A 115,343-nucleotide genomic window follows, 5' to 3' on the forward strand; every position below is an offset into this window, starting at 1 on the left:
ATAGCTGCGGTAGATGCGCGCCGCGTTCGCTTCGTCCTCGTCCTTGGCTTGCGCCAGCGCCATGTCCGGATCGATCAAGCCGTTTTTCCACAGCGACATGGCGCTCTGGATGCCACGGATCACCTGTTTATCGGTGGTAATGGCAAGGTCTTGCACCAGCGAAAAACAATCATCGCTGTCCATGATGGAAAAGCGGTCTTTCAAGCCCACGCCATTGGCTTCCTGGCGCAGGATTTTCACGCCCAGCGAGTGGAAGGTCGATACCGTCAACTGCTTCGCCTGGCGCGGCTGTTTCAACAGCTTGGCGATGCGCTCCTGCATTTCCAGCGCCGCCTTGTTGGTGAAGGTCAAGGCGGCGATGGTGCGCGGGTCATAGCCCCGGTCTTCGATCAGGTGAGCGATCTTTTGCGTGATCACGCGCGTCTTGCCCGAGCCGGCGCCCGCCAGCACCAGGCAAGGGCCGTCGAGGTAGGTAACCGCTTCGCTTTGCGGCGCATTCAGACCGAACTGTGGTGCTTTGGACATCAGGGTATTTCCGCAGGGAACAGCAGCCCATTGTAACAGCGTCGCGTCCGCCTTTTGCACGGCCAGATCTGCGCGAAAAACAGGCAATGACATTGATATCTCGCCAATTGCCGCCATCTCGGCCCGGGCAAGGCGTGCGGCCAAGCCAGCGCTAGAGTACCATTCCGCCTATACCGCCCGTGCGCGCCCACTTACCGAATGGCAGTCCCATGAAATTTGAACATCTGATTGAAATCAACGATCCGCTGAACCCGCTGATCGACACCCTGAGCCTGGAACAAGTCTGGCGTGGCCTGGTCTTGCGCGCCGAGTCGCCGAAATTGTTCGTGCCGCACCTGGACGAGTGCCAGATCAGCGAACGCAGCGATGACGGTTTCGCGCGCAGCCTGCGCTATGGCGAGCTGGTCATCAACGATACGGTGCAGCTGCTGGCGCAACTGCAGGTGCGCTATACGGTGCCGGCGCAAAAGGATATCAGCGCGTCCTCGCTGGTGATGACCGTCGAGATGCCCGACGAAGCGAGCCTGTGGGTGCGCTTCCAGTACGACGACGGCCACGACGCGGCCACCGATGCAGCCAACGCCATGTACGACGACTTGCGCCGCGCCGCCTACAAGGAGTCCGACATCGACACCGTGCGCATCATGCGCGAGCTGGCCGCCGAGGGACGCCTGGACGTCGGCCTGCTCAATTAAACGCTTGCGCTAGATGCGCGCTGCGGCCCCACAGCTGGGCAGAGCGACACTGCTGTCCCGCCTGCTCCGCGCTGGGCACTTCACCGATGGCGTGCAAGTTCTGGCGCGCTCCAGCAACGACGCCAGCGGCGCATCCAGGGTGGCCGTGTCGGGCATCAACGTTGCGCGCAGGGCCACGTTTGGCAGCAAGGTCTGGCGCGATGAGCTCGCCTACAAAATGTAACTCAAGCATACGCTCGCATCAGACGCCGGGCGAGCAATCGGCGCAGCCGGGTGCGTGTTCAGGGTCTTTTGCCAGGTGCAGCGCCAGCTCGCGCAAGGCCGTGCGCACGCCTTCCTCGATGACGGGGTGGTAAAACGGCATGTCGAGCAGGGCCGGTACCGTCAGCTGGGCTTGGCAAGCCCAGGCCAGCAAGTGACTCAAGTGTTCCGCCCTTGGGCCGATCAGCTCGGCGCCGAGCAAACGCTGGCTGCCAAACTGCGCATACACGCGCAGCAAGCCCTGGTTTTGCAGCATCACGCGGCTGCGGCCCTGGTTGCCGAAGGATACGGCGCCCACGGCAAAACGGCCCGCGTGGCTTGCGCACAATTGCCGGTAGGTGGCGCCCAGGGTAGCGATCTGCGGCTCGGTGAAGGCGATCGTCAATGGCGTGCGGCGCAAGCTCGGCTTGACGTCAGGAAAGCGCGCCGCGTTGTCGCCCGCGATGCGGCCCTCGTCGGCTGCTTCGGGCAGCAGCGCTAATGCGTTGTCGGCATCGCCGGCGATGAAGATGGCACTCTGGCCGCACTGCATGGTGTGCGGGTCATACAGGGGGATACCATGCCGGTCGAGCGCAATTTGCGCCGTTTCCAGGCCGAGTTGATCCACGTTCGGACGGCGGCCGATGGCGGCCAGCAAATACTCGAACTGCTCGGTTTTTTCCTGGCCCGCAGCATAGCGGCTGGTCAGCGCGATGGCGCTGCCATCCGGCGTTTTTTCCACGTGCGCCACGCTGGTCTGGAAGCGGATATCGAGTTCGCGCGCCAGCACGGCGCCCGCCTCCTGCAGCACCAGCGGGTCCGTCAGCTGCGCGACATTATTACCGCGCGCAAACAGGGTCACGCGCACGCCCAGGCGAGCCAGCGCCTGACCCAGTTCCAGGCCGATCACGCCGCTGCCGACCACGGCCACGGAGCTGGGCAAGTCGGTCCACTCGAACACGGCGTCGCTGGTAATGACGCGCTCACCCGCCGCCTGCCACTCGGGCGGCACGATGGGCGTGGAGCCGCTGGCGATGACGATGCTGGTGGCCTCGACGATGCTGTGCTCGCCCACCTGCAATTTGCCGGGACCGATAAAGCGTGCGTGGCCGCGCAATTTTTCCTCGTCGGCAATGGCGTCGATGCCGTCGAGCACGAAACCGACAAAGCGGTCGCGCTCGCTGCGCACCCGGTGCATGACTTGCTTGCCGTCGATGCGCACGGAGCCCGGATGCACGCCGAAGCCGGGCGCCGCAGCCACCGCGTGGGCCGCCTCGGCGGCCGCGATCAAGAGTTTGCTGGGCATGCAGCCCACGCGCGCGCAAGTCGTGCCGTACGGCCCGCTTTCGATCATCAGCACGCGCTTGCCCTGCAGGCGCGCCGCCTTGTGCGCCGTCATGCCAGCCGTACCGCTGCCGATCACTGCCACATCGACTTGTCGTGTTTTCATCATGTCACTGATCTCCGCGTCTGATTGCTCATGCGCTTCGATACTACCCGTTTGGCAAAAATAAAGTTTTACTTTGCAGCAATACATGTATTAGTATAACTAATTAATGTATTGATTTATAAGCTGAGCTAATGCTATCACTCGATTATCGCGCGCTGGCCGTGCTGGACGCCGTGGCCAGCCACGGCAGTTTTGACAAGGCTGCTCTCGCGCTGGGCATCACCCAGTCGGCCGTATCGCAGCGCATCAAGGCGCTGGAAGACGCCAGCGGACGCCTGCTGATCATCCGTGGCCAGCCGGCCGTGCCTACGGGCCTGGGCCAGCGCCTGATCGTGCATCACCGCAACGTCAAGCTGATGGAAGCATCGCTCGACATCGACCTGGGCAATAGTGTCAGCATGCCGGAAATCGCCATCGCCATCGATGCCGACAGCCTGGCCACCTGGTTCCCCGCTACCCTGTCGGCCTTGCTGACGCCACCGCGCTGCCAGCTCGACGTGCGCCTGGCCGACAGCGACAGCGCCTTGCAAATGGTGCGCGATGGCTCCGTGTTTGGCTGCGTGGCGGCCGAAACCGCCACAGCGCCCGATGCGGCGGCGGCCACCAGCGTCACGCCGCTGGGCGTGCTGCGCTATGTCTGCGTGGCCACGCCGGTGTTTGCGGGCCACTGGTTCGGCGATGGTTTCAGTGACGAGGCGGTGCAACTGGCACCCGCCGTGGTGGGCCAGCACGGCTTGCTGGCGCGTTTTCTTGCTGAACAATTGGGCATGCGTGAGCCGTTTCCGCACCACACCTTACCGGTGGAAACGGCGCGCCGCAGCTGCGTCCAGGATGGCCTGGCCTATGGCCTGGTGCCGCAGCGCCTGGCCGCGCCGGCGCTGGCGACAGATCGTCTCGTCGATCTGCTGCCGGGCAGCACTCTGGACGTACCGTTGAGCTGGCATGCCTGGACCCTGGACACGCCATTTACCAAGCTGCTATCGGAGCAGATCGTCAAGTCGGCGCGCGACTACCTGGCGTAATTCAGATATCCAGCGGGTCCACTTCCAGCGACCATTTCACGCGCGTCTTCATGGCGCGCAATTGCGCCAACCATTCCTTTAAAAACGCCTGCAGCGCGGGCCGCGAGGGCGATTCGAGCAGCAGCTGGGCACGGTCCACGTTGTACACGCGCGTCATGCTCATGGGAATCGGATCATTGATGTTCACCTGCGGGTGGGCCATGCATTCCTTGGCCGCCTGCAAGAACTCGATGGCCGTGGCCAGCTCGGGCGCTTCGGCGCGCAGCAGTGCCTGGAACAGATACGGCGGCAGCGCCGCCTGTGCCCGCTCTTCGAGCAAGCTGGTGGCGAAATGCTCGTAATCGTGGTTGACGACGGCGTCGTACAGTGGATGGCGCGCATAGCGCGTCTGGATCAGCACCTCACTGACGCTGCCCCCTTGCGTCTGCGCGGCGCGCCCGGCGCGGCCCGCCACTTGCATCAGCTGGGCAAACAGCCGTTCGCTGGCCCGGTAATCCTGCGAAAACAGGGCCGTGTCCGGGTTCAAAATCCCCACCAGCGTCAGCTTTTTGAAATCGTGGCCCTTGGCCACCATCTGCGTGCCGATCAAAATATCCACTTCACCCCGGTGCACGGTATCGAACGCTGCCTGGGCGCTGCCCTTCTTGCGCGTGGAATCGGCGTCGATGCGCAAAATACGCGCCTCTGGAAACAATTGCTGTAGACCCTCTTCCACCCTCTGCGTACCGCGTCCCAGCGGCTGCAAGTCGACATTGCCGCAGGTGGGGCAATGGCGGGGAATGCGCAATTCCAGGCTGCAATGGTGGCAGCGCAGGCGGTGCTCGGGCTTGTGCAGCACCATGAACGACGTGCAGCGCGTGCAATTGCTGATCCAGCCGCACGATTCACAGCAAATCACGGGAGAATAGCCGCGCCGGTTCAAGAACAGCAGCGACTGTTCGCCCCGCTCCATGCGCAGCTTCAAGGCGGCGATCAGATGCGAGGTCAGGCCATCTTTCGGCCGGTCGCGCTCCATGTCGAGTATTTTGACGCGCGGCAAGACCGCATTTTTCACTGCCCGCTCGCGCAATTCCAGCTTGCGGTAGCGCCCCGTCTGCGCGTGATGCCAGCTTTCCAGCGAGGGCGTGGCCGAGCCCAGCACGATGGGAATCTGCAATTGCCAGGCGCGCCACACGGCCAGGTCGCGCGCCGAATAGCGCAAGCCTTCCTGCTGCTTGTAGGATGGGTCGTGCTCTTCGTCGATGACGATCAGTTTCAATGCCGGCAGCGACGCCAGGATGGCCAATCGCGTACCAAGAATGATGCGCGCCTGGCCCCGGTGGGCGGCCAGCCAGTGCAGCATGCGCTCGCCTTCCGACAAGCTGCTGTGCAAGGTAGCGAGCATGACGCCGGGAAAGCGCGCGCGAATATTGCCTTCCAACTGGGGCGTCAGATTAATTTCCGGCACCAGGATCAGGATTTGCGCATCATCGTCGCGCGCCAAAACCTGGGCGCAGGCTTGCAGATACACTTCCGTCTTGCCGCTGCCCGTCACGCCGTACAGCAGCGTCGGCTTGAAACCGCGCGCGCCGCCGATGGCGTCCGCCGCCTCTTGCTGGGCGGCATTCAGGAGCGGCATGTTGAGCGGCGTGCCATCGTGCGCGTCGGCCAGCTTGGCCAACTTCTTGATGGCGCGATCCAGCGCCACGGTGGTCAGCACGCGCAAGTTCTTCGGCAAGCCCGGCAAGGCCACTTCGCCCAGCGGGCGCTGGTAATAATCGGCGGCGAAGGCGGCCAGCGCCAGCCACTGTTCCGACAACGGCGCCAGTTGGCTGCGCACGGCCAGCACATCCTTCAATTTCTCGACGGGCACGTCGGTGCTGCTTGAGATGCCGACGATCAAGCCCATCACTTCGCGCCGGCCGAACGGCACCAGCGCCAGCTGCCCCACTCGCGGCAACTGCCCCACTACCGGTACAGGCACGCCAGCATCAGCGCCGGCGCCCGGCGGCGCACTCCAGCGGTAATCGAACAGGGCGTTCAAGGGCGTGTCGAGCGCGATTTTCAGGATGCACGACGTCAAAATGCGCTGCGGCATGGGAGGGGTGGCCTATCTCAATAAAAAAGCGCGCCGCAGGGTCGATGGCGCGGCGCAATGTCAGGCATCAAGCCAGCGGGCCATGATACTTGTTTCGTCCGTCAAACGCCTAACGGCAGACACGAGCGCGTGCCATGCTGCCAAAAAGAAATTCTGTGGATAACTTTGTGGACAAAGCAAAATTAACTTTCATAAAAATGTGGATAGAAAATTTTGATCGCCGTCAAGAGGGGGAGGAAAGAAAAATTAACTATTTAAAATCAATGACTTAAAAATTTACCTCTGGGAGGTGATAAATCCGTGAGGCATTTCCGCCGCTGTGCATAACTGCAGCATTTGTCATTTTTTTGTACAGAAATAAGCACCATTTAGAGGCATCCGATCAACGCAAACGGGGGCGGCATACAGCAAAGTTGACAATTCCGGGGCAAGCCTTTGTCTTGGCCTGCCGAGTGATGAAACATTGTTCAATGATTATGCTCTGCAGCATGCACTGCAGTTAAAACCTGAATCTCGACGCTCCATACCGATGGACAACTATTTTTCAATTTTATCCACAGCATCTGTTGATAACTTTGTGGACAATGAAGGAACAAGGCTGCCAAGCGGAAGAACAACCTGAGCAATTGCCACAAAGTGCGCCTGGTGCTGAATTTTTATTTCTTAATAATCAAGCACTTGCAGAGCATCCCTGGGCATGGATTTTCAACTGCCTCATATTTCCGCAGAAAAAAAAATTGTGCATAAGTCGGCATTTCCTGCCAGGGCGCAGTAAAGAAAAAGGCAGGCTTCCGCGGGAAAGCCTGCCTTTTTTGCCCCTGCACCAGGGAACGCGGCGGCTTACTGGCCGCTGCGCATGGCGCGGCTCATGCTGTGCACGGCTTCCACCATGGCATGCACCGATTCCGGCGGCGTGAACTGGGAAATGCCATGACCCAGGTTGAATACGTGGCCCGTGCCGGCCGATGGCGCGCCAAAGGCGTTGAGCACTTTCGCCACTTCGGCGCGGATCTGCTCGGGACTGGCGAACAGGATGGCGGGGTCGAGATTGCCCTGCAAGCCCACTTTATGCCCGACCAACTGGCGCGCGCGCGTCAGGTTGACGGTCCAGTCCAGGCCCACGGCATCGGCGCCTATGTCGGCGATTTGCTCGATCCACTGGCCGCCGCCCTTGGTAAACACGATGGCGGGAATCTTGACGCCATCCTTGTCGCGTTTCAGCTGTGCCACCACCTGCTGCATGTAGGCCAGCGAGAATTCCTGGTAGGCACCATCGGCCAGCGCGCCGCCCCAGGAGTCGAAAATCATCACGGCTTGCGCGCCGGCATCGATTTGCGCATTCAGGTACTGCGCCACGGAAGTGGCATTGATGGCCAGGATGTGGTGCATCAGGTCAGGGCGGTTGTACAGCATCTTCTTGATGGTATGGAACTCTTTCGAGCCGCTGCCTTCCACCATATAGCACGCCAGGGTCCATGGGCTGCCGGAAAAACCGATCAGCGGCACGCGGCCATTGAGTTCCGTGCGGATCTGCGTGACCGCCTTGAAAACGTAGTCGAGCGACGCCAGGTCCGGCACCTGCAGCGCCTTCACATCGTGCTCCGTGCGCAGCGGGCGCTCGAACTTCGGCCCTTCGCCATCGGCAAAATACAAGCCCAGGCCCATCGCGTCAGGCACCGTCAGGATGTCGGAAAACAGGATGGCGGCGTCGAGCGGGAAGCGCTCCAGCGGCTGCAAGGTCACTTCGGTGGCGTAATCGGGATTCTTTGCCAAGCCCAGGAAGGAGCCGGCCCGCTCGCGCGTGGCGCGGTACTCGGGAAGGTAGCGGCCCGCCTGGCGCATCAGCCAGACTGGGGTGTGCTCGGTCGGCTGGCGCAGCAAGGCGCGCAGGAAAGTATCATTCTGGAGCGGAGCAAATTGTGGCATGGCAGGCAATCGAGCTTGGAGAAGCGATATTATCGCATCCAATCGCTGCCATTTCATTGATTCCAGTGCCGCTTTACAGCATTTGCCACGCACAGCGATGTCTTTCGTTGTGCCAGCCCTTCCATTATGATGATGCACGCCGCCGCGCTGCCTGACGCCGCCCGGCGGCCCTTCTTCCCATTACGACACGGAGCCCGCATGACCTCGACCGCATCCAGCACCCCTTATGGCATTTGGCCATCGCCGATCAGCGCGGCCATCGTCGCCGCTGGCGCCTCGCCGCTGACGCAGCTGGCCCTGGGCGGTGCCGATGGCAGCGACGTGTTCTGGCTGGCCGGGCGCGCCAGCGAGGCCGGCCGTAACACCCTGCTGCGCCAGCGCGGCGCCAGAGTCGATGAATTGACGCCGGCGCCCTTCAATGTACGCACCCGCGTGCATGAATACGGCGGCGCTGCGTATGCAATCGCGGGCGATACCGTGTATTTCTCGCATTTTGCAGACAATTGCCTGTACCGCGTCGCCAGCGACGGCGCGCCGGAAGCGCTCAGCAAGGGCGGCAACACGCGCCACGCAGACTTCGTCGTCGATGCAGCCCGCTGCCGCCTGATCAGCGTGCGCGAGCAGCATCCGGACACCGGCCATGCGCACCCGGAAAATTGCCTGGCGGCAGTCGGCTTCGACGGCCGCGAAACGGTGCTGGCGCATGGTCACGACTTTTATGCGGCGCCGCGCTTGTCGCCGGACGGCAGCCAGCTGGCCTGGATCAGCTGGGACCACCCGCGCCTGCCTTGGCAAGGCACGGAACTGTGGCTGGCCGACGTACACGCGGACGGCACGCTGGGTTCGCCACGCCTGATCGCTGGCGGCGCGCGCGAATCGATCTGCCAGCCGGAATGGTCGCCGAATGGCTTGCTGCACTTCGTTTCCGACAGCAGCGGCTGGTGGAATCTGTACCGCCTGCACGGCGCCGATATCGAGGCGCTATGCCCGATGGAAGCGGAATTTGCCACGCCGCACTGGACTTTCGGCGCCAGCATGTACGGCTTTCTTTCCGACGACGAGATCGTCTGCACGTATATCCAGGCCGGCATCAGCTACCTGGCGCAATTGAACGTGGCGGCGGCCAAGCTCGAGCCGATTGCCCACCCCTACCAGGAAATCCGCGAACTGCGCGTGGGCCCCGGCTGTGTCGTACTGCTGGGCGGTAGCCCCACCATCGCGCTGGAACTGGCGCGCATCGACTTGTCGAACCATGAGCTGGAAGTGCTGGCGCAGTCGATCGCACACTTGCCCGCGCTCGCTTACCTGTCGGTGCCGCGCAGCTTGAGTTTTCCTAGCAGCAATGGCCGCACGGCTTACGCCTTCTTTTATGCGCCCGCCAATGGCGACGTGCAGGCGCCGGCGGGCACCTTGCCGCCCGTCATCGTCATCAGCCATGGCGGCCCCACCAGCATGGCCAGCAATACCTTGAAACTGGCGACGCAGTACTGGACCAGCCGCGGCATCGGCGTGCTCGACGTCAACTATGGCGGCAGCAGCGGCTTCGGCCGCGAATACCGCGACGCGCTGCGCGGGCAATGGGGCATCGTCGACGTGGAAGACTGCATCGCCGGCGCGCGCTACCTGGCGAGCAATGGCCTGGCCGACCCCGAGCGCCTGATCATCCGCGGCGGCAGCGCGGGCGGCCTGACGACCCTGTGCGCGCTGACCTTCCACGACGTCTTCAAGGCCGGTGCCAGTTACTATGGCGTATCCGACCTGAAGGGCCTGGACAACGATTCGCACAAGTTCGAATCGCGTTACACCGACTACCTGATCGCCTCGCAGCCGCAAGCCGAAGCGCTGTACCGTGAACGCTCGCCCATCCACCACACGGATAAACTGTCGCGCCCGATGATTTTCTTCCAGGGCCTCGATGACAAAGTGGTGCCGCCGCAGCAGTCGCAGCTGATGGTCGACGCCTTGCAGGCGCGCGGCGTGCCGGTCGCCTATGTGCCGCTCGAAGGCGAGGGACACGGCTTCCGCAAGGCGGAAAACATCGTGCGCACCCTGGACGCGGAACTGTATTTCTACCAGCGCGTGTTCGGCCTGCCTGTGGCGGCCGGCGAGCCTGCCGTACATATTGCCAATTTGCCCGCATGACCGAGCCGCATCCAGACCAGCTGCTGCTGGACGAATTCGCCGCCCTGCAGCAGCACGAAAAAATGATCCTGGCCTTGCTGGCCATCGCGGGCGAACCGGTGGGCAAGCATGCCGTGTATGAACACTTGCAGCGCGCCAATATCGTCGAGCCGGACGGCACGCCATTTTCCCTGCTCACCATCACGGGCATGCTGCAACATTTGGCGCGGCATGCGCTGGCGTTGGAAGTGGTGGGACGGGGCTTTGCCTGCGAGGCGAAGCTGCGCTGGCCCGCCATGCGCGCCGCCATCGAGCACCTGGCGTTTCGCGACCTGTGCCAGGCTATCGAGCTGATCAACCCCGTACGCCGCAACTGGGATGGCTATGTGGAGCTGCGCAGCTACCGGCAAGGCGTGGCGCGCCTGCGCATCGCCCTGCTGCGCAATGACGAAGTGCGCCACGTGAGCGCCATCCTGACCGCCTGCATGGCCTGCTATGAAGCGCAGCAACTGCATCCGCTGATCGAGATCTTCGGCCGCCCGTTCGAACCGGAAATGCTGTCTTTCGTCATGCCGCAGCTGCAAGACGACATCCTCGCCGTGCTGCTGGGCAACGCCCCGCGCGAGCCGGCCACGGCGCGCGCCATCCGCGCGTATGCGCGCGCACACCATGCGCGCCAGGCGGCGGCCGGCGACCATATCGGCGCCGCGCTGCCGTTGGCCGTGGCAGAGGACGCCCTGCTGTGCGGCGAACTCGACGCGGCCGCCAGCTACCTGGCGGGCCAGCAGGGCGCGCAAGCGCTGTTTGTCGACAGCAGCATCGTGCTCTTGCGCGGCGAACAAGCGCACGCCATGGCGGGCTTTGAAATCGCCCTGAAAGGGCTGCGCAAGGAGGCCGGCAAGCGCAAGCTGTGCTTCAGCGGCATCGGCGGGCACCTGTATGTGCTGGCCCTGCTGCGCGGCAATGATGCCAAGCTGCTCAAAAGCGCGGAAGCTTACCTCGATATCGCACTGCATGCGCAGCCGAACCACGACAGCATCGTCTACCAGCAGCTCAACACCTTGCGCCTGGTGCGCGCCGGCGTACTGCTGGCGGAAAGCATCGCCACGCGCAGCTGGGAAACAGGCTTGCAGGCGCAGTTGTTCCAGGCCTTGCTGTACTACTGGCTTGCGCTACCGCAATTGAACGAACGCAAGGACCAGCTGCACTTGCTGGTACAGCAAGCCGATGCCGCCGGCTACGATTTGATCGCGGCGCAGGCGGCCGGCTTGCTGGGCTTGATGGGCGAGCCGCAGCAGGAGCGCTATGCGACGGCCAAGCGGGCGCAGCACGGCTTGACCGATATGGCGCCGTGGTTCGAGCGCCAGGAAGCGTGGCAGCGCCAGCTGAGCGCACTGATCAACCTGCAGCAAGATGCTCCCGCCGAGGCCATCGGCAGCGTCTCGCGCCTGGTGTGGCTGGTGGCGTTCGACCCGCGCTTCGGCCTCACGGCCGTGGAAGTGCGCGAGCAGAAACGCGACGCGCGCGGCGGCTGGAGCAAGGGCCGCGCCATGGGCTTGAAACGCCTGGCCGAAGCGGCAGGCGACATCGATTTCCTCACGCCGCAGGACGCTCGCGCGGCTGGCAGCATCGCGCCCTTCAAACAGTATTATTCGTCGGCAGCGCGCTATGAAATCGAACTGGACAAAGCAGCCCTCTTGCTGGTCGGCCACCCGCTCGTCTTCTGGCTCGACGCGCCCGAGACGCGCGTGGAACTGATCGCCGGCGCGCCCGAACTGCTGATCAAGTCGCACGAGGGGCAGCTCTGGCTGGGCATGCAGCCCCCCTTGCCCGACAACGGCAGCAATGTGGTGCTGCAGCGCGAAACGCCAACGCGCTTGCGCGTGGTACACATCCTCGACGAGCACCGGCGCATCGGCGCCATCGTGGGCCTGGGCCTGTCCGTGCCGCTGCATGCGGAAAAACAGGTCATGCAAGCAATCGGCGCCATCTCATCCATGGTCACGGTGCAATCGGATATCGGCGGCGGCGAAGCGGAAACGATCACGGCCGACCAGCGTCTGCATGTGCACCTGCTGCCCTACCAGCAGGGCTTGAAAATGCAGATTTTAGTCCGCCCGCTGCTCGATAACGGCGCCTATTACGCGCCCGGCAGCGGCGCCGAAAGCGTGTTTGCCGACTTGGCGGGCCGCGCCGTGCAAGCACGGCGCGACCTGAACGCAGAACGCGAAGCGCAGCGCCAGCTGATCGGACGTTGCCTGGTGCTGGAAGAGGCGCAAGAAGAGCATGGCGAGTGGCTGTTGGGCCAGCCTGCCCTGGGCTTGCAATTGCTGCTGGAATTACAGGCGCTGGACCCCGCCGCTGTCGGCTCCGGCATTGTGCTGGCCTGGCCCGAAGGCGAAACCATGCGCGTGTCGAAACGCATCGACAGCGGCCAGATGCGATTGAATATCAGGAGCGAAAAAGACTGGTTTGCCGCCAGCGGCGAGGTGCAGATCGATGAAGACAAGGTGATGGATTTGCGCGCCTTGCTCGATTTGATGCAGAACAATAAGGGCCGCTTCGTGGCCCTCGGTGACAACCAGTTTCTGGCCCTCAGCGACGAATTGCACCGGCGCCTGTCGGAATTGGCCGCCTACGGCGAAACGCAGGCCGATGGTGTCCGCGTCCACCCGCTGGCCGCCTTCGCGCTCGAAGAGCTGGCCAACGATGCCGGCGGCGTCAAGGCCGACCAACTGTGGCGCGAGCACTTGCTGCGCCTGCGCGCCCTCGACGACTATCAGGCACAACTGCCCAGCACCCTGCAAGCCGACTTGCGCGACTATCAGCTGGCCGGTTTCGAATGGCTGGCGCGCTTGGCGCACTGGGGCGTGGGCGCCTGCCTGGCCGACGACATGGGCTTGGGGAAGACCTTGCAGGCGCTGGCGCTGATCCTGGCGCGCGCACCCAACGGCCCCACTTTGGTGGTGGCACCCACGTCCGTGTGCATGAACTGGATCAGCGAAGCGCAGCGCTTCGCGCCGACCTTGAAGATCAAACTGTTCGGTAGCGGCGACCGGGCCGACATGCTCGATACCTTGCAGCCATTCGACGTGGTGGTGGCCAGCTATGGCTTGCTGCAGCAGGAAGCGAGCATGTTTGCCGGCGTGCGCTGGCATAGCATCGTGCTTGACGAAGCACAAGCGATCAAGAATGGCGCCACCAAGCGCTCGCAAGCCGTGATGGCCCTGCAAGGCGATTTCCGCATGGTAGCCAGCGGCACGCCGCTGGAAAACCATTTGGGCGAATTGTGGAACCTGTTCCGCTTCATCAACCCAGGCTTGCTGGGCACTCTCGATCAATTTAACCTGCGCTTTGCCGGTCCGATTGAAAAAGATCAGGACAAGCGGGCGGCGGCCGGCGCGCGCTTGCGGCTGCGCCGCTTGATCGCGCCATTCATCTTGCGCCGCACCAAGACGCAAGTACTGTCGGAATTACCGTCCCGTACGGAGATTGTGCTGGAAGTGGAACTGTCGCCGCAGGAAACGGCGCTGTACGAATCCTTGCGCCGCGAAGCACTGGAAAAGCTGGCCATGCTGGAAGGGCCGGCGTCAAAGAAGGCCATCCAGATCCTGGCGGAAATCATGAAGTTGCGCCGCGCCTGCTGCAATCCGCAACTGGTGGCGCCGGAACTGGGCCTGGCCAGCAGCAAGCTGGCGGCCTTCGCCGAATTGCTCTCGGGCTTGCTGGAAAACCGCCACAAAGTGCTCGTCTTCAGCCAGTTCGTCGATCATTTGACCCTGCTGCGCCAGCACCTCGAACAGCATGGCGTCAGCTACCAGTATCTCGACGGCAGCACGTCCATGCAAGAGCGCAAGCGCCGGGTCGACGCCTTCCAGGCAGGCGAAGGCGATGTCTTCCTGATCAGCCTGAAAGCGGGCGGCATGGGCATCAACCTGACGGCGGCCGATTATGTGATCCACATGGACCCATGGTGGAATCCGGCCGTGGAAGACCAGGCCTCGGACCGTGCCCACCGCATGGGGCAATTGCGCCCCGTGACGATTTACCGGCTGGTGGCGAAACACACGATCGAGGAAGGCATCGTCGAATTGCACCAGCATAAGCGCGACCTGGCCGACAGCTTGCTGGAAGGCAGCGACGCGGCAGCGCGCATGTCGGCCAGCGACATGCTGGGCATGCTGCAGGAGGGCTTGAAGCAATGAGATTGAAAAAATGAACGGGGGAACCGCGTTCCATGCGATGATCGTTTTTCCCCGTTTTTATCCGACTCCATGACCGACTTTATCGCCACCAGCGCCGGCCAGCGCGCCACCTTTTTGTGCGGCAAATCCTGGACCGCCTACGTCAGCACTTTCGTCGTTGCCGTGCTGCTATTCTTTGCCGCCCTGCCACTGGCTTTCAAGTACAACACGCGCGCCGCCTTGGTGGTGCTGATCGGCTCAGCCCTGATCGTCACCTACCGCCTGCTGACCATCCGCAGCTATCAGCTTTACATTGATGAGGCAGGCGTCTGGCTGGCGTCCGGCATCTTGCCGTGGAAAAAGAAACTGATGGGCGTCAAATGGCGCGACATGGACGAAGCCGTCTATGAAACCAATTTCTGGAGCTGGCTGTTCCAGTCCTACACCGTGCGCGTCAGCCAGCGCTACACGCAAGACATCGGCATCCATGCCACCGGCATGGCGCGCGGTAAGGATGCCGTCGCGACCCTGAATGCGCGTCACCAAGAAATGCTGCAAGGCAGCGCCATCGTCGTCTAGGGGGATTGGCAGAAAGGCAAAAAACTGCGCAAGCGCGGCAATTAATGCTAATCTTTGGCCGCCCTGGCAAGCAAAGCCAACCTTTCAATAGTTGTTTGTTACTTATATTATCAGTTTATTATTTTCTGATTAAAACAAACGACAATATATTCAAGAGATAAACTATGCAAATAAAAAATAAAGTTGTGCTCGCCGCATTGATGATGGCCTTTACCCTGACACCGGCCAGCGCCGCCAAGAAGCCGCAGAAAAGCAGCAAGGCCAGCACCAGCAGCAGCAAGAAAAAAACCGGCGTCAAGAAAGCGGCCGTCGTCACGGCAGCCACGGCAGCGACGGTCGCGGCAGTCGCCAGCGAGAACAGCAGCGACCGCTCCATGAATAACCTGAGCGGCCAATTCCTGACGGCGCTGTGGCGCCTCGACCCGGAAAGCGCGATTTCGGTCGGTAAATACGATGGCGCGGCCAACCTGAGCATCCCCGACGCGGCCAGCCGCCAGAAACAACTGGCCTTCATCGAAGAATGGCTGGGCAAGTTCGGCAAGCTCAATGCCAGCAAAATGTCGGACAAGCAACGCACCGACCTGGCCTTGCTGACGAATAAACTGCAATCGGACCGCTGGAATCTGACCACCTTGCGCGAATTCGAATGGAACCCCGCCCTATACAACGTGGCCGGTTCCATCGACTTCATCCTGAACACGGAATACGCGGCGCAGCCGCAGCGCCTGCGCACCTTGCTCAAGCGCATCGCCAGCGTGCCGCAATACTATGCGGCCGCACGCGCCAGCATCGTCAACCCCACGCGCGAACACACGCAGCTGGCCATCGCCCAGAGCGCCGGCGTGCTCAGCGTGCTCGACGACCTGAACAAGACGGCACAGGGCTCCATCCTGACACCGACGGAAAAACAGCTGTACAACGCCCACATCGCCGCAGCCCGCACGGCAGTGCAAGGCTATGCGGCCTGGCTGACGGAGCAAGATGGCGCGCTGGCGCAGAACGGCAACGCGCGCTCCTTCCGCATCGGCAAAGACTTGTACGAACAGAAATTCGCCTACGATATCCAGGCCAGCGTGAGTGCCGAGCAGATGTACCAGAAAGCCCTGGCCGCGCGCGAAAAGCTGCTCGAGCACATGGATAGCCTGTCCGACGAGCTGTGGCTAAAAACCATGGGCGCCACGGCCAAGCCGGCGGACCGCACGGCGAAGATCGGCATGGTCATCGACAAGCTGTCCAGCAAGCATGTGGCAGCCGCCGATTTCGTGCCGGAAATTCGTCGCCAGATCCCACAATTGCAGGAATGGGTCAGCAGCCACAATCTGCTGACGATGGATCCGAAAAAGCCGCTGGTCGTACGTGAAACGCCCGCTTACCAGCGCGGCGTGGCTGGCGCCAGCATCGAGGCGCCCGGCCCGTATCGCCCGCAGGACCGCACCTATTACAACGTGACGCCGCTCGACGGCGAAACGCCGGAACAGGCGGAAAGCAGCTTGCGCGAGTACAACCACTGGATCTTGCAGATCCTCAATATTCACGAAGCCATTCCCGGCCATTACACGCAGCTCGTGTACGCCAACAAGTCGCCCTCGCTGGTCAAGTCCATCTTTGGCAATGGCGCCATGATCGAAGGCTGGGCCGTGTATGGCGAACGCATGATGCTCGAATCGGGCTATGGCGATAACGCGCCGGAAATGTGGCTGATGTACTCGAAGTGGAATTTGCGCAGCGTCACCAACACCATCCTCGACTACAGCGTGCACGTACTGGGCATGACGCAAGCACAGGCACTCGACCTGCTGACGCGCCAGGCCTTCCAGACCAAGCGTGAAGCGACGGAAAAATGGCGTCGCGTACAGTTGAGCTCGGTGCAACTGACCAGCTATTTCAGTGGCTACAGCGAAATCATGGACTTGCGCGAACAGCGCAAGCAGGCACTGGGCAGCAAATTCGTGCTGAAGGATTTCCATGAGCAATTCCTCAGCTACGGCAGCGCGCCCGTGAAAGTCATCAAGGAATTGATGAATTAAGCGCTACGCATCGTCTGCAGGCAAAGGGCGCTGCGGCGCCCTTTTTGCATTGGTTTGTATCACCGCAAACTACCGGCTACCCTGTCTATGAAAAAGCCGCTGCTCCCGGAAGAGATCAGCGGCTTTTGCCTGGGTATCGTGCGCGTGTCAGCTTGCTGTCTAGGACGCTTCTTCGGGCGCCTGGGTAACCTTGACGAAGATGGGCGCCACCAGCAGGCCCAGCTCGAACAATAGGCACATCGGGATGGCCAGCGAAAACTGACTGACCACGTCCGGCGGTGTGACGATGGCGGCAATCACGAAGGCGCCGACGATGACGTAGGGGCGTACTTCCTTGAGTTTCGCGACGCTGACCAGGCCCATGCGCACCAGGATCACCACCACCACCGGCACTTCGAACGTGGCGCCAAAGGCCAGGCACATCGACATGACGAAGTCGAGGTAGTTTTCGATATCGGGCGTGACGGCAATCGAGGATGGCGAAAAGTCACTGATGAAGTGAAACACGCGGCCAAAGACAAAGAAGTAGCAAAAGGCCACGCCGGCCATGAACAGCAGCGACGAAGAAATAACGAGCGGCGCGATCAGGCGCTTTTCATGCGTGTACAGGCCGGGCGCGATAAACGCCCACATCTGGTACAGCACCCAGGGCAAGGCGACGATGAAGGCGATCACCAGGGTCACTTTCATCGGCACCAGGAACGGTGAGATGACGCCGGTGGCGATCATTTTCGAGCCGGCCGGCAGCGAGGCGATCATCGGTTCGGCGATAAAGTCGTAGATCTGCGCGGGACCGGGCCAGTAGAACAGCACGGCGCAGACCACGGCGATGCCGATCGAGGCCTTGACCAGGCGGTTGCGCAGCTCGACCAGATGCGAGATAAAGGTTTCTTCCACCGGGGATTTGCTACTCATGAGTAAAAGGAGGAGGAATTGGCGCGCGGACGGAAACGCGCCACGCGGGCCGCTGCCGACTGCACATGCAGCTTGCCGCCATGGCGCTGCTTGTACCAGCCGGGAATGGCGGAATTGCGCACCAGCTTCTTGCGGCGAAATTCGCGCGCCTTGCGGGCCAGGTCATCGTTGGTGGCGCGCAGCATGGCTTCGTGAGGATCGTGCTGCCCATCGTCCGCGCTGGCATCGCCGCGCCAGGCGTTTTCCACCTCGGCCAGGTTGCCGGAGATCGAGTTTTCCACGCCATGGATGGATTTCTCCACGCTTTGCTTGACTGAATGGGCGGCATCCTGCACTTCCTTCTGCAGGTTTTTCAGCTCTTCCATTTCAATTTCGCGCGAGACTTCGGATTTCACCTGGTTCAGGTAGCGTTGCGCGCGGCCGTACAGGGTACCGGCCATGCGCGCTACTTTCGGCAGCTTTTCAGGGCCGATGACTATCAACGCTACCACGCCGATGATGGCGATTTTAGAGAGACCGATATCGATCATAAGCGCACAAGAGCTGTTACCGGATGAGGCAAGCGCCCCACCACGCTATCAGAACTTGCTTTTCTCTTTCGTCTCGACGTCGATGGTGCTTTTATCGGCCACTTGCGATGGCGCAGCAGGAGGGGTATTGGCAGCCGGGACATCATCTCCACCCTTGACGCCATCCTTGAAGCCTTTGACGGCCTTGCCGATATCACCGCCCATATTGCCCAGTTTCTTGGTGCCGAAGACCAGCATCACAATGACCAGAACGATCAGCCAGTGCCAAATACTCAATGAACCCATCACATTCTCCTTGCGGGACGGTGCCCGAATAGCGTCAACCAATGCCGATAGTATACACGCGAACCCGGCGCACGGCGAAATCAGTGCTGGCCGCGCCAGGGGCGGGGACCACCATACACATGCATGTGCAAGTGATACACCTCTTGCCCGCCATCGGGACCGCTGTTGATCATGGTCTTGAAGCCGCCGGCGGGCGTGCCATCGACGTCATAGCTGACGGCGCAACCGAACTCGGCTGCGAGCTTCGGCGCCAGGCGCAGCAGCTTGCCCAGCATTTCCGTATGGCGATCGTCGCAGTCCGACAGGCTGGCCACATGGTGCTTGGGAATGAGCAGCAAATGCACGGGGGCGGCGGGATTGATGTCTTTGAAGGCGAGCAAGTCTTCGTCTTCATACACGATGGAAGAAGGAATTTGTTTTGCCACAATCTTGCAAAAAATACAGTTATCCATGCACGCTCCAGTAGGTCAGTGTTTGTCGGTGTCGCCGGCGTCGCGCAGCTCATCCTTGCGCGCCGCCTTTTCTTCGAGGCCGGACAAGCCCTCGCGGCGCGCCAGCTCGTCGAGCACCTGCTGCGGCGTCAGGTCGAACTGGGCCAGCATCACCAGCGAGTGAAACCACAGGTCGGCGCATTCGTACAAGACCTTCGATGGGTCGTTGTCGCGGCGCGCATCCTTGGCGGCCATCACCGTTTCCGTCGCTTCTTCGCCAATTTTTTTCAAAATGGCATCATCACCCTTGGCAAACAGGCGCGCGACGTAGGAAGTGGCGGGGTCGCCGCCGTTGGCCAGCTTGCGCGATTCGATCACGGCAGCCAGGCGCTTTAAAGTTTCACTCATTTGTTCTTGGTTTCCGCGTAAATCGTCTCAGGGTCTTTCAGGACGGGGGCGGTGATATGCCATTCGCCGGTTTTTTCGTCGCCTTCAAATTTCTGGAAAAAACACGAATGGCGGCCCGTATGGCAGGCGATGCCGCCAGCTTGCTCGATTTTCAGCAAGACCACGTCTTCATCGCAATCGAGGCGAATTTCCAGCACTTTTTGCGTGTGGCCCGACTCTTCGCCCTTGTGCCAAAGTTTCTTGCGCGAACGGCTCCAGTACACCGCTTCACCGAGCTCCACCGTGCGCGCCAATGCATCGCGGTTCATCCAGGCGAACATCAGCACGTCATTGCTGCCCGCTTCCTGCGCGATCACCGGCACCAGGCCGTGCTCGTCCCATTTGACTTTTTTCAGCCACTTGGCATTGCTTGCTACGATGCTTCCGTTTTGCATGTTCTGTATCCTGCTTCTGTATCTTGCTGACTATTTTTGTTTAGGCCAGGCGCATGGGGATGCCCTGCTGCGCCATGAAACGCTTGGCTTCCTGCACCGTGTGCTGGCCATAGTGAAAGATGCTGGCGGCCAGCACGGCGTCTGCGCGACCCACCTTGATGCCATCGGCCAGGTCTTGCAAGCTGCCCACGCCGCCCGAGGCAATGACAGGGATGTTGACGGCGTCCGACACGCCGCGCGTCAGGCCCAGATCGAAGCCGACCTTGGTGCCATCGCGGTCCATGCTGGTGAGCAAGATTTCGCCAGCACCCAGGCTTTCCATCTTTTTGGCCCATGCGAAGGCGTCCAGGCCCGTCGCAGTGCGTCCGCCATGGGTAAATACTTCCCACTTGCCGGGCGACACCTGCTTGGCATCGATGGCCACGACGATGCATTGCGAACCGTGCTTTTGCGATGCCTCAAACACCAGTTGGGGATTCGTCACGGCCGAGGTGTTGATGCTGACCTTGTCGGCGCCCGCATTGAGCAAGCGACGCACGTCTTCCACCACGCGCACGCCACCGCCCACGGTCAGCGGAATGAACACTTGCGAGGCCACCGCTTCGATGATGTCGAAGATCAGACCGCGGTTGTCGCTGGACGCGGTAATGTCGAGGAAAGTGATTTCATCGGCGCCCTGCTCGTCATAACGGCGGGCAATTTCCACCGGGTCGCCGGCATCGCGCAATTGCGTGAAGTTGACGCCTTTGACAACGCGACCATTGGTCACGTCGAGGCAGGGAATGATACGTTTTGCAAGCATGATGGTATCCAGATTGTTGCCAGGCCCGCGCATGCGGCTGCATGCCAGGGCCGGGCAGGCTTAAACGGCAGCGTCGGTCAGTTCGTCGGCGCGTTCCTGCGCCTGCGCCAGGTCGATCGTGCCTTCATAGATGGAACGGCCGCAGATCACGCCTTCGATGCCTTCGGCCTGGACCGCGCACAGCGCTTCGACGTCGCCGATATTGTGCAAGCCGCCCGAGGCGATGACGGGAATCTTGACCGCTTGCGCCAACTTGACGGTGGCTTCGATATTAATGCCGCCCATCATGCCGTCGCGGCCGATGTCGGTGTAAATAATGGATTCGACGCCATAGGCTTCAAATTTTTTCGCCAGGTCGATGACTTCGTGGCCCGACATCTTGCTCCAGCCGTCCGTTGCCACTTTGCCATCTTTGGCATCGAGACCGACGATGATATGGCCGGGGAAGGCGCTGCAGGCGTCATGCAGGAAGCCGGGGCTTTTCACTGCCGCCGTGCCGATGATGACGTAGCTGATACCGGCGTCGAGATAGCGCTCGATGGTGTCGAGGTCGCGAATGCCGCCACCCAGTTGCACGGGGATTTCCTCGATATCGTTTTCCACGGCGAAGTCCTGCACCGCTTTCAGGATGGCCTTCACGGCGCCTTCGTTCTTCGGCTTGCCGGCAAAGGCGCCATTCAAGTCGACCAGATGCAGCCGGCGCGCGCCTTGCATCAGCCAATGGCGGGCCATTTCGGCCGGGTCTTCGGAAAATACGGTGGCAAGTTCCATATCGCCTTGTTTTAGGCGTACGCAGTGACCGTCTTTCAGGTCGATGGCGGGAATAAGCAGCATGGTCAGTGTGGTGTCAGAGTGAGTGAGAAGCGAAGCCGGAAAGGCCACGAAGATACATCAAAAAATACATCAATACGCGACGTCAGGGTTGCCAGTGAACGAAGTTCTTGTACAACTGCAAACCAGCGGCAGCGCTTTTTTCAGGGTGGAACTGTGTCGCGAAAATATTATCACGCGCGACGGCGCAGGCGAACGGCGCGCCGTAGACAGTCTCGCCCACCGTGTGCGCCGCCTCTTGTGGCTGAGCAAAATAGCTGTGCACAAAGTAAAAATAGGCATTGTCGGCAATGCCATCCCACATCGCATGCGACGCCGTTTGCCGCACCTGGTTCCAACCCATTTGCGGCACCTTGAAGCGCGAGCCGTCCTGCTGCACCTGGCCGTCGAGCTGGAAACGCACGACTTTGCCGGGCAACAAGCCCAGACCGGCGGCGTCGCCCTCTTCGCTGGCCTCGAACAACATTTGCTCGCCTATGCACACGCCCAGCACGGGCTTGCTATCGGCGGCGCGCAGCAGCGCTTCGAGCACGCCTGATTCGCGCAGGCTGCGCATGCAGTCGGGCATGGCGCCCTGGCCCGGCAAAACGATGCGGTCGGCGCTATCGATGTCGGCCGGCACGCCGGAAATGCACACATCGGCATCCGGCGCCACGGCACGCAGGGCCTGCGCCACCGAGCGCAGGTTGCCCATGCCGTAATCCACCACCACAATTTTATTCATGTGTTTATTTAATCTCAGAATTGACAGTGTAATCGACCAGCGCTTACAGGCTGCCCTTGGTCGATGGAATGATGCCAGCGGCGCGCTCGTCGAGCTCGGCAGCCATGCGCAGCGCACGACCAAAGGCCTTGAACACGGTTTCGCACTGATGGTGGGCATTCGTGCCGCGCAAGTTATCGATATGCAATGTCACGCCCGCATGATTGACGAAGCCGCGGAAGAATTCCAGCGTCAGGTCGACGTCGAAGCCGGCGATCATGGCGCGCGTAAACGGGATGTGATATTCGATGCCAGGACGGCCCGAAAAATCGAGCACCACGCGCGACAGCGCCTCGTCCAGCGGCACATACGCGTGGCCATAGCGGCGGATACCCTTCTTGTCGCCGATGGCCTTGGCCACGGCCATGCCCAGGGTAATGCCCACGTCTTCCACCGTGTGGTGGTTGTCGATATGCACGTCGCCGGTCGCTTCGATATCGAGGTCGATCAAGCCATGGCGGGCGATCTGGTCCAGCATGTGGTCGAGGAAGGGCACGCCCGTATTGAGCTTTTGCTGGCCGGTGCCATCGAGGTTGAGGGCGACGCGAACTTGCGTCTCATTGGTATTGCGCGTGATTTCTGCGGTGCGGTTCATGGGAGGCTCTGGCGATAGGCTAAACGAGGGATGCCTTGAAGGCATCGTAAAAAAGGGAATTCTCTTCCGGGGTGCTAACGCTGATACGCAGACAATTGAGCAGCGCAGCATGCATTTTACTCATATTTTTAATTAAGACTCTGCGGGCAAGCAGTTTTGCGCAAACATCGTCGGAATCGGCCACACGAATCAAAAGAAAATTTGCCTTCGAGGGGAAGACCGTCACGCCGGGCAATTCCGCCAGGCGCAGCGCCAGTGCATCGCGCGCGCTGTTGAGCAGGTCCGCCTGGGCATTGAGCACCTCGATGTGCTCGAGCGCGAATTCGGCCGCTGCCTGCGTCAGCACATTGACATTGTACGGCGGACGCACTTTTTCAAACTGCGCCAGCAGGGCTGGCGCGGCCGACATATAGCCGAGGCGAATCCCGGCCAGGCCCAGTTTCGACACGGTGCGCATCACCACCAGATTCTCGAACTCGGGCAGGCGGCCCATGAAACTGTGCTGCGCGAACGGCTCATACGCTTCGTCGACGACGGCGATGCCCGTGTCGCCCAGGGCGGCCAGGATGCGTTCGATATCGACGCTGGCAAACAGATTGCCGGTCGGGTTATTCGGATACGCGAGGAAGACCAGCGACGGGCGGTGCTCTTCAATGGCCGCCAGCATGGCCTCCATGTCCAGGCTGAAATCGGCCTGCAGGGGCACGCCGACGAAATCCATGCCGGCAAACTGCGCCGAGCGCGCATACATGACGAAGGCCGGCACGGGTGCCAGCATCACGGCGCGCTGGCCCGCTTCCTGCCGGGCGCAAGCCATGGCCAGGATGGAAATCAGTTCATCGGAACCGTTACCCAGCATGACGTCGTAAGCGGCTGGCACGCCCAGCTTGGCGCAGATGGCCGCCTGCAGGCTGGCGTAGGACGGCGGATAGCGGTTCAGTGCCACGGCGGTCAGGCGCGCGCCCAGTTCCTCGCGCAAGTGCTGCGGCAGCAAATACGGGTTTTCCATCGCATCGAGCTTGATGTAGCCACTGGCATCTACTACCTGATAGCTTTTGACGGCCCGCACATCGGAGCGCACGGTGTTGCTGATTAACTGATCGAGGAAAGACATGCTGCAAACACTCCTGATGGAATTAAATGGAGACTCAATGGTGACTAAATGAGGACGTCTTCCGGCGCGTCGACGCTGAGCGCCTGGCGGGCCGGTGCTTTTTTTACTGCCGGCGTTTTTTTCGCCTTTGCTGGCGGCTTGTCCGCCAACGGCTTCTTCACGGCCGCCTTGGCCGCCTTGGCCGCCTTGGGTACAGCGGCGCGGCGTTTGGCCTGCGCCTTTTTCTCTGGCTGCGGCGCGGCCGGTTCGGCCAGCTCCTGCGCCAGTGCCGCCAAGCGCTGTTCGATGATGGCGCAATAAGCGGGATTCAATTCAAAACCGACGAAATCGCGCCCGCAGCGCTTCGCCGCCAGCGCCGTGGTGCCGCTGCCCATGAACAAGTCGAGCACCACGCCGCCGGGAGGGCACGAAGCCTTGAGCATGCGCTCGATAATTTCCAGCGGCTTTTGCGTCGGATGGTCGGCGCGTTCCGGGTGTTCCTTGTGCAGGCGCGAGACGCTCCACAAGTCTTTCGGGTTGTAGCCCACCTCGAGCCATTTCGCACCGATGAAGATAGAGCGCGAACGCGCTTTCTTGGTAGCGGCGTCGTAGGCGATGCGCACGGCGTCAAGGTCGAAGTAATAATCCTTGCGCTTGACGAAGAAACCGATGGTGTCGTGCACCGATGAAAAGCTGCGCACGCTGCCGCCCATGGACGGTACGCGGCGATCCCAGATGATTTCATTCATCATCGCCATCCGTTGTTTCAGCATGACAAAAATCTCTGGCGAATAACGCCAGGTGAGAAAGATGTACAGGCTGCCGTTGGCTTTCAGCTTGGGCAGCGCCGCATCGATCCACGCCTCCGTCCAGCGCAGGTAGTCGGCCACCGACTGCTGGTCCGAAGCGTTGCCATAATCCTTGCCCAGGTTGTATGGCGGATCCGTCAGGATCAGGTCTACGCAAGCATCGGGAATACGCGCCAGCCCCGCCAGCGCGTCTTCGCAATAGACCCGGTTGACCCAGTCCGGCCGCTCCACCATCTGCGTCATGGCTGCGGCGTCAAACGCAGTTCAGCGCTGCGCGCGTGGGCTTGCAAGCCTTCGCCATACGCCAGAGTGGCGGCGACACGGCCCAGGGTTTGCGCGCCCGCTTCGCTGACGTAAATGATGGACGAACGCTTCTGGAAGTCATACACCCCCAACGGCGACGAAAAACGCGCGGTGCGCGAGGTCGGCAGCACGTGATTGGGACCGCAGCAATAATCGCCCAGCGATTCGGACGAAAAGCGCCCCAGGAACATGGCACCCGCATGGCGGATCTGCTCGGCCCACTGCTGCGGGTTTTCCGCCGAGATTTCCAGGTGTTCGGCCGCGATGGCATTGGCGATTTCACACGCTTCTTCCATGCTGCGCACCTTGATCAGCGCGCCCCTGTCCTGCAGCGAAGTGCTGATGGTGGCCTGGCGCGGCATCGTCGGCAGCAGCTTGGCGATGCTCGCTTCGACCTTGGCGATATAGTCGGCATCGGGGCACAGCAGGATCGCCTGCGCCAGTTCGTCGTGTTCGGCCTGCGAAAACAGGTCCATGGCGACCCAGTCCGGGTCCGTCGTGCCGTCGCACAGCACCAGGATTTCGGACGGTCCGGCGATCATGTCGATGCCGACGATGCCGAACACGCGGCGCTTGGCGGCGGCCACATAGGCGTTGCCCGGGCCGACGATCTTGTCGACGGCGGCAATCGTCTGCGTGCCGTAGGCCAGCGCGCCGACCGCTTGCGCGCCGCCGATGGTAATCACGCGCGTCACGCCGGCGATTGCAGCGGCGGCCAGCACCATCTGGTTTTTCACGCCATCAGGCGTTGGCACCACCATGATGATTTCGCCCACGCCCGCCACATGGGCGGGAATGGCGTTCATCAGCACGGACGACGGATACGCTGCCTTGCCGCCCGGGACGTAGATACCGACCCGGTCCAGCGGCGTGATCTTCTGGCCCAGCAGCGTGCCATCGGGCTCGGTGTAGGTAAAACCGCGCAATTGCTCGCGCTGGTGTTCGTGGAAGACGCGGATGCGCTGCGCGGCGATCTGCAGCGCTTCACGCTGCGCCGACGGCAAGCCATTCAGGGCCGCCTGCAATTCGGCTTGCGAAATATCAAACGCCGCCATTTCCGCCGCGCCGCCATGCGGGATACGGTCGAAACGGTTGGTGTATTCGAGTACGGCGGCGTCGCCGCGCGTTTTCACATCGGCCAGGATTTTTGCGACCGACGTTTCAATCGCGGCGTCGGTGCCTGCCTCGAACGCCAGCAGTGTATCGAGCGATTGTTGGAAACCATCCTGGCTTGAATCGAGCTTGCGTATCTGTATGGACATAATCGGCTTTCTGCTACTGAGATTGTCTAGGCTTGCGAAGCGGTTTGCGAGGCGCGTTCAAACGCCTCGATGATAGGCTGCAAACGCTCGCGCTTGAGCTTGAGCGCCGCCTGGTTGACCACCAGGCGCGACGAAATTTCCATGATGTGCTCGACCTCGACGAGGTTGTTCGCACGCAAAGTACTGCCCGTGCTGACCAGGTCGACGATGGCGTCGGACAGGCCCACCAAAGGCGCCAGCTCCATCGAACCATACAGCTTGATCAGGTCGACGTGTACGCCCTTGGCGGCGAAATGCTCGCGCGCCGTGTGCACGAACTTGGTGGCCACGCGCAGGCGCGCACCCTGCTGCACCGCCTTTTCGTAGTCAAAGCCAGCCTGCACCGCCACCGACATGCGGCAGGAAGCGATATTCAGGTCGATCGGCTGGTACAGGCCTTCGCCACCGTGTTCGAGCAAGACATCCTTGCCCGCCACGCCGAAATCGGCCGCGCCGTACTGTACATAGGTCGGCACATCGCTGGCGCGCACGATGATGACGCGCACGTTCGGATCATTGGTGGCCAAAATCAGCTTGCGCGAGGTCTCTGGGTTTTCCAGCACCTTGATGCCGGCCGCTTCCAGCAGCGGCATGGTGTCCTCAAAAATACGGCCTTTTGAGAGCGCCAGGATCAGCTGGGAGCTGTCACCGTTATTCGATCCGTTCATGCTCATTGCTTTTCCTATTTTTATTTGATGCGCACGATGTTGGCGCCGACTGCAGACAATTTGACTTCCATGCGATCGTAGCCACGGTCCAGGTGATAGATGCGGTCGATCAGGGTTTCGCCGTCGGCCGCCAAGGCGGCGATCACCAGCGACGCCGAGGCGCGCAGGTCGGTCGCCATCACGGGCGCGCCGCGCAACTGCTTGACGCCGGCGATGATGGCCGTATTGCCCTCGATGGTGATGTCAGCGCCCAGGCGGTTCATTTCCTGCACGTGCATGTAGCGGTTCTCGAAAATCGTCTCGGTGACGCGGCTGGCGCCGTTGGCGAGCGTGTTGACAGCCATGAACTGCGCCTGCATGTCGGTCGGGAAGCCCGGATATTCCGTGGTGCGGAAGCTGACGGGGTTCGGACGGGCCGACATCTCGGCGCGGATCCAGTCGGCGCCGAAGGTCATCGTCAGGCCCATGGCGCGCAGCTTGTCGAGCGCCGCGTCGAGGATGTCGGTGCGCACATTGCGCAGCGTGATATCGCCGCCGGTGGCCGCCACGGCGCACAGGAAAGTGCCCGTCTCGATACGGTCGGCAATGACCGCGTGCGACGCGCCGTGCAAAGCGTCGACGCCCTGGATCACCAGGCGGCTGGTGCCGATGCCGTCGATCTTCGCGCCCATCGCCACCAGCAGGTGCGCCAGGTCGGTCACTTCCGGTTCGCAGGCAGCGTTTTCCAGGATGGTCTCGCCTTCGGCCAGGGTCGCGGCCATCAGCAGGTTTTCGGTGCCGGTGACGGTGATCATGTCGGTGACGATGCGCGCGCCTTTCAGCTTGGCGCACTTGGCGTAGATATAACCTGCTTCGATACGGATCTCGGCGCCCAGCGCTTCGAGTCCCTTGATGTGCTGGTCGACCGGGCGCGAGCCGATGGCGCAGCCGCCCGGCAAGGAGACCTTGGCTTCGCCAAAGCGCGCCAGCATGGGGCCCAGCACCAGGATCGAGGCGCGCATGGTCTTGACCAGTTCATACGGCGCTTCCAAGGTGTCGATGGCGCTGCCGTTGAGAACGACGCGGTCGCCATCCTGCTGCACCTTCAGGCCCGTCTGGCCCAGCAGTTTCAACATGGTGGCGACATCGTGCAGGTGCGGCACGTTCGTCAGGTCCAGGTCGCCTGCGGTCAGCAAGCCGGCGCACAGGATCGGCAAGGCGGCGTTCTTCGCGCCGGAGATGGCGATGTCGCCGTTCAGGCGGTTGCCGCCGTTGATGAGGAGTTTGTCCATGTACTTATCCTTGGAATTCTTCAGGTGTCAGGGTTTTCATCGACAGCGCGTGGATTTCCTCGCGCATGCGGTCGCCCAGCGCCGCATAGACGATCTGGTGACGGGCGATCAAACGCTTGCCAGCAAACGCCGGCGAAACGATCACTGCCTGGAAGTGCTGGCCGTCGCCCTCCACTTCGAGGTGCGTGCATTCGAGGCCGGCCGACAGGTAGCCGTGGATCAGTTCTGGAGTGGTGGTCACGATAAGTCCTTGATATTGAATAATGTAGTGATGTGATGTGCCGCAATCAATGGCGCAATGAGTGTCGTCACTAGTGACGCAAACGATAGCCGCTTTTCAGTAGGCGGATCGATGCCAGCGCCAGTATCACGAGGAAGCCGGCGACGATGAAAAGACTGAGCCAGGGGCTGACGTCGGACACGCCGAAGAAGCCATAGCGGAAGCCGTCGATCATGTAAAAGAAGGGGTTCAGATGCGATACCGACTGCCAGAACGGCGGCAGCGAGTGGATCGAATAGAACACGCCCGATAAAAAGGTGGCCGGCATGATCAGGAAATTCTGGAAAGCGGCCAGCTGGTCGAATTTTTCGGCCCAGATGCCGGCGATCAGGCCCATGGTGCCCAGCATGGCGGCGCCCAGGAGCGCAAAGATGACGATCCATAGCGGCGCGACAAACGACAAGTCGGCGAACCAGCAGGTAATGACAAACACGCCAAAGCCCACGGCCAGGCCGCGCGCGACGGAAGCGAGTACATACGCCGAGAAGATTTCCCAGTGCGACAGGGGCGTCAACAGCACGAACACCAGATTGCCCGTGATCTTGGATTGGATCAGCGAGGACGAGGAATTGGCGAATGCGTTTTGCAGCACGCTCATCATCACCAGCCCGGGGATCAAAAAGGCCGTGTAGCTGACGCCAGGGCTGGGCTCCACGCGGCCGTCGAGCACATGGCCGAACACCAGCAAGTACAGCATCGAGGTAAGTACGGGCGCAGCCACGGTTTGCGTCGCCACTTTCCAGAAGCGCAGCGTCTCTTTGTAGACGAGGGTGCGAAATCCTGTCGAAATCATACGGTACCTTTATCCATGATCTGCAAGAAGATATCTTCCAGGTCGGCTTGTTGCAATTGCATTTCGTCGATCTCGACGCCGGCTTCGCGCAAGTGGGCGAGGATTTTCTCGACTTCGCTGTATTCGTTGATGCGCAGGCTGAACTTGTTCGGCGCCTGCTGTTCTTGCGGGTGCAGCAGCAGGTGCTGCAGGTCGGCCGGCAGGCCGCCATGTTTGAGGTGCAGCTGCAACTGCGAACCGGCGATGCGCCGGATCAGGGCCGACATGGTGTCGAGCGCCACCACCTTGCCCGCCTTGAGCATGGCCACGCGCTGGCACATCGCTTGCGCTTCTTCCAGGTAATGGGTGGTCAGCACGACCGTGTGGCCGCCTTCGCGGTTCAGGCGCGAGATGAACTTCCACAGGGTCTGGCGCAGTTCCACGTCGACACCTGCGGTCGGCTCATCGAGCACGATCACGGGCGGCTTGTGCACCAGCGCCTGAGCGACGAGCACGCGGCGCTTCATGCCGCCGGACAGGGCGCGCATATTCGTGTCGGCCTTGCCGGTCAGGTCGAGGTTTTCCATGACCTCGTCGATCCACTTGTCGTTGTTCGGCAAGCCGAAATAGCCGGACTGCAGGCGCAAGGTTTCGCGCACGGTGAAAAACGGGTCGAATACCAACTCCTGCGGCACCACGCCCAAGCTGCGGCGCGCATTGCGAAAGTCGCTGACCACATCGTGGCCGTGGATCTTCACGCTGCCCGCATCGGGGCGTATCAGGCCGGCGATGATGGAGATGAGGGTGGTCTTGCCGGCGCCATTCGGACCGAGCAAGCCGAAAAATTCGCCTTCCTCGATGGCCAGTGACACGCCGCCCAGCGCCTTGAGCGATTTATAGCTCTTTTCTACATTCGTGATTTGAATTGCGGTCATGTGCTTGTTTCAAGTGTAATGCGTCGGGTGTGATGCGCCAGTTGCCGGAGAGATCGAGGCCGGCAGGCCAGTGCAGGGCGTCCCCTTCATACGAGGGTGACGCAACAGTCAATTATAGTTGGAAAATTCGTGAAACACTTGGAGATCAATCCGGCGGCGCTACTGTCCTGCCGGCTTGAAAGCTACTGCTGATGCGGGGAGTGGGACAGGATCAATGATGATGCAGGTCGGACGGGCTGCGTTCGGCGCTGCCGCCGGCGCTGCCGCAATCGTCGGCGCTGTCGGCACTCAACGTGCTCGACACGAGCGAGCACACGCCATACAGCTTGGTGAGGTTTTTCAAGTTATTCGGCAGGTTTTTCAGTTCCAGCACGCCGCCGGCATCCTGCGCGGCGCGCTGCCACGTCAGCATGACGGAAACGGCGGCCGAGTCGACAGCCTTGACGTTGCGCAAGTCAAACTTGGTCTGACCCGAGCGGATGGCGTCCAGGCCCTGCTCCAATGCCGAGGTGGCATTGTGCACGGTCAGGGAAGTCAGGGACTGCAAGGTGTCGAGAGAATCGGGCATGGCGTCGGGCTGTGCTGGTCTGGATCTGGTTCAGGAACTATATGATAGCCGATTATTTGGCTTTGACAGCGGGACGGCTGGCCAGGGCCTTGTTTTTTGCCTGCAAGGTCTTGATCAGGCCATCGACGCCGCCCTTGCTGATCTCGCTGGCGAAGCTGCTTTTATACGTTTCCACCAGCCACGCGCCCAGCACGTTGATGTCATAGATCTTCCAGCCGGACGGGGTTTTCGCCACGCGGTAGTTCAAAGGCACGGGTTCGCCGCGCGCCACGTTGACCTGCGAGCGCACTTCCACTTCCACATCGGCCGGGTCGGCGCGCATCGGCTTGAATTCCACGGTTTCGTTCTTGATCTGCGACAGGGCGCCCGAATACGTGTAGATCAGCAAGGTGCGAAATTCTGCGGACAGCTGCTTTTGCTGGTCCGGCGTAGCGTCGCGCCAGAAGCGGCCGGCAGCCAGCGCCGTCATGCGCTGAAAGTCCACGTACGGCAAGATCTTGCTTTCCACCAATTCGGTGACGCGCTTGATATCGCCAGCCTGAATCGCCTTGTCGTTCTTGGCGGTATCGATCACGTCCTGGCTGATGCGTTTGACCAATACGTCCGGCGCTTCTGCCGCAGGGGCAGCCTGGACGGCGGTGGCGAAGGCGATGGCCGCCATCGCCAGCAGTTGTTTCATCAATTTCATGGTTCTACCTTTCATGGTGTTGCTATACACCGGCTGGCGTTGATCGCAGCCGTGGTGTTTCTATACCGCAGTTTACTGCTGGGAGCCAGCCTCGGAGGCAACGGTATTGCTACCAGATGTTACGCGCTCCGCAGGTGCCAACACGGCGAGCTCTGCCGGCGCGTCACTCTGCGCTGGCGGCTTTGCCTCGTACTGCGGCGCATAATCGCTGCTGTCGTTTTTTGGCACTTTGCGGTCGCGGCGGTCCGTGTCGCCATCGAACACCTTGCTTTCGCGCGCCTGCAGGAAACCGTCGCGGATGAATTCATAGCGGTCCAGCGCGGCCGCTTCCATCAGGTTGGTCGCGTCGAGCAGCGCTGCGCGCTTGTCGACCACCCGCGTCACCGTGCCGATAGTGCGCACTGCCGCAGGGTCCTTGTAGCGCCATGGATCGCCCGTGATATCGAGCGGCAGGGCCACCGTATCGCGCACGGTCGATGGACCCAGCAGCGGCAGCATCACGTACGGACCAGGCTCGATGCCATACCAGCCCAGGGTCTGGCCAAAGTCTTCGTTATGCTTCGGAATACCTGCCTGCGAGGCGATGTCGATCAGGCCAAGGAGTCCGAAAGTCGAGTTCATGCTGACGCGCACGACGTCTTGCAAGCCCGCTTCACCCTTGCCTTGCAGCAAGTTGTTAACGGCGCTCCACACATCGGACAAGTTGCCGAAAAAGTTGCCCACGCCCGTTTGCACGAACGATGGCGTAACCGTCTTGTAGGCCGTGGCGACCGGCTTCAGGGCCACCTGGTCAACGGTGTCGTTGAACTTGAACATGGCGCGGTTATACCCTTCGAGCGGGTCGCGCGGATTGGTGCCGGTGGCGCAAGCGCTCACGCCTGCGGCGATGGCCAGGGCCAGGCCGATACGCACAAGGCTGCCTTGGGATTGCTTGGTCGACTCGCTCATTTGCTGTCCTTTCCTTCCGCTGCCTTGCTGTAGATGAACTGATTGATCAGGTCTTCCAGCACTGTGGCCGATTGAGTACGGGCGATCTTGTCACCCTCTGCCAGGTTCGCCAAATCGCCGCCTGCTTCCAGGCCGATATATTGCTCACCGAGCAAACCGGCCGTCAAAATCTTGGCCGAGCTGTCTTTCGGAAATTTGTAACCATCTTCGATGTCGAGTTTCACCAACGCCTGGTACGTTTTGTCGTCAAATCGGATCTCCGCCACGCGTCCCACCACCACGCCAGCACCCTTGACGGGTGCCTGCGGCTTGAGCCCGCCAATATTGTCGAACTTGGCACTGATGGTATACGTCTTGCTGAAAGACAGCGAGCTCATATTACCTGCCTTGAGCGCCAGAAACATCAATGCCGCCACTCCCAGCAAGACGAACAAGCCAACCCAGACATCCAAAGATTTACGTTGCATAAACAATCCTAAATAATTTTTACTTGCTGCCGCCTGCGCAAAATCGTGCCCAGGCCCGCTGTTGTGGGCTGATCGGCAATTACTTGCTGAACATCAACGCCGTCATCATGAAATCAAGCCACCACACCATCAACGATGAAATCACCACCGTGCGCGTGGTCGCGCCGGAGACATCTTCCGGTGTCGGCTGTGCCTGATAACCCTGGAACAGCGCAATGAATGTCACCGCGATACCGAAGACCATGCTTTTCACATAAGTACCATTGGCGATGTCTTTCCAGATATTCACACCGCCCTGCATCTGCGACCAGAACGAGCCTTCATCGACGCCGATCAGCACCACGCCTACCAGGTAGCTGCCGATGACGCCGACGGCCGTGAAAATGCCACCCAGGATAGGCATGGCGATCACGCCGGCCCAGAAACGGGGCGCCAGCACGCGCTGGATCGGGTTCACGGCCATCATTTCCATGGCCGACAACTGCTCACCCGCTTTCATCAGACCGATTTCCGCCGTCAGCGAGGTGCCGGCGCGGCCCGCAAACAGCAGCGCCGTGACGACCGGACCCAGTTCACGCATCAACGATAGCGCCACCAACTGCCCCAGCGACTGCGTCGCGCCAAAGGTACTCAGTGTGTAATAGCCTTGCAAACCCAACACCATGCCGACGAACAGGCCGGATACGGCGATGATCAGCACCGAGCGGCTGCCGATGTAAAAAAGTTGCTCTATTAGCAAATGTGGGCGTCGCCACAGGCCGCCCGAGGAGGCAATGATGAGAAAGAACGAGCGCACGGCAAAGCCCAGGTCTTGTACCGAGCGCCGCAACCATGCTCCGATCTCCGCCAGGAAACGCGCGATCATCGGCCCGCTCCCGCTTGCAGTCCCAGGTCGTCGGCCAGCGACTTGCCCGGATAATGGAACGGTACGGGGCCATCGGCATCGGCGTTGACGAACTGCTTGACGTAGGGATGCGTCGACACGGCCATCTCGGCCGGCGTGCCGTGCGCCACGATCTTGCCCGATGACAGAAAATAGACGTAATCGGCGATGGCGAAACACTCCTTCACGTCGTGCGATACCAAAATAGACGTGGAACCCAGCGCATCGTTCAGATTGCGGATCAAATTGGCCGTGACGCCCATGGAAATCGGGTCCAGGCCGGCGAATGGTTCATCGTACATGATCAGCTCAGGGTCGAGCGCGATGGCGCGCGCCAGCGCAACGCGGCGGCCCATGCCGCCCGAAATCTCGGCCGGCTTCAATTGCGCCGCATTACGCAAACCCACGGCGTTCAGCTTCATCAGCACCAGGGTACGGATCAGCTCTTCATTCAAGTCCGTGTGTTCGCGCAGGGGAAACGCCACGTTCTCGAACGCCGTCAAGTCCGTAAACAGGGCGCCGTGCTGGAACAGCATGCCCATCTTGCGGCGCAATTCATATAGTTGGTCAGTCTCGAGCGTATGCACGATCTGGCCGTCGACATTCACGGAGCCGCTACTGGGGCGCAATTGCCCGCCGATCAGGCGCAATACGGTCGTCTTGCCACTGCCAGAGCCACCCATGACGGCCACAACTTTTCCACGTGGGAAATCCATTTGAAGGCCCGATAAAATCGAACGTTCTCCATAGGCAAAGTGTAAATCACGGATTTCAACAAGATTTGGCACGACGAAACTCACTATTTTAATGGCGTATTGTAGTGCAGAAACGCCAACCTCTGCTGAGACACCCCTAGAGACAGCCGCGCGAAGGCGAAGAATACAACACTAATGAACTAAAAGTCAGCTATTGTAGTGGATATTTGACATCTGCATTGCGCCCCCACCCAAAGCCATTCAGGCGCGCGACTGGACACGTAAAAATAAGAAAAGCCACGTCGCAAGCCGCGCCGTGGCCCTGTCGAAAAAACAACAATTGCTGCTTGATTAGCGCGGCAGCAAAGATGTCCCCATCAGGAACTCATCGACGGCGCGCGCACACTGGCGCCCCTCGCGGATCGCCCACACCACCAGCGACTGGCCACGGCGCATGTCGCCGGCAGTAAACACCTTGGCCACCGAGGTCTGGTAGCAAGCGGCACCGTCCGTGCTGGCCTTGACGTTGCCACGCGCATCCGTATCGACGCCGAACGCTTCCAGCACTTGTTGCACAGGGGAAACAAAACCCATGGCCAGGAAGACCAGGTCGGCCTTCATCTCGAATTCCGAGTCCGGCACTTCGCTCATTTTGCCGTCTTTCCACTCCACGCGGCAGGCGATCAGCTTTTCCAGCTTGCCGCCCTTGCCTTCGAAACGCTTGGTGGCCACGGCCCAGTCGCGCTCGCAGCCTTCCTCGTGCGAGGACGAGGTGCGCAGCTTGGTCGGCCAGTATGGCCAGACCAAGGGCTTGTTTTCCTGCTCCGGCGGCTGCGGCATCAGTTCAAATTGCGCCACCGAGGCCGCGCCATGGCGGTTCGAGGTACCCACACAGTCAGACCCCGTGTCGCCGCCGCCGATCACCACCACGTGCTTGCCCGTCGCCTTGATCTGGTCCTTGAGCTTGTCGCCTGCATTCACCTTGTTTTGCAGCGGCAGGAAATCCATGGCGAAATGCACGCCTTTCAAATCGCGGCCCGGCACGGGCAAGTCGCGCGGCTGCTCGGCGCCACCAGCCATGATGACGGCGTCGAATTCTTTTTCCAGGTCTTCCGGGAAAATGGTTTCCTTGGCCCAGTTGTTGACATGGGCAGGGAAATCCTTGCCCACGAGCACGCTGGTGCGGAACACCACGCCTTCGTCCTCCATCTGCTTCACGCGCTGGTCGATGTGCGACTTTGCCATCTTGAAGTCGGGGATGCCATAGCGCAACAAACCACCGACCCGGTCGCTCTTTTCAAACACGGTAACGGCATGGCCGGCGCGCGCCAGCTGCTGCGCTGCCGCCAGGCCGGCAGGACCGGAACCGACGATGGCCACTTTCTTGCCGGTACTAAAACTCGCCGGCTGCGGCGTGACCCAGCCGTGCTCCCAGCCCATGTCGATGATTTTATGCTCGATGGACTTGATGCCGACCGGATCTTCATGAATACCCAAGGTACAGGCCGATTCGCACGGCGCCGGGCAGATGCGGCCCGTAAATTCCGGGAAGTTATTGGTCGAATGCAAGGTGTCGAGCGCTTCGCGGTAAGCGCCACGGTACACCAAGTCATTCCAGTCGGGGATAATGTTATTCACGGGACAACCCGTGGTGCAGAAGGGGATGCCGCAATCCATGCAGCGCGCACCCTGCACCGTGGCTTGCGCATCCGACAGGTGCAGCACGAATTCCTTGTAGTTCTTCAGGCGCGCGACAGGCTCCAGATAATGCTCGTCCTGGCGCTTGAATTCCATGAAGCCGGTAATTTTACCCACGATAGTTCCTTTGTATTTGGCTGGCGGGGAGCGGCTGGGCCGCTCCCTGGTCATGCATTAGGCAATGAGCTTAGCTGGCTCAGGCGGCGACGGCTTGTACTTCCATGGCGGCATCGGCAGCCATCTCGATCAGCGCGCGCTTGTATTCGTTCGGGAAAACTTTCACGAACTTGCCGCGCGCCGCGGCCCAGTCGTCCAGCAAGACGCGGGCGCGCGTGCTGCCCGTGTGCTTGAAATGGCGCTCGATCAGGCGCTTGAGAATGACTTCGTCGGCTTCCGGCACGCCGTCGCGGTGCTGGGTATGCCAGGCATCGCGCTCGATATGCTGTTCCGCTGCGGGCACGACCTTGTCCAGGCTGACCATGGCCGTGTTGCACTTGCTGGCAAAGTCACCGGCCGGATCGTATACATAGGCGATGCCGCCCGACATGCCGGCCGCGAAATTGCGTCCCGTGCTGCCCAGCACCACCACCGTGCCACCCGTCATGTATTCGCAGCCATGGTCGCCCAGGCCCTCGACCACCGTGGTGGCGCCCGAGTTGCGCACGGCAAAGCGTTCTCCGGCAACGCCATTAAAAAAGGCTTCGCCGGCAATGGCGCCGTACAGCACCGTGTTGCCGATGATGATGTTGTCCACGGCCCAGCCACGGAATTCCGTATTCGGGCGCACGATGATGCGCCCGCCCGACAAGCCCTTGCCCACGTAATCGTTGCCCTCGCCCACCAGGTCAATCGTGATGCCATGCGCCAGGAAGGCGCAGGCCGACTGGCCCGCCGTGCCTTGCAATTGAATGTGGATGGTGTCGTCCGGCAAACCGGCATGACCATATTTCTTTGCCACTTCGCCCGACAGCATGGTGCCCACCGTGCGGTTCAGGTTGCGCACGGGCGAAATGAAGGAGACGCGCTCGCCCTTTTCCAGCGCCGCGCGCGCTTGCGCGATCAGCTTATGGTCGAGTGCCTTCTCCAGCGCATGGTCCTGGAATTCCACATGGCGGCACGCTTGCCCATCGGGTGTTTCCGGCTTGTAGAAAATGGCCGAGAAATCGAGCCCTTGCGCCTTCCAGTGCGAAATCGCCTTCGATTTGTCCAGCAAGTCCACGCGGCCGATCAATTCGTCGTACGTGCGTATGCCCAGCTGCGCCATCAATTGACGGGCTTCTTCGGCAACGAAGAAGAAGTAATTGACGACATATTCCGGTTTGCCGCTGAACTTGGCGCGCAGGACCGGGTCTTGCGTGGCTACGCCCACGGGGCAAGTATTCAAATGGCATTTGCGCATCATGATGCAACCTTCGACCACCAGCGGCGCCGTGGCGAAACCGATCTCGTCGGCGCCCAGCAAGGCGGCGATGACCACGTCGCGGCCCGTCTTCATCTGGCCATCGGCTTGCACACGGATACGGCTGCGCAAGCCATTCAAGACCAGCGTTTGTTGCGTTTCTGCCAGACCCAGCTCCCACGGCGTGCCCGCATGTTTCACGGACGACAGCGGCGAGGCGCCCGTGCCGCCATCGTGGCCGGCAACAACCACATGGTCGGCCTTGGCCTTGGTGACGCCGGCCGCTACCGTGCCGATGCCCACTTCCGACACCAGTTTCACGGAAATCGAGGCGCGCGGATTGGCATTCTTCAAGTCATGGATCAGCTGCGCCAGATCTTCGATCGAGTAAATATCGTGGTGCGGCGGCGGCGAAATCAAGCCCACGCCCGGCACGGAGAAGCGCAAGCTGGCGATGTATTCCGACACTTTATGGCCCGGCAACTGGCCGCCTTCGCCCGGTTTCGCGCCCTGCGCCATCTTGATCTGGATCTGGTCGGCGGAATTGAGGTAAGCGGCCGTCACGCCGAAACGTCCCGACGCTACCTGCTTGATGCGCGAACGCATGGAATCGCCTTCCTGCAGAGGAATATCGACGACGATCTGCTCGGCGCCCACGATGGAAGCCATGGTATCGCCCTGGCGAATCGGGATGCCCTTCAATTCCTGCGTGTAGCGATTCGGATCTTCGCCGCCCTCGCCCGTGTTCGACTTGCCGCCGATGCGGTTCATGGCGACGGCCAGGGTGGCGTGCGCTTCCGTGCTGATCGAGCCGAGCGACATGGCGCCGGTGGCGAAACGCTTGACGATTTCCTTGGCCGGCTCCACTTCATCGAGCGGTATCGCCTTGGTCGGGTCGAGCTTGAACTCGAACAAGCCACGCAGGGTCAGGTGGCGACGGCTCTGGTCGTTGATGATTTGCGCGTACTCTTTATAGCTGGAGAAATTGTTGCTGCGCGTGGAGTGCTGCAGTTTGGCAATCGCGTCCGGCGTCCACATATGCTCTTCGCCACGCACGCGGTACGCATATTCGCCACCCGCGTCGAGCTTATCGGCCAGCACGGGATCGTTGCCGAAGGCCAGCGCGTGCAAGCGCAGCGCTTCTTCCGCCACTTCAAACACGCCGATGCCTTCCACATTCGAGGCCGTGCCCTTGAAGTATTTGTCGACCAGCGACTTGTTCAAGCCGATGGCTTCGAAGATTTGCGCGCCGCAGTAGGACATGTACGTCGAAATACCCATCTTCGACATGACTTTCATCAAGCCTTTGCCGACCGCCTTGGTGTAGTTGTAAATGGCCTTGTCGGCCGACAAATCGCCGGGCAAACCGTGCGCCATCTCGGCCAGGGTTTCCATCGCCAAGTAGGGATGAACGGCTTCCGCGCCGTACCCTGCGAGCAAGGCGAAGTGGTGCGTTTCGCGGGCCGAGCCCGTTTCCACGACGAGGCCGGTAGACGCGCGCAAGCCCTTGCTGACCAGGTGCTGGTGCACGGTCGAGGTAGCCAGCAGCGCAGGGATCGCCACCTGGTCGGCGCACATCGCGCGGTCCGAGACGATCAGGATATTATGGCCCGATTTGACGGCATCGACGGCTTCCGCGCACAGCGAGGCCAAACAGGCTTCCACGCCTTCCTTGCCCCAGGCCAGCGGGTAGCAGATATCGAGTTCATACGACTTGAACTTGCCGCCCGTGTGGCCGCTGATATTGCGCAAACGCGCCATGTCGTCAAAGCCCAGCACCGGCTGCGCCACTTCCAGACGCATCGGCGGGTTGACGTTGTTGGTATCTAGCAAGTTCGGTTTCGGGCCAATGAACGACACCAGCGACATCACCATCGCTTCGCGGATCGGGTCGATCGGCGGGTTCGTCACTTGCGCGAACAGTTGCTTGAAGTAGTTATACAGCGGCTTCAATTTGTTCGACATGACGGCCAGCGGCGAGTCATTGCCCATCGAGCCCGTCGCTTCTTCGCCGGCCACCGCCATCGGTGCCATGAGGAATTTCAAGTCTTCCTGCGTGTAACCGAACGCCTGCTGGCGGTCGAGCAACGATGGCTGGGCTTTTTCGCCCTGGGCGCGGTCCTGTTTCGCCTGTCCTTCGGCCATCTTGATCTCGTCGAGCTTGATGCGCACCGAGTTGATCCACGCTTTGTACGGCTTGGCGTTGGCGTAGGTGTTTTTCAGCTCCTGGTCATCGATGATGCGGCCCGCTTCCAGGTCGATCAAGAACATCTTGCCAGGCTGCAAGCGCCATTTCTGGATGATTTTCGACTCGGGAATCGGTAGCACACCCGATTCCGACGCCATCACCACCAGATCATCATCGGTGACGATGTAGCGCGCCGGGCGCAAGCCATTCCTGTCGAGCGTGCCGCCGATATGGCGGCCATCCGTAAACGCCATGGCGGCAGGGCCGTCCCACGGTTCCATCATGGCCGCGTGGTATTCATAGAAAGCGCGGCGATTGTCATCCATCGTCGTGTGGTTTTCCCACGCTTCCGGAATCATCATCATCATCGCCTGGGCAATCGGGTAGCCGGCCATCAACAGCAATTCGAGCGCATTGTCGAAGCACGCCGTATCGGACTGGCCTTCATAGATCAGGGGGAACAATTTTTGCAAGTCATCGCCCAGCACGGCCGACTTCATCACGCCTTCGCGCGCGCGCATCCAGTTGAAGTTGCCTTTGACGGTGTTGATCTCGCCATTGTGCGCGATCAAACGGTAAGGGTGGGCCAGCGGCCATTCAGGGAAAGTATTCGTCGAGAAACGCTGGTGCACCAGAGCCAGGGCCGAGATGCAGCGCGCATCCTGCAAGTCCTTGTAATACACGCCCACCTGATCGGCCAGCAGCAAGCCTTTATACACGATGGTGCGGGCCGACATCGATGGCACGAAGAATTCCTTGCCGTGCAACAGCTTCAAGGCCTGGATGGCGTGGCCCGACGATTTGCGGATCACATACAGTTTGCGCTCGAGCGCGTCGGTGACCATGATGTCCGGGCCGCGGCCGATGAAAATCTGGCGGATGACCGGCTCCTTGGCGCGCACGGTAGGCGACATCGGCATGTCCGTATCGATAGGCACGTTGCGCCAGCCCAGCACGACTTGGCCTTCGATGCGCACGGCACGTTCGATTTCCTGTTCGCAAGCGATGCGCGAGGCGTTTTCCTTGGGCAGGAAAACCATGCCCACACCGTATTCGCCAGGCGGCGGCAATTCCACGCCCTGCTTGGCCATTTCTTCGCGGTAGTACTGGTCGGGAATCTGGATCAGGATGCCGGCGCCATCGCCCATCAGCGCATCGGCGCCAACGGCGCCCCGGTGATCGAGGTTTTTCAGAATCAGCAAACCCTGTTCGACGATAGAGTGGGTCTTGTTGCCCTTGATATGGGCGACGAAACCGACGCCGCAGGCATCGTGTTCATTGGCTGGGTCGTACAGGCCTTGCGCTTTCATGGGCTTCTCCGCTGCATATGACTATCGAAAAACTAGAGTAGTGCAACGCAACAAAAAACTCAACCAGAATAATTAGGGTCGGAGTCGAATTAAATCCGATCAATTCTCATGAAAAATTTAATAGGGACATAGTAAAAGGAAGCGCATTGAAACATCGGCAAGCAACAATGTTTTCACTGCGCCTGCGTGTCAGCCGGCGTCCGCTGCGGCTGCGACTTTGCGGGGTCGGCCCCGCTTGGCAGGCAGCACTTGGCGCTGCATTTTTTGCTGCAGCGCCTGCTTGAAGGTCTCGGAACCCAAGGGCCAGCCCTTGAGTACGGCCTCTTCCAGTACCTTTACCTGGCTGCTGCCCAGGCCTTGCTCGACCAGGCGCAGATAGGCCGCCTCGCGCTCGAACGGCGTGTTGCCCAGCGCCCAATACAAGGCGTGGTCGGTGATCAGGGGATCGGGGCGCATCCCCGCATGGTGGGCATAACTGGACCACGCATGGTCGCGCGCCTGGCCCGCCAAGCCCGCTTGTACGGGCACGCATTCCAGATAACGGCAGCACGGGAGGAAGAAGTTGTCTGGATCGATGACCGAAGTTTTGTAGCGTCCCTGCCACAAGCCACCTTCGCGGCCGTATTTTTGATTGAAATACGGCACGTAATAGCGTCCCAGCCATTGCATCAGCTGTCCCAGGCCTGTCGCATCGCTGGGGGTGGCCAGTAAATGTAATTGATCTGGCAATAAAACATAGGCATGGATGGCCACCTTGAACATTTTCGCGCCTGTTTTCAGCCAGGACAACAATTGTGCGTAGTCAGTCGCATCCAGGAACACGGGCTGGCGGTTGCTGCCGCGCTGGATCACGTAATGGGGCAATGCTGGAATGATGAGGCGGGGTAAACGGGCCATGGCAGAGTCGGTAAATAGAGGCTAAGACCTTGATTTTACACACTGCGCAGCGCAAGACGCGACTCTGACCCTATTTTATTAAAAATGCGAGGAAATGCGCTTGACTCTGTCCCTTTTATTCGCCACTACGCTCGCGGGTGGCTGGCGTCCCGGTATCAGGACAAATTAAAGCTGGCCGACAGGCTGTAGCCCTCGCCATACGCGCTACGCAGCGGCAAGTCCTGGCCCAGGCCCGTCTTGGCCTTCTTGCGCAAGCGATACACGAGCATGTCGACGCGACGGCCCGCATCGGGGTCTTCGCCGCCCATGCCGGCCACGATGACATCGCGCGGCACGGGGCGGGTGTTGATGGTCAACAAGTGCAGGAAATTGAATTCCTTTTCCGTCAAGGCGATGACAGCGCCCATCAGCTCAAGTTGGCGCGCGCTCACTTTCAAGGTCCATTTGCCAGGTTCGGGCATAGGATCTTGCGGACCGACGCGACGGTCGAGCGCCTCGATATGCGCGGCCAGTTCGGGAAATTTGATCGGTTTGGTCAGGTAATGGTCGGCGCCCAGGCGCAAGCCCAGGATACGGCTGTCGAAAGCGACACGCCCCGTCAGCACCAGCACGCCTATGTGCGGATACAACTGGCGCATGCGGGGAATCACGTTAAAGCCATCTTCGTCGGGCAAGCCCAGGTCCAGTACGACCACGCCAATATTGCCATGGCTCAACGCCGTCCACATCGCGCCAGCGGAGCTGGTGATATCGACTTCGTGTTCGAGCTCAACGAGAAACTCCGCCATGTCTTCTGCGTAGTCCAGATTGTCTTCGACGATCAGTATTTTCGTCATTGCTACGCCATTCTTCTGTTAGTGAGCTACCGTGGAGGAACCATGCCATTCACTTTTTACAGCATGATGGACGGCACAATAGGTTTGCGTCAAGGAATTATCACGGTTGCCTTCAGAGGAAGCAAGGCTTTTCATTGTCTAGACAGGCAGCGGCAAGCAAATGCGGAAAATCGCCCCACCTTCGGGCAGATTATGCCCCTGCAAACTCCCGCCATGCACCTCCACAACGGCGCGCGCCATGTACAAGCCAAGGCCCGCGCCTGGGTGCGTCGCATAGATTCCACGGCTGCCTTTTTCAAACAATTGCGGCAGTTCTTCTTCCCGCAGGCCGGGCCCTGCATCGCTGACGCACAGCGCCACACCGCCCTCGGGCACGAGCTTGCCCGACAGCATGATGGCACTGCCCGGCGCGCTGAACTTGACGGCATTATCGAGCAGGATTTTCAGGCACAGGGCCATGCCGGGCACGTCGCAGCGCAGCTTGGCAGGCAAGTCCTCGTCGAGCTCCAGTTGCACGCAGTGGCTGGCCGGTACGGTGGCCGCTGCCTGCTGCAGCAAGGCCAGCGGCGCGATGCCGTCGGCGGCCCGCTCGCGGCCGATGGCCGCCATGCGCTCAGGCGACAAATACTCGTCTATCATGCCCAGCAGGCGGTCGACGGCTGCCTGGATTTTTACGTAGCGCTTGCGCGTGGCATCGTCGGCGTCTTTCGCGGTCGAGACGAGGCGCTGGATAGCGCCGTCGATGGTGGCCAGCGGCGTGCGAAATTCATGCGACAGCATGGAGGCGAAGCGCTTTTGCTCCCTTTCGCGCTCGGCTTCCTGCGCCTGGGCCGCGCTGACGTCGCGCAGCGAGCCCGCCAGCGTGACGCCGCGCCCCGTCGCCGCAGCGGCCGGCACGATGGTCGAGCTGATTTCCAGCGCCAGCGGATGCCCGTCGGCATGCGGCAGTTGCACTTCGCGCAGCAGGGTCAAGCGGCTAGTATCGCCCTCGCGCCAGCGCTGCAGCCGGGCCGGCATGTCTTGCGCCAGGCGCGCCGCGTGTTCGCGCAAGGTGGGCAAGTCGTACCCCGTCAGGGCTTGCGCGGCGGGGCTGATATAGATCAATTCAAGGGTGGCGGCATCGAGCAGGAAGACTGCGTCGCGGCCATGTTCAGCCAGCAGGCGGAACTGCGCTTCGCCCGCCCGCGCGCGCAGCAGGGCGCGACGCAACTGGACGAAACGCAGCGCCATGAGGATGGCGCCGGCAAGCAGCAAGAGGAGAAAGGGCAGCATGCTTTATACCTGGCAAGAATGAATCGCCAAGTATACGCGTACGGCGTGCTTAATCTTCCAGTGGAGCAAAAATCTGTTGCAAGTCTTCCTGCGTCAGCGCCATCTTCTGTGCTTCGCCCTCGGCCAGGATCGATTGTGCCAGTTCCGATTTCTTTTGCTGCAGCAACTGGATTTTTTCTTCCAGGGTGCCCTTCGCGATCAGTTTGTACACGAACACGGGCTTGTCCTGGCCGATACGCCAGGCGCGGTCGGTGGCCTGGTTTTCCGCCGCCGGATTCCACCACGGATCGTAGTGGATCACCGTGTCGGCCGCCGTCAGGTTCAAGCCCACGCCGCCCGCTTTCAGGCTGATCAGGAAGATCGGCACGGCCCCCTGCTGGAAGGCCGCCACTTGCGCGCCCCGGTCTTTCGTTTCGCCCGTCAGCAAGGCATACGCGATGTCGCGCGATTCGAGCTCTTGCTCGATCAATTCCAGCATGCTGGTAAATTGCGAGAAGACGAGAATCTTGCGCCCTTCGTCAAGCAAGTCTTCCACCATCTGCATCAGGTCGAGCAGCTTGGCCGAGCCGGCCGACTGCTTCTTCGCCGGCAAGGATTTCACCAGGCGCGGGTCACAGCAGACTTGCCGCAGTTTCAGCAGCGCTTCGAGGATGACGATCTGGCTGCGCGCCACGCCCTTCTTGTCGATTTCTTCGCGTACTTTTTGATCCATCGCAAGACGCACGGTTTCATACAGGTCGCGCTGCGGACCCGTCAATTCCACCTTGCGCACCATTTCCGTTTTTGGCGGCAATTCCTTGGCCACATTGTCCTTCGTGCGGCGCAACAGGAAAGGCTTGATGCGGCGATTCAGGAGCATGCGGCGCAGCGGATCATCCTGGCGCTCGATCGGATGGCGGAACTGCGTGTTGAAGGTCTTCTCGTCGCCCAGCAAGCCCGGCAGCAGGAAGTGGAATTGCGACCACAATTCACCGAGATGATTTTCCAGCGGCGTGCCGGACAAGCACAGCCGGTGGCGTGCGCGCAGCAGGCCCGCGCTTTGCGCCGCCTTGCTGCGCGTATTCTTGATGTAATGCGATTCGTCGAGGATGACCAGGTGGAAGTCGTGCTCGCGCAAGGTTTCCTCGTCGCGCGGCAACAGGGCGTAGGTGGTCAGCACCAGATCGCATTGGTCGATCTGGTCGAATTGCTGGGCCCGGTCCTTGCCCTGCAGCAGCAACACTTTCAGGCTGGGCGCGAACTTGGCCGCCTCGTCCTGCCAGTTGCCCATCAAACTCGTCGGTGCAATCACCAGGGCCGGATGCGTCAAGCGGCCCGCTTCCTTTTCCACCAGGATATGCGCCAGGGTTTGCACGGTTTTGCCCAAGCCCATGTCATCGGCCAGGATGCCGGCCAGGTCATGGTCGCGCAGGAATTGCATCCACGCCAGGCCATCGGCCTGGTAATCGCGCAAGGTCGCCTGCAGGCCGGCTGGCGCCGCCACTTTTTGCACGGAACCAAACTGGCTCAGCTTGCGGCCCATGGCGCGCAGTTGCTCGCCACCCGTCCAGCGCAGGTCCAGGCCCCGCGCCAGCTCTTCCAGGCGCGCCGCGTCCAGGGTCGACATGCGCACCGCATGTTTGATCTTGTCGCTGAAATACAGTTCCCCCAGCGTGTTGAGGATAGGACGCACGCGGCCCCACGGCAGGGCCACGCGCCTGCCGTCGGACAAGGTTGCCAGCATCTGGTCATCATCGGCATGCGCGTCGATGACTTTCGGGTTGAAGTCGTTGGGCGCGCTGCGGATCAGTTGCACCAGCACGGGCAGCAGCGGCACTCTTTCCTGGTCGACGAAGATGCCCAGTTCCAGCTCGAACCAGGCGTTGCCGCTGTCCGGGTCCTGGTCGTCAATCTGCGCATACCAGTCGCCGACCTGGCTCACATCGTAGCGGTACTTGGCCGTCTTTTCGACGATCCAGCCCTGCTGCTGCAAGGCGTCGATGCCGTGCTCGGCAAAACGCAGCCACTGCGCCTGGGAAGGCAGTTGCAAAGCGCCCTTCAAGCCGCTCAAGGGGGCGGAGCCGGGCTTCTTGAATTGCAGCTCCGCCAGGGTGGCCAGGGCACGCGCTTCATCGACCGTATTTCTCTGGATAATCTCTGTCACGTCGCCCACTTGCCGCACCACGCGTTGCGACGGGTCGAACGCGACGCGCTCGCCATCGTAGTCATACGACAGCACGGCGAAATCGCTCCAGCGCTGCGCGCTGCCATCGGCCAGCATGGCGCTATCGAGCAGCAAGACCGGTTGCGCCGGCACGTCCTTGCGCAGGCGCTGCGGCAACGGTTGCGGCAGCGGCATCAAATGCTGCAAGCCTTGCGCCAGCAGCAGTTGCGACACGCGCACCTTGTCGTTCGCGTTCAGGGGCGGCGCCTGCGCCACCAGCGCCTGCAAGTCCGCCAGGGAAATATCGGAGCCGCCCTGGTTCAGTTCCAGCACGCCGCACGACAGATTGTCGATGTACCACGGCGGATCGGTGGGCAACATGTAATCGATCTGGTCGGCACCATGGTGCTTCGCGCCCTCCGGCGGGTCCACTTGCCAACCCAGGCGCATGGTCTTGCCTTCATCGCGCCAGAACAGGCGCGCGGGACGCACGGGACCTTCCCTCAATGGATACACGAGACCATTGCCCACATCGGCCCAGGAATTGGCCCACAACAGTTTGTCTTGCTCGGCCAGCATTTTCAGCAGGGCCGCGCCCACCTTGCCCTTCGGCTCCGTGGCGCTGCCCGTCTGCGAGCTTTGGCCGCTGCGCATGGCCACGAAGAAACGCACGAGGTCTTCGTCGGCTGGCGTCAAGAAGATGGGGGGCGCCGACAGCAGGGAAAAGATTTCGCTGATGGGACTCGCCGCCGCCACATCGCCATTCGCCCGCAGCCGCGCCTTGTACAGGCACAGGGCCACGTGGCGACCACCGCTGGTGGGCGCCAGCACGTAGATCAAACGGTGCTGGTTGAGTTTGGGGTCCGGCTCGGCAATGCTCAGCACAGCCTTCGGATGGGCAGCCGCCTCTACCCGCTGCAGCCAGGTGGCGACGGCATACGGCAAAGGCGCTCCCGGCGCGCTGGCCGGGGCAACTGGGGTTTCACTGGTTTCGTCGCGGGTAAAATCCATGGGGCGCATTTTTGTGTAAAGGTCGTATCCAAATCGGCAACAGGCAATATTATCCGCCATACAGGCCTTGCTGGCTTGATTCACACACGCTCTTTGCGCAGTTTTAATACATGATGCCTAAAAAATAAGTATTTAATACGACACTTGCGGCCCACAAGCGGCAAAAAAGGTGCGTCAACGGCCATTTACGCAGAAACAAGAAGAATCGGCCCATCGTCTGCATCCACATCGGCCGATTGATCATCGCCGGCCACCAGCCCACAGCTGTGGCTCCGTCGATGCTGCTGGCAACGCACAGTCCATTTGCGCTGTCAAGATTGCGCAATCGCGCCGATTGCGTATCATCCCAGGCTTGATCGCTCTGGAAACAACCATGCTGCCCACTATCGAACAACGCCTTGCCCTTGAACTTGTCGCCAAACCAGTGCAGGTTGCCGCCGCCATCGAACTGCTCGACGAAGGCGCGACCGTCCCCTTCATCGCCCGTTACCGCAAGGAAGCGACCGGCGGCCTCGACGATATCCAGCTGCGCCTGCTCGAAGAGCGCTTGCGCTACCTGCGCGAACTCGAAGAGCGGCGCGCCGCCATCGTGGCGTCGATCACGGAACAGAACAAGATGACGCCCGAGCTGCTCGATGCCGTCATGCACGCGGAAGATAAGACGCGCCTCGAAGATTTGTATTTGCCCTACAAGCAAAAGCGCCGCACGAAGGCGCAGATCGCCATCGAAGCGGGCTTGATGCCGCTGGCCGACGGCTTGCTGGAAAACCCGGAACTGACGCCGGAAATGGAAGCGGGCAAGTTCCTGCGCGAAGCATTTACCAGTGCCGACGGCAACAACCCGGGCGTGGCCGACACCAAGGCAGCTCTCGACGGCGCGCGCCAGATCCTGATGGAACGTTTCGCCGAAGACGCAACCTTGCTGCAAACCTTGCGCCAATACGTGCAAGAACACGGCATCGTCGAATCGAAAGTGGTGCAAGGCAAGCAGGACGAAGGCGAAAAGTTCGCCGATTATTTCGACTATTCGGAAACCATTTCGAGCGTGCCATCGCACCGCGCGCTGGCCCTGCTGCGCGGCCGCCGCGAAGGCATCCTCGACGTTACCCTGCGCCTCGATACGGAAGCGGAAAAACCGAAATGGGATGCGCCGCACAACCCGTGTGAAGGCCGCATCGCCGTGCGCTTCGGCATCAAGAACCTCGGCCGCCCGGCCGACAAATGGCTGCTTGATACGGCACGCTGGACCTGGCGCGTGAAAAGCTTCATGCACCTGGAAACGGAACTGATGGGTGCGCTGCGCGAACGTTCGGAACTCGACGCCATCAACGTGTTTGCCACCAATTTGAAGGCGCTGCTGCTGGCCGCGCCGGCCGGCCAGCGCGCCACCATGGGCCTCGATCCAGGCTTGCGCACGGGCGTGAAAGTGGCCGTGGTCGATGCCACCGGCAAGGTAGTCGACACGGCCGTTATCTACCCGCACCAGCCGAAGAATGACTGGGATGGCTCCTTGCACACTCTGGGCCGCCTGGCCGCCAAACACAATGTTTCCTTGATCTCGATAGGCAACGGCACCGCTTCGCGCGAAACGGACAGGCTGGCGCAAGACTTGATCAAGCAGCACCCGGAAGCGAAGATGACGAAGATCGTCGTCTCGGAAGCGGGCGCGTCGGTGTATTCGGCGTCCGAGTTCGCCTCGAAAGAATTGCCGGACATGGATGTGTCCTTGCGCGGCGCCGTCTCGATTGCGCGCCGCCTGCAAGATCCGCTGGCCGAGCTGGTCAAGATCGACCCGAAATCGATCGGCGTGGGCCAGTACCAGCATGACGTGAGTCAAAGCCAGCTGGCCCGCTCGCTCGATGCGGTGGTGGAAGATTGCGTAAACGCCGTCGGCGTGGACGTCAATACGGCCTCGGCGCCGCTGCTGGCGCGCGTCTCCGGCCTGTCGGCCAGCGTGGCGCAAAGCATCGTCAGCTACCGCGACATGAAAGGCGCGTTCACCTCGCGCGCGGCGTTAAAGGCCGTGCCGCGCCTGGGCGATAAAACCTTCGAGCAGGCGGCCGGCTTTTTGCGCGTAACGGGCGGCGACAATCCGCTGGACGCCTCGGCCGTCCACCCGGAATCGTACCCGTTGGTGGAAAAGATTTTGGCCGACATCAAGAAGGACATCCAAGCCGTCATCGGCGAAACGGCGCTGCTGAAAACCCTCAACCCCGCAAAATATGCGGATGAAACGTTTGGCGTGCCAACTATTTCCGACATTTTGAAGGAACTGGAAAAGCCGGGCCGCGATCCACGCCCGGAGTTCACCACCGCCACCTTCAAGGAAGGCGTGGAAGAAATCCGTGACTTGCGCCCGGACATGATTTTAGAGGGCGTCGTCACCAACGTGGCCGCCTTTGGCGCCTTTGTCGACATCGGCGTGCACCAGGATGGCCTGGTGCATATCTCGGCCCTGTCGAGTACCTTCGTCAAGGACCCGCACACGGTGGTGAAAGCTGGCCAGGTCGTGCGCGTGAAAGTGCTGGAAGTCGATGAAAAGCGCAAGCGCATCGCGCTGACCATGCGCTTGACGGACAGCGCGCCGCAAGCCGGCAGCAAGCCCGAGCAAAAGGGCGACCGCAACGACCGTCGCAGCATGGCGCAGCACCAGTCGCAGTCACGCAACGCGCCCGAACCGGCCGGCAGCATGGCCGCCGCGTTCGCCAAGCTGCGCGGTTAAGCCCATCATGGCCGCCAGGCATGACCTTGTCATCCTGGCGGTGGACGCCGCCAGTGCCGGGGCGCAGTTACTGCTCGGCGAATGGTTGCAGCGCATCAATGGCGACAGCGGCCGTTCCTGCTTCGATGGCGCGATAGCGTGGCGACGTTTTATGCAAGACACGACTAAGCACCATGGTTGTCTGGGGCCGCTACGTGGGCGCGGCGCAAGCGATCTGCCTGGGCGGGCAGTTATCAGTAGCAACGTGCACAACGTGGCTGGCTTGACCGATTTATGACTTGAGCCCATACCCGTAGCGTCGTTTTCTTATAAAATGACGGCATCTATTTATTTACCCATCAGAGGCAGCTATGAGCGACGTACAAACCTGGATCAAAGAAACCGTGACAAGCACGCCGGTCGTGCTGTTCATGAAGGGCACGGCCCAGTTCCCGCAGTGTGGCTTTTCCGGCCGCGCCATCCAGATCCTGAAGGCGTGCGGCGTGGAAAACATCGCTACCGTCAACGTGCTCGATGACCCGGAAGTGCGCCAAGGCATCAAGGATTACTCGAACTGGCCTACCATCCCGCAACTGTATGTCAAAGGCGAGTTTATCGGTGGTTCCGATATCATGAATGAAATGTTTGAATCGGGCGAACTGAAGTCCCTGCTCGATGCCTGATCTTCCACTTGCGCGGCCGCGCCGTATCGTCATCGCCATCACGGGTGCCACAGGTGCCGTATATGGCTTGCGGCTGCTGCAATTGCTCGGCGCCATTCCAGGCGTCGAGACGCATCTGGTCTTGTCGGATGCGGCTGTACTCACCCTGCACCAGGAAACTGGCTTGGGACGCAAGGAAATCGAAGCGCAGGCGCACGTGTTGCATAAGCAGCGCGATATTGGCGCGAGTATCGCCAGCGGCTCGTTTCAATCGGACGGCATGGTCATCGCGCCGTGCTCGATGAAGACCCTGGCAGCCGTGGCGCATGGCTTGTCGGATAATTTGATTACGCGGGCAGCCGATGTGGCGCTCAAGGAACGCCGGCGCCTGATTTTGATGGTGCGCGAAACGCCATTCAACTTGGCACACCTGCGCAATATGACCGCCGTGACCGAAATGGGCGGCATCATCTTCCCGCCACTCCCGAGTTTCTACCACCACCCGCGCAGCATCGCCGAGATGGTTGACCATACGGTGGCACGCATCATCGACTTGCTGGGCATCGAGCACGGCCTGGCGCCACGCTGGAATGGTTTGAAAACCCCAGACCAGCCGTCACAAACTGACTAACTACGTGACAAACTACGCACATCACGATGCCTGATAAACGCGTAGCGAGCGCAAGGAAGAGGTGCTGGAGAAGCGCAACCGTGCTCAAGCATAGTGAGCACCGCTGACCGTCTCTGCCGACGCGCAGCAGTTTTGCTCAGGCATCGTTTATCGTTGGTCGAATTGGTGCGCACTCGCCCGCTTCAAATCCCTGGCTTCTTCAACCATCCTGCGGTGGGCGATCCGTTTGCGCATCACTTCCGCATGTTGTGCGGCAGTCATGGGGGGCACGGTCATCAAGTCCTTCAGCTGCGCGGTATTGCTGTAGTTACTTTTCATAGGATGGCTCAAATGCTCGGCTCCGTCGTGGATGAACTGGCTACTTCTGCGCTGATTATGCGCTGGTATTAGCCGCTGCGCCGCTGCGTACGGGATTATCATCAAATAATTCCGCTGCAGCGCAACATGCGAGGTCTTATTATTCGGCACAATCATGTCTCCAGTATGACGCTGCACAAATAAAAGGACGGGGGGGAGCAGCGCCAGCGAAAAGCCGACGGCGCCGACCGGAGTGGGCCTGTATACTTACTTTTGGTAGTTAACTCTGACCAGCATGCGAATAAATTCTCGCGCGATTTGACGGTGATGCTCATCTAGTCTTTGCAAATCAGCAATTAATTTCACGTCGGCAGATTCAAAACGTGATAAAGCACTGCCCGCTTCGCCCTTCGGCGTAGCGCTTTCGGGGCCGCCAAAACGCAACCATTCCGCCGGAACGCCCAGCCATTGGGCAATCATGCGCAATTTTTCTTGCGTGGGAATTGCTTCACCTACTAACCATTTCCTAGCTGCATGCACGGTAATCGGGCGTCCGTCGAAACGGATGTTGAATTCCCGAGCCAGTCTGGTCGGGCTGTCTGGAGAGTAATGGGCGTTTTTGAGAGCCAACTGAAGTCGCTGGCTAAAGCTTTCGCGTTCGTTAGAAGAATTCATAGGTGTACTATTTCATGTTGTAACATGAAAGTCAGTTTCTTGAATGACCAGACAGATTGTTACATTATCAAAGAGAACAAATTAACAATTAACACTCCGGCCGGGCTTTTCGGATACAAATATAGTCCGAATTTTCTCTTGCGATTCTGCATCACGTCAGTCAGATTCGCGGCTATCCTTGATTTTTGCACACAGGCACGATTCAAAGATTCGGTTTGGCATGACAACGTACGGTATCGCACGATGCCCTCCTCTGCCGATACATGCGATGCCCATGCCATACAATTTCTTGTAGACAAAATTTCCAGAAGGGTCATGTTATTTTCAACATGGAAATAATTTGCACAAGTTGCCTATAGTAAACGTTGTTTTTTGATCGTTCCTAATGGAAAGAATCTGTGCCAAAAAATTTTACTGCCATCACAGCGAAAAGAATGTCGCCGTTGTGCCAGGAAAGCTCTTTTTGCTGTCATCTTGGCCACCAACTCTCGATCTTAAGCGTGTTTGCGTAAGAGGAATCAATTTATTTTCAGTAACTGTTATCCAATTAACCAAATTCCCATGTTCATCGCCTCACCTTTCTTTATTGCAGCACGGCCAGGGCGCGCTACAATAGTATTGACGTTAACGTCAACGGTACTTTGCCACCCGCCTGCCCCGCAGCACCCCATTTAGCGACAGATCACCCATGCAACCGACACCGTCCGCAGCAATGACGACCTATACCATCACCGAACTGGCGCGGGAATTCGACATCACGGCGCGCGCCATCCGTTTCTATGAAGACCAAGGCTTGCTCAGCCCGAAACGCGAAGGCGCGGGCGGGCGCAGCCGCGTCTACACGCCGCGCGACCGCACCCGCCTCAAACTGACCCTGCGCGGCAAGCGCCTGGGACTGGCGCTGTCGGAGATCAAGAGCCTGGTCGACATGTACGAATCGCCAAAGGACACGCGCGCGCAGATGGACCGTTTCCTGGGCGTGCTGGCGCAGCACCGGCAGACCCTGGAGCAACAGCGCATCGATATCGAAATGGCGCTGGCGGAAATCAGCGCGCATGAAGACGCCTGCGCGCGCATGCTGGCAGACTTGAACATGGACGCGGCGCCAACAAACTGAATGGCCGGGCGGCAGGCGCTGGCAGCACGCGCAGCGCCTGCCGCGCTTCACTTTATGCGTCTCACTTTATGCGGCTCACTTTATACGCTTCACTTTACGCGCCTCACTTTACGTTTACGTAAACGTCACAACTGAGTATCATAGCTTCACTGACCCGGCGTCCATGAACGCCACACTTATAACGACGAGGACGACATGCTCCATCTCCCAGGCTTGACCTTTGACCACGGCGACGACATCGCTTCCCTAAGAGAAGCAATCCAACAATTTGCCGCCGCCGAAATCGCGCCGCGTGCGGCCGAAATCGACCGTACCGACCAGTTCCCCATGGACCTGTGGCGCAAGATGGGCGAGATGGGCTTGCTCGGCATCACCGTCAGCGAAGAATACGGCGGCGCCGGCATGGGCTATCTGGCGCACATCATCGCCATGGAAGAAATCTCGCGCGCCTCGGCTTCCGTCGGCCTGTCCTACGGCGCCCACTCGAACCTGTGCGTCAACCAGATCAATCGCAATGGCTCGGCCGAGCAAAAGGCGAAATACCTGCCGAAACTGATCACGGGCGAGCACATCGGCGCCTTGGCCATGTCGGAACCGAATGCGGGCTCGGACGTCGTCAGCATGAAACTGCGCGCCGACTTCAAGGGTGACCGCTGGGTCTTGAACGGTACCAAGATGTGGATCACCAACGGCCCCGACGCGGACGTGCTGGTGGTGTACGCGAAAAACGACCTGGAAGCGGGCCCGCGCGGCATGACGGCTTTCCTGATCGAAAAGAATTTCAAGGGCTTTTCCATCGCACAAAAGCTCGACAAGCTGGGCATGCGCGGCTCGCACACGGGCGAGCTGGTATTCCAGGATTGCGAAGTGCCGGCCGAAAACGTGCTCGGCGGCCTGGGCAAGGGTGTCAACGTGCTGATGTCGGGCCTCGATTTCGAGCGCACCGTATTGTCCGGCGGTCCGCTGGGCATCATGCAGGCATGCATGGACCTGGTCGTGCCCTACGTGCATGACCGCAAGCAATTCGGCCAAGCCATCGGCGAATTCCAATTGATGCAAGGCAAACTGGCCGACATGTATTCGACCATGATGGCGTGCAAGGCCTATGTGTATGCCGTGGGCCAGGCTTGCGACCGCGCCACCACGCCGGAAGCCGTGCGCCAGTTGCGCAAGGATGCGGCCGGCGCCATTCTGTATAGTGCAGAGAAGGCGACCTGGATGGCAGGCGAAGCGATCCAGGCCCTGGGCGGTAACGGCTACATCAATGAGTATCCGGCCGGCCGCCTGTGGCGCGATGCCAAGCTGTATGAAATCGGCGCCGGGACCAGCGAAATCCGCCGCATGCTGATAGGCCGCGAATTGTTTGCGGAAACCAAGTAAGCCTGGGCGCGCGGCAATCGACTGGGTGATGCGCCATTCATGCGAGCACAACTATGACGCAAATTGCCTTCCCAAAATTGCTTTCTTCACAGATTGCATTCGATATCGCGCGCACCATCCGCGACGGCTTTGACAAGCATTACCGTCTGTTCCGCGCAAGCAGCCAGCACGCCAAGCGGTATTTCGAGCAAGGCGACTGGGCTGCGGCACAGGCGGCGGCCCGCGAACGCATCGACTTTTACGACAAGCGCGTGCAGGAATGCGTGCAAATGCTCGAAGATGAGTACGAAGAGTCGGAGTTGAGCGATGAAGTGTGGCGCGAGCTCAAGCTGCACTACATCGGCATGCTGAGCGAGCACAAGCAGCCGGAACTGGCGGAAACTTTCTTCAATTCCGTCTGCTGCAACATTTTGCACCGCACGTATTTCAACAACGACTATATTTTCGTGCGACCCGTGGTTTCGACGGAATACATCGAAACGCACGATCCGCTGCCCACCTACCGCGTGTATTACCCCGGCAAGGATGGCTTGCGCCACACCCTGACGCGCATGCTCAGCAACTTCCAGCTGGACTGCGAATTTGCCAACCTGGAGCGTGACGTAGCCCAGGTGGAAGCGCGCCTGCAGCAACTGTTCGGCGAGGACAGACTGGAGCCGAACCACCAACTCCAGGTCTTGACCAGTTTGTTCTACCGCAACAAGGGCGCCTATCTGGTCGGCAAGGGCATCAACGGCAACCGCGAATACCCGTTTGTCGTGCCTATCCTGCACAACCGCCACGGCAAGCTGGTACTCGACACGGTACTGTTCGAGCAGCAGCACATTGCCCTACTATTTTCGTTCACGCGTGCCTATTTCATGGTCGATATGGAAGTGCCGTCGGCCTATGTGCAATTCCTGCGCAGCTTGCTGCCACGCAAACCGCGCAGCGAAATTTATACAATACTGGGCCTGCAAAAACAGGGCAAGACGCTGTTTTACCGCGACTACCTGCAACATCTGAAGCACTCATCGGACCACTTCGAAAGCGCGCCCGGCATCCGCGGCCTGGTGATGCTGGTGTTTACCCTGCCGTCGTTTCCCTATGTCTTCAAGGTCATCAAGGATTTTTTCCCGCCGCCCAAGGAAACCACGCGCGCGCAAGTCCAGCAAAAATATTTGCTGGTGAAACACCACGACCGCGTAGGCCGCATGGCCGACACGCTCGAGTATTCCAACGTGGCCTTTCCCCGCGCCCGCTTTGCCGAAGAACTGCTGGCCGAGCTCAAGCAGTTCGCCCCCTCGCTGATCGAAGAAGACCAGGAGCAGCTCATCATCCGCCACCTGTACATCGAGCGGCGCATGGTGCCGCTGAACATGTGGCTGAGCAATGCCGAGAAGGAAGGCCGCGATGACCTGGTCGAGCACGCCATCATGGAGTACGGCAACGCCATCAAGGAGCTGGTGGCGGCGAATATATTTCCGGGCGACATGCTGTATAAAAACTTTGGCGTGACCCGTCATCAACGCGTCGTATTTTACGATTACGATGAAATCGAATACATCACCGATTGCCAGTTCCGCGTCATCCCCCAGGCGCGTACGGAAGAAGAGGAAATGTCGGCCGAAGCGTGGTATCCCATCGGCAAGCATGATGTGTTTCCGGAGCAATTCGGCACCTTCCTGCTGGGCAATCCCCGCATCCGCAGCTATTTCATGCAGCACCATGCCGACCTGCTGACGGCGCAGTATTGGCAGGCGCGCAAGCAACGCATCGAGGACGGCCATATCGAGGACGTCTTCCCGTATCCGCAACATCTGCGTTTTTGTATGCAAGCACCACCCCAAACCCCAACCGGAGATCCAATATGCATGATCCAGTCGTAATCGTCGGTGCCGCGCGCACCCCCATGGGCGCCTTCCAGGGCGATTTTGCCAACCTCAGCGCCAGCGATCTGGGCGCCGTGGCCATCCGCGCCGCCGTGGAACGGGCCGGCGTAGCGCCGGAAGCCATTGAACACGTGTATTTCGGCAATTGCCTGATGGCCGGCCAGGGCCAGGCGCCCGCGCGCCAAGCCTTGCGCAAGGCTGGCTTGCCGGACTCCACGGGCGCCGTGACGCTGTCGAAAATGTGTGGCTCGGCCATGCAAACGACCATGTTCGCGCACGACACCTTGCTCGCCGGCAGCGCCGACGTGGTGGTGGCCGGTGGCATGGAATCGATGACCAACGCCCCCTACCTGGTGCCGAAGGCGCGCGGCGGCTACCGCATCGGCCACGGCATGATCTACGACCACATGATGATGGATGGCCTGGAAGACGCCTACAGCCGCGATGAAAAGGGCAATGCACGCTCGATGGGCACGTTTGCCGAAGAATGCGCGAGCCAATACAGCTTCACGCGCGAAGCGCAGGATGCGTTTGCCATCGAATCGGTAAAACGCGCGCAGGCGGCCACCAAGGATGGCAGTTTCGCATGGGAAATCGTGCCCGTGACCGTCTCCGGGCGCGGCGGCGACACCATCGTCAGCATCGATGAAGGCCCGCAAAAAGCCCGCCTGGAAAAAATCCCGACCTTGAAAGCCGCTTTCAAGAAAGATGGCACCATCACGGCCGCCTCGTCTTCGTCGATCAACGATGGCGCAGCCGCCCTCGTGCTGATGCGCGAATCGACGGCGAAAAAGCTCGGTTGCACCGTCATCGCAAGAATTCACGGCCACGCCACGCACGCGCAGGCACCGAACGAATTCACCACGGCACCCATCGGCGCCATCAAGAAGCTGTACGCCAAAACGGGCTGGAGCAGCAGCAAGGTGGACTTGTTCGAGATCAATGAAGCCTTCGCCGCCGTGCCGATGGCCGCCATGCACGACCTCGACATTGCGCACAGCAAGATCAACATCCACGGCGGCGCATGCGCGCTGGGCCACCCGATCGGCGCCTCGGGCGCGCGCATCATCGTCACCCTGCTGGGCGCCTTGAAGAAAACCGGCGGCAAGCGCGGCGTGGCAGCCCTGTGCATCGGCGGTGGCGAAGCGACGGCGATGGCGATCGAACTGGTATAAGCTGCACGCAAGCACGGGCGCGCACGGCCATCATTGCCCGGTGCGCGCCCTTTCATTCATTCCAGGGAGAACACATGCCTACCGCCTTGATCATCGGTGCCTCGCGCGGCATCGGCCACGAAATTGTCCGCCAATACCGCCACGATGGCTGGCGAGTGATCGCCACGGCGCGCACAGCGGACGCTTGCGATGCCCTCAGGCAAATGGGCGTGGAAGCGCACCAGCTTGACGTGACGGATATGCAGGGCTGTGCCGGCCTGGGCAGGAAGCTCGACGGTGAAAAGCTCGACGTGGCCATCCTCAACGCGGGCGCCTATGGCCCGCGTCAGGACGCTTGTCCTGCGCAAGCAGATTTCGATGCCGTCATGCACACCAATGTGCTGGCAGCCATGCGGCTGCTGCCGATATTGGCACCACTGGTGCTCGATGCCAAAGGCAAACTGGCCGTGCTGTCCTCGCACATGGGCTCCTTGGGCGAGCGCAGCAACCCCAACGGTTCGCTGTACCGCGCCAGCAAGGCTGCCTTAAATTCCGTGCTGATCGACACGGCCCTCGTGCATGGCCCACTTGGCGTCAGCTGCGTGGCGTTCCATCCGGGCTGGGTACGCACCGACATGGGCGGGGCTGACGCTGATATCTCGCCAGAGGAAAGCGCTGCCGGCATGCGCGCCACCCTGGCCAGCCTGCCGGCCACGGACAAGGCCGTGTTCTGCAATTACGATGGCAAACCCATCGCCTGGTAATACGCACGCACACCCTATAAAAACAACGAGACGACGTCCCATGATACTCAATGAAGAACAGACAATGATCCAGGAAGCGCTGCGCAGTTTTTCGCGCGAGCGCCTGGTCCCCAACGCGGCCCGCTGGGATAAGGAACATCATTTCCCGAAAGAACAATTGCAGGAACTGGCCGCGCTGGGCGCTTTTGGCGTAGCCGTGCCGGAAGCGTTGGGCGGCGCCGGCCTCGACTACGTATCGCTGGCCCTGGTGCTGGAAGAAATCGCCGCCGGCGATGGCGGCACCTCGACCATCATTTCCGTCAACAATTGTCCCGTGTGCAGCATCGCCATGATGTACGCCAACGAGGCGCAAAAGGAACAATGGCTGCGGCCGCTGGCGCAAGGCGCCATGCTGGGCGCGTTTTGCCTGACGGAACCGCATACAGGCAGCGACGCCTCGGCCCTGCGCACCACGGCCACCCGCGAAGGCAATGAATACGTCCTCAACGGCACGAAACAGTTCATTACCAGCGGCAAGTATGCGGACGTGGCCATCGTCATGGCCGTGACCGACAAGACGGCCGGCAAGCGCGGCATCAGCGCCTTCTGGGTAGCGACGAACACGCCCGGCTACATCGTGGCGGGACTGGAACAGAAGATGGGCCAGCACTCGTCAGACACGGCGCAAATCCTGTTCGACAACTGCCGCATCCCGGCGGAAAATCTGATCGGTGAAGAAGGGCAAGGCTACAAGATCGCCCTGTCCGGCCTGGAAGGCGGACGCATCGGCATCGCCTCGCAAGCGGTAGGCATGGCGCGCGCCGCGTATGAAGCGGCCCTGCACTACGCGCGCGAACGGGAAAGCTTCGGCAAACCCATCTATGAGCACCAGGCCGTGCAATTCCGCCTGGCCGACATGGCCACGCAAATCGAAGCAGCACGCCAGCTGATACACCACGCAGCGGCCATGAAGGATGCAGGCCTGCCCTGCCTGAAGGAAGCGGCCATGGCCAAGCTGTTTGCCTCGGAGATGGCGGAAAAAGTATGCTCGGATGCGATCCAGGTACACGGTGGCTATGGTTATGTGTCCGACTTCCCCGTCGAGCGCATTTACCGCGACGTGCGCGTGTGCCAGATTTACGAGGGCACCAGCGATATTCAGAAGATTTTGATTGCAAGGGCGTTGTAAACCCAACGGCAAATGCCGGGGTCGTACCCTTCAGGGTACGACCCCGGGGCTACGCCGCTGGGTTTTCAATAGACGAAAAAAAAGCCTACTCAGGGTAGGCTTCGTTCCAATGTATTACCAATGCTTTAATCGTGTCATGGATGCCAGTGCTATCTGCAAAGTGCATCTTGATTGTCGGACTCCCATGCTATCTGCATAGTGACTCCAAGGTGTAGCGACCATCGTATCCGGAATTACAAAATCCATTCTTCGCACTGTCACGCCATCGACATTACACCTGCCGCTCGCCGCGCTGAACTGGATAGTGAGATAATTTGCTGCCAAATCTCAATCACTGAACGGAGTATAGCACAGCCTTTTGTGCAGCGCAATAATCTTTTTAAATCAAGTCCTTAGCGCCAGCGGCTTGTCTTCTTCGCCACCGCGGGCCACTCTTTCGTATTCGGAAATCACTTGCGCGCCCAGCAGCAGCAAGGTGGCGCCGATTTCCAGGCTGAACATGACGACGATGGCCGTCGTCATCGAGCCATACACAACATTGACCTGCGACAGGGTAGAAAAATACCAGACCAGCACATGGCGCGCGATTTCCCACAGCAGGGCCGCCGTCACGCCGCCGATCAGCGCATGCGTGATCGACAAGCGCCCCACGGGCATGACCAGGTAAATCGCGCTGAGCACGAGGATTTCGCCGACCAGCCCCAGCAAATACAGCAGCACGCCGGACACGCCTTGCAAGCCCCAGTCATGGCGCAAAAAACGCACGCTTTCCTCGCTCATCACTTGCAGACTGCCCGCCACCACGGTGATGAGCAAAATACCCACGCCCAGGCACAGGATGAAGCAATACGGCAGCACGGCGGAAATGAGGAAATGGCGGCGGCGGATGGCCACGCGGTGAATAAAGATCACGCTCATGGCGTTTTCCAGCACGGTAAACGCCAGCGAGCTGAAAAACAGCATGGTCAGCAGCAACAGCCAGCCGATCACGCCCCGATTCTGGAGGAAATGCGCGACTTCGGCCACGATGGCCTTCGATTGCCCCGGCACCAGCCACTCCAGGTAATGGCCTATGGTTTGCAGCAATTCATCCTGTGCAATCACATGCGACAGGGCGACCACTACCAGCATCAACAGGGGCACGATGGACAGCAGCGAGTAATACGCGACGGCGCCCGCCAGCAGCAAGCCCTGGTTGGCGCGGAAACCCTTCAACACCTGCAGCGCGAAGGCCAGCGGATGGCTGAGGATGTAGCTACTGGCGTGGCGCTTGATCATGTCGGGTACGCTAAAGAAGGCGGCGCAGCCTCGTGCCGCGCCCGTCATCACACGAGCATACTGACAATCGCCGTGCCCCACCGTACGCTAGCAGACGGCCGACACATTCAAGGGCGGCCCCTGGCGGGATCAACGTCCAGGTAACGCCAGGAGGTGAATTCGACGGGGTGGCGCCTGTAGTTTTTTAGCCATGGTTGCTGCAGGTCGGCAGAGATGGGATGCGTCAGCAACACCCACGGCGTGTACGCGTGGATCAGCTGGAACAGGTCGAAGTACAGGCTGCGTCGGCGCGGCGTATCCGATAGCAGGCGCGCCTCCTCATAGCGCTTATTGTAATCGGGCAAGTTGAAGCGGGCATAGTTGGCGCGGCCAACGTTGCCGCCATATAACAGCTGCATAAAGTTATCACCATCGGGGAAGTCGGCGATCCAGTTGGTCTCGAACATTTGCACCTTGCCCAGGCGCGACGCCTTGATGATTTCCGTCTTCTTATCGCTCTTAAATTCGACGCGCAAGCCGATAGCGTTCAAGTTGCGGCGCCACAGCTCATCGCGCAGCCGTCCCACCGTGCTCGGCTCCGTGTGCATGGTCAAAGTCAAGGGCGTGCCATCGGGCTGCGTGCGAAAACCGTCGACGCCCACCTTGTAGCCAAAGCGTTCCAGCAGGGCGCGCGCCAGCACCGGGTCGTAGCCGACTGGGCTGCGGTAGTGCTGGTCGTAACCGAGCACATTGGGCGGCAGCGGCGATTGTGCCGGCAAGGCCAGGTCATTTTTGAGCAGCGCGATGTCTTCACGGCTGTTGTAGCTGAGGGCGATGGCGCGCCGCAGGGCCAGCTTATCCTTGCTCTTGCCGCCCAGCACAGGGTCGTCCATGTTCATCCACATGTAATACGTTTGCAGCACGGGAAAGCGCGTCAGCTGCAAGCCCTTGGCGGCCAGCGCCGGCTTGAGCGCACCGTTTTCCAGCACCATGTCCGTCATCGATTCCGGCACTTGTTCCAGGTAATCGAATTCGCCTTTCAGAAAACCCAGCATGCGCGATTGATACTCCTCCACGATGCGCACCTCGATGCGCTCGACCAGGGGCAAGCGCTTGCCTTCCAGCGCGGCGGCGATGGCGCGCGCATCGGGCGGCAAGGCAGCCAGCGCCTTGGCATCCGTATGCAACACGGTAGGACGGAACGTCGGATTGGCTTGCAGCACGATCTTGTCGCTGTGCTGCCATTGCTTCACCAGGAACGGCCCCGTGCCGACGGGATGGTTGCCGATCTGCCCCGGCGCCGCATACGCTTCGGCCACTTCGCGCGCCACCACGGCGGTCGCTGGCATGGCCAGGTAAAACAGGAAGTTCGGGTCGACGCCGTTCAAGCGGATGCGCAAGGTATATTTGTCCAGCGCCTGCAAGCCGGCGATCGGCGTGTCGTAGCTGAATTTGGTTTTCAAGGCCGCGTCGCCGACCAGCTTGTCTTCCAGCAAGAACAGCCACGGCGACTTCAGGCTGGGGTCATACAAGCGCGTCAGGCTGTAGACATAATCTTGCGCCGTCACTTCGCGCGGCTGGCCCTTGAAGGCGGGGTCGGGCGTGAAGAAAATACCGGGCTGCAAGTGAAAGGTATAGCTGCGTCCGCCATCGTCCACACTCGGCAAACCACGCGCCGTATTGCCCTGAAGCTGCACCGGGCGCGCCAGGTAGTCATAGCGCAGCAGCGGGTCAAAGATATTTTCCATCAAGTTCAAGCTGGCCAGGTCGGACGCCACGGCCGGGTCCAAGCCCGTCTCGCTGGTGCTCAAAAACAAATGCAGGGTCTTGTTCGCGCGCGCGCGCGCATCGGTGGCGGCATGCGCGGGCGCGGTGAAGAGCGTCAACAGGGCCAGGCTGGCGGCGCAGGCGGTTTTGCGTAAAAACATCATCAGTGATCCAGTGCAGACAGGGCTAACAAACAAACGTGAAGAACGGGCATCACCGGCACTACTCGGGCACAGTACGGGGCGCCAATCAAAACAGGCTGCCAGCTTATAACTTTTTGGCAGGTGATTGCTGCATTCTTTCATCAACGGGTGTCGGGCTGCCTCTATACTTTGCTTGCAGCTCCTTTCACCTCTCCGTCACACCAAACTGATCGCATATGGCACTTAATTACATCTGGTCCGGCTTTTTCCTCGTTGGCTTCCTGGCCGCAGTGCTGCAATGGCTGTTTCTCGGCGATACCGATATCTTCAAGCGCATCATCGATGGCACGTTCGAGACGGCGCGCATGGGCGTGATGGATATCGCCCTGCCGCTGACGGGCGTGATGACCTTATGGCTGGGCATCATGAACATCGGTGAAAAGGCAGGCATCGTCGGCTGGCTGGCGAAAGTGATCGCGCCTTTCTTTTCGCGCATCTTCCCGGAAATTCCAAAAGACCATCCGGCCACCGGCCACATGGTGATGAATTTCTCGGCCAACCTGCTGGGCCTGGACAATGCGGCCACGCCCTTCGGCTTGAAAGCCATGGAAAGCCTGCAAACCTTGAACCCGAACAAGGAAGAGGCGACGAATGCACAAATCATGTTCCTGGTGCTGCACACCTCGGGCCTGACGCTGATTCCGCTGGCCATCATGGCGCAGCGCTCCATCCTCGGCGCGGCCGACCCGTCCGACATCTTTATCCCCTGCATGATCGCCACCTATGTGGCCACCATGGTCGGCATCATCACGGTATCCATCAAGCAACGCATCAACCTGCTCAACCGCGTCGTGCTGGGCTGGATGGGCGGCATGACGGGCGCCATCGTCGCCATGATCTGGTACTTCACGCAATACCTGACGAAACAGGAAATCGAACTGGTGTCGAAAGTGGTCAGCAACCTGGTCTTGATCAGCGTCATCGCCATCTTCATCATCGGCGCCTTGCGCAAGAAGGTGAATGTGTATGACGCCTTCATCGAGGGAGCGAAAGGCGGCATACAGACCTCGATTACCGTGATTCCCTACCTGGTCGGCATGCTGGTGGCCATCAGCGTGATCCGCAACGCGGGCGTGTTCAATTTCCTGATGAGCGGCATGAACTGGTTCTTCGCCAACCTGGGCATCAACACGGATTTCGTGCCCGCCCTGCCGACCGCCATGATGAAGCCGCTCAGCGGCTCCGGCTCGAAAGCCATGATGATCGACGCCATGAATACCTACGGCGTCGACTCCTTCGTCGGTCGCCTGGCATGCGTCTTCCAGGGTTCGGCCGACACCACCTTCTACATCGTGGCCCTGTACTTCGGCTCGGTAGGCATCCGCAAGACGCGCTATGCGATCACGGCCGGCCTCATCGCGGATCTGGCTGGCGTGGTCACGGCCGTCTTTGTCGCCTACGTCTTTTTCCACTAAGGAGCGCCATGATTCGTCCCCTCCTCATCGCCGCCTTGCTCACGGGTATCGGCCTGTCCCATGCACAGGCGCAATTGCCCGAATCCGTCAGCCTGCTGCTGCGCAGCGCGAATATTCCCGAAGACGCCATCGGCGCCATTGTCTTGCGTGGCAACACCAGCGTGCTGTCGCATGGGGCCGAACGCAGCATGCAGCCCGCATCCACCATGAAGCTGGTGACGACGGCCGTGGGCCTGGAGCAACTGGGCCCCATCTTCCGCGGCCGCACGGAGCTGCGCACCAGCGCCGACGTCATCAATGGCGTGCTGAAGGGCGACCTGATCCTGCGCGGCGGCGCCGACACGGATTTCAATGCGGACGCACTGACACACATGCTGCAAACCCTGCGCAATCAGGGCATCGTGAAAATCAAGGGCGATCTGATTCTCGACCGCCAGCTCTTCCAGCCAGCCCGGCCCGATGTTGGCGCGCAGCCGTTCGACGAGTCGGCCGAGTTCCGCTACAACGTCATCCCCGATGCCTTGTTACTCAATACCAATTTGCTCGATATCAGCATGAGCTCGACGGACCGGCAATTGAGCATCCTCATGCAGCCGCCGCTTGAGAATGTCAGCATCAGCAGCGACATGAAACTGATCAAGGCCAGCTGCGCCCGGTGGGAAGATGGCTGGCGCCCACCCGAATACCGGCGCGATACAAGCGGCAAGTTGCAAGTGATACTGCACGGCAGCTTCCCGCAAAACTGCAGCAAGGCCACCAGCATCAATGTGCTCGACCGCAACGATTATGCGGACAGGCTATTTCGCGCCACCTGGAAACGCCTGGGTGGCACGCTCACGGGTACGGTGCGCGAAGCGCCGTATACGGGCTTGCCGCCGACGGCCGAACCGGTCGGCACGCGCATACTGGCCGATCATGTGTCACGCGCCTTGCCAGAGGTCTTGCGCGACATCAACAAGACCTCCGACAACACCCTGGCCCGCACCCTGTTCCTGAGCCTAGGCAGCTTGCAAAGCGATGGCTGGCTGGGCAGCCGTCCCGTCGCCCTGGCGGCGCCGGAAGACACCGCCAACCGGGCGCGGCTAGTCATCGAGCAATGGTTCCAGCGGCACCATATCGACACCCAGGGCATGCTGGTCGACAACGGTTCCGGCTTGTCACGCACGGGACGCATTACGCCAGCGCAACTGGCCGGCGTGCTGCAAGCGATGCAGCAAAGTGCGTGGGCGCCCGAATTCCAGTCCAGCCTGCCCATCGTCGCGCTGGACGGCACCATGCGCAAGCGCCTGTTGAACAGCCCGGCCGCCGCGCGCGCGCGCATCAAGACGGGCACATTAAAAAATGTGGTGGCCATCGCCGGCTATGTGCCCGATGCCAACAATCAACTGTGCGTGGTGGTCGCCATGATCAATAGCGACCTGGTGGGCAACGGCAATGGCCGCGCAGCCGTCGATGCATTGATCGAGTGGGTCGCCAGTAGCGGCACCACGCCGGTGGTGACGGGCCAATAAGCGGGCGCAGCGGCCTAGTTTCGCGGCGTACGTGCTGCGCTGGAAAAGGCCAGGCGCAGCACGTACGCGGCAACGGTACTGAACAGCAAGATCGTCACCAGCGAAGCTTCCACACCGACGGCGCCGCCGGTCAGCATGGCATTGCGCAGCAAACCGCCCGTCCCCTTGTCTCAAAGTCGGTTTTAGTTTCGCAATCAATGACTTCACCCGACACTGTGTGAACGCTGCACTTCACAGGCCGAAGTCTTCTCCCTTCACTGCCGTTCATCACAGGCAAGATGTACAAGCCATACGACTTATTTTCCAGCACATCAATCAATGTCCGGTTGTCATACCCATTCCCCGAAATGATCTTGTAAGGAAACGCAATCAGCCAGCCCACTTCAGTTTTCATTTTTGGAATTTTACAAGGATGAACATTGCCTAATAGACACATACCTACTACCCGGATACACTGAACCGCCGATAAAAAACTTAAAAAAAAGAAAACATGAATCCAGAACCGTTCCGTAAAAGCCCTATGTGCATCGTTTTGATGGTTGCCGTTGCCGTTCTTGGCATCGCTACTGTCACCCTCGCAGTTCTGTACGGTCAGGCAAGCCAAAACCTCGAAGCGCAAAAAGCAACCGTAGCCACGCTACAGATGGACATTGCCAAGGAAGCGTCTCACGCTGCCGAGTTGAAATCAGACCTCAATGCTGCCCGTACTACCGCAGAAACGCTTGCCACCAAGTCGGCACAGTTGAAGTCGGAAGTGGAAAGCAAAGAGCAAGACCTAGCAGCAGAGAAGGCCAAGACAGAATCGACACAAGCCGCACTGGAACAAGAAAAGGCAAAGCTGCCTGCTGTCCCGGTACGCATCCAAATGCGACCTTCCGCAATGGGCCGTGGACTCGTTGCCATGTTCACCAACACATCAGCACGCCACCTGTCGCTACTCATGGCTACCAGCAACCCAACCACCCAAGCCGTCAAGCAGCTATCGTTGCAAGTCGCTCCGGGCGCAAAGGTTGAAATCGGCTTTCGTGAAGGTGTTCAATTTGCATCGGGCGATCAAGTAATGCTGCGCAGTGCAGGGTACGAGGATTTGCACTACACGGTGCAGTAAATGCTCGTTTGAAGCTGCTTACTTATCGCTTACTTATCGCTTGCTTGGAAAGTCCATGAGCAACTCAACGCCAAGTAAACATCGGAAATTTCGATGCGAATCGTTGATTTTATTGAAGATTTTTGGTGCGGCTGGCGGGGATCGAACCCACGACCCTTGGCTTCGGAGGCCAAAATTAGCACTAGCATCCATGGGCCATAGCGATATATTTCACCTTTATTGGCACAATTTTGGCACACTGTTGCCTCATTTCAATGCTGCCAACAAACACAATGCCCACCATCCGTAAAAAAGGCGAAGGCCAGTACCACGTACAAATTCGCAAGCGCGGCTACCCTACTCAAACCAAGACATTTACCAAAGAGGCAGACGCCAGGCGCTGGGCAACCATCATCGAGTCAGAGATGGAGCGCGGTGTATTTGTATCTCGTAGCGAGGCCGAGGCGACACTCGTCAAAGACGTTCTACAACGATTCGCTACCGAAATACTACCGACCAAGCGTAGTGAGCAATCGGACAAATCGCGTATTAAAACATTGATAGAGGCATTTGGAGATTACCGTCTGGCGAGCCTGAGCTCGACACAGGTCGCAAGGTTTCGCGACCAACGTTTGAAGGTCGTCGGGCCACAATCCGTGATTCACGAAATCAATCTACTGAACCGGGCTCTTAAAACCGCCACCATGGACTGGGGTATCGCTCTACCTGGTGGATTACCAACTGCCCAGGTACGCAAGCCAGTTAAGCCCCGAGGACGTGATCGTAGAGTGACGGAAGAGGAAATTACCAATATTCTGAAAGTCACAGGTTCGGCCGAGTTGCGAACGATTGTTACACTAGCTGTAGAAACAGGTATGCGTCGAAGTGAGTTGGCTGCAATGACCTGGGAGGAAGTTGACCTAAAAAAACAAACAGCCCACTTACCAAAAACAAAGACGGATGTACCTCGCACGGTTCCCCTGTCGAAAGCTGCCATCTGGGCGCTCAAGGACTTCGGTGCAAAAAAGGAGGGAAGGGTCTTCGCCCTACAAGCTGAGTCTATGAGCCAAGCATTTGAACGAGCTTGCGAGCCTCACAGAGCCAATATCGTTAATGTACGATTCCACGATTTACGCCACGAAGCAACCAGCCGTTTTTTTGAAAAAGGATTAAACGTGATGGAAGTGGCCTCAATAACCGGACACAAGACCTTGGAAATGCTAAAACGTTATACGCACTTACGAGCAGAGGATTTAGCAAAAAAATTAAAGTAGGAAATGGTCGATCATTATTCGATATCCCAACTCATCAAACTAAAGGGCAAGTGCACCCAATTCGCGCATTTTCCCTAGCACTAACACCCCAAGGTCTATAGCACTATCAAACTGGATAGGAGTTCCTCTATTTACACTAGCAGCACCAGCAACTTCTTCGGGCCGATATCGTGCCGCGATTCCGAGAAACTGTGATTGATTCTCAATATACTCTCGAGATGCTTTTGTGGCCAAATGAGAAAGAATAATTTTCTGCCATTCAACATCATCCTCGCGCCGATATGAAGTCGCTGTATCAATTAGAGTGTAACCTTGGTCTTCAAATATAGAGAGAACGAAAGTGGCGCAAGTAAGCCCTCCATCCTCATCAGACGCTGCGTACGCACCACGATTATTAAAATGCCTACTACTAGAGTAATTAACGCCATAAGGCACTTTATGGCCATTAATCTCCCAGATCGTCTCGAACCACAAGGCTAACGCCTGCTGCTCTTCAACATCGAAACCGTCCATAGGCAACCAACAATATCTATCCTTAATTTCCTCTAAATGAAGTTCGTAGTGAAAACCGAGGTGCAGTATAAGTGGAACATTTTTCAAATCCGTTCTAAAAAACACACCTAAATGGCGCTGTGTTTCGGATCCAGTTATCGCAATCGCGATATAGCGCGGTTCACTAAACGGAATTTCTCTTTGCAAGTAAAGGTCGACCATTGTTGTTATATAAACCGCGTAATAGGTGAGATGAAGATTGACCTTTTATTTCAAGAGAAAATGCTACTTTTGCCAGACAATTTTGCCAAGCCTTTAATTGGGTCCGTATCCGAAACGTACTCCTCAACACTCCAACTGCTGTCATGCGTCTCACTCTTGTCGGATCAAACTCTTTAAGCAAATCATCAACAAAATTTAAATCACCTTTGGCAAAAGATGATTCTATTGAGAAATACAATGCTTTCAGTGCCTTCGCATCTTCTCCACTTGAAGACTGAGCATAAACTTGAAGCAAAGTAGATTTTACATCCGTTTTTGAGAGACAATAATTAAAAGTATACCTATTCGTTGAGCCTGATGATTTGATTGAATGCCGAATATTAGCATAGTAGTGTTCTATACCAAACGAATCATAGCTATCATCTTTTCTCAATACCCCCCCACCCAATTTACAATGAGGATCAGACCCTACGTGCAGCGAATCTTGGAGCAGGACTACCATAGCTCTCGTGGATTCCTTTGCTGAAGATGGAGAACTTACCAACTCCCAAAAATCGTCAAAGCTATCCAATTCTTCCGAATATGACATTGAGCTATCTGTTGTGTCATTACTCAAAATTGACTTAGCAAATCCGTGTCTCATGGCTGATCACCTTGTGCAGAAATAGCTTTCGCATATTCAACAAAATTTGCAACATCATCAGAAAGGAACGGCGCATCCGGGCTGAACAAAGTTACGTCAGAATTATTTATATCAAGTTCTAACCTATTAGCAATCAGTGCCTGCATAACATTCGGGGAAGAATTACCAATGGCAATGAAATGAGCTGCAATAACTGACCATTTACTAATTCTATTTATATTTATATTTCTGTTAGAATTTGCAGATAACGGCCGATTTATTTGATAGAAAAAGTCACGCGAATTCTTATCAATCTTTATTGAAGGCAAATAAGTAGAGAGGACCGAATAGGCAGCCTCTTGGTTTTCCGCTGGACGCAACAATACTGCGCCGAACCCCACACGGCGGATGCTCGTCCTTTGAGCATCAGTTAAAGACGCTTGAATACGCTCAACAAAAGGAGCCACCACATCAACGAATTTTCCAGCGTTAGGTAGCTCAAAATCCACTTCTTTCGGCTGCAAAAAGATGTCTATACGATCCGGTTGAAGTGACGATATTAGCTTCAATCCGTTCCACTCTCCCTCCTCAACCAGATGAAGACTAGCCGGTTTGTCGGTACGGCTGTCGCATTCTTTTCCGGCAATATTACTCCACATGCCAGTCCAAGTGGGACGACTTATAGTGTCAAAGAAGAACGAAAAACGTAGATTTTCGACTTGCCAGACATCATTTAGCTGCATTTAAATTCCTTAATTTAGACCTATTGCTTGCGCCACAAAGTATCTCGACCAGCAAACCACCCACAAGTGGGGATTTCTATAGGCGAGTATCCCCCGTGGAGATAGTAGTGTCAATTGTAAAAATGAAAAGAAAGTGATATGAAAAAGACACTTTTAATAGGAACTTTCAACTGTTCGACTACCGAGAACACATTGCTCTACGGCACCAATAAAGACCCTATCTTGACATCAAGAGCCACGGCTACCTGTCTTGTATCGTCCAATGCTGACTGCAAACATGCATCAATACTATCGCCTTCCGAAACGAGCCGTTCAAGGTCATGAATACGATCAACCAATGCGTATCGCAACTGATCTAGCTGTTCGTCATTCGCAAAAAAACTACCTCATGAGTCAACATAATACCTCCAAAAATTTAGCGGATAAAGTTTGTGCTCTCCGTTCCAGCCAGTGTCTTGATGCGTGTCACCTCCATCACTACCACCTGCTGAGACTTGCGTCGGCTTCTGCTGCTTGAAAGAGAAAACGGTATAAACGAAAGGCCAGATGCAGGTTCAACCAACCTTGAGCCTCACTACCAAGCGCTCTAGCCGAAGGGATTTCGCCTGGGTGAACAGGACGCATACCGTTCTTGAACATGATGAACTCCGTTTCTGCTATTGAGCCACGCCCCTGAGCATACGGAGCTCCAAACTTACGACAACAACCGGCCGGCATCGTCGCTGGCCGGGACGACAGGCCAAAACGCTCCTACATGCCACCGTCAGGCAAAAGGGTTCCGCTTCGCTCCAGCCCTAGCGAGCCTCTAATGCCCTTTTTACAGACCTCAGCTAGCAAAGCGAGCTAACCCGTAAAAACAAAAATCTGGGTCAAACCTTGAAATGAGAGCCTACAATCCGCTACGATGGCCGTGCTACACCACGCGCGCCTCTTGAGACAACGTGGATTTGGTGAGGTATTCGAGGTTTGACCCATAAAAAACCAGCAATTTTAGCGGCTAAAATTTTCGGCCAAGGTCGTCCGTCGCGTCAATGCGTGTTACCTCCATCACAAGCACGAGTTGGGACTTGCGCACGCTTCGGCTCTTTGCAAGCGCGAACGGTAAGAACGACAGGCCAGAACGAGAATCATCCTCCTTCATATCGTCCAGGCCGGCAATCACAACCACTTCACCGTCCCGCACAGTCAACGATGTACGTAGCTCACGCTTGTTCAAGGTAGGCTGAGAGTTACCGTCAATATTGACGAAAGACGACACCTGCTGAAACAGATCAATGTCTACTCCCTGATCCCTCACAACAGGTGAAATCTCAAGTATCGTCCCCGACTCTATACGGTCGTATGACTGCTGAGTAGAACCGTTCTGGTGCGTCATGATAGCCCCCAAAATTGAGACCTGTGATCCCGACACGAAACGAGCAGTCTTGCCTGACCGCACACGCTGATATGGTGATGTGACGACCTTGAAGCGACCGTCAGATTTTAGCGCCGAGGCAACCAGGTCAATCGAACTGGTCTTCAGGCGGAGCAAATTCTCTAAGGTATTTGTACCAATTCCTACTTGAATCTTGCCGCCTAAAGCGGAGAGCACCAGACCAAGTGCAGACGCATCGCTGTCATTGCTACCAACCTCGTACATATACGCTTTGATGACAACCTCGCCCAATGGTACATCAACCTGCGGAAGCATCTTGGCGAGCAATTTAATTTCCGCTTTTGAGCCGGAGAAAACAAGCATATCGCTCTCGCGGTCTATCGATGCCGCCGCCGATCCAGGAGGACTGAATGCCTGTGGCGACTTTTCCCCCTCTGTAGCGCGGATGGTTCGCCGTGCGGTGAACTGGCCCTTGACCAGTGGTGAAAGCAGATCCACAAGATACGAACCGCCCCGATGCTGAGGTCGATACACAAAAATCTCCGGGTCCTCTATCGATACCTCCCTGGCCAATTTCTTGGCAACGAAATCAACGCCGTTGCGACGAACAACCTCCAGACCGAGAGAATCGAGGAAGGACTTGATAAACAGACGTAATTCGCCCTTGGCACTATCGTACCGAAATGACACATTGCGCTGATCAGATAACACTTCCGGGTCAATCACGTAAGCTTCTTTAAGGGCTTCGGCGTAAATGAGCTGCACGGCCTGCGCCACGTTCAAGCTGCGAAAGTCGAAGCTCGTATTGTCGGGTGGCTCCGGCACTGTACTCACTCTCGCAAAGGAAGCACCAGAAATTCCGAACAACAAAAATATGAGTAGCTTCTTCATTTCTTACCTCACACCGCTATTAGGTGCGGAAAGAAAGCTGCCTACCTTCGGCAATGGGGCACCAGACCAAACCGTTACCTTGGCGCCATCCACTTCGCCCATACGCACCATGCCTTCGTTGTGGAACACGGATGGCGATTCCACACGGACCGCGCCGGCGCTATTAACCAAGACGACCCAACTCTTGCCGTTGGAATTAAGCACACCAGTGATTCGCCAAACCTCGCTGAAGGCCACTGAACGGCCCGCCACGCTCCCCACAGGCAGTAAGCGTTGAGAAGCATCAGGCCCAGACGGAATGCCAACAGCGTGCGTTTTCGTGGGACTCGCTGCAACTGAAGGAACAGCAACCGGATTGAAAAACTTTAGGACGTTATAAAAGCAAAGTCCACCACCAACGACTAGCAACGCCATCATGCCCCACAGCTTTTTACCAGCGAAGATGTTCATGCGCTTGTCAGCATTAACCATGACACCTTGCGCACCGCCCTTGAAACTTGAATACAGAGGAAACACCTCCTTACGGTACTTACGAACCCAGCTCCCAACTTGTGAAGTTCGCGACTGCTTGTAGCCCTCCCACATGGTTAGACTGTACGTGTTCCCCAAACCCAGAGCGACTTTCTTATGAGTCCGGAAATTGAACGCCACCACTGCCTTGACGAAACGATGCAGATTGCTCATGTCCTGAATCATCAATACCAGGTCACATGCAACGTTAGTTTTCTCATTGGTGAAATGGCCATGTTCAAGGAAAAAAGACTTATGGTTTTTGTGTAGTTTGCAGTCAGTCGCCCCCCAGAAGCGCCATGCTTCGTCTATGCAGACCAAGTCGCCAGGCCTTACCAAAGTATCGGTGTGCGATCCCTTATGGTCATCGTAATAAGGGAAGAATTCCGAATCGAAGACCTGACTATTGTCCACGTGAACAATACAGCCATACAGCTCTGGATCGTCATGTGGGCAACTCTGCGCGAGGTATTCGAGAATTCTTTCTTCAGAAATTCCATCTACATTTGTCACGACACGGCGGCCAGATCTCACTGCCGGAACGATGACCTCTGACACCACCTCATAACTCTTACCTGATCGCATCAACCCCGTATAGACATTAATTGGCATGTAGCACCACACAGGTAAGCAAGCACGTCGCCATGAGAGTGATGCATTGGGAGGCCAAGACCTGAGCACTTACGAACAGACCCGCCCGCAGCTCGACACAAGAGAAATTCATAGCATTATCCGATCACTGGCAAGCGGCGAATGATGAAGCGTGTCACCCACGCCGACAGCAAAATAGGGATGCCTGCAGACACATTGAAAAGGTCTAAAAAATACCAAACGCTGGAAGGAATCCCCCCGAGCGCTCCATCCAGAGCAGCGCCATCCGGGAGCATCGGGGAAAGCACCTCGATAAATTCCGTCACGATAAAAAATAGCGCGAAAAACACGACGAACTTGATAAGCACTGAGCGGAACACAAAGCCCAACAGCGCATTGACGGCAGAGAAGAGAATCGCGTACATATCCCTGCCCTTATGCGCCAAGAATGATGAACAGGCCGGCAACACCCCAAACGAATGCCATCACCGCCGACAAGGTTGGTTTCACCGAGTCAAGCACCTGACAATGCGTGTCCATGACCACGCTTTGTGCGAACACATCAAAGGTTGGCTTTGGGCACTCGGAGGCATGTGACGGCACTACGAAAGTCCGCAGCGAAGGAAAGAGATCGATTAGCGGCTTCAGAATCGCACTGGCAGTGGGCGTGCTCTCAAGTGTTGGCGTAGGTATCAGTGGATCGGGACCGAAATCTACCTTCACCGTATTGATTACATTTACATCGCCAGTAGTAGGCGTCGGGGACGGTCCTGGAACTGGATTCGGGTTTGGAATCGGATTGGGGCCAGGTGATGTGGTTGGATAAATGGTCGGCGATATGGGCACTAAATTTGTACCAGGATTATTTGCCGGAACCAACATGTCACCAATCGTCGGTATAGACGCCGGATTATCATTCACCCATGGCGCGACATCCACTGCAGTAACGGGTTGCGTATAGGAGTATGGCAGGCCCGTATAACCTGGTTGTGCTGCGGCACTTTGCCACGCCTTATCGGCCAACTTCGCCAAGGTGTCTTGGGACAAGCGCGATGACTTGACGGAGGCCGGCATACTTGAGGCGGCAATAAACAAGTTGTCGTACCAGGTCGGCCCTATGTCGCCAATAACTTGTCCAACAGCATTATATGTATTGACACGAGAATATGGCGTTGAATATAGCGGATCGCCCCCAGATTGCCCTTCTCGAATCTGTATTGTGACCTGTGAGCCGCCTACGCTATTGTAGACCTGCTCGACACTCACGAGATCCCATGTGTAAATGACACCTGGTCGTATAGTTACAATCGGCTTCGTCAGAAATGTATACCATCGCGCATAGTCATTGATATTAGGGGTGAACAATATTGTTTTAGCACCATATGAGTCCGCATAATACTTAAAGCCCGCAGTAGTTGGCATGAGTGGCAGTGCATAGCATGACTCATTGGTATAGCAATTAGTTGGATTCCGATAGATAGGTGCGCCAGCGGCAAGGGCGCGTTGCCACATTTGCGTCTGATCAACAACTACGGGAGCTAAGTATTTTTCAGCTTCTACAGCAGGCTGATCAACTCGCAATTTATTGCCAGAACCCACGCTTTCAATCGAAATTCGGCTGTTGCCCGCAATAATCGCAGCGCCAACACCAAGTACCGCCAGCCCACCCGCAATGGTCAACCACACCGGCGCCCCTGCGATTCCCAAGCCAACGCCAGCAATTGTGGATGCCACGTTAACAGCTGTCATCGAGCTACCAACCCCCGCAAGCGTTGCAGCAATACGCGGATCATTGGCCGCAAATCCGCGCGCGATAGCTGCCCTCGTAATCACTCCAGCCACAGCACGATTCACTACAAAGTTAGCGACCGGCACGGGCAGGGCCTGGGCGTTTACTTGCTGGTGCCCCAGCATGCATAGAATCGAAAAAATCAGCACCACTTTTTTTACTAGCAGCAAGTACAAAATTTTCTTCATAACGTAGCCTTAAGGTAGCGAAAAGTCGTCCGAAGTAGCCAAACGACACTTACAGGCAGGCCACAAAACAGGAAGACTGAAAACAGCACACCTGCCAGGACTTTTCCTTGAACAAATGCCCAATGCAAAGGTAGAAGCACGCCCAATATCCATGGATCGCTCCACCTGCTCATACAGAATTCCGACGAAGCGCAGTACGCTACCGATGACAAGTAACCTACGACCAGTAGGGGCAACGCTACATCACAAAAAAAAGTTTCCATCGCACTACTCCTTCAAACCTTCGATGACAGCCCACGCGGATACGAGGCCCCAGACGAACACACCGAAATACCAGAGCTGGTTAATAGTCATCGTGCAAAATCTAAACGAAACATAGTTGTCCCCAAAAATAAAGAGGGAGCCGAGCAGCTCCCCCTAACTACCTACTGCAATCTGTAAAAAACGTGATTAGCCGCGCAGCATCGACAAGCCAATGCGAGCGCCCTTGACCGCTACGTACACAACTGCCAGCAGACCGGCAATCGCCATAATTGCAGTGGTCACAGTGCCGAAATCGACAGCGCCAGTCAGGCCGCTCATATCTGGACCACCTGCAGCCTGTGCCGAAGCCATCGCCGACATACCCAAAGCGCCAGTAAAAGCCAAACCACGTTGAATGTTCTTGTTCATTTAAAACTCCTTAAAAACCCGGAAACTGCCGGGGCAGTATTACAAACTTCGAATTGCGTTAAGAATGGTTCCAGCCGATTTGCTCACCAGGTATAGCGCCACGACAAAAGTGAAGGCCATGGACCAAATACCTGCTGCATACGCATAGTCGAAAGGAGCGTTTTGTGCCTCCATACCTGCTGCCTGTGAAGCGTCAACCACATACCCCTGCATCGTCATTAATCCCATGCCTTCAGGACACGGCGCCTGTGAAGACGCTGCAGCTCCACAAATTAAAATGGTTTGAATTGATCCGGTCGCCATTGCTCCTCCTTCTGAAGCACCTGTGTCACGAAATATCCTTCGTGGCAATTCAATGCGGCCGTGTCGACAGCTTCGGAAAAACCATCAAATCGTCCGGCCTCATGCGCCCAGGGAGTGAAGCCCACATCCCCTTCGCAAGGCATTAAGAACAATGCCGATTCCTTGTCTTGGACGATGAACTTGACTTCCGGCCTATGCGGCCACATTTTTGACACCCTGGCCGGAAGGCTTTGCAGGCTCGATCGGCTTCAATGCATGAATGATGGTTTTTTGCGTTTTCCCATTCGTGACAATTTCCATGTCAGCGATGGCCATGAAGGGAAAAGCATCGGCAAGGTGTTTGTATTTCTGGTACTCCTCCGCCTTGCCCAGCCCGTACTCGGCGCATGCCGTCCCCATAGCAGTGTCTTTACTGCTGTCCAGCTCCGTTTCGACAAACACTTTCGTGCTATCGAACGCCTGGCCGTTGTCCATCGTGCCTTTGGAGAACTTCATACCTGTTACTTTGATGGTTGAGCTAAATTTCATTTTTTATCCTAGATTTTTTTTGATACGACCTACAGACGAGCCCGTTCCCCATTGAGGCCAAAAAATGGGGGGCTTATTGGAAATTGAGTAAAGTCTGGAACGACTGGTTTAATCTGTTTGTGGATGGGGACGGGACCCGAATCGTGAAAACTCAAAAAGGGTTTGAGACGCTTAGGAAAGGCCTCTTCATCCGCATTGGTGATCAGCGCGAGCGTTTCTTGGTCGCCATAAGTGGCACGAAACACACGGATATATTTACCGAACTGTCTCTTCGTAATTTCCACAGAATCATCCATCGTTATGTGTAGTGCACGCGCTTTAACCTCCATGCGTGCTGGAGTATCGGTTTTCGCAAATGCGGAAAATCCCGGATACGCGCCGACGAAGAATTTCCCCGGATTCAGCAAAACTTCAGGATTAATGACTGTGTTGGTATTTTTAAATTCCACCTCACATCGGCACCACGAAGACTCCTTGTCCCCTTCCTTTTTGCCCTTCTCATAGAAACGACAAAATTTGCTGGAGGAGCGCTGACCAATTGTCAAGGTACGTCCCTTGCCGCTCGGTCGATCCCAGTTGCCAAGCTTTTGAATTTCCGGCGGACGCCCCCCTTGCCTAAAACTAAAATTCCCTTCTTTCCACTGCTGATACGCCCAATCAACAGACAAGTAAGATCCGTCAAAGTCATCATGCGCGAGATCGATACGTGAAATAGATGGACGCACCGCTACCGTGGTCAAAAACTCATACATCCGTCGCTCCCAACCAATGGTGGCGCTAGCACAGCCCTGCCCAGAGAGCATGATCAACATGGTTCTGTTTTGCTTTCCAAAGCAAACAAATCCCATACCGTCCCCCAACACCCATGAGTCAGCATAAAAGTTCAATTTCTGCCCCCGATGCGTGGTAACGCCAAAACCGAAAATTTTCTCTAGTTGTCGACTTGCTTCTTCCACATACTCATCATCAGTAATTAGGGTTCGCCCTGCTGTGTTTGACCATGTATCTTCCGAAACAGTGCAATTAATCCAATCTATTACGCAACATTGAGCTGCTGAGGGAACGCGGACAAGCAATGTCTTGGTTTCGCCTTTACCGGTCAACACCAGCTTCACATCTCCAAAATCTTCGTCGCAAACACTCTCCCAATATTCAGACTTGGCGCCTACTAGGTTTTCCTCCATGTTATTAAGGGAGCAACATTCTGTGGCGCTCACATGTGCGATTTGCGGCACTTTCCTAGCCTTTTCGGCCTCAACGCCGATCCGTTCCGGCAGTGCGGTAGCGCTGGCGGTACGGTCGGCGCTGGCGGCCGACAGTTTGCCGACACTGTAAATTTGCGATTTGACGGATCGAGCCTGGGTGGAGCACCCGGATGCTTCTGCATAGGGGCTGAATGCCTCCTTATGGCGGCTTTTAATAAGGGAATTGCGTACTGGTCTCATGCGTGTACCTCTGTTTTCCTAGGACGACCACGACGCTTAGGTTCGTTTGACGCCAGAAGAGATAGTGGCGAGGACACATTCGGGTGAGTTTCAACGCAAGCGGCAAGCCAGGTGCTTACATCTTCAGCGCGCCAAAGCAGTCGTCGGGAACCAGGGAGTTTGCATCTAGGGGGAAGAGCCGACGGGTTTCTGCACACGTCACTGCGGATGGAAGGAACCGTTTTCCTGAGCAAAGTTGCAATTTGCGAGACGTCCAACAACTCAATCATCTGGTGCTTTCTAGCTCGGCAGTGACAATCACCGCCACAAGACTCATAATCGGCAAGAATCGATGGCCACAAAGCCAACGGTACGCAAAAAACCACCTTCTTGCCGTACTTTTCATAATTATGCCGTATTTACGGCATAAGTGTCATAGTATCGGCAGTGTTTCCTAACGTCAAGCAAAACTGATATGAAAAAATTCTTGTTTGAAGTAATGCCGATTCATGCACGGTTGAAAGGAATCATCGTTGCTGAGACGGACGAAGCTGGGCGCTTTGGATGGCTCCAGAAGAAAAGCGGTATCTCGCGGAATACCTGGCAGACTTGGTGGGATAAGGACGACGCACCGCCGAGCGGGAAAATGATTGAAGCGGCAGGTAGACTATGGCCTCACTACGCGTTTTGGCTGGCAACGGGTATCACTGACAGCGAGTACGGCCATACCTTCCCGAAGACACTGCCAAATTCGACAACCTGGCCAGAAGATGGCGTCGCCCGTGCCGCTAGTGCGAAAGAATACTTGGCACACTGCGTGATGATGCAAGACAAAATGGCCGGCACAAGCAGCGCCTACGACAACCAGAAGGAATGGGAGCGTGATTGGGAAAGGCTGGACGCGCTTTCATGGGATCGGGAAATTAGCATCTACTCAAACAGAGTAATTTTTGAGAGCTACGAGAATCGAATCAGAGCGCAGTCGGCCAAGGTGAATCCCTGGATGCCAGATGAAGGCGACGGTATACATCCCGATAGCTAAATCAGTATGCCAACTCATTGTAGTTAATAGCCCACAAAGCTTGGCACAATATTGGCACACTCACTGTGCCAATTTCTGCAAAATACCGCATCAATATGCAATATTGCGCACTGTTTAACTCATTGAATTTATTGAAAAATCTTGGTGCGGCTGGCGGGGATCGAACCCACGACCCTTGGCTTCGGAGGCCAATACTCTATCCACTGAGCTACAGCCGCGTAGGGGGAATTTCTGAAGTGAAGCGAAGGATACCGTTTTTCTTTACCTACGTCTACGGAAACTGTCGTATCGCCGGCAATTGCATGTCACTGCTCAATTTTTGTGCCTATAATTATGGGATACATAAAGGTTTACATACAAGCATGTAAAAATGCTACCTTACACGGCCATCAGTTTCAAATCTGGACTAAGGACATCATGAGCGACGCACATAACGAACAACAATCAGCGATCAAAACGCCTAAACAGTTGCTTGCCGCCGTAGCAGGCTTCTTCCTCATCACCGTCATCGGCATCATCTTGCTGGTGCAGTTCGTCACGGCGCAAAAACTGACGGGCGCCGGTACGGACAGCCAGTCGCCGGAAGCCATTGCCGAGCGTTTGAGTCCAGTGGCTAATGCGGGCTTTACCTTCAAGGATGCCAGCGGTCCGAAGGTGCTGCAAGGCGGCGAAGCCGTCTACACGGCGACCTGCGTGGCGTGCCATGGCGCTGGCGTGGCCGGTGCACCGAAGTTTGGCGATGCGGGCGGTTGGTCGGTTCGCCTCGCCCAAGGCTACGATACGCTCGTGAAACACGCGATCGAAGGCTTGCGCGCGATGCCTGCCAAGGGCGGCAATCCGGACCTCGACGATGTGGAAGTGGCGCGCGCCGTGGTCTACCTGGCCAACGCGTCGGGCGGCAAGTTCAAGGAACCGGAAGTGCCGGCACCGGCAGCAGCAGCCGATGGCGCCGCTCCTGCAGCCGAGCCTGCCAAATAATTGAGCCAGTGCGCTGAACCAAGAACCGCCCATCTGGGCGGTTTTTTTTCGCCCGCAGTTTATGGCAGATCACACGACGTAAAAAAACCGCCCGGCTTGCGCGGGGCGGCTGGCAACTGATGCCTGGGACTAGCGTCTTACCACATGATGACGCGGTCTTTCGGTGGCAAATACATCTTGTCGCCCGGTTTTACGTCGAAGGCTTGGTAGAAGCCGGGCTGGTTGCGCATGGTACCATTGGCGCGGAACTGGCCTGGCGAGTGCGGGTCCGTTTTCAGCAAGACCAGTTGCTGCGCTTCGCGCATCTTCATGCGCCATACCTGGGCAAAGCCCGCATAGAAGCGCTGCTCGCCCGTGAAACCGTCGATGACGGGGGCTTTCTTGCCATTGAGCGACAATTTGTACGCTTTATAGGCGATCGCCACGCCGGAATTGTCGGCGATGTTTTCGCCTAGGGTCAGTTCGCCATTGACGAATTGGCCCTTGACGGGGCTGAAGCTGTTGTACTGCGCCACCAACTGCTTGGTTTTCTTGGCGAAGTTTTTATGGTCGGCCTTGGTCCACCAGTCGCGCAGGTTGCCATCGCCATCGTACTGAGCGCCCTGGTCGTCGAAGCCGTGGCTGATTTCGTGGCCGATCACGCCGCCGATGGCGCCATAGTTGACGGCATCGTCGGCGTTGGCGTCAAAAAACGGCGCTTGCAGGATGGCGGCCGGGAAGACGATTTCGTTCAGCTCAGGGTTGTAATAGGCGTTCACGGTTTGCGGCGTCATGCCCCACTCGTCGCGGTCGATAGGCTGGCCCAGCTTGTTCAATTCGCGGTTATAGTTGAGCAGATGCGAACGCTGGATATTGCCGATCAAATCATCCGGCGCCACCGTCAGGCCCGAGTAATCGCGCCATTTGTTCGGATAGCCGATCTTGGTAGTGAACTTGGCCAGCTTGATCTGCGCCTGTTTCTTGGTGACCGGGCTCATCCAGTCGAGCTGATCAATGCTTTGCTTGTAAGCCGTCATCAGGTTTTTCACCAGCGCTTCCATGCGCACTTTGCGTTCGGCCGGGAAATATTGCTCCACGTACAGCTGGCCCACGGCTTCGCCCAACGCACCTTCGACGGCGCCCACGCCACGTTTCCAACGCGGACGCATTTCCGTCACCCCCGTCAGGGTAGTGCCGTAGAACGCGAAGTTTTCATCGACATAAGCTTTCGGCAGGTAGCCAGCGTTGGCATGCAGCAAATGCCATTGGAAATACGCTTTCCACGTCTGCAGCGGCGTCTTGTTGGCGATCTCGGCGAAGCCTTTCAGATAGCTGGGCTGGCTGACGATCACATAATTTACCTTGCCGGCGATGCCAGTTTCCTTCAGGTAGCGAGCCCAGTCGTAGCCTGGCGCCATGGCGGCCAGTTTCGCCAGCTCGACCTTGTTGTAGTTCTTGACGGGATCGCGGTTCTGCACATTGCTCCATTGCGCCTTGGCCAAGTCCGTTTCCAGCGCCACAATGGCTTTCGCATTCGCGGCAGCGTTCGCGTCGCCGGACAAGCTGAGCATTTTTTCCACGTGCGCCAGGTATTTCGCGCGCGTATCGGCCTTGCCCTCTTCCAGGTAATAATCGCGGTCAGGCAAGCCCAGGCCGCTTTGCACGATGTCAGCCACGTATTTGGTGGAATCCTTGGCGTCCTGGTGGATGCCAAAGTCGTACGGCGAGGTCACGCCCAGCTTGCTGAAGTGGGCTATCACGGCCGGCAATTCGGCCTTATCCTGGAGCGCGGCGATCTTCGCCAGCTCGGCGTTCAATGGCGTCAAGCCCAGGCTTTCCAGCTTGGCTTCGTCCATGAAGCTGGTATAGAAATCACCGATTTTCTGGGCATTCGACCCGGCCGCGCGGGCCTTGTCGGCAGCCGCGCCTTCGACGATGCCGCGCAACTGGGTTTGCGTATCGTCGGCCAGCTTGGCAAAGCTGCCCCAGCTCGACTTGTCGGCAGGAATCACGGTTTCCGCCAGCCATTTCCCATTCAAATGCTGGAACAGATCGTCCTGCACGCGCACGGCAGGGTCGACATATTCGATGGCGATGCCGGACGTCAGCGCCGCCGGCGCGGCAGCCTTGGCGGTGACAGGCGCCGCAGCGGCTTTCTTGGCGGCATCGGCAGCGCCAGCCATGCCGGACACGCCGGCCAGCAAACTCAGGGTCAGTGCACTTAACAAATAACGATTCACGGTAATCCTCAATATTGTATTGTGTGGAAATATTAGGGTCAGAATGCCCGAGGCTTCTGGCCCGGTTTTTGACTGTAGCATACCAGCCGAAACGCCAGAAAAAACTTTGTCCAAAATACAAAAAAGACCACGCGAGGTGGTCTCTTCTGTTGCTACGAGATTACGTTTTCATCACGGCAGGGCTTACCAGATGATGACGCGGTTTTCCGGGGCGACATACATCTTGTCGCCCGGTTTCACGTCAAACGCTTCATAGAAGCCTGGCTGGTTGACCATGGTGCCATTGGCGCGGTACTGGCCCGGCGAATGGGGATCGGTCTTGATCTGCACGATTTGCTGCGCTTCGCGCATCTTGCTGCGCCATACCTGGCCAAAGCCCATGTAGAAACGCTGATCGCCCGTCAAGCCATCGAGCACGGGTGCCGGCTTGCCGCCCAGCGAAATCTTGTAGGCTTTGTACGCGATCGCCACACCCGAGTTGTCGGCGATGTTCTCGCCCAGGGTCAGCGCGCCATTGACGTGGTAGCCAGGCAATGGGCTATAGCCGTCGTATTGCTTGGTGAGCGCATCGGCCTTGGCCGAAAAATTCTTGCGGTCGGCCGCAGTCCACCAATCGCGCAGATTGCCATCGCCATCGGACTGGCTACCCTTGTCGTCGAAACCGTGGCTGATTTCATGGCCGATGACGGCGCCGATGGCGCCATAGTTGACCGCATCGTCGGCGTTGGCGTCAAAGAACGGCGGCTGCAGGATGGATGCAGGGAAGACGATTTCATTCATCGTCGAGCTGTAATAGGCGTTCACCGTTTGCGGCGTCATGCCCCACTCTTCGCGGTCGATCGGCTTGCCGAGCTTGGCTACCTGGCGCGCCGAAGCGAAGTTCGCTGCACGCATCATGTTACCCACCAAGTCACCGTGCACGATTTGCAGCCTCGAATAATCACGCCATTGGTTCGGATAGCCGATCTTCGGCGTAAACTTGGCCAGCTTGGCTTGCGCTTCTTTCTTGGTCTCCGGGCTCATCCAGTCCAGCGTGTCGATACTGTCTTTGTAGGCCGCCAACACGTTTTTCACCAGTTCCTGCATGCGCGCCTTGCGCTCTGCCGGGAAATATTGCGCCACATACAGTTTGCCTACGGCTTCGCCCAGTACGACTTCAACAGCGCCCACGCCACGCTTCCAGCGCGGCTGGTTTTCCGTCGTGCCGCTGAGCACCGTGCCATAGAAGGCAAAGCTTTCATCGACGAAGTTTTTCGACAGATAGCTGGCGTAGCTACGCAGCAATTGCCATTCGAAATAGGCTTTCAGGGTATCCAGGTCGCTTGACGCCAGCACCTTGTTGTAGCCGGCCAGGTAGCTCGGCTGGTTGACGATGACGTAATCAACCTTGTTGGCGATACCCTGGGCGGCCAGGCCTGCTTTCAAGTCGTAGCCGGGAGTGAGGTCGTTCAGCTTGCTGATGTCGGTCTTGTTGTAGCGTTTGACGGGGTCGCGGTTCTCGACCTTGGTCCATTGCGCTGCCGCCAGCGATGTTTCCAGGGCCACCACAGCCTTGGCGCGCGCGGCGGCGTTCTTGTCGCCGGCCATGGCCAGCATTTTTTCCACGTGCGCCTGGTATTTCTCTTTGACGCCAGCCTGCTTGGCTTCCAGATAATAGTCGCGGTCGGGCATGCCCAAGCCGCTTTGGCTCACATACGCTGCATATTTCGTCGAGGCACGGGCGTCCTGGCCCACATACACGGCGTAGGGCGTCGACACACCCACCTGGCTCAGGTGCGCGATCAGGGCGGGCACGCCCTTCTTGTCGCGCAGCGAGCGAATACGGTTCAGTTCGCCTGCCAGCGGCTTCGTGCCCAGCGCATCGAGGCGGGCTTCATCCATGTAGCTGGCGTACAAGTCGCCGATTTTCTGCGCTTCGGAACCGGCCTTCTTGTGCTTGTCCTGTTGCGTCGACTCGATGATGCCACGCAACTGTGGCGTAGTGTCATCGCGCAGCTTGGCGAACGAACCCCAGCTCGACTTGTCTGCAGGGATCTCGGCCGTGGCCAGCCACTTGCCATTCAAATGGGTGAAGAAATCGTCCTGCACTCTGATGGCTGGGTCGATGTATTGCACATCGATGCCGGAAACGACACCAGCGGCGGCAGGCGCGGAAGGTGCGACACTGGGCGCCACGGTCGGTGCCGACACGGACGATGCGGCCGATGCCGGTTCGGCGGCATGGGCAAACGCAGCCAACAGGCTCAGGGTTAGACTGCTCAAGAGATAGCGATTCACGGATTGTCCTTATGGGGCATGTCAAAAAGACCGGGCAGATAGCTGCGGGCGGATAGCCCACCGCGCCAGGCACTGCAGGAATGTAGCACGCGGGCAGGACATTTGACCATCCTTGCCCCGCGCACTGCCCCCAAAGAGTTGCCGGCTTTTACCCTTCGCTTGCTGCCACAGGACGGTTTGATTCGCTTTGCACTGCAACGCCGTCCTGAAACATCGGCGACAAAAGTACAATGTATGGCGAGCTGAGTCCCATTTTTACGCCTAAAGTGGTGTCAGCCGAGCTTTTTCCACGGCCGAGCCACGCCGCCAGAGATTCAGGTCTATACTTTCACCAAGAAGCGCTGCTCCACGGGGACTGGCGCTTGTGCAAGACACGCTAGCTGCAAAGGTGCAATGATGGGCAAACTCAAAAATACCGGCTTGATCGGCCTGGGCGTGGTGGCCGGCGTCGCCGTGTCGCTGCAATTTTCAGCCATGGCACAAAAAACCGTCGAGCCGCCCCTGCCGCTGGCAGAGCTGCGCCAACTGGCCGATGTGTTTGGCATGATCAAGTCCGACTACGTCGAGCCGGTGGAAGACAAGAAACTGCTGGAAGACGCCATTGCCGGCATGGTCGCCTCGCTCGACCCCCATTCCGCCTACCTGGACAAGAAAGCCTATGCCGAGCTGCGCGAAGGTTCCGAAGGCAAGTTTGTCGGCCTGGGCATTGAAATTAGCCTGAGCGAAGACGGCTATATCAAGATCGTCTCGCCCATCGAGGACAGCCCCGCCTACCGCGCCGGCATCAAGGCCGGCGACCTGATCACCCGCCTCGATGGCCAGCCGGTGAAAGGCGTCAGCCTGGACGACAACGTCAAGCGCATGCGCGGCGAACCGGGCACCAAGGTCTCGCTGACGATTGCCCGCAAGGATGCACCGCAACCTTTGGCCTTCACCATCACGCGCGAGGAAATCCATCAAAAAAGCGTGAAGTCGAAAATGATAGAGCCCGGCTACGCCTGGCTGCGCGTGTCGCAATTCCAGGAACCGACCGTCGACGACATGGCCGCGCAGATCACCGCCCTGTACCGGCAAGATCCGCAGATCAAGGGCATGGTGCTCGACCTGCGCAACGATCCGGGCGGCGTGCTGCAGGGCGCCATCGGCGTCTCGGCCGCCTTCCTGCCGAAGGACGCGGCCATCGTCTCGACGCATGGCCAGCTGCCCGATTCAAAGCAGGTGTTTTACGGCCGCGCCGAATACTATAGCTTCCGCTCGGAAGGCGATGCGCTGGCAAAATTGCCGGCAGCTATCAAGAAAGTGCCGCTGGTGGTGCTGGTCAACACGGGTTCGGCCTCGGCCTCGGAAATCGTCGCCGGTGCGCTGCAAGACTACCAGCGCGCCACCATTATCGGCACGCCAACCTTCGGCAAGGGTTCGGTGCAAACCGTCCGCCAGTTGACCGCCGACACCGCCGTCAAGCTGACGACCGCCCGCTACTACACGCCGAACGGCCGCTCGATCCAGGCCAAGGGCATCGTGCCCGACTTGCTGGTAGATGAGAATGTGGACGGCGACGGCTTGAACGGCTTACGCATCCGCGAAGCGGACCTGAGCAAGCACCTGAGCAACGACCGCGGCCAAGGCAGTGCCAACAACGGCGCCAAGGCCGCCCCCGTCAACGACGAGATGGAAGAGCAATTGCGCATCATCGCCCTGGAAAAAACCCGCAAGCCGCTGGAATTTGGCAGCCAGGACGATTTCCAGCTGCGTCAGGCGCTGAACCACTTGAAGGGTTTGCCGGTGCAACTGACCAAGGCCGAACCGGTGGTGGTGCAAGCCAACGTCAAGAAAGAACAGAAAAAATAGGCAGTTTGGGGGCAGACCCGCCGGGACTCGGCGTCCCTGTCTGCCCCCATCACACGCCGCCCCCCGGCCACTGTCCACGCGACAAAAAACCATCTTCCGCCACACTTCCTGCTCTGCCGCAACACGAAACTCTCTACAGTCGAGTCTGTTTGTGTAAAATTTGCTCCACTTATCGGCAGCGCGTCGATTGCCAAATTTGAAAGTTTAATTATGAAACAAGTCGTCATCAGCGGTACCGGACTGTATACGCCGCCATTTTCGATCTCCAACGAAGAACTGGTCACCTGCTTCAATGCCTACGCAGAAAAATTCAATGCCGATCACGCCGAGGCGATCGCCGTGGGTACGGTGACGGCGATCGAGCTGTCGAGCGTGGCCTTCATCGAAAAGGCGTCTGGCATCAAGTCGCGCTTCGTGATGGAAAAGGCCGGCATTCTCGATCCGGCACGCATGGTTTCGCGCATTGCGGAGCGAGGCGATGACGAACTGTCCTTACAAGCCGAGATGGCCGTGACTGCCGCGCGTGACGCCTTGGCGCGCGCCGGCCGCACACCGGCCGACATCGACATGGTGCTGGTGGCCTGCAGCAATATGCAGCGCGCCTATCCAGCCATGGCGGTGGAAGTGCAGGATGCGCTGGGCATCGATGGCTATGGTTTTGACATGAACGTGGCGTGCTCGTCCGCCACCTTCGGCATCCAGCAAGCTGCCGCTGCCGTGCAAAGCGGCCAGGCGCGCGCCGTGCTGGTCTTGAATCCCGAAATCACCAGCGGCCACCTGAACTGGCGCGACCGCGACAGTCATTTCATTTTCGGCGACGCCTGCACCGCCATCATCGTCGAAGCCAAAGACACGGCCGTGTCGCAGCAGCAGTTCGAAATCATCGGCATGGAACTCAAAACGCGCTTTTCGAATGCCATCCGCAATAATTTTGGCTTCCTCAATCGTTTTGACGAATCCGGCATGGGCAAGGCCGATAAGCTGTTCCGCCAGCAAGGCCGCAAAGTCTTCAAGGAAGTATGTCCAATGGCAGCCGAGATGATCAAGGCGACCCTGGCCAAGGCCGGCGTGGAAGTGGCGCAAGTGAGCCGCTACTGGCTGCACCAGGCCAACCTGAACATGAACCTGCTGATCGCGCGCTTGATCCTGGGCCGCGACGCGCAAGAAAACGAAGCGCCCGTGATCCTCGACACCTACGCCAACACCTCGTCAGCCGGTTCCATCATCGCCTTCCATAAATACCAGGATGATATGGCGGCGGGTGCCACAGGCGTGATCTGCTCGTTTGGCGCCGGCTATTCGATTGGCTGTGTGGTCGTGCGCAAGGTATAAGCGCGGCGCAGTGGCGGTGCCTGATTACATCAATTAGGCGAAGATGACGGTCGATGGCATGCGTTAGCGACTGGACGGACGAAGATGGTGCGATTTTTGCGCAAAAAAACGGCCGGGAAATTCCCGTGCAGCTTTGTTGCGTTTATACTCAATCGCTCAACACCCTCTTTTTCCAGCCACATATTCGCATAAGGAACCCACCACGCATGCCGCATGACATCAGTCTGATCACCACCATCGCCGCCGCCCTCGGGTTCGGCCTCATCTTCGGCTTTATCTCCGCGCGCCTGAAACTGCCGGCCCTGGTCGGCTATCTGGCCGCCGGCATCATCATCGGACCGGCCACGCCCGGTTTTGTGGCCGATGCGGAACTTGCCGGGCAATTGGCGGAAATCGGGGTGATGCTGATGATGTTCGGTGTCGGCCTGCACTTTTCCATCAAAGATTTGTGGGACGTACGCAAGATCGCGCTGCCCGGCGCCATCTTGCAGATCGGCGTCGCCACGGCGATGGGCATGGGCCTGGCCCACTGGTGGGGCTGGACACTCGGTGGCGGCTTGATCTTTGGCCTGGCACTTTCCGTGGCCAGTACCGTGGTGCTGCTGCGTGCGCTGGAAGAGCGCGGCATCCTCGACTCGCTCAATGGCCGCATCGCCGTCGGCTGGCTGGTGGTGGAAGACCTGGTCACTGTATTGGTGCTGGTACTGCTGCCGGCGTTCGCCGGTGTGCTCGGTGGCAAGGTCGCGCCGGATGCCGAGGCCGTCAGCCTGTGGCACACCCTGGCCGTGACCTTGGGGCAAGTGACCGGCTTCGTCGTCTTCATGCTGGTGGTGGGTCGCAAGCTATTCCCATGGATTTTGTGGCAAGTGGCGCGCACCGGTTCGCGTGAACTGTTCACCCTGTGCGTGATCGCCGCTGCCGTCGGCATCGCCTACGCTTCCACCAAGCTGTTCGGCGTGTCGTTTGCGCTGGGCGCCTTCTTCGCCGGCATGGTGCTGCGCGAATCCGAACTCAGTCATCGCGCAGCAGAGGAATCGTTGCCCCTGCGCGACGCCTTCGCCGTGCTGTTCTTCGTTTCCGTCGGCATGCTGTTCGAGCCGACTATTCTTATCGACAAGCCGCTGCAAGTGCTGGCCGTGTGCGCCGTGATTATCTTCGGCAAGTCGATCGCCGCCTTCCTGCTGGTGATCGCCCTGCGCTATCCGCCAAAAACAGCCATCATCGTCTCGGCCAGCCTGGCGCAGATCGGTGAATTTTCCTTCATCCTGGCCGCCTTGGGCCTGTCGCTGGGTCTGATGCCGCAGGAAGGGCAAAGCCTGATACTGGCCGGTGCCATCCTGTCCATCGGCCTCAATCCACTTGTGTTCAGCATGGCCAAGCCCTTGCTGCGCGTGCTCGGCAACAGCGATTTTGCGCGCAAGTTTGAACGCACCGCCGACCCGCTGGCCGAGCTGCCGATAACGGTGCCGCAGGAAAAGCTGTCAGGCCAAGTCGTGCTGGTCGGTTATGGGCGCGTGGGCCGACGCATCGCCGCCGCCCTGATGGAACGGGGCATTCATTTTGTCGTGGCCGAGGAAAACCGCGACATCGTCGACCAGCTGCGCAAGCAGGGCATTCCGGCCGTGGCCGGCAATGCGGCGGAACCGGCCGTACTGATCCAGGCGCACATCACGCACGCCACCATGCTCGTCATCGCCACGCACGATACCTTCCACGTGCGCGCCATGATAGCGACGGCGCGCGCACTCAACCCCGGCATCATGACGCTGGTGCGCACCCACAGCGAAGAAGAGGCGCAATTGCTACGCGCAGAAAACGCGGGCAAAGTTTTTATTGGCGAGCACGAGCTGGCCAATAGCATGGCCGAGCACGTGCTGCAGAGCTTTGAGGCGGTGAAGAAGGGGCATGGCCATTAAGGTTCTTTGATGCCGAACCTCTTGCCGGGGTCGGTCCCTGCGGGATCGGGATGTGCCCCACTGGGGCGCATCCCCCCGCCGGGTCTGACCTCAGCCCTCAATTTACAAACTCGCGGCCAGTTGCGCGCCTTCCCGGATGGCCCGCTTGGCGTCGAGTTCCGACGCCAGCGCGGCGCCGCCGATTTTGTGGAAACGCGGGCCGCCCGCCTGTACTGGCTTGCCATTCTGGTCGACCGGTGGCATGAGTTCCGTCAGGCTGTCCTGGCCGGCGCAGATGACCACGTTGTCGACTGCCAGCAAACGCTGCTCGCCGCCCACGGTGATGTGCAAACCCTGCCCGTCGATCCTGTCGTAGCTGACGCCGGCCAGCATGGCCACGCCATTCCTCGCCAAGGCCGCGCGGTGTACCCATCCCGAAGTCTTGCCCAGTCCCGCACCCACTTTCGACGTCTTGCGCTGCAACAGGAAAATCTGCCGCACGGGTACAGACGCTGCGGGTGGCACCAGACCGCCGCCGCTCGCCGCGTCCAGGTCGACGCCCCACTCGCCCGCCCATGCCGCCACGGTTTGCGGCAGCGTATGCGCCGGGTCGTGCAACAGGTACTCGCTCACGTCAAAGCCGATGCCGCCGGCGCCGATGATGGCGACGCGCGCGCCGACCGGCTTCTTCGCTTGCAGCACATCCAGATACGACAGCACTTTCGGGTGATCGATGCCGGGAATGGCCGGCAGGCGCACCTTGATGCCCGTGGCGACGATAACGTCGTCGTAGCCGCCGGCCAGTAATTGCTCGCGCGTCACGCGCTGGCCCAGGCACAGCTTGATACTCGACAAGGCGATGCGGCGGGAAAAATAACGGATGGTTTCCGTAAATTCTTCCTTGCCAGGTATCTGCATGGCCACCTTGAACTGGCCACCCACGCTGTCGCTGCTATCGAACAGGGTTACCTCATGCCCGCATTCGGCGGCCACGGTGGCGGCAGACAGGCCGGCCGGCCCGGCGCCGACGACGGCCACCCGGCGCGGCACAGCCTTTTTCGCGTACACCAGTTCCGTTTCATGACAGGCGCGCGGGTTGACCAGGCAACTGGCGCGCTTGTTGGCAAAGGTGTGGTCCAGGCACGCCTGGTTGCAGCCGATGCAAGTGTTGATCTCGTCCGCGCGTCCGGCGGCGGCCTTGGCGACAAAGTCAGGGTCGGCCAGGAAGGGGCGCGCCATCGACACCAGGTCGCAGTCACCGCGTTCCAGGATGGCGTTGGCCTCGTGCGGCATGTTGATGCGGTTCGACGCCACCACGGGAATGCTCACTTCGCGGCGCAAACGGCCCGCCACGGAGGCAAACGCGGCGCGCGGCACGGAGGTGACGATGGTGGGCACGCGCGCCTCATGCCAGCCGAAGCCTGTATTGAGGATGCTCACGCCAGCGTGCTCCAGCGCCTTGGCCACCGTCACCACGTCGTCCCAGGTATTGCCGCCCTCGACCAGGTCGAGCAGCGAGTGGCGGTACATGATGATGAAGTTGGGGCCGACGGCGGCGCGGATGCGGCGCACGATCTCCACCGGCAGGCGCATACGGTTCTCGATCGTGCCGCCCCAGCGGTCCTGGCGCAGATTCGTGCGCGCACAGAGGAACTGGTTCAGCAGATAGCCCTCGCTGCCCATCACTTCGATGCCGTCGTAACCGGCCTTTTGCGCCAGGCGCGCGCAGCGCACATAGTCGCAGATGGTGCGCTCGATGCCCCGTTCGCTCAAGGGACGCGGGCGGAACGGGGAAATTGGCGATTTTTTCGCCGACGCCGAGACGACAAACGGCTGATAGCCATAGCGACCCGCATGCAGGATCTGCATGACGATCTTGCCGCCCTCCTCGTGCACGGCGCGCGTTACCTTGCGGTGATTCGGCACGTCGCCGAGGAAATTCAAGGTGCCGCCGAACGGCAGCAGCCAGCCCTGGCGGTTTGGCGAGATGCCACCTGTGACAATCAGGCCCACGCCGCCGCGTGCCCGCTCGCGGTAAAACGCGGCCAGCTTGCCATAATGATAGAAGCGGTCTTCCAGGCCCGTATGCATGGACCCCATGATGACGCGGTTGCGCAAGGTGGTGAAGCCCAGGTCGAGCGGGGCCAGCAAATGGGGATAGGCAGTCATGGTCGGTCCGATAGGTGATGGTATGCAAGCCGTACGGTAACAAGCATTGCTGGCCACCGCAGTGTATTTCTCTAGACCGGGAGTTCTAAATCGCCAGTCGCGCTCGCCGGCGATGCGTACCGCTTGTGCCGGGCGCCAGTTTCCCGTAGCCTAGGTAGTATGACGCGACTCTTACTCTGCCTACTGATGTTATGCGCCGTCCCCGCCAGCGCGCTGGCACAGACGGTACGCCAGGAGAAGCTGAAGGTCGAGGTCAAGCGCATCGAGATCGACGGGCAGCGCATGTATGAAGTCGATGCCAGCGGCAGCGTGCAGGCGCCGCCGGCCTCCGTCTGGAAGACGCTGACCACCTATGAACGCATGCATGAATTCGTGCCCGACCTCAGCTCTTGCCGCGTGCTGTCGCGCAACGGCAATGAAGTCATCATCGAGCAGCAGGGCATGGCGCGCTTCCTATTCATGAACTACGCCATCCACCTGGTGGTGCGGGCCACGGAAACGCCATCCACCAGCATCGACATCGCCCTCATTTCCGGCGACATGCGCCATTACGAAGCACGCTGGAATGTGTATCCCGTCACCGAGACGGGCGGCACGCGCATCGTCTTTTCCAGCCGGCTGATGCCGGGTTTCTATGTGCCCGACATGCTGGGCACGAGCATGATACGCGGCGATATCGAACGCATGATGGCGGCCGTGCTGGCCCGCATCGACAGCCATCAGGGCGGAAATCAGGCTAAGTAGGTATCGCGGTCGCGGATTTCCGCAAAGTTTTCCAGGCTGCCCAGTTTTACCGTGACGGGGTTCAGGCTGGCCTGCGGCTGCATCGAGCGCCAGGCGAACAGCCATTCCTGCTCGGGCGCTTCGGCGCGCGTCTTGGTAAAGGCGGCGCCCAGGGCCGCCCGCTGGCCATACTCGACGACGCCGTCAATGCCGGCCCAACTGGGTAAGGTGCGCTGCACGGCGCGGTGCAGACGTTCGCCGAATTCTTCCGTATTGTGGATGATCAAACAGGCATCGGCCGGGGCGAATAGGTCGAACAGTTGCTTATCCCACACTTGCGAAAAGCTGAGGGTCAAGCAATTGCCCGCTGGCACCAGACGGAACTGGCCCAGGCTCAGCGCCAGTTCAAGTTCGCTGCGCTGGCCGTAGCGGTGCAGGGTGGGGGGACGTTTGTAATCGTGCATGCTGGACTCGTTCTTCAATGGTAGGGTAAACCGGCGCGCCGCTTAACGTGGCGGGCGGATATGGCGCCGGATGCGCTGGGCCGTCGCGGCCAGGTAAATTTCGCGCAGTAAGTAAATAAAACAGCCGATCAGGCAAATCACGGCCAGCACAAAGAACACGGCGATGTATTTGTCCAGGGTCAGGTTCAAAATGTCACCCAAAAACAGCATGGCGATGATGACGCAGACAAAGAAACCGCAGGCCGTGCTGAGCGAAATCGAGTAATTGATCAAATGGGTACGCCGATACAAGGTATCGAGCTCATCCATATAGAAATCGTTGTAGCCAATGTCGAGCCGGTCTTCCAGCACGCGCGTGCGGTCGATGATGCGGCCCAGGCGGTTGGTCAGCACCACCAGCATGGTGCCGATACCGGTCAGCAGGAAAACCGGCGCAATCGCCAGCTGGATGATATGGCCGATGTCGCCGATCTGTATATTCATGGATAAAAAGTCGTGGGTTCACTCCGGCGCCCGACCCTGGCGCCAGCACAGGCCATAGTGTAGCAGGTGGCGCACGCCGGCTGGCCGCTTTGCCAACCAGCAAGGTTTGACGTCATGCGAAGCCACGCCCGGGCACGAAGCGCTGGGTGGCGCGCACCAGCGCCGAAGCGATGCCATGCTCGAGCGCGCCATGGCCCGCGTCCGGGATCATTTCCAGCTGCGCGCCGGGCCAGGCTTGCTGCAGGCGGTAAGCCGACAGGGGCGGGCAGATGGCATCGTAGCGTCCCTGCACGATGACGGCCGGCAAATGCGCGATGCGCGCCATATTGCGTATCAGCTGGTCTTCCTCGAAGAAACCGAGATTGGCCATGTAATGCGATTCGAGCCGGCCCACGCCCAGGTCCAGCGCATCGTTGGGCGCCTCTTCCGGCTGCGGCATCAGATACACGCGACGGCCCTCGAAACGGCTCCAGGCGCGCGCGGCCGGCCAGTACACGGCAGGATCGCTGCTGAGAATGCGTTTCACGTAGGCCGCCAGCAGATCGCCCCGTTCTTCGATTGGGATGGGGGCGGCAAAGGCGTCGTACAGTTCCGGATAGAACCAGCGCACGCCTTCGATGAACCAGTCGATTTCCGCCTGCGTACAGAGGAAAATGCCACGCAGCACGAAACCGAGACAGGCTTCGGGGTGCGCCTGGCCATACGCCAGCGCCAGGGTCGAGCCCCAGGAACCGCCAAACACCAGCCATTGATCGATGCCGAACTGGGCGCGCAAGCGTTCGATATCCTCGATCAGCAACTGCGTCGTATTGTTGCGCCATTCGCCCAGCGGCGTGGACTTGCCCGCGCCGCGCTGGTCGAACAGGATCACGCGATAGCGCTGCGGATCGAAAAAGCGGCGGTGCTGCGGCGACAGGCCCGCGCCGGGGCCACCATGCAGAAACAGCACGGGAATGCCGTCGGGATTGCCACACTCTTCCCAGTAAATGCTGTGGATGTCATCGACCGCCAGCATGCCGTGCCGGCGTGGCGTCAGGGCGGGAAACAGCGGCGACAGGGGCGACAGGGAGTCAGGCATGGCGGTCCTCGTAGACAGTCTGGAGGCCAGGCAGCGGCTGCCTGGCAAAGACCCAATTATAGTGCGCCGCCGGCGCCTCAGGCCAGCGGCAAGGGCAAGCGGTTTGACGACTTGATTTCGCGCATCGACAGGCTGGACTGGATTTCCGCCACGCCAGGCAGGCGGCGCAGTACGGTCGATACGAACTCGCCATACGCTTCCAGATCGCGCGCCACCACTTGCAGGAAATAATCGGCTTCGCCTGCCACATTGTGGCACGACAAGATCTCGGGTATCGTCGCAATCGCTTGCTCGAACTGCGACGGCTGCTCGCCGCCATGGTTGGCAAACACGACGCGTACAAACGCCACCAGGCCGATGCCCAGTTTCTTGCGGTTGAGCAAAGCCTGGTAGCCGGTAATAAAGCCTTCCTCTTCCAGGCGACGCAAGCGGCGCCAGACGGGAGTTTCACTGAGCTTCAAACGCTCGGCCAGGCGCGCATTCGACAGCCGTCCTTCATCCTGCAACAGCCTGAGTATCTGCAAATCGGTGGCATCGAGGCTAACTTCTGAAATTTTCATCTATTTTTTGTTTTTATAGGAGTGGAATCTACCCAAATACTAGGGCATGGAGGGCAGGAAAAGCAAGCACATTTCATCACAGCAAGAACATAATGGTGCCCGGCGAGCAAGCTGCACGGTGCGCGTGCTCCCACTTTCCTTTTCGACTGAGCCATGTCCGATTCTACCTTCCTGATGTACCTGCTGGCACTGGCTGGCGCCTTTTTATTGCCGGGCCCGGACATGGCACTGGTGCTGGCGACGGGCGCTGCGCGCGGCGTGACGACGGCGCTGGTGACGGCAGTGGGCATCGCCGGCGCCCGCGCGGTGCATGTGGCGCTGTCAGGCGCCGGCCTGGCGGCGCTGATGGTGACGCATCCGCAAGCCTTGCAATGGGTCAAATGGGCGGGTGCCGCGTATCTGTTATACCTGGCGCTGCGCCTGCTGCAGTCGGCCCTGTCGAAGAAAACGGCGCAGGAAGATGCCGCTCCCGCCACGGCGCACAGCGCCCGCGCCAGCCTGGTGCGTGGTTTCCTGACAAATCTGCTCAATCCGAAGGCACTGCTGTTTTGCAGCATGTTCCTGCCGCAATTCGTCACCGGCAGCGACAGTGTCGGCATGCAGTACCTGCGCCTGGGTGCCGTCCTGGTGCTGTTGGGCCTGCTGTTCGACGCCGTGTACGCCGTGCTGGCGGCACGCCTGGCACGCCGTCTGCGCGGCAAACCTTCGCCTTACGGCAAGTTCGTGCTGCCCTCCGTCTTCGTGCTGCTGGCCGGACGGCTGGTGCTGGGCTAAGCTTCCAGCCGCAGCGATGGCGCCATGGCCCACCTCGCATGCCAGCGGCACCAGGCATGCGACACACCGAATTGCCCCCGCAAGGCCTCGCCCGGATCCTGCTACCCGGCCCGCCTGTTTTGCTTGCACCATAAAAAAAGACAGCCGCAGCTGTCTCTTTGTTGTACCTGGGTAGCGATTACGACATGTGCTGGCCGCCGTTGATCGAGATATTCGCGCCCGTGACGAACGCTGCCTCGTCGGAGGCAAGGTAGGCTACCAGGCCGGCCACTTCTTCCGGCTTGCCCAGGCGCGCCATCGGAATTTGCGGGATGATTTTGCTGTCGAGCACTTCCTGTGGAATCGCCATGACCATCTTGGTGCCGATGTAGCCTGGCGAAATGGTGTTGACGGTAACGTTCTTGCGCGCCACTTCCAGCGCCAGCGACTTGGTGAAACCGTGCATGCCCGCTTTCGCAGCCGAATAGTTGGTCTGGCCGAAGGCGCCCTTCTGGCCATTGACGGACGAGATATTGATGATGCGGCCCCAGCCGCGTTCCACCATGCCGTCACAGACGGGCTTGGTCATATTGAAGACGGAATCAAGGTTGGTGCCCATCACGGCGTCCCAGTTCGGCTTGTCCATCTTCTTGAACGTCATGTCGCGCGTGATGCCGGCGTTATTCACCAGCACGTCGACAGGACCGATTTCCGCTTGCACCGCCGCCACGCAGGCAGCGGCCGAATCGTAGTCGGCGACGTCGCACGGATACGCCTTGAAGTCATAGCCCATGTCCTTGGTCGTCGCCAGCCACTCCGCGACCTTCTGATTGCCTGGAGAATAGGTCGTGACCACGCGATAGCCGAGCGCCGCCAGCTTGAAACAAACCGCTTCGCCCAAACCGCCCATGCCACCAGTTACCAATGCAACTCTTGCCATTTTTATCCCCTCAGTATCGTTCTATTGCTAAAAAGTTAATAATTTAATTGCAGTTATCCAGCATCGCCGCGTGATAACGGCAAACCGCAGCGAACCCCGGCGTCACGTAGCGCACGCAACGACCTGGGTTCAGCGTCAGCGATTAATCGCGTTCGATGGCTAAAGCGACGCCCATGCCGCCGCCGATGCACAGCGCAGCCAAGCCTTTCTTGGCGTCGCGGCGTATCATTTCGTGGATCAGGGTGACCAGGATGCGCGCGCCGGAGGCGCCGATCGGGTGGCCGATGGCAATCGCGCCGCCATTCACGTTGATCTTGCTGGTATCCCAGCCCATTTCCTTGTTGACGGCAATCGCTTGCGCGGCAAACGCTTCGTTAATTTCCATCAAGTCCAGTTCTTCATGCGTCCAGCCGGCTTTTTTCAAGCACAAGCGCGAAGCGGAGACGGGGCCCATGCCCATCAGGGCCGGATCCAGGCCTGACGAAGCGTAAGCCTTGATGCGTGCCAGCGGCTTCAAGCCCAGTTCTTTCGCTTGCGTAGCGGACATCATGATGACGGCGGCGGCGCCATCGTTCAGGCCGGAAGCATTGCCGGCGGTGACGGTGCCATCCTTGGCGAACGCGGGACGCAGACCGGTCAGCGATTCCAGAGTCGAGCCGGGCTTGATGTATTCGTCGCTGTCGAAGACCACCGTGCCTTTTTTGTTGGCGATTTCCAACGGCAGGATTTCATCCTTGAACTTGCCGGCCTTTTGCGCCGCTTCCGCCTTCAGTTGCGACTGCAGCGCGAATGCATCCTGCTCGGCACGCGTGACTTCGTATTTCTTGGCGACGTTTTCCGCCGTGATGCCCATGTGATACTGGTTGTACACGTCCCACAGACCGTCGACGATCATGGTATCGATCATCTTGAAGTCGCCCATGCGGAAACCGTCGCGCGAGCCGTTCATGGCGTGCGGCGAAGCACTCATGTTCTCCTGGCCGCCGGCAATGATGATGTTGGCGTCGCCGCACTTGATCGCTTGCGCCGCCAGGTGCGTGGCCTTCAGGCCGCTGCCGCATACCTTGTTGATGGTGAAGGCCGGGATGGAACTGGGCAAGCCAGCCTTGATGACAGCCTGGCGCGCGGCGTTCTGCCCAACGCCAGCCGTCAGCACTTGGCCCAGGATCGCTTCGCCGATCAGGTTCGGGTCGATGCCGGTTTGAGCCAGCAAGCCCTTGATTACATGCGCGCCCAGTTCGGACGCAGCAATCTTGGCCAGACTACCACCGAATTTGCCGACTGCGGTACGGCCGGCGGCCACGATTACGACATCATCCATTTATTTCTCCGATAAGCAGGCCACGAAGGCCAAGGTCAAGGTCAAGGTATTAATACAATCCAATGAATCCGTGAAGACATAGCAAGCTGTCATTCATTCTAGCGTGGCATGCGCCGCAGTTCCAGCGCCGCACCGCAGGCGGCGAGACAGCCGGCCTGGCGCGGCGGATAAGCGCTCACTAGCCGCAAGGCACCTGTGTTTGACGAGCGGCACACGTGTTTTTATTTTTATCATACCCTTCATCGGCGCCGCCGAAAGTGCTTTTTAGAAAATTATTAAAGGGAATAATCAGAGGCACCGGCGTTTGCTTTACCACCTGCAGTAGCTCGCCAATTTTTTGATGCGACGCAGCAAACTCACCCTTTGTCACAGTATCGAATTTCTCTTGGGTTTCTTGGACAACATCCTTTGCCTGACGGCCATATGCGCCGATGCGTTCGATGGCCAGTTGCGACTGCGTGCGCGACAGTTGCAGCAGTGCTTGTGGGTCTTTCACGGACAACAGCTGATTGCCCGCTACCGTAGCGGCGGCCAGCGCCGCGCGGGCGGCATCGAGCTGCCAATCGAGCACGCTGGCACCGCTGTCGACTGTGGCCTCGGCATATGCTTGCACACTGATCAGCTGTGCTTCCAGCACGGCCTTGCCGGCGCGTGCCCATTGTTCGGAAAATGAAAACATGTCCTTCCTCCCCAAGAGTGGACGGCGCCATGTTGCGCCGCACAGTACTCGACTGTAAGCGGTGGTTCATTGCTAAACCTTGATATTTATCAAGCTTTCCTGTTTCCAACTCAACGTTGATCAGGACAACAACTTGATACCGTCCAGCGAGGCCGCGCACTGCTCGCGTATCACGCTGACGAAATCGCGCACATACGCCTTGTCTTGCAACGGCTTCGGCACGGACACATACAGATCGCTCCACAAGCCGTGTTCGCCCACCGGGCGCGCCACCACATAATCGTAATCGACGTAATTTTTGATGGCCCAGTTGGGCAAGGCGGCAATGCCGCGCCGGCTCGCCACCAGTTGCAGCACGGCCACCGTCAATTCGGCCGTGCGGCGCTCGAACTCGATGCCGGCGGGCTTCAGCACTTCACGGATCAGGTCGATGCGCTCTTCCGGCACCGGATAGGTGATCAGGGTCTCGCCCGTAAAGTCGGCCGCCACCAGCCGGCGCTGTGCCTGCAGCCGGTGCTTCTGCGCCATCACCACCAGCATTTCAAAGCGAAACAGGGGAAACACGGTGAAATCGGGGCCGTAAGGCGAACCGATCACGAGATCGGCCTCGCCCGAGCGCAGCAAGTCCGCCGGTTCGCTGTGAAAGCCTGACACCAGGTCGATTTCCACTTCCGGCCAGCGCTGGCGGAACGCATCCATCACCGGCATGAGCCAGTCAAAGCAGGTATGGCATTCGAGCGCCACGCGCAACTGCCCCTTGTCGCCCTGCGACAGGCGCGCCACGTCGCGCTCGGCCAGCTCGATCTCGGGCAACAATTTATCGGCCAGCTCCAGCAGGCGGCTGCCCGTGGCAGTAAAGGCGATCGGCATCGACTTGCGCTCGAACAAGGGCGCCTGGTAACGCTCTTCGAGCAAACGGATCTGGTGTGATAGCGCCGACTGGGTCAAATTGAGCAGCTGCGCGGCGCGCACCAGGCTGCCGGAGGAACGCAAGGCACTCAGGGTGCGCAGGTGGCGAATTTCTAGCATCGGGAAATAGGGGTATGCACGTGAAATATTTTCATGTTATTCGGCAAAATGTTTCGTTTTGATTATAGATCAAGTAGCCGCACACTTTAGCGCATTCACATTAAATCTCGATGACATCATGACCATTCGTACGCACATCCTTGGCTTTCCCCGTATCGGCGCCGCGCGCGAACTGACATTGGCGCTGGAAAGTCACTGGGCTGGCGAACTATCCGAGGCTGCGCTGGAAGAGACAGGCCAGCAATTACGCGCGCGCCACTGGGCGCAGCAACGCGACGCCGGGCTCGACTACGTCAGCGTGGGCGACTTCGCTTTTTACGACCAGATGGCCAACCACATCCAGTTGCTGGGCTGCGAACCGGCGCGTTTCAATTTCGCGCCAGAGCAATCGCCGCTGTCGCGCTATTTCACGATGGCGCGCGGCCACCATCATGCACAGCATACGGACAGCGCCAGCAAGCCCGCGCTGGAAATGCGCCCCTGGTTTGACAGCAATTACCATTACCTGGTGCCCGAATTGTCGCCGCAGACCCAGTTTTCGCTCGCTTGCGAGCGCCTGCTGGCGGAAGTGGCCGAGGCGCAGGCGCTCGGCCACCAAGTCAAGGCGGCCCTGATCGGCCCCCTCACCTTCCTCTGGCTGGGCCAGGAAAAGACAGCAGGCGAGTCGGGCTTCGACCGCCTGGACTTGCTGGAACAATTGCTGCCCGTCTACGGCGCCCTGCTCGACCGCCTCAAGCAGCAAGGCGTGACGTGGGTGCAGGTGGATGAACCGATCCTGGGCCTGGACTTGCCCAACGCCTGGCGTAGCGCCTTCGAGAGCGCCTACTGGCAGTTGAACCAGGTGGGTGTCAACATCTTGCTGGCCACGTATTTCTCGCCGCTGGAAGAAAACCTCAGCTTGAGCTGCCGCCTGCCCGTGGCCGGCTTGCACGTGGACGGCATCTGCGCGGCGCATGAATTGATCAGCGTGACGGACTGGCTGCCCGCGCATAAAGTCTTGTCGATCGGCATCGTCGACGGGCGCAACATCTGGCGCACCGACCTCGACGCGGCCCTCGCCGTGCTGCAGCCGCTGGCCGCGAAACGCCAGGGCCACCTGTGGCTGGCGCCGTCGTGCTCCTTGCTGCACACACCGTTCAGCCTGGAAGCGGAAATGGCGCTCGACGGAGAAATCCGCAGCTGGCTGGCATTTGCGACGGAAAAGCTGGTGGAACTATCCCGGCTCAAGGGGGCACTGGCAGGCCAGTCCGACGCCGCCGCGCTAGCCGCGCTGGCAATGTCTCGTCTGGCCATCACAGGGCGGCGCGCCAGCCCACGCGTACACCGCTCCCCGGTCACGCAGCGCCTGCAAGCGCTCACGCCCACCGTCGACCGCCGCGACTCGAGCTTCCCGCAGCGCCAGGCCGTACAGCGCGCGCGCCTGCAACTACCGGACTTTCCGACAACGAGCATCGGTGCCTTCCCGCAGACGACGGCCACCCGCGCCGCCCGCGTCAGCTATCGGCGGGGCGAACTGGCAAGCGCAGAGTATACAAAGCAGATGCACGCCGACATCGCCCACGCCGTAGAGCGCCAGGAAGCGCTGGGCCTGGACCTGCTGGTGCATGGCGAAGCGGAACGCGACGATATGCTCGACTACCTCGGCGAGCAACTCGACGGGTTCGCCTTCACGCGCCTGGGCTGGGTGCAAGCGTACGGCGCGCACTGCGTCAAGCCGCCCATCGTCTACGGCGACGTACAACGCCCGGCCGCCATGACGGTAGCCTGGACGGTGCACGCGCAAAGCCTGACGCAAAAACCCGTGAAGGCCATGCTGACGGGCCCCGTCACAATCTTGCAATGGTCGTTCGTGCGCGACGACCAGCCGCGCGCCACGACGGCGCTGCAGCTGGCGCTGGCCATCCGCGACGAGGTGCAAGACCTGGAAACGGCCGGCATTGGCATCATCGAGATCGATGAGCCGGCCATCCGCGCAGGCTTGCCGCTGCGCCGCGGCAAGTGCGACGCCTACCTGGACTGGGCCACGCGCGCCTTCCGCATCGCCGCCTGCGTGGTCAGCGACACGACGCAGATCCACACGCACATCTGCCATGCGCAGCGGCACGACATCTTGCCGCAGATCGCCGCCATGGACGCCGACGTGGTCACGCTCAAAACGTGCCGCTCGGAGATGGCGTTGCTGGCAGACTTTGGCCCATTCCAGTATCGGCACGAAATCGGCCCCGGCGTCTATCACATCGACTCGCCGCGCATGCCCTCAACCGTCGACATGCTGAAATTACGGCAAAAAGCCAGCGCCGTGATGGCACCAGCGAAGTTATCGGGCTATCCCGACTGCGCCCTGAAGGCGCGCGCTCGGGTGGCCACGGAAACGGCCTTGAAAAATACGCTGGCAGCGGCACAGCAGATGCGCGCGGCTTAATCCAGGACAACAGCGTCAGGGCGCATGTCCGGCTGCTTTCAGGGCGGCGCACCGGTTTTCCGGGGCGCCGCCCTGGTTTTTTGAGAAGAAGTCACTGTTGCCCTGCGCAACCGCACACGCCAGGCCCCTGACGGTGATTTTTTTGCAGTAGAATGCAAGAAATTTACTGCTCCCCATTGTTGCCGTACGGAACAGTTGGCCTGCCGCAGTTTCACTTTGATAAATTTTTATGCCCAAAAGCCCGTCGCAGAAGCCTATCGAAATCAAGATTTCCACCGTCGTCGCTGTCTCCGCCATTGTGCATAGTGCCGATACGCAGGCACTCGATGCCGCCTTGCGCGACATGACGGGAGGCGTGGCAGACTTTTTCGAGGACGACTTGGCCGTGCTGGACGTGGCCGCCTTGCCTCCAGGCAGCGTACCGGTCGACTGGGCCGCCCTAGTGGCCCTGCTGAAAAAATACCGTTTGAATGTCGTCGCCGTGCGCAATGCGTCGGCCGAAATGCATGCCGCTATCCTGGCGCAAGGCTTGAGCCTCGACAGCGGCAAGACGCGCGACGATGCACCGCCCAAGGATGGCCTGAAGGATAGCGCCACGGCCGCCGCCCAGGCCGGTGCCGAAGCGCAAGTGATGGTGATCGACACGCCAGTGCGAGCCGGCCAGCGCATTTATGCGCGCGGCTGCGACCTGATCATCACGGCCGTCGTCAACAATGGCGCCGAAATCATCGCCGATGGCAGTATCCACGTATATTCCTCGCTGTACGGCCGCGCGCTGGCGGGCGCCTCGGGCAACGCCCAGGCACGTATCTTCGCGCTTTCCATGGAACCGGAGCTGGTCTCGATCGCCGGCGTATACCGCACGTTCGAGGATGGTTTTCCAGTAGAAATGGCGCGCGGACCATCGCAAATTCGTTTGGCTGGAGACAGAATCGATATACACTCTGTCAATCCGGTCACTCCCGTGAACCGCTCTTAAGCTGCACAATTCAAGAGATATCTGAAAAGGATTATTTGTGGCAAGAATTATTGTTGTGACGTCCGGCAAGGGCGGTGTCGGCAAGACGACCTCTAGCGCCAGTTTTTCCACTGGCCTGGCCATGCGCGGCCACAAGACAGCCGTGCTCGACTTCGACGTGGGCCTGCGCAATCTCGACCTGATCATGGGTTGCGAGCGCCGCGTCGTGTATGACTTGATCAATGTGATCAATAAAGAAGCGACCCTGAACCAGGCCTTGATCAAGGACAAGCACTGCGACAACCTGTTCATTCTGCCTGCCTCGCAGACGCGCGACAAGGATGCCTTGTCGGAAGAGGGCGTGGAACGCGTGTTGAACGACCTGATCAACATGGGCTTCGAATTCATCATCTGCGATTCGCCGGCCGGTATCGAGCATGGCGCGCTGATGGCGCTGACGTTTGCCGACGAAGCCATCATCGTCACCAACCCGGAAGTGTCGTCGGTGCGCGATTCAGACCGCATCCTGGGCATCTTGCAAGCCAAGTCGCGCCGCGCGCAGACGGGCGGCGAGCCGGTCAAGGAACATTTGCTGATTACCCGCTATTCGCCGAAACGCGTGGAATCGGATGAAATGCTGTCTTACCAGGACGTGCAGGAAATCCTGCGCATCCCGTTGGTGGGCATCATTCCCGAATCGGAACAAGTGCTGGCCGCCTCGAACCAGGGCAATCCCGCCATTCATTTCAAAGGGACGGACGTGGCGCAAGCCTATGAAGACGTGGTCTCGCGTTTCCTCGGCGAAGAGGTCGAGTTGCGCTTTACCAACTATGAAAAGCCTGGATTACTTCAGCGCATTTTTGGGGCGAAGTGATATGGCCTTGCTTTCTTTCCTGTTTCCCCCCAAGCCTAAGACGGCCACCGCGGCCAAGGAACGCCTGCAAATTATCATCGCCCGCGAACGTAGCGGACGCGACGGTCCGGACTTCCTGCCCGCCCTGCACAAGGAATTGATCGCCGTCATTTCCAAGTACACCAAGGTCAATGCCGAAGACATCAAAATTTCCTTGGACCGCCAGGGTAACCTGGAGGTGCTCGACGTCAACGTGGTGCTGCCGGACGCATAAGAGCCTGTTCCAGTAGATGAATACATCCCCTGCTGGGATAGACTCCGGGTCTACTCCGGCCTGACCGTGAGCAATTCCTGCGCCACTGCGGCGCAGGCATTCACGTGCTGGTTGCCGATCTGGCGGAACACGGCGTAGCCGATGACGGCAGCCACCGCCTGGCCGGCGAACGGCACGAAGCGCGCCACCTGCTTGCTGGCGATCTTGACGCCACTGTGCTTGAGCAGCTGGAGTATCAGTTCGCGCGACACCAGTTTTCCCACCAGCATGCCACCCATGCCAACCGCCGCGCGGTAGGCCATCATCTTGAACTGCGGATTGAGACGCTCGATCTGCTCGGGCGTCAGGCCGAATGCATGATTGATATCGTTGATCAGCATGGAAAACAGCCCAACATCGGACATCAGGTCGATGCCGGGAATGGGAATGGCCGAAGCGCCCGCCGACAGCATGGCGCGCCGCTGCACCAGGTGCCGACAGCGCTCGCGCACTTGCTCGATTTCGGCGCGACTGGCCGGTATCAGGGTCCAATCGGTGCTGCTCTTGTCTGTCATGGCCATTTCTCCGCGGTAAGGGCTAGGTGAAGCAGTGTAACGTAACGGCCGGCCCTCCGATTTCACTGGACACAGTTGCAATCTCTGTTATATTTCACTTCAGCATTCCTTAACATTACGATAAGCAGATCGAACCGTCTGTTTGTTGCTACACATTCCAGCCCATTATGCGAATTGCCGTACTCGATAGCGACCATAGCCAGGCAGAACTGATCTGCCAGGTGCTCACCGCAGCCGGCCACGCTTGCCACGAGTTTCAGAGTGGCAAGGAAATGCTGGGGCAACTGCGCAAGGACAGTTGCGACATGCTCATCCTCGACTGGCATGTAAGCGATCTGGACGGTGCCGAAGTATTGCGCCGTGCCCGGGAAAAACTGGCGCCGAAGGCACCCGTGTTGTTTATGACCAACAGCTCGGGCGAAGACGATGTCGTGGCCGGTATGACGGCTGGGGCCGACGACTATATGATCAAGCCCTTGCGGCGCAGTGAGCTGACCTTGCGCACCCAGGCGCTGCTGCGCGTGGCCTACCCGGCGCAAAATGGCGCCGAGTACTTGCAATTTGGTCATTATACGTTTGAAACTCGCCCCGCCCGCCTGCTCAAGGATGGCGCAGTGCTGGACGTGACGCACAAGGAATTCGCCCTCGCGCTGCTGTTTTTCCGCAACCTGGGCCGTCCCCTGTCGCGCGCCTACATCCACGAAGCCGTGTGGCAGCGCGACACGGCCCTGCCCTCGCGCACCATGGATACTCACGTCTCGCGCGTGCGCAACAAGTTGCAGCTGAAACCGGAACACGGTTACCGCCTCGTGCCCGTCTACAGTTACGGCTATCGCCTGGAAAAACTGGGCGGCTGAAGCCCACCGAGCCGCAGCAAAACAGGCGGACTGCTCAAAGAGCGGGCACAAGGCGTTATAATGTGGCATAAGAATTCCCAACAGCCCTGAAATGCAACTGCTCGCCGTCGGCCTCAACCATACCACTGCTCCAGTGTCGCTCCGCGAACAGCTGGCGTTCGCGCCTGAGCAACTGGGCCAGGCGGTGATGGCGGCGCGTTCCTGGTTCCAGCGCATCGACCTGCGCGACAACGACGAAGCGGCCATCCTCTCGACATGCAACCGTACCGAGCTGTATGCGGCCAGCCGTGTGCCTAACCCGCTCGACGCGGGCGCGCATTTCCTGGCCGATTATCACAAGCTCAATTACAGTGAGCTGCGGCCCCATCTGTATATGCTGCCACAGCACGATGCGGTGCGCCACACCTTCCGTGTCGCCTCCGGGCTCGACTCGATGGTGCTGGGCGAAACCCAGATCCTGGGACAAATCAAGGATGCCATCCGCACGGCCGACGAAGCGGGTGGCCTGGGCACGTATCTGCACCAATTATTCCAGCGCAGTTTTTCCGTCGCCAAGGAAGTACGCAGCAGCACGGAAATCGGTGCCCACAGCGTTTCCATGGCGGCCGCCGCCGTGCGCCTGTCGCAGCGCATCTTCGACAAGATTGCCGAGCAGAATGTACTATTCATCGGTGCCGGCGAAATGATCGAATTATGCGCCACGCACTTTGCCGCGCAAAACCCGAAAAGCATCACCATTGCCAACCGCACCATGGAACGCGGCGAGGAACTGGCGCACCGCTTCAATGGCAAGGCCATCCGCCTGGCGGACCTGCCGGAGCAACTGCACCAGTTCGACATCGTCATCTCATGCACGGCGTCATCGTTGCCGCTACTGGGCCTGGGCCTGGTCGAGCGCGCCATCAAGGCGCGCCGCCACAAGCCCATGTTCATGGTCGACCTGGCCGTGCCGCGCGACATCGAATCGGAAGTGGGCCGCCTGAACGACGTTTTCCTGTACACGGTCGACGATCTGGGCAAGGTCGTGCAGACGGGCCTGGAAAGCCGGCAAGCGGCCGTGGCGCAAGCCGAAGCCATCATCGAGACGCGCGTGCAATCGTTCATGAGCTGGGTCGATGACCGCGCCATGGTGCCCGTCATCCAGCATTTGCATGAAAACAGCGAAGCGCTACGCCTGATGGAAGTGGAACGGGCGCGCAAGATGCTGGCCAAAGGCGCCGACATCGATGCCGTACTGGAAGCGCTGTCGAAAGGCTTGACGGCCAAGTTCCTGCACGGTCCGCAACAGGCGCTGCACCATGCGCAGGGCGACGAGCGCAAGCAACTCGTTAGCCTGCTGCCGAAACTGTTCCGCCCCCGCCGTTAGCGCAGCCCCGCTGGCCGCCCGCGCGGCCGCCCCCTGCCCGCCTGCCGGGCTTGCCGTAGCCCTACCATCCCTACACTCTTTTACCGCGAATCGCTATGAAACCATCCATGCTGGCCAAACTCGATCAACTGGCGAACCGCCTGGTCGAACTCGACGAACTGTTGATGCACCCGGACGCCACCTCGAACATGGACAGCTACCGCAAGATGACGCGCGAGCACGCCGAGCTGGGCCCGCTGGTGGCACTCTACCGTTGCTACCAGGAAGCGGGCGACGATATTACGACAGCGCAAGAGATGCTGGGCGATCCGGACATGAAGCAATTCGCGCAAGAAGAAATCGAAGCGGCGAAAGCGACCATGGCGCGCCTGGAACGCGAATTGCAAACCATGCTGCTGCCGAAGGATGTCAATGACGAACGCAATATCTTCCTGGAAATTCGCGCCGGCACGGGCGGCGACGAATCGGCCCTGTTCGCCGGCGATTTATTGCGCATGTACTCACGCTTTGCCGAGCGCAACCGCTGGCAGGTCGAACTGGTCTCGTCGTCGGACTCTGACCTGGGCGGCTATCGCGAAGTGATCGTGCGCGTGGTTGGCAATGGCGCGTATTCGAAACTGAAATTCGAGTCGGGCGGCCACCGCGTGCAGCGCGTGCCGGCCACGGAAACGCAAGGCCGCATCCACACCTCGGCCTGTACGGTGGCGGTGATGCCGGAAGCCGATGAAGTCGAAGACGTCAACATCAATCCGGCCGACTTGCGCATCGACACCTACCGCGCCTCGGGCGCGGGCGGACAGCACATCAACAAGACCGATTCGGCCGTGCGCATCACCCACTTGCCGACCGGCATCGTGGTCGAATGCCAGGATGACCGCAGCCAGCACAAGAACAAGGCGCAAGCGATGAAAGTGCTGGCCGCGCGCATCAAGGACGTGCAATTGCGCGAACAGCAGTCGAAGGAAGCGGCCACCCGCAAGAGCCTGATCGGCTCGGGCGACCGCAGCGAACGTATCCGCACTTACAACTTCCCGCAGGGTCGACTGACGGATCACCGCATCAATTTGACGTTATACAAACTTGATTTCATCATGGATGGGGATTTGACGGAATTGACGAATGCGTTGGCGGCAGAACACCAGGCGGAGCTACTTGCAGCGCTGGGCGATTAAGTAACCCAAAGCAAGGCCTGGGGTCGGACCCTAAGGGTCCGACCCCGGATTCTGCCTTTGGGTTTAAGTAGCGGCTAAGCAATAAATATCCGGCCTTGTGCGAGAATGCGTAGCCCGATTCCATCCACCTCACCGTGTCGCCCATGAAAAATTCACGTACCGTCCTCCTGTTGATCGCCGCCCTGTGTTTCCTGATGCTCGGTGTGGCCATGTATTTGCAGCATGCCATGAACATGGCGCCATGCCCGCTGTGCGTGATCCAGCGCTACCTGTTCCTCGCCATCGGCATCGCCTGCCTGGCGGGCGCGGTGGCCACGCAGCCGAAAATCGGCGCCGGCATCGGCCTGCTCGCGGCCCTGGGCGGCCTGGGCGTGGGCGCCAAGCATTTGTACGTGCTGGCCCATCCCGGCTTCTCGTGCGGCATCGACCCGGTGGAAACGGCACTCAACAAGATTTTCACGGCACAAGTCATGCCCTTCATGTTTGAAGCGTATGGCGCCTGCGAAGACGCCGGCGCGCCGTTTTTCGGCCTGTCGATCCCGCAATGGGCGTTCGTCTGGTTCGCCCTTTTTACCGTAGGCCTGCTGTGGACACTGCTGCGCCGCAAAAAATAATAGACTATTCATGCCAGAAACATTGATCCCCGCCGGCAGCACTGTCGGCGCCCTGCAAATGCGTCCGCTGCTCGACCCGCTCGACAATCGTATCCTGCTGGGCCACGCGCTGGGCCTGTCGCGCGTCTCGCTGATCACGCAATCGGAGCGTGTGCTGACGAACGACGAAGCAGTATGCCTGTCGGGCTTGCTGGCGCGCCGCCTGCGCGGCGAGCCGATCGCCTACATCGTCGGCCAGCGCGAATTTTTCGGCTTGCCATTCGAAGTGAACGATGCCGTGCTGATTCCCCGTCCCGACACCGAAGTGCTGGTGGAACTGGCGCTTGAACGCCTGCCCCCTGGCGGACGGGTACTCGACATGGGTACGGGCAGCGGCGCCATCGCCGTGGCGCTCGCCTACACGCGGCCCGACGCCGTCGTCACGGCCCTGGACGTCAGCAGCACCGCCCTTGCCGTAGCGCGCCGCAACGCCAGCGCCAACGGCGTCAACGTGACCTTCATGGCCAGCGACTGGTTCGAAGCGCTGGGCACGGAAAAGTTCGACCTGATCGTCTCCAATCCCCCCTACATCGCCAGCGGCGACCATCACCTGGCCGAAGGCGACCTGCGTTTTGAACCCACCGGCGCGCTGACCGACCACGCGGACGGCCTGTCGGCCTTGCGCACCATCGTCGCTGGTGCCGCGCGCCACCTGGCGTCAGGCGCCTGGCTGCTGCTGGAACACGGCTATGACCAGGCAGTGTCCGTGCGCGGCTTGCTGGCCGAGGCCGGCTACAGCAAAGTACAAAGCTGGCGCGACTTGGCCGGCATCGAAAGAGTCAGCGGCGCCCGCCTGGGCTGACCCCCTCGACGCGCGCGTTGCTTGATCCAGCAACGCGCCAGATCTCCCGCAGTTTGTTAAAATATCAAGCGAATTCCTGACCGAAGCGCCGTCCCCGTTCACCAGGGCGAACGCTGGCAACGCGGCGTTTTTTTGGCCGGTGCCGACGCATTTGCCAAAATTCGGTTAATCTCAGCACAAATAATTTATCTGCTGCACAAGAAAGGAAGCTCCAATTGCCCAACCTGTTGACTCGCCGCCTGGCATTGCTGACTAAAGATGCCAACCGCGCGCTGCTGGGCGGCTTGCGCGGCATCGAGCGTGAAACCCTGCGCGTCGACCATGCCGGCCATCTGGCTTCCACGCCCCATCCCGCCGCCCTGGGCTCGGCGCTGACGCACCCTGAAATCACCACCGACTACGCCGAAGCGCTGCTCGAATTCATCACGCCGGCTGAAAGCGACATCGCAACGACATTAAGCAAGCTCGATACCGTGCACCGCCATGCCTACAGCCGCCTCGGCGACGAGTTGCTGTGGAGCCAGTCGATGCCTTGCCAGCTGCCGCCCGAAGCGCAGATCGCCATCGCCAACTATGGCAGCTCGAACATGGGCATGCTCAAGCACGTCTATCGGCGCGGCCTGGCCTTGCGTTACGGCAAGGCCATGCAATGCATCGCCGGCATCCACTACAACTATTCGCTCGACGAGCAGCTCTGGCAGGTATTGCACAGCAATACCGCTACCAGCGCGCAACATGGGACGGCGACGCCGAAGGATGTGCAATCGGAAAGCTACCTGGCGACAATCCGCAATTTCCGCCGCTACAGCTGGCTGCTGATGTATCTGTTCGGCGCCTCGCCGGCCCTGTCCGCCGGCTTCCTGCGTGGCCGCGCGCACAAGCTCGACACCTTGTCCGACGACACCCTGTTCCTGCCCTATGCCACCAGCCTGCGCATGAGCGACCTCGGTTACCAGAACGATGCCCAGTCCGGTCTGCGCCCGCATGAAAATAGCCTGGAAGACTACGTCAACGCCCTCACGCACGCCGTCAACGACCCATACCCACCGTATGCGGCGCTGGGCACAAAGAAAGATGGCGAGTGGATACAGCTATCGAGCAACGTGCTGCAGATCGAAAATGAATACTATTCGACCATCCGCCCGAAGCGCGTGATCCGCACGGGCGAGCGTCCCATCCAGGCGCTGTGCCTGCGCGGCGTGCAATACATCGAAGTACGCTGCATGGATGTCGACCCATTCGAACCGGTCGGCATCAGCCTGGAAACAGCCCGCTTCCTCGACGCCTTTTTGCTGTTTTGCGCGCTCGACGACAGCGCGCCCATCTCGGCCGAGGAAAGCGCCTGCTACACCAATAATTTCGCCCGCACCGTCAAGGAAGGCCGCACGCCGGGCTTGCGCCTGCGCCACAATGGCGAAGACATCACCCTGCAAGCCTGGGGCGAACAATTGCTGGCGCGCATCGCACCTGTAGCGGCTTTGCTCGACGCGCGCGAGCAAGGCAGCGCACATGCGGACAGCCTGGCGGCGCAAGCGGTCAAACTGGCCGACCCGGACGCCACGCCATCGGCAAAGGTATTGGCCGAGCTGCGCGCCAACGGCGGCTCGTTTGCCGCCTTCGGCCTGCGCCAGAGTGAACGCCACGCCGCCTACTTCCGCGCGCAGCCGCCGACGCAGGAACAAAGCGCGTATTTCGAGCGGTTGGCGAGCAGCTCGCTGGCCGAGCAGCATGCCATGGAAGCGGCGCCCGCCGGCAGCTTCGACGATTTCGTCGCTGCCTACCGCGCCAGCACCCTGTGCCCGCACACCTGACCTTGCGCAAAGTGCCCCGATGCTGACCTTCTACAACGAATTGCACAGCCAGCACCGGGGCCGCTACGAAATGTTTCGCGGTGCCATCGTGCCCTGCTTCGAGACGCCCGAGCGGGCCGACATGGTGGTGGCCGAACTGGCACGGCGCAACCTGGGCCGCATCGTCACGCCGCACGGCGTGCCGCTGACGTCACTCGAACGCATCCACACGCCGCGTTACCTGCATTTTTTGCGCCACGCCTGGCACGACTGGCTGGCGCTCGACCCCGACAACGCGGGCAAGGACGCGCTGCCGTCCGTGTGGCCCGTGCGTACCTTGCGCCACGACATCGAACCGGACAACTTCACGGCCAAGCTGGGGCTGTATTCGATGGACAATGGCACGCCGCTGACGGCCGGCACCTGGACGGCAGCCAAGACGGGCGCCGACTGCGCCGTCAACGCGGCGCACGCGCTGCGCCTGGGTGAACGGGCCACGTTTGCCCTGACGCGCCCACCGGGCCACCATGCGGGCAGCGATTTCTTTGGTGGCTACTGCTTCCTGAACAACGCGGCACTGGCGGCGCAGCATTTGCTCGACGACGGCGCCCGCAGGGTCGCCATCGTTGATATCGATTATCACCACGGCAACGGCACGCAAAGCATTTTCTATGCGCGCGACGACGTGCTGTTCGCCTCGATCCATGCCGATCCGCGCAGCGAGTACCCGTTTTACCTCGGGCACGCCGATGAAACGGGCAGCGGTGCCGGTCTTGGCTACAACGTCAACCTGCCGCTACCGGCCGGCAGTTCCACGGCCAACTGGTTCGCGGCGCTGGAAACGGCCTGCCTGCGCATCAATATGTACGCGCCGGACGCACTGGTGGTGTCGCTCGGCGTCGATACCTTCGTCGGTGATCCGCTCTCGCACTTCGCCCTGCAAAGCGGCGACTACCTGCGCGTGGGCGAACGCCTGGCCCATCTGGGCCTACCCACCGCCTTCATCCTCGAAGGGGGCTATGCTGTCAAGGAATTGGGCATCAATGTGGTAAACGTGCTCGAAGGTTTTGAGACGGCTGAGTAAGTCTGGGGTCAGAATTCTGGGGTCAGACCCTCAACACCGCTAACGTCAAGCTCAGTGCCAACACAAACGGGGGGCTGACCCCGGCTTTAGCAGCTCTACATATTGCGAAACAAACTCATGAACGGCTGGCTCACGGCGAGGATCTCCCGGCGTGTTTTCAGGCGCAAGGCACCGCGCCCCACCTCGTCGCGCGTGACCGACGCCACCATCTTCATGTTGACGATGGTGGAGCGGTGGATCTGCTTGAAAATGGCCGGATCTAGCACGTCGAGCAATTCGCGTATCGGCTTGCGCAACAGCGCCTCGCCGTCCGCCGTCATGACGGCCGTGTACTTGGTGTCGGACTGAAAGTAGGCAATATCTTCCACCATGATCAGGCGCGTATCCTTGCCGCTGCTGGCCGTCAGCCACACCAGCGGCGGCGACTTGGCCGCCGCCGGCAAGGCGCTGCGCAATTGCTGCAGCAGGCCGGCCAACGCGCCATCGCCCGCCGTCACCTTGCCGGCACGCGCCTGGACGCGCTGCAAGGTCGCTTGCAGGCGCTCGCGGCCGATAGGTTTCAATAAGTAATCGACGGCACCCTTGTCAAAGGCATCGATCGCGTACTGGTCGTAGGCGGTGACGAACACCACTTGCGTGCCGGGACTGGCCTCGAGCGCGCCGGCCGCCACTTCCAGCCCCGTCAGACCCGGCATGCGAATATCGAGGAAGGCGACGTCGGGCTGCAAGGTGGCGATGGCGTCGAGTGCCGTGCCGCCATCGTCGCAAGCGGCGACGATGCGCAGCGACGGCCACGCTTCAGCCAGCAAAGCCACCAGCGCATCGCGCAACAGGGTTTCGTCTTCGGCAATGACGCAAGTCATCTCAGGCTGATGCATACGCCCCTCCTTGCGCCGTGCCGTCCGGCAACGTGATGGTCGCCGTCACGCCATCAGGGAAATTGGCAACAATGGCAAACGCGGCGGCATTGCCATAGATCAGGCGCAGGCGTTCGCGCACATTGCGCAGGCCGATGCCCGTGCCAGCGCCGTCGTCACTGAAACCCTTGCCATCGTCGGCCACCGTGACAATCACCGTGCCGTTGCCGCTGCGCGCCATGATCCACACAGTGCCGCCGCCGCTCTTCGGCTCCAGGCCATGCTTGATGGCGTTTTCCACCAAGGTTTGCAGCATCATTGGCGGCAGCTCCACCTGGCGCAGGTATTGCGGTACCTCAATTTGCAGGTTCAGGCGCGCACCCATGCGGATTTTCAAAATATCGAGGTAGGCGCGCGCCCGTTCCAGCTCCGTGCCCAGGGTCGACATGGCTTGCTCGGTGCGCGGCAGCGAGTGACGCAGGTACAAAATCAGGTTGCCCAGCATCTCGTCGGCGCGCACCGGGTCGCTGCGCGTGAGCAACTGCGCGCTGGCCAGGGTGTTGTACAGGAAGTGCGGTTCGACCTGCGCGTGCAGCAGGCTCAGCTTGGCCACCGTGAGTTCCTTTTCCGTCACCGTCTGGCGCGCCTCGGCCTGCTCGCCGCGCCGGCGCTGCGCCACCCGGCGCGTCATCGCCCGCGTCACCGCTTCCGCATTTTCCAGGTTGCTGCCATGGTCGACGAGAAACCAGTCGGTCCACGCACTGCGCGCCGGCTCGCAGATCAGGGTCACGCTGCCCGCCTCGCCATTCGGCGTGACGGTGGCGAGGATCTGGTTCGGCCGCGGCTCGATGAATCCCAGCAAGCGCATGCGCGGCAAGCCCGTGTGCGTGTACGGCGCCGCGCGGCGCACGCAGGCCTGCACCTGCAAGCTGTCGCGCGCGCTTTCGACCACTTCGCTGCCCGGCAATTCACGGATGGCCGCGTCGATCATGTCGAACACCTCGCCCGCCTCGAACGGGATCTCGATCTGGCGCCGCTGGCGGCTCGACAAGGTGCTGGCGTTGACGGTGCCGGCGATCAGGCGCACGCGGCGTACATGCGAAAACGCATTCGTGATGACGGCGCTGGCCAGCAGCGCGCCGACGATGACAAAGAAGCCTTCCGTGTGTTGGAAGATGTGGCGCAGAAAGGTCTCCACCAGAAGGGCGGTGGCGATGATGTAGGTGAGCATCGTGACTAGGCAGATGCGCAGGATAAAGAAGAGGCTAGTCATGATTTTTCCTTGGGGTTTGAAGTGGGCCCAGCATAACCATCGCCCCCGGCGACGCTGGCCATTATGCGATGGAAGGGCA

Annotated in this window: 101 protein-coding genes and 1 tRNA gene (1 of these 102 cut by a window edge); 37 read left to right on the plus strand and 65 right to left on the minus strand. The window is 59.5% G+C overall.

The window, feature by feature from the left end; translation table 11 throughout:
* Positions 1–525, minus strand: the start of a protein-coding gene (locus ACQ4V8_RS10865) for a UvrD-helicase domain-containing protein (RefSeq protein ID WP_010402092.1). 1,536 nt of this gene lie to the left of the window's left edge; the window shows 525 of its 2,061 coding nt (coding positions 1–525); its start codon is at positions 523–525; the stop codon falls past the left edge of the window.
* Between the two features lie 209 nt (positions 526–734).
* Between ACQ4V8_RS10865 and ACQ4V8_RS10870 the strand changes: the two genes are divergently transcribed.
* The gene (locus tag ACQ4V8_RS10870; RefSeq protein ID WP_436571448.1) at positions 735–1,220 is read left to right on the plus strand and encodes an SRPBCC family protein; all 486 of its coding nucleotides are present in this window, start codon (positions 735–737) and stop codon (positions 1,218–1,220) included.
* 241 nt (positions 1,221–1,461) lie between these two features.
* On the opposite strand, the gene ACQ4V8_RS10875 is transcribed toward ACQ4V8_RS10870, so the two are convergent.
* The gene (locus ACQ4V8_RS10875; protein WP_070346593.1) at positions 1,462–2,910 is read right to left on the minus strand and encodes a dihydrolipoyl dehydrogenase; all 1,449 of its coding nucleotides are present in this window, start codon (positions 2,908–2,910) and stop codon (positions 1,462–1,464) included.
* Between the two features lie 131 nt (positions 2,911–3,041).
* Here ACQ4V8_RS10875 and ACQ4V8_RS10880 point away from each other — a divergent pair, with 131 nt between their 5' ends.
* Complete coding sequence (locus tag ACQ4V8_RS10880) at positions 3,042–3,932, plus strand: ArgP/LysG family DNA-binding transcriptional regulator (RefSeq protein WP_196856549.1); 891 nt, start codon at positions 3,042–3,044, stop codon at positions 3,930–3,932.
* Between the two features lies 1 nt (position 3,933).
* On the opposite strand, the gene ACQ4V8_RS10885 is transcribed toward ACQ4V8_RS10880, so the two are convergent.
* Positions 3,934–6,009: a primosomal protein N' gene (locus ACQ4V8_RS10885; protein ID WP_436571449.1), complete on the minus strand. Its 2,076-nt coding sequence runs from the start codon at positions 6,007–6,009 to the stop codon at positions 3,934–3,936.
* Between the two features lie 840 nt (positions 6,010–6,849).
* Positions 6,850–7,935, minus strand: a complete 1,086-nt coding sequence (gene hemE, locus ACQ4V8_RS10890; protein WP_029496739.1) for a uroporphyrinogen decarboxylase — start codon at positions 7,933–7,935, stop codon at positions 6,850–6,852.
* Between the two features lie 198 nt (positions 7,936–8,133).
* Here hemE and ACQ4V8_RS10895 point away from each other — a divergent pair, with 198 nt between their 5' ends.
* The 4 genes from ACQ4V8_RS10895 (at position 8,134) to ACQ4V8_RS10910 (ending at position 16,846) form a co-directional block, all read left to right on the plus strand.
* Positions 8,134–10,077: a dipeptidyl-peptidase 5 gene (locus ACQ4V8_RS10895; RefSeq protein ID WP_436571450.1), complete on the plus strand. Its 1,944-nt coding sequence runs from the start codon at positions 8,134–8,136 to the stop codon at positions 10,075–10,077.
* On the plus strand, positions 10,074–14,261 hold the full coding sequence (locus ACQ4V8_RS10900; protein ID WP_436571451.1) for a DEAD/DEAH box helicase: 4,188 nt from the start codon (positions 10,074–10,076) through the stop codon (positions 14,259–14,261). The genes ACQ4V8_RS10895 and ACQ4V8_RS10900 overlap by 4 nt, the downstream gene beginning before the upstream one ends.
* Before the next feature lie 69 nt (positions 14,262–14,330).
* Positions 14,331–14,819, plus strand: a complete 489-nt coding sequence (locus ACQ4V8_RS10905) for a hypothetical protein (RefSeq protein WP_010402108.1) — start codon at positions 14,331–14,333, stop codon at positions 14,817–14,819.
* A gap of 164 nt (positions 14,820–14,983) precedes the next feature.
* Positions 14,984–16,846, plus strand: a complete 1,863-nt coding sequence (locus ACQ4V8_RS10910; protein WP_436571452.1) for a DUF885 domain-containing protein — start codon at positions 14,984–14,986, stop codon at positions 16,844–16,846.
* A gap of 159 nt (positions 16,847–17,005) precedes the next feature.
* On the opposite strand, the gene tatC is transcribed toward ACQ4V8_RS10910, so the two are convergent.
* The 30 genes from tatC to ACQ4V8_RS11060 form a co-directional block, all read right to left on the minus strand.
* Positions 17,006–17,761, minus strand: coding sequence for a twin-arginine translocase subunit TatC (gene tatC, locus ACQ4V8_RS10915; protein WP_029496740.1), 756 nt, complete (start codon positions 17,759–17,761; stop codon positions 17,006–17,008).
* Complete coding sequence (gene tatB / locus ACQ4V8_RS10920) at positions 17,758–18,291, minus strand: Sec-independent protein translocase protein TatB (protein WP_010402112.1); 534 nt, start codon at positions 18,289–18,291, stop codon at positions 17,758–17,760. The genes tatC and tatB overlap by 4 nt, the downstream gene beginning before the upstream one ends.
* A gap of 48 nt (positions 18,292–18,339) precedes the next feature.
* Positions 18,340–18,576 (minus strand): Sec-independent protein translocase subunit TatA, encoded by a 237-nt coding sequence (tatA, locus tag ACQ4V8_RS10925; RefSeq protein WP_010402113.1) that lies wholly within the window; start codon positions 18,574–18,576, stop codon positions 18,340–18,342.
* Positions 18,577–18,656: 80 nt separating this feature from the next.
* Positions 18,657–19,028: a histidine triad nucleotide-binding protein gene (locus ACQ4V8_RS10930; protein ID WP_010402115.1), complete on the minus strand. Its 372-nt coding sequence runs from the start codon at positions 19,026–19,028 to the stop codon at positions 18,657–18,659.
* Positions 19,029–19,043: 15 nt separating this feature from the next.
* Positions 19,044–19,415: a phosphoribosyl-ATP diphosphatase gene (locus ACQ4V8_RS10935; RefSeq protein ID WP_010402116.1), complete on the minus strand. Its 372-nt coding sequence runs from the start codon at positions 19,413–19,415 to the stop codon at positions 19,044–19,046.
* Positions 19,412–19,849, minus strand: a complete 438-nt coding sequence (gene hisI, locus ACQ4V8_RS10940) for a phosphoribosyl-AMP cyclohydrolase (protein ID WP_010402117.1) — start codon at positions 19,847–19,849, stop codon at positions 19,412–19,414. The genes ACQ4V8_RS10935 and hisI overlap by 4 nt, the downstream gene beginning before the upstream one ends.
* Positions 19,850–19,889: 40 nt before the next feature.
* The gene (gene hisF, locus ACQ4V8_RS10945; RefSeq protein WP_010402119.1) at positions 19,890–20,651 is read right to left on the minus strand and encodes an imidazole glycerol phosphate synthase subunit HisF; all 762 of its coding nucleotides are present in this window, start codon (positions 20,649–20,651) and stop codon (positions 19,890–19,892) included.
* Between the two features lie 60 nt (positions 20,652–20,711).
* Positions 20,712–21,485, minus strand: a complete 774-nt coding sequence (gene hisA / locus ACQ4V8_RS10950; RefSeq protein WP_436571453.1) for a 1-(5-phosphoribosyl)-5-[(5-phosphoribosylamino)methylideneamino]imidazole-4-carboxamide isomerase — start codon at positions 21,483–21,485, stop codon at positions 20,712–20,714.
* Positions 21,486–21,567: 82 nt separating this feature from the next.
* Positions 21,568–22,206 (minus strand): imidazole glycerol phosphate synthase subunit HisH, encoded by a 639-nt coding sequence (hisH, locus tag ACQ4V8_RS10955; protein WP_010402122.1) that lies wholly within the window; start codon positions 22,204–22,206, stop codon positions 21,568–21,570.
* A gap of 43 nt (positions 22,207–22,249) precedes the next feature.
* Complete coding sequence (gene hisB, locus ACQ4V8_RS10960) at positions 22,250–22,840, minus strand: imidazoleglycerol-phosphate dehydratase HisB (protein WP_010402123.1); 591 nt, start codon at positions 22,838–22,840, stop codon at positions 22,250–22,252.
* A 19-nt stretch (positions 22,841–22,859) separates the two neighbouring features.
* On the minus strand, positions 22,860–23,954 hold the full coding sequence (gene hisC, locus ACQ4V8_RS10965) for a histidinol-phosphate transaminase (protein ID WP_010402125.1): 1,095 nt from the start codon (positions 23,952–23,954) through the stop codon (positions 22,860–22,862).
* 44 nt (positions 23,955–23,998) lie between these two features.
* Positions 23,999–24,976 (minus strand): DNA-methyltransferase, encoded by a 978-nt coding sequence (locus ACQ4V8_RS10970; RefSeq protein WP_436571483.1) that lies wholly within the window; start codon positions 24,974–24,976, stop codon positions 23,999–24,001.
* 5 nt (positions 24,977–24,981) lie between these two features.
* Positions 24,982–26,307, minus strand: coding sequence for a histidinol dehydrogenase (gene hisD, locus ACQ4V8_RS10975; RefSeq protein WP_010402128.1), 1,326 nt, complete (start codon positions 26,305–26,307; stop codon positions 24,982–24,984).
* Positions 26,308–26,333: 26 nt separating this feature from the next.
* Positions 26,334–27,020 (minus strand): ATP phosphoribosyltransferase, encoded by a 687-nt coding sequence (hisG, locus tag ACQ4V8_RS10980; RefSeq protein ID WP_010402130.1) that lies wholly within the window; start codon positions 27,018–27,020, stop codon positions 26,334–26,336.
* A gap of 14 nt (positions 27,021–27,034) precedes the next feature.
* Complete coding sequence (gene murA, locus ACQ4V8_RS10985; protein ID WP_010402132.1) at positions 27,035–28,285, minus strand: UDP-N-acetylglucosamine 1-carboxyvinyltransferase; 1,251 nt, start codon at positions 28,283–28,285, stop codon at positions 27,035–27,037.
* A 4-nt stretch (positions 28,286–28,289) separates the two neighbouring features.
* Entirely contained in the window at positions 28,290–28,526 is a 237-nt protein-coding gene (locus tag ACQ4V8_RS10990; RefSeq protein WP_010402134.1) for a BolA family protein, read from the minus strand.
* 70 nt (positions 28,527–28,596) lie between these two features.
* Positions 28,597–29,358, minus strand: coding sequence for an ABC transporter permease (locus ACQ4V8_RS10995; RefSeq protein WP_010402135.1), 762 nt, complete (start codon positions 29,356–29,358; stop codon positions 28,597–28,599).
* Positions 29,355–30,272 (minus strand): ABC transporter ATP-binding protein, encoded by a 918-nt coding sequence (locus tag ACQ4V8_RS11000; RefSeq protein WP_436571454.1) that lies wholly within the window; start codon positions 30,270–30,272, stop codon positions 29,355–29,357. Before ACQ4V8_RS11000 ends, ACQ4V8_RS10995 begins: the two co-directional genes overlap by 4 nt.
* Positions 30,273–30,483: 211 nt before the next feature.
* Entirely contained in the window at positions 30,484–30,840 is a 357-nt protein-coding gene (locus tag ACQ4V8_RS11005) for an STAS domain-containing protein (protein ID WP_010402137.1), read from the minus strand.
* A 52-nt stretch (positions 30,841–30,892) separates the two neighbouring features.
* Positions 30,893–31,528: an MlaC/ttg2D family ABC transporter substrate-binding protein gene (locus ACQ4V8_RS11010; RefSeq protein ID WP_010402139.1), complete on the minus strand. Its 636-nt coding sequence runs from the start codon at positions 31,526–31,528 to the stop codon at positions 30,893–30,895.
* A gap of 72 nt (positions 31,529–31,600) precedes the next feature.
* Positions 31,601–32,476 (minus strand): MlaA family lipoprotein, encoded by an 876-nt coding sequence (locus ACQ4V8_RS11015; RefSeq protein WP_010402140.1) that lies wholly within the window; start codon positions 32,474–32,476, stop codon positions 31,601–31,603.
* The gene (gene mlaD / locus ACQ4V8_RS11020; protein ID WP_070346035.1) at positions 32,473–32,943 is read right to left on the minus strand and encodes an outer membrane lipid asymmetry maintenance protein MlaD; all 471 of its coding nucleotides are present in this window, start codon (positions 32,941–32,943) and stop codon (positions 32,473–32,475) included. Before mlaD ends, ACQ4V8_RS11015 begins: the two co-directional genes overlap by 4 nt.
* A 79-nt stretch (positions 32,944–33,022) precedes the next feature.
* Entirely contained in the window at positions 33,023–33,808 is a 786-nt protein-coding gene (mlaE, locus tag ACQ4V8_RS11025; protein ID WP_436571455.1) for a lipid asymmetry maintenance ABC transporter permease subunit MlaE, read from the minus strand.
* Positions 33,805–34,614, minus strand: coding sequence for an ABC transporter ATP-binding protein (locus tag ACQ4V8_RS11030; protein ID WP_043463093.1), 810 nt, complete (start codon positions 34,612–34,614; stop codon positions 33,805–33,807). The genes mlaE and ACQ4V8_RS11030 overlap by 4 nt, the downstream gene beginning before the upstream one ends.
* A gap of 258 nt (positions 34,615–34,872) precedes the next feature.
* On the minus strand, positions 34,873–36,336 hold the full coding sequence (locus ACQ4V8_RS11035; RefSeq protein WP_010402145.1) for a glutamate synthase subunit beta: 1,464 nt from the start codon (positions 36,334–36,336) through the stop codon (positions 34,873–34,875).
* 79 nt (positions 36,337–36,415) lie between these two features.
* Entirely contained in the window at positions 36,416–41,116 is a 4,701-nt protein-coding gene (locus ACQ4V8_RS11040) for a glutamate synthase-related protein (protein WP_070346034.1), read from the minus strand.
* A 189-nt stretch (positions 41,117–41,305) separates the two neighbouring features.
* Complete coding sequence (locus tag ACQ4V8_RS11045; RefSeq protein WP_070346033.1) at positions 41,306–42,013, minus strand: transposase; 708 nt, start codon at positions 42,011–42,013, stop codon at positions 41,306–41,308.
* A gap of 155 nt (positions 42,014–42,168) precedes the next feature.
* Positions 42,169–42,849: a response regulator transcription factor gene (locus ACQ4V8_RS11050; protein ID WP_010402150.1), complete on the minus strand. Its 681-nt coding sequence runs from the start codon at positions 42,847–42,849 to the stop codon at positions 42,169–42,171.
* Between the two features lie 138 nt (positions 42,850–42,987).
* On the minus strand, positions 42,988–44,121 hold the full coding sequence (locus ACQ4V8_RS11055) for a PAS domain-containing sensor histidine kinase (protein ID WP_010402152.1): 1,134 nt from the start codon (positions 44,119–44,121) through the stop codon (positions 42,988–42,990).
* Between the two features lie 49 nt (positions 44,122–44,170).
* On the minus strand, positions 44,171–47,275 hold the full coding sequence (locus tag ACQ4V8_RS11060; protein WP_436571456.1) for a DEAD/DEAH box helicase: 3,105 nt from the start codon (positions 47,273–47,275) through the stop codon (positions 44,171–44,173).
* 373 nt (positions 47,276–47,648) lie between these two features.
* Here ACQ4V8_RS11060 and ACQ4V8_RS11065 point away from each other — a divergent pair, with 373 nt between their 5' ends.
* The 3 genes from ACQ4V8_RS11065 (at position 47,649) to ACQ4V8_RS11075 (ending at position 51,269) form a co-directional block, all read left to right on the plus strand.
* On the plus strand, positions 47,649–49,997 hold the full coding sequence (locus tag ACQ4V8_RS11065; RefSeq protein ID WP_010402154.1) for a Tex family protein: 2,349 nt from the start codon (positions 47,649–47,651) through the stop codon (positions 49,995–49,997).
* 350 nt (positions 49,998–50,347) lie between these two features.
* A complete protein-coding gene (gene grxD, locus ACQ4V8_RS11070) occupies positions 50,348–50,659 on the plus strand; it encodes a Grx4 family monothiol glutaredoxin (protein WP_010402157.1) in 312 nt (103 codons plus the stop codon).
* Positions 50,652–51,269 (plus strand): UbiX family flavin prenyltransferase, encoded by a 618-nt coding sequence (locus tag ACQ4V8_RS11075; RefSeq protein WP_010402160.1) that lies wholly within the window; start codon positions 50,652–50,654, stop codon positions 51,267–51,269. Before grxD ends, ACQ4V8_RS11075 begins: the two co-directional genes overlap by 8 nt.
* 147 nt (positions 51,270–51,416) lie before the next feature.
* On the opposite strand, the gene ACQ4V8_RS11080 is transcribed toward ACQ4V8_RS11075, so the two are convergent.
* Positions 51,417–51,743: a hypothetical protein gene (locus ACQ4V8_RS11080; RefSeq protein WP_010402161.1), complete on the minus strand. Its 327-nt coding sequence runs from the start codon at positions 51,741–51,743 to the stop codon at positions 51,417–51,419.
* Positions 51,744–51,833: 90 nt separating this feature from the next.
* Entirely contained in the window at positions 51,834–52,241 is a 408-nt protein-coding gene (locus tag ACQ4V8_RS11085; protein WP_043463032.1) for a hypothetical protein, read from the minus strand.
* A gap of 712 nt (positions 52,242–52,953) precedes the next feature.
* On the opposite strand from ACQ4V8_RS11085, the gene ACQ4V8_RS11090 reads away from it, so the two are divergent.
* The 6 genes from ACQ4V8_RS11090 (at position 52,954) to ACQ4V8_RS11115 (ending at position 59,695) form a co-directional block, all read left to right on the plus strand.
* Complete coding sequence (locus ACQ4V8_RS11090; RefSeq protein WP_010402166.1) at positions 52,954–53,358, plus strand: MerR family transcriptional regulator; 405 nt, start codon at positions 52,954–52,956, stop codon at positions 53,356–53,358.
* A 195-nt stretch (positions 53,359–53,553) separates the two neighbouring features.
* Positions 53,554–54,738, plus strand: a complete 1,185-nt coding sequence (locus tag ACQ4V8_RS11095; RefSeq protein WP_436571457.1) for an isovaleryl-CoA dehydrogenase — start codon at positions 53,554–53,556, stop codon at positions 54,736–54,738.
* A gap of 53 nt (positions 54,739–54,791) precedes the next feature.
* The gene (gene aceK, locus ACQ4V8_RS11100) at positions 54,792–56,606 is read left to right on the plus strand and encodes a bifunctional isocitrate dehydrogenase kinase/phosphatase (protein WP_010402168.1); all 1,815 of its coding nucleotides are present in this window, start codon (positions 54,792–54,794) and stop codon (positions 56,604–56,606) included.
* A complete protein-coding gene (locus ACQ4V8_RS11105; RefSeq protein ID WP_196856531.1) occupies positions 56,588–57,784 on the plus strand; it encodes an acetyl-CoA C-acyltransferase in 1,197 nt (398 codons plus the stop codon). The genes aceK and ACQ4V8_RS11105 overlap by 19 nt, the downstream gene beginning before the upstream one ends.
* A 74-nt stretch (positions 57,785–57,858) precedes the next feature.
* Positions 57,859–58,527, plus strand: a complete 669-nt coding sequence (locus tag ACQ4V8_RS11110) for an SDR family oxidoreductase (RefSeq protein WP_436571458.1) — start codon at positions 57,859–57,861, stop codon at positions 58,525–58,527.
* A gap of 40 nt (positions 58,528–58,567) precedes the next feature.
* Entirely contained in the window at positions 58,568–59,695 is a 1,128-nt protein-coding gene (locus ACQ4V8_RS11115; RefSeq protein ID WP_010402171.1) for an acyl-CoA dehydrogenase family protein, read from the plus strand.
* A gap of 384 nt (positions 59,696–60,079) precedes the next feature.
* Here ACQ4V8_RS11115 and ACQ4V8_RS11120 read toward each other — a convergent pair whose 3' ends face one another.
* Positions 60,080–60,973: a YihY/virulence factor BrkB family protein gene (locus tag ACQ4V8_RS11120; RefSeq protein WP_436571484.1), complete on the minus strand. Its 894-nt coding sequence runs from the start codon at positions 60,971–60,973 to the stop codon at positions 60,080–60,082.
* A 107-nt stretch (positions 60,974–61,080) separates the two neighbouring features.
* On the minus strand, positions 61,081–62,880 hold the full coding sequence (locus tag ACQ4V8_RS11125) for an ABC transporter substrate-binding protein (RefSeq protein WP_436571485.1): 1,800 nt from the start codon (positions 62,878–62,880) through the stop codon (positions 61,081–61,083).
* Positions 62,881–63,098: 218 nt separating this feature from the next.
* On the opposite strand from ACQ4V8_RS11125, the gene ACQ4V8_RS11130 reads away from it, so the two are divergent.
* Positions 63,099–64,337, plus strand: coding sequence for a nucleoside recognition domain-containing protein (locus ACQ4V8_RS11130; protein ID WP_436571459.1), 1,239 nt, complete (start codon positions 63,099–63,101; stop codon positions 64,335–64,337).
* A gap of 8 nt (positions 64,338–64,345) precedes the next feature.
* Positions 64,346–65,848: a D-alanyl-D-alanine carboxypeptidase/D-alanyl-D-alanine endopeptidase gene (dacB, locus tag ACQ4V8_RS11135; RefSeq protein ID WP_436571460.1), complete on the plus strand. Its 1,503-nt coding sequence runs from the start codon at positions 64,346–64,348 to the stop codon at positions 65,846–65,848.
* A 14-nt stretch (positions 65,849–65,862) separates the two neighbouring features.
* Here the strand turns inward: dacB and ACQ4V8_RS11140 are convergent, their stop codons facing one another.
* Positions 65,863–66,000: a hypothetical protein gene (locus tag ACQ4V8_RS11140; protein WP_436571461.1), complete on the minus strand. Its 138-nt coding sequence runs from the start codon at positions 65,998–66,000 to the stop codon at positions 65,863–65,865.
* A gap of 338 nt (positions 66,001–66,338) precedes the next feature.
* Between ACQ4V8_RS11140 and ACQ4V8_RS11145 the strand changes: the two genes are divergently transcribed.
* Positions 66,339–66,956 (plus strand): hypothetical protein, encoded by a 618-nt coding sequence (locus tag ACQ4V8_RS11145; protein ID WP_142303250.1) that lies wholly within the window; start codon positions 66,339–66,341, stop codon positions 66,954–66,956.
* 272 nt (positions 66,957–67,228) lie between these two features.
* The gene (locus ACQ4V8_RS11150; RefSeq protein WP_436571462.1) at positions 67,229–68,209 is read left to right on the plus strand and encodes a site-specific integrase; all 981 of its coding nucleotides are present in this window, start codon (positions 67,229–67,231) and stop codon (positions 68,207–68,209) included.
* A 39-nt stretch (positions 68,210–68,248) separates the two neighbouring features.
* On the opposite strand, the gene ACQ4V8_RS11155 is transcribed toward ACQ4V8_RS11150, so the two are convergent.
* From ACQ4V8_RS11155 to ACQ4V8_RS11205, 11 genes are all read right to left on the minus strand, one after another.
* A complete protein-coding gene (locus ACQ4V8_RS11155; RefSeq protein ID WP_436571463.1) occupies positions 68,249–68,908 on the minus strand; it encodes a hypothetical protein in 660 nt (219 codons plus the stop codon).
* Positions 68,886–69,566 (minus strand): hypothetical protein, encoded by a 681-nt coding sequence (locus ACQ4V8_RS11160; RefSeq protein ID WP_436571464.1) that lies wholly within the window; start codon positions 69,564–69,566, stop codon positions 68,886–68,888. The genes ACQ4V8_RS11155 and ACQ4V8_RS11160 overlap by 23 nt, the downstream gene beginning before the upstream one ends.
* Positions 69,563–70,288, minus strand: a complete 726-nt coding sequence (locus tag ACQ4V8_RS11165; RefSeq protein ID WP_436571465.1) for a hypothetical protein — start codon at positions 70,286–70,288, stop codon at positions 69,563–69,565. The genes ACQ4V8_RS11160 and ACQ4V8_RS11165 overlap by 4 nt, the downstream gene beginning before the upstream one ends.
* 997 nt (positions 70,289–71,285) lie before the next feature.
* Complete coding sequence (locus ACQ4V8_RS11170; protein ID WP_436571466.1) at positions 71,286–72,554, minus strand: type II secretion system protein GspD; 1,269 nt, start codon at positions 72,552–72,554, stop codon at positions 71,286–71,288.
* A 3-nt stretch (positions 72,555–72,557) separates the two neighbouring features.
* Positions 72,558–73,676 carry a zonular occludens toxin domain-containing protein gene (locus tag ACQ4V8_RS11175; protein ID WP_436571467.1) on the minus strand — a complete coding sequence of 373 codons (1,119 nt, stop codon included), beginning with the start codon at positions 73,674–73,676 and terminating at the stop codon, positions 72,558–72,560.
* 116 nt (positions 73,677–73,792) lie between these two features.
* Positions 73,793–74,080 (minus strand): DUF2523 family protein, encoded by a 288-nt coding sequence (locus ACQ4V8_RS11180; RefSeq protein ID WP_436571468.1) that lies wholly within the window; start codon positions 74,078–74,080, stop codon positions 73,793–73,795.
* Between the two features lie 10 nt (positions 74,081–74,090).
* The gene (locus ACQ4V8_RS11185) at positions 74,091–75,632 is read right to left on the minus strand and encodes a hypothetical protein (protein WP_436571469.1); all 1,542 of its coding nucleotides are present in this window, start codon (positions 75,630–75,632) and stop codon (positions 74,091–74,093) included.
* Positions 75,633–76,082: 450 nt separating this feature from the next.
* Positions 76,083–76,304: a hypothetical protein gene (locus ACQ4V8_RS11190; RefSeq protein ID WP_436571470.1), complete on the minus strand. Its 222-nt coding sequence runs from the start codon at positions 76,302–76,304 to the stop codon at positions 76,083–76,085.
* A gap of 39 nt (positions 76,305–76,343) precedes the next feature.
* A complete protein-coding gene (locus ACQ4V8_RS11195) occupies positions 76,344–76,607 on the minus strand; it encodes a hypothetical protein (protein WP_436571471.1) in 264 nt (87 codons plus the stop codon).
* A gap of 192 nt (positions 76,608–76,799) precedes the next feature.
* Positions 76,800–77,135 (minus strand): hypothetical protein, encoded by a 336-nt coding sequence (locus tag ACQ4V8_RS11200; protein WP_436571472.1) that lies wholly within the window; start codon positions 77,133–77,135, stop codon positions 76,800–76,802.
* Positions 77,136–77,164: 29 nt separating this feature from the next.
* A complete protein-coding gene (locus ACQ4V8_RS11205; RefSeq protein ID WP_436571473.1) occupies positions 77,165–78,580 on the minus strand; it encodes a replication initiation factor domain-containing protein in 1,416 nt (471 codons plus the stop codon).
* 454 nt (positions 78,581–79,034) lie between these two features.
* Between ACQ4V8_RS11205 and ACQ4V8_RS11210 the strand changes: the two genes are divergently transcribed.
* Entirely contained in the window at positions 79,035–79,601 is a 567-nt protein-coding gene (locus tag ACQ4V8_RS11210) for a hypothetical protein (protein WP_436571474.1), read from the plus strand.
* Positions 79,602–79,743: 142 nt separating this feature from the next.
* On the opposite strand, the gene ACQ4V8_RS11215 is transcribed toward ACQ4V8_RS11210, so the two are convergent.
* Positions 79,744–79,819 (minus strand) — tRNA-Arg (locus ACQ4V8_RS11215).
* A gap of 199 nt (positions 79,820–80,018) precedes the next feature.
* Between ACQ4V8_RS11215 and ACQ4V8_RS11220 the strand changes: the two genes are divergently transcribed.
* A complete protein-coding gene (locus ACQ4V8_RS11220) occupies positions 80,019–80,579 on the plus strand; it encodes a c-type cytochrome (protein ID WP_010393586.1) in 561 nt (186 codons plus the stop codon).
* 137 nt (positions 80,580–80,716) lie between these two features.
* Here the strand turns inward: ACQ4V8_RS11220 and ACQ4V8_RS11225 are convergent, their stop codons facing one another.
* The gene (locus tag ACQ4V8_RS11225) at positions 80,717–82,798 is read right to left on the minus strand and encodes a M13 family metallopeptidase (RefSeq protein WP_436571475.1); all 2,082 of its coding nucleotides are present in this window, start codon (positions 82,796–82,798) and stop codon (positions 80,717–80,719) included.
* A gap of 183 nt (positions 82,799–82,981) precedes the next feature.
* The gene (locus tag ACQ4V8_RS11230) at positions 82,982–85,075 is read right to left on the minus strand and encodes a M13 family metallopeptidase (protein ID WP_029496070.1); all 2,094 of its coding nucleotides are present in this window, start codon (positions 85,073–85,075) and stop codon (positions 82,982–82,984) included.
* A gap of 393 nt (positions 85,076–85,468) precedes the next feature.
* Here ACQ4V8_RS11230 and ACQ4V8_RS11235 point away from each other — a divergent pair, with 393 nt between their 5' ends.
* The 3 genes from ACQ4V8_RS11235 (at position 85,469) to ACQ4V8_RS11245 (ending at position 90,171) form a co-directional block, all read left to right on the plus strand.
* Positions 85,469–86,923: a S41 family peptidase gene (locus tag ACQ4V8_RS11235; protein WP_010393595.1), complete on the plus strand. Its 1,455-nt coding sequence runs from the start codon at positions 85,469–85,471 to the stop codon at positions 86,921–86,923.
* A 210-nt stretch (positions 86,924–87,133) separates the two neighbouring features.
* Positions 87,134–88,255, plus strand: a complete 1,122-nt coding sequence (locus tag ACQ4V8_RS11240; RefSeq protein WP_070346025.1) for a beta-ketoacyl-ACP synthase III — start codon at positions 87,134–87,136, stop codon at positions 88,253–88,255.
* Positions 88,256–88,461: 206 nt separating this feature from the next.
* Positions 88,462–90,171, plus strand: a complete 1,710-nt coding sequence (locus ACQ4V8_RS11245; protein ID WP_436571476.1) for a cation:proton antiporter domain-containing protein — start codon at positions 88,462–88,464, stop codon at positions 90,169–90,171.
* 102 nt (positions 90,172–90,273) lie between these two features.
* On the opposite strand, the gene ACQ4V8_RS11250 is transcribed toward ACQ4V8_RS11245, so the two are convergent.
* The gene (locus tag ACQ4V8_RS11250; RefSeq protein WP_010393601.1) at positions 90,274–92,319 is read right to left on the minus strand and encodes an NADPH-dependent 2,4-dienoyl-CoA reductase; all 2,046 of its coding nucleotides are present in this window, start codon (positions 92,317–92,319) and stop codon (positions 90,274–90,276) included.
* A gap of 186 nt (positions 92,320–92,505) precedes the next feature.
* Here ACQ4V8_RS11250 and ACQ4V8_RS11255 point away from each other — a divergent pair, with 186 nt between their 5' ends.
* Positions 92,506–93,063: an SRPBCC family protein gene (locus tag ACQ4V8_RS11255; RefSeq protein ID WP_070346022.1), complete on the plus strand. Its 558-nt coding sequence runs from the start codon at positions 92,506–92,508 to the stop codon at positions 93,061–93,063.
* Here the strand turns inward: ACQ4V8_RS11255 and ACQ4V8_RS11260 are convergent.
* From ACQ4V8_RS11260 to ACQ4V8_RS11275, 4 genes are all read right to left on the minus strand, one after another.
* Positions 93,051–93,506 carry a hypothetical protein gene (locus tag ACQ4V8_RS11260; protein ID WP_010393605.1) on the minus strand — a complete coding sequence of 152 codons (456 nt, stop codon included), beginning with the start codon at positions 93,504–93,506 and terminating at the stop codon, positions 93,051–93,053. The two genes, ACQ4V8_RS11255 and ACQ4V8_RS11260, sit on opposite strands and share 13 nt — an antisense overlap.
* Positions 93,507–93,548: 42 nt before the next feature.
* Positions 93,549–93,989 carry a DUF2721 domain-containing protein gene (locus ACQ4V8_RS11265; RefSeq protein WP_010393607.1) on the minus strand — a complete coding sequence of 147 codons (441 nt, stop codon included), beginning with the start codon at positions 93,987–93,989 and terminating at the stop codon, positions 93,549–93,551.
* Between the two features lie 112 nt (positions 93,990–94,101).
* The gene (gene pip, locus ACQ4V8_RS11270) at positions 94,102–95,067 is read right to left on the minus strand and encodes a prolyl aminopeptidase (protein ID WP_436571477.1); all 966 of its coding nucleotides are present in this window, start codon (positions 95,065–95,067) and stop codon (positions 94,102–94,104) included.
* A gap of 77 nt (positions 95,068–95,144) precedes the next feature.
* On the minus strand, positions 95,145–95,627 hold the full coding sequence (locus ACQ4V8_RS11275) for an Lrp/AsnC family transcriptional regulator (RefSeq protein ID WP_010393611.1): 483 nt from the start codon (positions 95,625–95,627) through the stop codon (positions 95,145–95,147).
* Between the two features lie 153 nt (positions 95,628–95,780).
* On the opposite strand from ACQ4V8_RS11275, the gene ACQ4V8_RS11280 reads away from it, so the two are divergent.
* Complete coding sequence (locus ACQ4V8_RS11280; protein WP_029496071.1) at positions 95,781–96,401, plus strand: LysE family translocator; 621 nt, start codon at positions 95,781–95,783, stop codon at positions 96,399–96,401.
* A gap of 178 nt (positions 96,402–96,579) precedes the next feature.
* Here the strand turns inward: ACQ4V8_RS11280 and phbB are convergent, their stop codons facing one another.
* The 4 genes from phbB to ACQ4V8_RS11300 form a co-directional block, all read right to left on the minus strand.
* Positions 96,580–97,320, minus strand: coding sequence for an acetoacetyl-CoA reductase (gene phbB / locus ACQ4V8_RS11285; protein WP_010393616.1), 741 nt, complete (start codon positions 97,318–97,320; stop codon positions 96,580–96,582).
* A 142-nt stretch (positions 97,321–97,462) separates the two neighbouring features.
* Positions 97,463–98,641 carry an acetyl-CoA C-acetyltransferase gene (locus ACQ4V8_RS11290; RefSeq protein ID WP_010393618.1) on the minus strand — a complete coding sequence of 393 codons (1,179 nt, stop codon included), beginning with the start codon at positions 98,639–98,641 and terminating at the stop codon, positions 97,463–97,465.
* A gap of 178 nt (positions 98,642–98,819) precedes the next feature.
* Positions 98,820–99,320 (minus strand): phasin family protein, encoded by a 501-nt coding sequence (locus tag ACQ4V8_RS11295; RefSeq protein ID WP_010393620.1) that lies wholly within the window; start codon positions 99,318–99,320, stop codon positions 98,820–98,822.
* A 120-nt stretch (positions 99,321–99,440) separates the two neighbouring features.
* Positions 99,441–100,349 (minus strand): LysR family transcriptional regulator, encoded by a 909-nt coding sequence (locus tag ACQ4V8_RS11300; RefSeq protein WP_010393622.1) that lies wholly within the window; start codon positions 100,347–100,349, stop codon positions 99,441–99,443.
* Between the two features lie 118 nt (positions 100,350–100,467).
* Between ACQ4V8_RS11300 and metE the strand changes: the two genes are divergently transcribed.
* The 4 genes from metE (at position 100,468) to minE (ending at position 104,856) form a co-directional block, all read left to right on the plus strand.
* The gene (gene metE, locus ACQ4V8_RS11305; protein ID WP_436571478.1) at positions 100,468–102,771 is read left to right on the plus strand and encodes a 5-methyltetrahydropteroyltriglutamate--homocysteine S-methyltransferase; all 2,304 of its coding nucleotides are present in this window, start codon (positions 100,468–100,470) and stop codon (positions 102,769–102,771) included.
* A 229-nt stretch (positions 102,772–103,000) separates the two neighbouring features.
* Positions 103,001–103,750: a septum site-determining protein MinC gene (gene minC / locus ACQ4V8_RS11310; RefSeq protein ID WP_196856193.1), complete on the plus strand. Its 750-nt coding sequence runs from the start codon at positions 103,001–103,003 to the stop codon at positions 103,748–103,750.
* Positions 103,751–103,787: 37 nt separating this feature from the next.
* Positions 103,788–104,603 carry a septum site-determining protein MinD gene (gene minD / locus ACQ4V8_RS11315; protein ID WP_010393629.1) on the plus strand — a complete coding sequence of 272 codons (816 nt, stop codon included), beginning with the start codon at positions 103,788–103,790 and terminating at the stop codon, positions 104,601–104,603.
* 1 nt (position 104,604) lies between these two features.
* On the plus strand, positions 104,605–104,856 hold the full coding sequence (gene minE, locus ACQ4V8_RS11320; RefSeq protein ID WP_010393631.1) for a cell division topological specificity factor MinE: 252 nt from the start codon (positions 104,605–104,607) through the stop codon (positions 104,854–104,856).
* Between the two features lie 50 nt (positions 104,857–104,906).
* Here the strand turns inward: minE and ACQ4V8_RS11325 are convergent, their stop codons facing one another.
* Positions 104,907–105,410 (minus strand): hypothetical protein, encoded by a 504-nt coding sequence (locus ACQ4V8_RS11325; RefSeq protein WP_010393632.1) that lies wholly within the window; start codon positions 105,408–105,410, stop codon positions 104,907–104,909.
* Positions 105,411–105,577: 167 nt separating this feature from the next.
* Between ACQ4V8_RS11325 and ACQ4V8_RS11330 the strand changes: the two genes are divergently transcribed.
* The 7 genes from ACQ4V8_RS11330 (at position 105,578) to ACQ4V8_RS11360 (ending at position 113,134) form a co-directional block, all read left to right on the plus strand.
* A complete protein-coding gene (locus ACQ4V8_RS11330; RefSeq protein ID WP_070346018.1) occupies positions 105,578–106,267 on the plus strand; it encodes a response regulator transcription factor in 690 nt (229 codons plus the stop codon).
* Positions 106,268–106,358: 91 nt separating this feature from the next.
* Complete coding sequence (hemA, locus tag ACQ4V8_RS11335) at positions 106,359–107,633, plus strand: glutamyl-tRNA reductase (RefSeq protein WP_010393637.1); 1,275 nt, start codon at positions 106,359–106,361, stop codon at positions 107,631–107,633.
* A gap of 95 nt (positions 107,634–107,728) precedes the next feature.
* The gene (prfA, locus tag ACQ4V8_RS11340) at positions 107,729–108,805 is read left to right on the plus strand and encodes a peptide chain release factor 1 (protein ID WP_010393639.1); all 1,077 of its coding nucleotides are present in this window, start codon (positions 107,729–107,731) and stop codon (positions 108,803–108,805) included.
* Between the two features lie 143 nt (positions 108,806–108,948).
* Positions 108,949–109,419: a disulfide bond formation protein B gene (locus tag ACQ4V8_RS11345; RefSeq protein ID WP_010393642.1), complete on the plus strand. Its 471-nt coding sequence runs from the start codon at positions 108,949–108,951 to the stop codon at positions 109,417–109,419.
* A gap of 10 nt (positions 109,420–109,429) precedes the next feature.
* Positions 109,430–110,260 (plus strand): peptide chain release factor N(5)-glutamine methyltransferase, encoded by an 831-nt coding sequence (prmC, locus tag ACQ4V8_RS11350; protein WP_010393645.1) that lies wholly within the window; start codon positions 109,430–109,432, stop codon positions 110,258–110,260.
* Positions 110,261–110,475: 215 nt separating this feature from the next.
* On the plus strand, positions 110,476–112,071 hold the full coding sequence (gshA, locus tag ACQ4V8_RS11355; protein WP_436571479.1) for a glutamate--cysteine ligase: 1,596 nt from the start codon (positions 110,476–110,478) through the stop codon (positions 112,069–112,071).
* Between the two features lie 19 nt (positions 112,072–112,090).
* Complete coding sequence (locus tag ACQ4V8_RS11360) at positions 112,091–113,134, plus strand: histone deacetylase family protein (RefSeq protein ID WP_010393650.1); 1,044 nt, start codon at positions 112,091–112,093, stop codon at positions 113,132–113,134.
* A gap of 95 nt (positions 113,135–113,229) precedes the next feature.
* On the opposite strand, the gene ACQ4V8_RS11365 is transcribed toward ACQ4V8_RS11360, so the two are convergent.
* Both ACQ4V8_RS11365 and ACQ4V8_RS11370 read right to left on the minus strand, forming a co-directional pair.
* Positions 113,230–114,012 (minus strand): LytR/AlgR family response regulator transcription factor, encoded by a 783-nt coding sequence (locus tag ACQ4V8_RS11365; RefSeq protein WP_010393652.1) that lies wholly within the window; start codon positions 114,010–114,012, stop codon positions 113,230–113,232.
* Positions 113,999–115,264 (minus strand): histidine kinase, encoded by a 1,266-nt coding sequence (locus tag ACQ4V8_RS11370; protein WP_070346015.1) that lies wholly within the window; start codon positions 115,262–115,264, stop codon positions 113,999–114,001. Before ACQ4V8_RS11370 ends, ACQ4V8_RS11365 begins: the two co-directional genes overlap by 14 nt.
* Positions 115,265–115,343: the final 79 nt, after the last annotated feature.

Source organism: Janthinobacterium paucivorans (assembly GCF_051380805.1).
Lineage (GTDB): Bacteria > Pseudomonadota > Gammaproteobacteria > Burkholderiales > Burkholderiaceae_D > Janthinobacterium > Janthinobacterium lividum_D.

Coding starts and splice junctions, on each gene's coding strand:
- hisB (WP_010402123.1), bottom strand. CDS start 22,840: ATGAACCGCACCGCAGAAATCACGCGCAATACCAATGAGACGCAAGTT.
- ACQ4V8_RS11130 (WP_436571459.1), top strand. CDS start 63,099: ATGGCACTTAATTACATCTGGTCCGGCTTTTTCCTCGTTGGCTTCCTG.
- ACQ4V8_RS11060 (WP_436571456.1), bottom strand. CDS start 47,275: ATGGATTTTACCCGCGACGAAACCAGTGAAACCCCAGTTGCCCCGGCC.
- ACQ4V8_RS11175 (WP_436571467.1), bottom strand. CDS start 73,676: ATGCCAATTAATGTCTATACGGGGTTGATGCGATCAGGTAAGAGTTAT.
- ACQ4V8_RS11180 (WP_436571468.1), bottom strand. CDS start 74,080: ATGTACGCGATTCTCTTCTCTGCCGTCAATGCGCTGTTGGGCTTTGTG.
- ACQ4V8_RS11265 (WP_010393607.1), bottom strand. CDS start 93,989: ATGAATATACAGATCGGCGACATCGGCCATATCATCCAGCTGGCGATT.
- ACQ4V8_RS11160 (WP_436571464.1), bottom strand. CDS start 69,566: ATGAGACACGGATTTGCTAAGTCAATTTTGAGTAATGACACAACAGAT.
- ACQ4V8_RS11150 (WP_436571462.1), top strand. CDS start 67,229: ATGCCCACCATCCGTAAAAAAGGCGAAGGCCAGTACCACGTACAAATT.
- hisG (WP_010402130.1), bottom strand. CDS start 27,020: ATGAGCATGAACGGATCGAATAACGGTGACAGCTCCCAGCTGATCCTG.
- ACQ4V8_RS11045 (WP_070346033.1), bottom strand. CDS start 42,013: ATGGCCCGTTTACCCCGCCTCATCATTCCAGCATTGCCCCATTACGTG.
- ACQ4V8_RS11065 (WP_010402154.1), top strand. CDS start 47,649: ATGCTGCCCACTATCGAACAACGCCTTGCCCTTGAACTTGTCGCCAAA.
- aceK (WP_010402168.1), top strand. CDS start 54,792: ATGACGCAAATTGCCTTCCCAAAATTGCTTTCTTCACAGATTGCATTC.
- ACQ4V8_RS11105 (WP_196856531.1), top strand. CDS start 56,588: ATGCATGATCCAGTCGTAATCGTCGGTGCCGCGCGCACCCCCATGGGC.
- ACQ4V8_RS11055 (WP_010402152.1), bottom strand. CDS start 44,121: ATGCTGCCCTTTCTCCTCTTGCTGCTTGCCGGCGCCATCCTCATGGCG.
- ACQ4V8_RS11255 (WP_070346022.1), top strand. CDS start 92,506: ATGTTATGCGCCGTCCCCGCCAGCGCGCTGGCACAGACGGTACGCCAG.
- ACQ4V8_RS11050 (WP_010402150.1), bottom strand. CDS start 42,849: ATGACGAAAATACTGATCGTCGAAGACAATCTGGACTACGCAGAAGAC.
- pip (WP_436571477.1), bottom strand. CDS start 95,067: ATGCCTGACTCCCTGTCGCCCCTGTCGCCGCTGTTTCCCGCCCTGACG.
- ACQ4V8_RS11125 (WP_436571485.1), bottom strand. CDS start 62,880: ATGTTTTTACGCAAAACCGCCTGCGCCGCCAGCCTGGCCCTGTTGACG.
- prmC (WP_010393645.1), top strand. CDS start 109,430: ATGCCAGAAACATTGATCCCCGCCGGCAGCACTGTCGGCGCCCTGCAA.
- hisC (WP_010402125.1), bottom strand. CDS start 23,954: ATGTCTTTCCTCGATCAGTTAATCAGCAACACCGTGCGCTCCGATGTG.
- ACQ4V8_RS11010 (WP_010402139.1), bottom strand. CDS start 31,528: ATGAAATTGATGAAACAACTGCTGGCGATGGCGGCCATCGCCTTCGCC.
- ACQ4V8_RS11095 (WP_436571457.1), top strand. CDS start 53,554: ATGCTCCATCTCCCAGGCTTGACCTTTGACCACGGCGACGACATCGCT.
- ACQ4V8_RS10900 (WP_436571451.1), top strand. CDS start 10,074: ATGACCGAGCCGCATCCAGACCAGCTGCTGCTGGACGAATTCGCCGCC.
- minC (WP_196856193.1), top strand. CDS start 103,001: ATGCCCAAAAGCCCGTCGCAGAAGCCTATCGAAATCAAGATTTCCACC.
- ACQ4V8_RS11110 (WP_436571458.1), top strand. CDS start 57,859: ATGCCTACCGCCTTGATCATCGGTGCCTCGCGCGGCATCGGCCACGAA.
- minE (WP_010393631.1), top strand. CDS start 104,605: ATGGCCTTGCTTTCTTTCCTGTTTCCCCCCAAGCCTAAGACGGCCACC.
- hisH (WP_010402122.1), bottom strand. CDS start 22,206: ATGAATAAAATTGTGGTGGTGGATTACGGCATGGGCAACCTGCGCTCG.
- ACQ4V8_RS11250 (WP_010393601.1), bottom strand. CDS start 92,319: ATGACTGCCTATCCCCATTTGCTGGCCCCGCTCGACCTGGGCTTCACC.
- ACQ4V8_RS11015 (WP_010402140.1), bottom strand. CDS start 32,476: ATGAGCGAGTCGACCAAGCAATCCCAAGGCAGCCTTGTGCGTATCGGC.
- hisD (WP_010402128.1), bottom strand. CDS start 26,307: ATGTCCATACAGATACGCAAGCTCGATTCAAGCCAGGATGGTTTCCAA.
- tatC (WP_029496740.1), bottom strand. CDS start 17,761: ATGAGTAGCAAATCCCCGGTGGAAGAAACCTTTATCTCGCATCTGGTC.
- hemE (WP_029496739.1), bottom strand. CDS start 7,935: ATGCCACAATTTGCTCCGCTCCAGAATGATACTTTCCTGCGCGCCTTG.
- grxD (WP_010402157.1), top strand. CDS start 50,348: ATGAGCGACGTACAAACCTGGATCAAAGAAACCGTGACAAGCACGCCG.
- ACQ4V8_RS11280 (WP_029496071.1), top strand. CDS start 95,781: ATGTCCGATTCTACCTTCCTGATGTACCTGCTGGCACTGGCTGGCGCC.
- ACQ4V8_RS10895 (WP_436571450.1), top strand. CDS start 8,134: ATGACCTCGACCGCATCCAGCACCCCTTATGGCATTTGGCCATCGCCG.
- ACQ4V8_RS10875 (WP_070346593.1), bottom strand. CDS start 2,910: ATGAAAACACGACAAGTCGATGTGGCAGTGATCGGCAGCGGTACGGCT.
- ACQ4V8_RS11205 (WP_436571473.1), bottom strand. CDS start 78,580: ATGAGACCAGTACGCAATTCCCTTATTAAAAGCCGCCATAAGGAGGCA.
- ACQ4V8_RS10935 (WP_010402116.1), bottom strand. CDS start 19,415: ATGAGTGAAACTTTAAAGCGCCTGGCTGCCGTGATCGAATCGCGCAAG.
- ACQ4V8_RS11275 (WP_010393611.1), bottom strand. CDS start 95,627: ATGAAAATTTCAGAAGTTAGCCTCGATGCCACCGATTTGCAGATACTC.
- prfA (WP_010393639.1), top strand. CDS start 107,729: ATGAAACCATCCATGCTGGCCAAACTCGATCAACTGGCGAACCGCCTG.
- ACQ4V8_RS10930 (WP_010402115.1), bottom strand. CDS start 19,028: ATGGATAACTGTATTTTTTGCAAGATTGTGGCAAAACAAATTCCTTCT.
- ACQ4V8_RS11245 (WP_436571476.1), top strand. CDS start 88,462: ATGCCGCATGACATCAGTCTGATCACCACCATCGCCGCCGCCCTCGGG.
- phbB (WP_010393616.1), bottom strand. CDS start 97,320: ATGGCAAGAGTTGCATTGGTAACTGGTGGCATGGGCGGTTTGGGCGAA.
- ACQ4V8_RS11085 (WP_043463032.1), bottom strand. CDS start 52,241: ATGAATTCTTCTAACGAACGCGAAAGCTTTAGCCAGCGACTTCAGTTG.
- ACQ4V8_RS11370 (WP_070346015.1), bottom strand. CDS start 115,264: ATGACTAGCCTCTTCTTTATCCTGCGCATCTGCCTAGTCACGATGCTC.
- ACQ4V8_RS11220 (WP_010393586.1), top strand. CDS start 80,019: ATGAGCGACGCACATAACGAACAACAATCAGCGATCAAAACGCCTAAA.
- ACQ4V8_RS11295 (WP_010393620.1), bottom strand. CDS start 99,320: ATGTTTTCATTTTCCGAACAATGGGCACGCGCCGGCAAGGCCGTGCTG.
- mlaD (WP_070346035.1), bottom strand. CDS start 32,943: ATGCAACGTAAATCTTTGGATGTCTGGGTTGGCTTGTTCGTCTTGCTG.
- ACQ4V8_RS10905 (WP_010402108.1), top strand. CDS start 14,331: ATGACCGACTTTATCGCCACCAGCGCCGGCCAGCGCGCCACCTTTTTG.
- ACQ4V8_RS11260 (WP_010393605.1), bottom strand. CDS start 93,506: ATGCACGATTACAAACGTCCCCCCACCCTGCACCGCTACGGCCAGCGC.
- ACQ4V8_RS11290 (WP_010393618.1), bottom strand. CDS start 98,641: ATGGATGATGTCGTAATCGTGGCCGCCGGCCGTACCGCAGTCGGCAAA.
- ACQ4V8_RS11040 (WP_070346034.1), bottom strand. CDS start 41,116: ATGAAAGCGCAAGGCCTGTACGACCCAGCCAATGAACACGATGCCTGC.
- ACQ4V8_RS11190 (WP_436571470.1), bottom strand. CDS start 76,304: ATGAACAAGAACATTCAACGTGGTTTGGCTTTTACTGGCGCTTTGGGT.
- ACQ4V8_RS10995 (WP_010402135.1), bottom strand. CDS start 29,358: ATGATTTCGACAGGATTTCGCACCCTCGTCTACAAAGAGACGCTGCGC.
- hemA (WP_010393637.1), top strand. CDS start 106,359: ATGCAACTGCTCGCCGTCGGCCTCAACCATACCACTGCTCCAGTGTCG.
- ACQ4V8_RS11300 (WP_010393622.1), bottom strand. CDS start 100,349: ATGCTAGAAATTCGCCACCTGCGCACCCTGAGTGCCTTGCGTTCCTCC.
- ACQ4V8_RS11345 (WP_010393642.1), top strand. CDS start 108,949: ATGAAAAATTCACGTACCGTCCTCCTGTTGATCGCCGCCCTGTGTTTC.
- ACQ4V8_RS10885 (WP_436571449.1), bottom strand. CDS start 6,009: ATGCCGCAGCGCATTTTGACGTCGTGCATCCTGAAAATCGCGCTCGAC.
- dacB (WP_436571460.1), top strand. CDS start 64,346: ATGATTCGTCCCCTCCTCATCGCCGCCTTGCTCACGGGTATCGGCCTG.
- ACQ4V8_RS11365 (WP_010393652.1), bottom strand. CDS start 114,012: ATGCATCAGCCTGAGATGACTTGCGTCATTGCCGAAGACGAAACCCTG.
- ACQ4V8_RS11145 (WP_142303250.1), top strand. CDS start 66,339: ATGAATCCAGAACCGTTCCGTAAAAGCCCTATGTGCATCGTTTTGATG.
- hisF (WP_010402119.1), bottom strand. CDS start 20,651: ATGCTTGCAAAACGTATCATTCCCTGCCTCGACGTGACCAATGGTCGC.
- ACQ4V8_RS10910 (WP_436571452.1), top strand. CDS start 14,984: ATGCAAATAAAAAATAAAGTTGTGCTCGCCGCATTGATGATGGCCTTT.
- hisA (WP_436571453.1), bottom strand. CDS start 21,485: ATGCTGCTTATTCCCGCCATCGACCTGAAAGACGGTCACTGCGTACGC.
- ACQ4V8_RS11195 (WP_436571471.1), bottom strand. CDS start 76,607: ATGGCGACCGGATCAATTCAAACCATTTTAATTTGTGGAGCTGCAGCG.
- mlaE (WP_436571455.1), bottom strand. CDS start 33,808: ATGATCGCGCGTTTCCTGGCGGAGATCGGAGCATGGTTGCGGCGCTCG.
- tatA (WP_010402113.1), bottom strand. CDS start 18,576: ATGGGTTCATTGAGTATTTGGCACTGGCTGATCGTTCTGGTCATTGTG.
- ACQ4V8_RS11325 (WP_010393632.1), bottom strand. CDS start 105,410: ATGACAGACAAGAGCAGCACCGATTGGACCCTGATACCGGCCAGTCGC.
- murA (WP_010402132.1), bottom strand. CDS start 28,285: ATGGACAAACTCCTCATCAACGGCGGCAACCGCCTGAACGGCGACATC.
- ACQ4V8_RS10880 (WP_196856549.1), top strand. CDS start 3,042: ATGCTATCACTCGATTATCGCGCGCTGGCCGTGCTGGACGCCGTGGCC.
- ACQ4V8_RS11240 (WP_070346025.1), top strand. CDS start 87,134: ATGAAACAAGTCGTCATCAGCGGTACCGGACTGTATACGCCGCCATTT.
- ACQ4V8_RS11210 (WP_436571474.1), top strand. CDS start 79,035: ATGAAAAAATTCTTGTTTGAAGTAATGCCGATTCATGCACGGTTGAAA.
- ACQ4V8_RS11115 (WP_010402171.1), top strand. CDS start 58,568: ATGATACTCAATGAAGAACAGACAATGATCCAGGAAGCGCTGCGCAGT.
- hisI (WP_010402117.1), bottom strand. CDS start 19,849: ATGCAAAACGGAAGCATCGTAGCAAGCAATGCCAAGTGGCTGAAAAAA.
- ACQ4V8_RS11120 (WP_436571484.1), bottom strand. CDS start 60,973: ATGATCAAGCGCCACGCCAGTAGCTACATCCTCAGCCATCCGCTGGCC.
- ACQ4V8_RS11075 (WP_010402160.1), top strand. CDS start 50,652: ATGCCTGATCTTCCACTTGCGCGGCCGCGCCGTATCGTCATCGCCATC.
- ACQ4V8_RS11235 (WP_010393595.1), top strand. CDS start 85,469: ATGATGGGCAAACTCAAAAATACCGGCTTGATCGGCCTGGGCGTGGTG.
- ACQ4V8_RS11005 (WP_010402137.1), bottom strand. CDS start 30,840: ATGCCCGATTCTCTCGACACCTTGCAGTCCCTGACTTCCCTGACCGTG.
- metE (WP_436571478.1), top strand. CDS start 100,468: ATGACCATTCGTACGCACATCCTTGGCTTTCCCCGTATCGGCGCCGCG.
- ACQ4V8_RS11080 (WP_010402161.1), bottom strand. CDS start 51,743: ATGATTGTGCCGAATAATAAGACCTCGCATGTTGCGCTGCAGCGGAAT.
- ACQ4V8_RS10970 (WP_436571483.1), bottom strand. CDS start 24,976: ATGGTGGAGCGGCCGGACTGGGTCAACCGGGTCTATTGCGAAGACGCG.
- ACQ4V8_RS11200 (WP_436571472.1), bottom strand. CDS start 77,135: ATGAAATTTAGCTCAACCATCAAAGTAACAGGTATGAAGTTCTCCAAA.
- ACQ4V8_RS11185 (WP_436571469.1), bottom strand. CDS start 75,632: ATGAAGAAAATTTTGTACTTGCTGCTAGTAAAAAAAGTGGTGCTGATT.
- ACQ4V8_RS11000 (WP_436571454.1), bottom strand. CDS start 30,272: ATGACCGCAATTCAAATCACGAATGTAGAAAAGAGCTATAAATCGCTC.
- ACQ4V8_RS11360 (WP_010393650.1), top strand. CDS start 112,091: ATGCTGACCTTCTACAACGAATTGCACAGCCAGCACCGGGGCCGCTAC.
- tatB (WP_010402112.1), bottom strand. CDS start 18,291: ATGATCGATATCGGTCTCTCTAAAATCGCCATCATCGGCGTGGTAGCG.
- ACQ4V8_RS10870 (WP_436571448.1), top strand. CDS start 735: ATGAAATTTGAACATCTGATTGAAATCAACGATCCGCTGAACCCGCTG.
- ACQ4V8_RS11090 (WP_010402166.1), top strand. CDS start 52,954: ATGACGACCTATACCATCACCGAACTGGCGCGGGAATTCGACATCACG.
- ACQ4V8_RS11330 (WP_070346018.1), top strand. CDS start 105,578: ATGCGAATTGCCGTACTCGATAGCGACCATAGCCAGGCAGAACTGATC.
- ACQ4V8_RS11165 (WP_436571465.1), bottom strand. CDS start 70,288: ATGCAGCTAAATGATGTCTGGCAAGTCGAAAATCTACGTTTTTCGTTC.
- ACQ4V8_RS11170 (WP_436571466.1), bottom strand. CDS start 72,554: ATGAAGAAGCTACTCATATTTTTGTTGTTCGGAATTTCTGGTGCTTCC.